General features: G+C 40.8%; 86 protein-coding genes, 1 rRNA gene and 3 pseudogenes (1 of these 90 cut by a window edge). 52 read left to right on the top strand and 38 right to left on the bottom strand.

Annotation, left to right across the window (positions count from 1 at the left end):
* Window positions 1-107 (top strand): 5S ribosomal RNA (rrf, locus tag E0H80_RS02955); the annotation flags it as partial.
* Window positions 108-604: 497 nt separating this feature from the next.
* Here rrf and E0H80_RS02950 read toward each other — a convergent pair.
* The 5 genes from E0H80_RS02950 to rplM all read right to left on the bottom strand — a co-directional run bounded on the left by E0H80_RS02950 (window position 605) and on the right by rplM (window position 3,544).
* Window positions 605-1,264 carry a hypothetical protein gene (locus E0H80_RS02950; RefSeq protein WP_131362956.1) on the bottom strand — a complete coding sequence of 220 codons (660 nt, stop codon included), beginning with the start codon at window positions 1,262-1,264 and terminating at the stop codon, window positions 605-607.
* Window positions 1,265-1,283: 19 nt separating this feature from the next.
* Complete coding sequence (locus E0H80_RS02945; protein WP_067864904.1) at window positions 1,284-1,721, bottom strand: ClpXP protease specificity-enhancing factor; 438 nt, start codon at window positions 1,719-1,721, stop codon at window positions 1,284-1,286.
* Between the two features lie 11 nt (window positions 1,722-1,732).
* Entirely contained in the window at window positions 1,733-2,386 is a 654-nt protein-coding gene (locus E0H80_RS02940) for a glutathione S-transferase N-terminal domain-containing protein (protein WP_131362954.1), read from the bottom strand.
* 330 nt (window positions 2,387-2,716) lie between these two features.
* Window positions 2,717-3,103: a 30S ribosomal protein S9 gene (rpsI, locus tag E0H80_RS02935; RefSeq protein ID WP_067864908.1), complete on the bottom strand. Its 387-nt coding sequence runs from the start codon at window positions 3,101-3,103 to the stop codon at window positions 2,717-2,719.
* Window positions 3,104-3,115: 12 nt separating this feature from the next.
* Window positions 3,116-3,544: a 50S ribosomal protein L13 gene (rplM, locus tag E0H80_RS02930; RefSeq protein WP_067864911.1), complete on the bottom strand. Its 429-nt coding sequence runs from the start codon at window positions 3,542-3,544 to the stop codon at window positions 3,116-3,118.
* Window positions 3,545-3,869: 325 nt separating this feature from the next.
* Here rplM and pdxA point away from each other — a divergent pair, with 325 nt between their 5' ends.
* The 3 genes from pdxA to E0H80_RS02915 are packed head-to-tail and all read left to right on the top strand — an operon-like array spanning window position 3,870 to window position 6,533.
* A complete protein-coding gene (gene pdxA / locus E0H80_RS02925) occupies window positions 3,870-4,838 on the top strand; it encodes a 4-hydroxythreonine-4-phosphate dehydrogenase PdxA (protein WP_131362952.1) in 969 nt (322 codons plus the stop codon).
* 33 nt (window positions 4,839-4,871) lie between these two features.
* A complete protein-coding gene (gene rsmA, locus E0H80_RS02920; RefSeq protein ID WP_067864915.1) occupies window positions 4,872-5,684 on the top strand; it encodes a 16S rRNA (adenine(1518)-N(6)/adenine(1519)-N(6))-dimethyltransferase RsmA in 813 nt (270 codons plus the stop codon).
* A 15-nt stretch (window positions 5,685-5,699) separates the two neighbouring features.
* Window positions 5,700-6,533 (top strand): symmetrical bis(5'-nucleosyl)-tetraphosphatase, encoded by an 834-nt coding sequence (locus E0H80_RS02915; RefSeq protein ID WP_228259945.1) that lies wholly within the window; start codon window positions 5,700-5,702, stop codon window positions 6,531-6,533.
* A gap of 71 nt (window positions 6,534-6,604) precedes the next feature.
* On the opposite strand, the gene E0H80_RS02910 is transcribed toward E0H80_RS02915, so the two are convergent.
* The 8 genes from E0H80_RS02910 to hflX form a co-directional block, all read right to left on the bottom strand.
* Window positions 6,605-7,054, bottom strand: coding sequence for a DUF2147 domain-containing protein (locus tag E0H80_RS02910; protein WP_131362948.1), 450 nt, complete (start codon window positions 7,052-7,054; stop codon window positions 6,605-6,607).
* Window positions 7,055-7,215: 161 nt separating this feature from the next.
* Entirely contained in the window at window positions 7,216-7,668 is a 453-nt protein-coding gene (locus E0H80_RS02905; protein WP_131362946.1) for a DUF2147 domain-containing protein, read from the bottom strand.
* A 162-nt stretch (window positions 7,669-7,830) separates the two neighbouring features.
* Window positions 7,831-8,280, bottom strand: a complete 450-nt coding sequence (locus E0H80_RS02900) for a DUF2147 domain-containing protein (RefSeq protein WP_131362944.1) — start codon at window positions 8,278-8,280, stop codon at window positions 7,831-7,833.
* 147 nt (window positions 8,281-8,427) lie between these two features.
* Window positions 8,428-8,874, bottom strand: coding sequence for a DUF2147 domain-containing protein (locus E0H80_RS02895; protein ID WP_067864929.1), 447 nt, complete (start codon window positions 8,872-8,874; stop codon window positions 8,428-8,430).
* 160 nt (window positions 8,875-9,034) lie between these two features.
* Entirely contained in the window at window positions 9,035-9,481 is a 447-nt protein-coding gene (locus tag E0H80_RS02890) for a DUF2147 domain-containing protein (RefSeq protein WP_131362942.1), read from the bottom strand.
* 85 nt (window positions 9,482-9,566) lie between these two features.
* Entirely contained in the window at window positions 9,567-10,241 is a 675-nt protein-coding gene (locus tag E0H80_RS02885; protein WP_131362940.1) for an LrgB family protein, read from the bottom strand.
* A 10-nt stretch (window positions 10,242-10,251) separates the two neighbouring features.
* Window positions 10,252-10,623 (bottom strand): hypothetical protein, encoded by a 372-nt coding sequence (locus tag E0H80_RS02880; protein ID WP_131362938.1) that lies wholly within the window; start codon window positions 10,621-10,623, stop codon window positions 10,252-10,254.
* 43 nt (window positions 10,624-10,666) lie between these two features.
* Complete coding sequence (hflX, locus tag E0H80_RS02875; protein WP_067864948.1) at window positions 10,667-11,998, bottom strand: ribosome rescue GTPase HflX; 1,332 nt, start codon at window positions 11,996-11,998, stop codon at window positions 10,667-10,669.
* A 384-nt stretch (window positions 11,999-12,382) separates the two neighbouring features.
* On the opposite strand from hflX, the gene E0H80_RS02870 reads away from it, so the two are divergent.
* Window positions 12,383-13,192: a lysophospholipid acyltransferase family protein gene (locus E0H80_RS02870; protein ID WP_131362936.1), complete on the top strand. Its 810-nt coding sequence runs from the start codon at window positions 12,383-12,385 to the stop codon at window positions 13,190-13,192.
* Window positions 13,193-13,229: 37 nt separating this feature from the next.
* On the opposite strand, the gene E0H80_RS02865 is transcribed toward E0H80_RS02870, so the two are convergent.
* Window positions 13,230-14,864 carry a phospholipase D family protein gene (locus E0H80_RS02865; RefSeq protein WP_131362934.1) on the bottom strand — a complete coding sequence of 545 codons (1,635 nt, stop codon included), beginning with the start codon at window positions 14,862-14,864 and terminating at the stop codon, window positions 13,230-13,232.
* Between the two features lie 111 nt (window positions 14,865-14,975).
* Between E0H80_RS02865 and E0H80_RS02860 the strand changes: the two genes are divergently transcribed.
* Entirely contained in the window at window positions 14,976-15,986 is a 1,011-nt protein-coding gene (locus E0H80_RS02860; protein ID WP_131362932.1) for a metallophosphoesterase, read from the top strand.
* An 85-nt stretch (window positions 15,987-16,071) separates the two neighbouring features.
* Window positions 16,072-16,416, top strand: a complete 345-nt coding sequence (locus tag E0H80_RS02855; protein ID WP_131362931.1) for a hypothetical protein — start codon at window positions 16,072-16,074, stop codon at window positions 16,414-16,416.
* A gap of 56 nt (window positions 16,417-16,472) precedes the next feature.
* On the opposite strand, the gene E0H80_RS02850 is transcribed toward E0H80_RS02855, so the two are convergent.
* Entirely contained in the window at window positions 16,473-17,789 is a 1,317-nt protein-coding gene (locus E0H80_RS02850; protein WP_067864958.1) for an MFS transporter, read from the bottom strand.
* Between the two features lie 145 nt (window positions 17,790-17,934).
* The gene (trhA, locus tag E0H80_RS02845; RefSeq protein WP_131362929.1) at window positions 17,935-18,576 is read right to left on the bottom strand and encodes a PAQR family membrane homeostasis protein TrhA; all 642 of its coding nucleotides are present in this window, start codon (window positions 18,574-18,576) and stop codon (window positions 17,935-17,937) included.
* 102 nt (window positions 18,577-18,678) lie between these two features.
* On the opposite strand from trhA, the gene E0H80_RS02840 reads away from it, so the two are divergent.
* The gene (locus E0H80_RS02840) at window positions 18,679-19,905 is read left to right on the top strand and encodes a class I SAM-dependent methyltransferase (RefSeq protein WP_131362927.1); all 1,227 of its coding nucleotides are present in this window, start codon (window positions 18,679-18,681) and stop codon (window positions 19,903-19,905) included.
* Between the two features lie 67 nt (window positions 19,906-19,972).
* The gene (locus E0H80_RS02835; protein WP_131362925.1) at window positions 19,973-20,404 is read left to right on the top strand and encodes a GNAT family N-acetyltransferase; all 432 of its coding nucleotides are present in this window, start codon (window positions 19,973-19,975) and stop codon (window positions 20,402-20,404) included.
* 75 nt (window positions 20,405-20,479) lie between these two features.
* Here the strand turns inward: E0H80_RS02835 and E0H80_RS02830 are convergent, their stop codons facing one another.
* The 4 genes from E0H80_RS02830 to E0H80_RS02815 all read right to left on the bottom strand — a co-directional run bounded on the left by E0H80_RS02830 (window position 20,480) and on the right by E0H80_RS02815 (window position 25,619).
* Window positions 20,480-20,803: a hypothetical protein gene (locus E0H80_RS02830; RefSeq protein WP_131362922.1), complete on the bottom strand. Its 324-nt coding sequence runs from the start codon at window positions 20,801-20,803 to the stop codon at window positions 20,480-20,482.
* A 288-nt stretch (window positions 20,804-21,091) separates the two neighbouring features.
* Entirely contained in the window at window positions 21,092-23,227 is a 2,136-nt protein-coding gene (locus tag E0H80_RS02825) for a 3-hydroxyacyl-CoA dehydrogenase NAD-binding domain-containing protein (protein WP_131362920.1), read from the bottom strand.
* A gap of 11 nt (window positions 23,228-23,238) precedes the next feature.
* Complete coding sequence (locus E0H80_RS02820; RefSeq protein ID WP_131362918.1) at window positions 23,239-24,444, bottom strand: acetyl-CoA C-acetyltransferase; 1,206 nt, start codon at window positions 24,442-24,444, stop codon at window positions 23,239-23,241.
* Window positions 24,445-24,608: 164 nt separating this feature from the next.
* Window positions 24,609-25,619 (bottom strand): AraC family transcriptional regulator, encoded by a 1,011-nt coding sequence (locus E0H80_RS02815; RefSeq protein ID WP_131363009.1) that lies wholly within the window; start codon window positions 25,617-25,619, stop codon window positions 24,609-24,611.
* A 243-nt stretch (window positions 25,620-25,862) separates the two neighbouring features.
* Here E0H80_RS02815 and E0H80_RS02810 point away from each other — a divergent pair, with 243 nt between their 5' ends.
* From E0H80_RS02810 to E0H80_RS02800, 3 genes are all read left to right on the top strand, one after another.
* Window positions 25,863-26,981 (top strand): CaiB/BaiF CoA transferase family protein, encoded by a 1,119-nt coding sequence (locus E0H80_RS02810; protein WP_131363011.1) that lies wholly within the window; start codon window positions 25,863-25,865, stop codon window positions 26,979-26,981.
* Between the two features lie 361 nt (window positions 26,982-27,342).
* The gene (locus E0H80_RS02805; protein ID WP_131362916.1) at window positions 27,343-28,986 is read left to right on the top strand and encodes a nitrite/sulfite reductase; all 1,644 of its coding nucleotides are present in this window, start codon (window positions 27,343-27,345) and stop codon (window positions 28,984-28,986) included.
* Entirely contained in the window at window positions 28,979-29,464 is a 486-nt protein-coding gene (locus E0H80_RS02800; RefSeq protein ID WP_131362914.1) for a DUF934 domain-containing protein, read from the top strand. Before E0H80_RS02805 ends, E0H80_RS02800 begins: the two co-directional genes overlap by 8 nt.
* 82 nt (window positions 29,465-29,546) lie before the next feature.
* Here E0H80_RS02800 and E0H80_RS02795 read toward each other — a convergent pair whose 3' ends face one another.
* The 3 genes from E0H80_RS02795 to E0H80_RS02785 all read right to left on the bottom strand — a co-directional run bounded on the left by E0H80_RS02795 (window position 29,547) and on the right by E0H80_RS02785 (window position 32,037).
* Complete coding sequence (locus E0H80_RS02795) at window positions 29,547-29,996, bottom strand: VOC family protein (protein ID WP_131362912.1); 450 nt, start codon at window positions 29,994-29,996, stop codon at window positions 29,547-29,549.
* Between the two features lie 228 nt (window positions 29,997-30,224).
* The gene (locus E0H80_RS02790; RefSeq protein WP_131362910.1) at window positions 30,225-31,400 is read right to left on the bottom strand and encodes a thiolase family protein; all 1,176 of its coding nucleotides are present in this window, start codon (window positions 31,398-31,400) and stop codon (window positions 30,225-30,227) included.
* Window positions 31,401-31,515: 115 nt separating this feature from the next.
* Complete coding sequence (locus E0H80_RS02785) at window positions 31,516-32,037, bottom strand: GspH/FimT family pseudopilin (RefSeq protein ID WP_131362908.1); 522 nt, start codon at window positions 32,035-32,037, stop codon at window positions 31,516-31,518.
* A gap of 370 nt (window positions 32,038-32,407) precedes the next feature.
* Here E0H80_RS02785 and omp38 point away from each other — a divergent pair, with 370 nt between their 5' ends.
* Both omp38 and E0H80_RS02775 read left to right on the top strand, forming a co-directional pair.
* A complete protein-coding gene (gene omp38, locus E0H80_RS02780; RefSeq protein WP_131362906.1) occupies window positions 32,408-33,448 on the top strand; it encodes an outer membrane protein Omp38 in 1,041 nt (346 codons plus the stop codon).
* A gap of 141 nt (window positions 33,449-33,589) precedes the next feature.
* A complete protein-coding gene (locus tag E0H80_RS02775; RefSeq protein WP_131362904.1) occupies window positions 33,590-34,426 on the top strand; it encodes an alpha/beta fold hydrolase in 837 nt (278 codons plus the stop codon).
* Window positions 34,427-34,472: 46 nt separating this feature from the next.
* Here E0H80_RS02775 and E0H80_RS02770 read toward each other — a convergent pair whose 3' ends face one another.
* From E0H80_RS02770 to E0H80_RS02760, 3 genes are all read right to left on the bottom strand, one after another.
* Entirely contained in the window at window positions 34,473-35,939 is a 1,467-nt protein-coding gene (locus E0H80_RS02770) for an amino acid permease (protein ID WP_131362902.1), read from the bottom strand.
* Complete coding sequence (locus E0H80_RS02765) at window positions 35,939-36,973, bottom strand: class I SAM-dependent methyltransferase (RefSeq protein ID WP_131362900.1); 1,035 nt, start codon at window positions 36,971-36,973, stop codon at window positions 35,939-35,941. Before E0H80_RS02765 ends, E0H80_RS02770 begins: the two co-directional genes overlap by 1 nt.
* Before the next feature lie 65 nt (window positions 36,974-37,038).
* Window positions 37,039-38,409, bottom strand: coding sequence for a uracil-xanthine permease family protein (locus E0H80_RS02760; RefSeq protein ID WP_131362898.1), 1,371 nt, complete (start codon window positions 38,407-38,409; stop codon window positions 37,039-37,041).
* A 173-nt stretch (window positions 38,410-38,582) separates the two neighbouring features.
* On the opposite strand from E0H80_RS02760, the gene typA reads away from it, so the two are divergent.
* The 3 genes from typA to E0H80_RS02745 all read left to right on the top strand — a co-directional run bounded on the left by typA (window position 38,583) and on the right by E0H80_RS02745 (window position 41,474).
* The gene (gene typA, locus E0H80_RS02755; RefSeq protein ID WP_131362896.1) at window positions 38,583-40,418 is read left to right on the top strand and encodes a translational GTPase TypA; all 1,836 of its coding nucleotides are present in this window, start codon (window positions 38,583-38,585) and stop codon (window positions 40,416-40,418) included.
* A 226-nt stretch (window positions 40,419-40,644) separates the two neighbouring features.
* Window positions 40,645-41,082: a large conductance mechanosensitive channel protein MscL gene (gene mscL / locus E0H80_RS02750; RefSeq protein ID WP_131362894.1), complete on the top strand. Its 438-nt coding sequence runs from the start codon at window positions 40,645-40,647 to the stop codon at window positions 41,080-41,082.
* Window positions 41,083-41,213: 131 nt separating this feature from the next.
* A complete protein-coding gene (locus E0H80_RS02745) occupies window positions 41,214-41,474 on the top strand; it encodes a hypothetical protein (RefSeq protein ID WP_131362892.1) in 261 nt (86 codons plus the stop codon).
* Between the two features lie 159 nt (window positions 41,475-41,633).
* Here E0H80_RS02745 and E0H80_RS02740 read toward each other — a convergent pair whose 3' ends face one another.
* Window positions 41,634-41,915 (bottom strand): peptidylprolyl isomerase, encoded by a 282-nt coding sequence (locus E0H80_RS02740; protein WP_131362890.1) that lies wholly within the window; start codon window positions 41,913-41,915, stop codon window positions 41,634-41,636.
* The gene (mutM, locus tag E0H80_RS02735; RefSeq protein WP_131362887.1) at window positions 41,912-42,766 is read right to left on the bottom strand and encodes a bifunctional DNA-formamidopyrimidine glycosylase/DNA-(apurinic or apyrimidinic site) lyase; all 855 of its coding nucleotides are present in this window, start codon (window positions 42,764-42,766) and stop codon (window positions 41,912-41,914) included. Before mutM ends, E0H80_RS02740 begins: the two co-directional genes overlap by 4 nt.
* A gap of 392 nt (window positions 42,767-43,158) precedes the next feature.
* Between mutM and E0H80_RS16965 the strand changes: the two genes are divergently transcribed.
* The 5 genes and pseudogenes from E0H80_RS16965 (at window position 43,159) to E0H80_RS02715 (ending at window position 47,799) form a co-directional block, all read left to right on the top strand.
* On the top strand, window positions 43,159-43,293 hold the full coding sequence (locus E0H80_RS16965) for a hypothetical protein (protein WP_265937216.1): 135 nt from the start codon (window positions 43,159-43,161) through the stop codon (window positions 43,291-43,293).
* Window positions 43,286-43,528, top strand: a pseudogene (locus E0H80_RS02730) (carbohydrate porin); the annotation flags it as partial. The gene E0H80_RS16965 and the pseudogene E0H80_RS02730, both read left to right, overlap by 8 nt.
* A 20-nt stretch (window positions 43,529-43,548) precedes the next feature.
* On the top strand, window positions 43,549-45,684 hold the full coding sequence (locus E0H80_RS02725; protein ID WP_131362883.1) for a TonB-dependent receptor: 2,136 nt from the start codon (window positions 43,549-43,551) through the stop codon (window positions 45,682-45,684).
* Between the two features lie 11 nt (window positions 45,685-45,695).
* Window positions 45,696-46,817 carry an NADH:flavin oxidoreductase/NADH oxidase gene (locus tag E0H80_RS02720; protein ID WP_131362880.1) on the top strand — a complete coding sequence of 374 codons (1,122 nt, stop codon included), beginning with the start codon at window positions 45,696-45,698 and terminating at the stop codon, window positions 46,815-46,817.
* Window positions 46,818-46,875: 58 nt separating this feature from the next.
* On the top strand, window positions 46,876-47,799 hold the full coding sequence (locus E0H80_RS02715) for an AEC family transporter (RefSeq protein ID WP_131362878.1): 924 nt from the start codon (window positions 46,876-46,878) through the stop codon (window positions 47,797-47,799).
* Window positions 47,800-47,853: 54 nt separating this feature from the next.
* Here the strand turns inward: E0H80_RS02715 and E0H80_RS02710 are convergent, their stop codons facing one another.
* On the bottom strand, window positions 47,854-48,660 hold the full coding sequence (locus E0H80_RS02710) for a tetratricopeptide repeat protein (RefSeq protein ID WP_131362875.1): 807 nt from the start codon (window positions 48,658-48,660) through the stop codon (window positions 47,854-47,856).
* 350 nt (window positions 48,661-49,010) lie between these two features.
* Between E0H80_RS02710 and E0H80_RS02705 the strand changes: the two genes are divergently transcribed.
* Window positions 49,011-49,262 (top strand): hypothetical protein, encoded by a 252-nt coding sequence (locus tag E0H80_RS02705; RefSeq protein ID WP_131362873.1) that lies wholly within the window; start codon window positions 49,011-49,013, stop codon window positions 49,260-49,262.
* Between the two features lie 57 nt (window positions 49,263-49,319).
* Here the strand turns inward: E0H80_RS02705 and E0H80_RS02700 are convergent, their stop codons facing one another.
* Window positions 49,320-50,042, bottom strand: a complete 723-nt coding sequence (locus E0H80_RS02700; RefSeq protein ID WP_131362871.1) for a YgfZ/GcvT domain-containing protein — start codon at window positions 50,040-50,042, stop codon at window positions 49,320-49,322.
* Between the two features lie 258 nt (window positions 50,043-50,300).
* Here E0H80_RS02700 and acnD point away from each other — a divergent pair, with 258 nt between their 5' ends.
* The 14 genes and pseudogenes from acnD (at window position 50,301) to E0H80_RS02630 (ending at window position 63,466) form a co-directional block, all read left to right on the top strand.
* Window positions 50,301-52,907: a Fe/S-dependent 2-methylisocitrate dehydratase AcnD gene (gene acnD, locus E0H80_RS02695; protein ID WP_131362869.1), complete on the top strand. Its 2,607-nt coding sequence runs from the start codon at window positions 50,301-50,303 to the stop codon at window positions 52,905-52,907.
* A gap of 80 nt (window positions 52,908-52,987) precedes the next feature.
* Window positions 52,988-54,739, top strand: a complete 1,752-nt coding sequence (locus E0H80_RS02690) for an ATP-dependent nuclease (protein WP_131362867.1) — start codon at window positions 52,988-52,990, stop codon at window positions 54,737-54,739.
* 134 nt (window positions 54,740-54,873) lie between these two features.
* Entirely contained in the window at window positions 54,874-55,017 is a 144-nt protein-coding gene (locus tag E0H80_RS02685; RefSeq protein WP_081408354.1) for a zinc ribbon-containing protein, read from the top strand.
* Between the two features lie 166 nt (window positions 55,018-55,183).
* On the top strand, window positions 55,184-55,405 hold the full coding sequence (locus E0H80_RS02680) for a hypothetical protein (RefSeq protein WP_131362865.1): 222 nt from the start codon (window positions 55,184-55,186) through the stop codon (window positions 55,403-55,405).
* Between the two features lie 125 nt (window positions 55,406-55,530).
* On the top strand, window positions 55,531-55,797 hold the full coding sequence (locus tag E0H80_RS02675) for a hypothetical protein (RefSeq protein WP_131362863.1): 267 nt from the start codon (window positions 55,531-55,533) through the stop codon (window positions 55,795-55,797).
* 637 nt (window positions 55,798-56,434) lie between these two features.
* The gene (locus E0H80_RS02670) at window positions 56,435-56,683 is read left to right on the top strand and encodes a DUF6868 family protein (protein ID WP_131362861.1); all 249 of its coding nucleotides are present in this window, start codon (window positions 56,435-56,437) and stop codon (window positions 56,681-56,683) included.
* A gap of 145 nt (window positions 56,684-56,828) precedes the next feature.
* Window positions 56,829-57,542 carry an SIMPL domain-containing protein gene (locus E0H80_RS02665; RefSeq protein WP_131362859.1) on the top strand — a complete coding sequence of 238 codons (714 nt, stop codon included), beginning with the start codon at window positions 56,829-56,831 and terminating at the stop codon, window positions 57,540-57,542.
* Between the two features lie 227 nt (window positions 57,543-57,769).
* On the top strand, window positions 57,770-58,150 hold the full coding sequence (locus E0H80_RS02660; RefSeq protein WP_067865064.1) for a ribonuclease E inhibitor RraB: 381 nt from the start codon (window positions 57,770-57,772) through the stop codon (window positions 58,148-58,150).
* A gap of 250 nt (window positions 58,151-58,400) precedes the next feature.
* Window positions 58,401-60,833, top strand: a complete 2,433-nt coding sequence (locus E0H80_RS02655; protein ID WP_416224567.1) for an AI-2E family transporter — start codon at window positions 58,401-58,403, stop codon at window positions 60,831-60,833.
* A 205-nt stretch (window positions 60,834-61,038) separates the two neighbouring features.
* A complete protein-coding gene (locus E0H80_RS02650; RefSeq protein WP_131362857.1) occupies window positions 61,039-61,485 on the top strand; it encodes an SRPBCC family protein in 447 nt (148 codons plus the stop codon).
* Window positions 61,486-61,553: 68 nt separating this feature from the next.
* A pseudogene (locus E0H80_RS02645) lies at window positions 61,554-61,845 on the top strand (DUF488 domain-containing protein).
* Window positions 61,846-61,939: 94 nt separating this feature from the next.
* Entirely contained in the window at window positions 61,940-62,281 is a 342-nt protein-coding gene (locus E0H80_RS02640) for a zinc ribbon domain-containing protein YjdM (RefSeq protein WP_131362855.1), read from the top strand.
* Between the two features lie 261 nt (window positions 62,282-62,542).
* Entirely contained in the window at window positions 62,543-62,902 is a 360-nt protein-coding gene (locus tag E0H80_RS02635; protein ID WP_131362852.1) for a 5-carboxymethyl-2-hydroxymuconate Delta-isomerase, read from the top strand.
* A gap of 227 nt (window positions 62,903-63,129) precedes the next feature.
* Window positions 63,130-63,466: pseudogene (locus tag E0H80_RS02630) on the top strand (YegP family protein).
* 154 nt (window positions 63,467-63,620) lie between these two features.
* Here the strand turns inward: E0H80_RS02630 and E0H80_RS02625 are convergent.
* Window positions 63,621-64,388: a hydroxymethylpyrimidine/phosphomethylpyrimidine kinase gene (locus E0H80_RS02625; protein WP_131362850.1), complete on the bottom strand. Its 768-nt coding sequence runs from the start codon at window positions 64,386-64,388 to the stop codon at window positions 63,621-63,623.
* A gap of 101 nt (window positions 64,389-64,489) precedes the next feature.
* Between E0H80_RS02625 and E0H80_RS02620 the strand changes: the two genes are divergently transcribed.
* A complete protein-coding gene (locus E0H80_RS02620) occupies window positions 64,490-65,137 on the top strand; it encodes an HAD-IA family hydrolase (protein ID WP_131362847.1) in 648 nt (215 codons plus the stop codon).
* A gap of 98 nt (window positions 65,138-65,235) precedes the next feature.
* On the opposite strand, the gene E0H80_RS02615 is transcribed toward E0H80_RS02620, so the two are convergent.
* A complete protein-coding gene (locus tag E0H80_RS02615; protein WP_131362845.1) occupies window positions 65,236-65,700 on the bottom strand; it encodes an Lrp/AsnC ligand binding domain-containing protein in 465 nt (154 codons plus the stop codon).
* 139 nt (window positions 65,701-65,839) lie between these two features.
* Here E0H80_RS02615 and E0H80_RS02610 point away from each other — a divergent pair, with 139 nt between their 5' ends.
* From E0H80_RS02610 to cfa, 5 genes are all read left to right on the top strand, one after another.
* The gene (locus tag E0H80_RS02610) at window positions 65,840-67,099 is read left to right on the top strand and encodes a D-amino acid dehydrogenase (protein WP_067865092.1); all 1,260 of its coding nucleotides are present in this window, start codon (window positions 65,840-65,842) and stop codon (window positions 67,097-67,099) included.
* A 31-nt stretch (window positions 67,100-67,130) separates the two neighbouring features.
* Window positions 67,131-68,234 (top strand): alanine racemase, encoded by a 1,104-nt coding sequence (gene alr, locus E0H80_RS02605; RefSeq protein WP_131362843.1) that lies wholly within the window; start codon window positions 67,131-67,133, stop codon window positions 68,232-68,234.
* 52 nt (window positions 68,235-68,286) lie between these two features.
* On the top strand, window positions 68,287-68,646 hold the full coding sequence (locus E0H80_RS02600) for a RidA family protein (RefSeq protein ID WP_131362841.1): 360 nt from the start codon (window positions 68,287-68,289) through the stop codon (window positions 68,644-68,646).
* Window positions 68,647-68,810: 164 nt separating this feature from the next.
* On the top strand, window positions 68,811-70,244 hold the full coding sequence (locus E0H80_RS02595; RefSeq protein WP_131362839.1) for an amino acid permease: 1,434 nt from the start codon (window positions 68,811-68,813) through the stop codon (window positions 70,242-70,244).
* Window positions 70,245-70,704: 460 nt separating this feature from the next.
* Complete coding sequence (cfa, locus tag E0H80_RS02590) at window positions 70,705-71,844, top strand: cyclopropane fatty acyl phospholipid synthase (protein ID WP_131362837.1); 1,140 nt, start codon at window positions 70,705-70,707, stop codon at window positions 71,842-71,844.
* Window positions 71,845-72,246: 402 nt separating this feature from the next.
* Here the strand turns inward: cfa and hemJ are convergent, their stop codons facing one another.
* Together hemJ and E0H80_RS02580 are read right to left on the bottom strand one after the other, a co-directional pair.
* Complete coding sequence (hemJ, locus tag E0H80_RS02585) at window positions 72,247-72,699, bottom strand: protoporphyrinogen oxidase HemJ (protein WP_131362835.1); 453 nt, start codon at window positions 72,697-72,699, stop codon at window positions 72,247-72,249.
* A gap of 70 nt (window positions 72,700-72,769) precedes the next feature.
* Window positions 72,770-73,999, bottom strand: coding sequence for a beta-ketoacyl-ACP synthase II (locus tag E0H80_RS02580; RefSeq protein ID WP_131362832.1), 1,230 nt, complete (start codon window positions 73,997-73,999; stop codon window positions 72,770-72,772).
* 279 nt (window positions 74,000-74,278) lie between these two features.
* On the opposite strand from E0H80_RS02580, the gene E0H80_RS02575 reads away from it, so the two are divergent.
* From E0H80_RS02575 to rimI, 7 genes are all read left to right on the top strand, one after another.
* On the top strand, window positions 74,279-75,772 hold the full coding sequence (locus tag E0H80_RS02575) for an EcsC family protein (protein ID WP_131362830.1): 1,494 nt from the start codon (window positions 74,279-74,281) through the stop codon (window positions 75,770-75,772).
* Between the two features lie 168 nt (window positions 75,773-75,940).
* Window positions 75,941-76,315, top strand: a complete 375-nt coding sequence (gene rpsL / locus E0H80_RS02570; RefSeq protein WP_002050319.1) for a 30S ribosomal protein S12 — start codon at window positions 75,941-75,943, stop codon at window positions 76,313-76,315.
* A gap of 177 nt (window positions 76,316-76,492) precedes the next feature.
* Complete coding sequence (rpsG, locus tag E0H80_RS02565; RefSeq protein ID WP_004648014.1) at window positions 76,493-76,963, top strand: 30S ribosomal protein S7; 471 nt, start codon at window positions 76,493-76,495, stop codon at window positions 76,961-76,963.
* A gap of 126 nt (window positions 76,964-77,089) precedes the next feature.
* Complete coding sequence (gene fusA / locus E0H80_RS02560) at window positions 77,090-79,228, top strand: elongation factor G (RefSeq protein ID WP_131362828.1); 2,139 nt, start codon at window positions 77,090-77,092, stop codon at window positions 79,226-79,228.
* Window positions 79,229-79,321: 93 nt separating this feature from the next.
* A complete protein-coding gene (gene tuf, locus E0H80_RS02555; RefSeq protein ID WP_131362826.1) occupies window positions 79,322-80,512 on the top strand; it encodes an elongation factor Tu in 1,191 nt (396 codons plus the stop codon).
* 308 nt (window positions 80,513-80,820) lie between these two features.
* On the top strand, window positions 80,821-81,702 hold the full coding sequence (locus tag E0H80_RS02550) for a metal-dependent hydrolase (RefSeq protein WP_131362824.1): 882 nt from the start codon (window positions 80,821-80,823) through the stop codon (window positions 81,700-81,702).
* Between the two features lie 102 nt (window positions 81,703-81,804).
* On the top strand, window positions 81,805-82,263 hold the full coding sequence (gene rimI / locus E0H80_RS02545) for a ribosomal protein S18-alanine N-acetyltransferase (protein WP_131362822.1): 459 nt from the start codon (window positions 81,805-81,807) through the stop codon (window positions 82,261-82,263).
* A 13-nt stretch (window positions 82,264-82,276) separates the two neighbouring features.
* Here rimI and E0H80_RS02540 read toward each other — a convergent pair whose 3' ends face one another.
* The 3 genes from E0H80_RS02540 to trxB form a co-directional block, all read right to left on the bottom strand.
* A complete protein-coding gene (locus tag E0H80_RS02540) occupies window positions 82,277-83,092 on the bottom strand; it encodes an arginyltransferase (protein WP_131362819.1) in 816 nt (271 codons plus the stop codon).
* 21 nt (window positions 83,093-83,113) lie between these two features.
* Window positions 83,114-83,845 (bottom strand): leucyl/phenylalanyl-tRNA--protein transferase, encoded by a 732-nt coding sequence (gene aat, locus E0H80_RS02535; protein WP_131362817.1) that lies wholly within the window; start codon window positions 83,843-83,845, stop codon window positions 83,114-83,116.
* Between the two features lie 103 nt (window positions 83,846-83,948).
* Window positions 83,949-84,905: a thioredoxin-disulfide reductase gene (trxB, locus tag E0H80_RS02530; protein ID WP_067862917.1), complete on the bottom strand. Its 957-nt coding sequence runs from the start codon at window positions 84,903-84,905 to the stop codon at window positions 83,949-83,951.
* A 286-nt stretch (window positions 84,906-85,191) separates the two neighbouring features.
* Here trxB and E0H80_RS02525 point away from each other — a divergent pair, with 286 nt between their 5' ends.
* Together E0H80_RS02525 and E0H80_RS02520 are read left to right on the top strand one after the other, a co-directional pair.
* Entirely contained in the window at window positions 85,192-88,245 is a 3,054-nt protein-coding gene (locus E0H80_RS02525; protein ID WP_131362815.1) for a DNA translocase FtsK, read from the top strand.
* A 150-nt stretch (window positions 88,246-88,395) separates the two neighbouring features.
* A complete protein-coding gene (locus tag E0H80_RS02520; RefSeq protein WP_131362812.1) occupies window positions 88,396-89,298 on the top strand; it encodes an AEC family transporter in 903 nt (300 codons plus the stop codon).
* Window positions 89,299-89,387: 89 nt separating this feature from the next.
* Here the strand turns inward: E0H80_RS02520 and E0H80_RS02515 are convergent, their stop codons facing one another.
* Window positions 89,388-89,570: the 3' portion of a PA4642 family protein gene (locus E0H80_RS02515; protein ID WP_131362810.1), read on the bottom strand. It continues 105 nt past the right edge of the window; 183 of the gene's 288 nt are visible here — the last part of the coding sequence; the start codon falls outside the window, past its right edge — the gene reads right to left on this strand; the stop codon is at window positions 89,388-89,390.

Genomic DNA, 89,570 nt, shown 5'->3' with positions numbered 1-89,570 from the left:
CAATAGCAAGAGTGAACCACCTGATCCCTTCCCGAACTCAGAAGTGAAACCTCTTTGCGCTGATGGTAGTGTGGGGTTACCCATGTGAGAGTAAGTCATCGCCAGCTCATTATTCCTGAAAACCCCCTTAATCTTAAGATTGAGGGGGTTTTTTTAGGTCGCCATTTTTATATGCTAAAAAAATCCCTGCAGAGAGAGCCTTTGATTGGATAAAGTGTTTTAACAAAATGAGAGTCGACTTAATGGGTATTCAAGCTTGAACTCAAAATGAATATCTATGTCTAGAACTTGTTTTATTAAATTAAGAATAAGATAAATGGATGAATAGCTTAAAATTTCTCTTACCTTGTTAAAAGTCATTTTCCTGGTAAATAGAATAGATAGCTTCTAATTCACGTAGAACTGACTTAATCAATATCTTAAATAGATAGACGACGGAATCTTCATGAATGAAAGAAGTCCATGGTAGGTTGGCTATATTGAGAAAATATATTAAGCATTATTTATTTTTAGCTACGCTATTTATAAGTCTAAACTATTGACCTATTTCCAAATAAAAATCGCCATTTAGGCGACTTCTATTTTTACTAAACTTTTAAATATTTCAGTTAAACATTTGAGTTGCAGCAGAATATAAAATCCAAAGAATGATGATGGCAACTACAGGTTCGAAAAGTTTTGCCCATGTTGGCACTACAGTGCTTACTGCCGCAGCGGCTCTGTGCTGATCTTCATTAATGTCAGTTTGCTGACTTACCATTTGATTAAACTCCTTCATCGTTGAATCTAATGATATCTCTTCTTGCACAATAGGTTTAGAGCCTTTTAACTCTAACAGGTCGTTTGTTGACCAAACCCAATCAGGCGCTTGACCTGCAAGATGTTCAATTTGTCCTAAGAGTAATTCATGTAATCCTCGGACTTCGAGATTACCAATGTCATTGAGTTGCTTGAGCTCTGCCAGTTGTAAGCGCAATATCTCTGTGACTGCTGGCTCTAATTCACTTTTAGCTAATGTAGACTGATTTTTTGGAGAAGTGGTCAGGTGGCGTGCAACCTCTTGTATAAAGAGCTCATCGGGTGAGGAAATTTCTTGATAAACTTTTTTGTCATTAGAGCGCCAAAGTGTAATCAACTTACCCAACACAAGCGCATTTATTTCTAACAAATGCTCTTTTTTATCTTCTCTAGAGTATTGACCGAGAAGCTGAGGCTTTTGAGTGTTAATCTGCTCAGCAAAATATTGTACTAAATCAAAAGCCATCAATTTACTCCATATTGTTTTAGTCTAATAACCGTAAACTCGGTTTTTTCTTAGTCTTGGGTTGTTCAGTTTCTTCTGAAAGTGTTGTTGATTTTAAAGTATCTTCAGGGATTTGGGTATCTTCATATTCACTTGGATCAAAGAATAGACCTTGACCATTTTCACGTGCATAAATACCCATCACAGCATTTAAAGGTACGTATATATCACGAGATACGCCGCCAAAACGAGCGGAGAAAGTAATGCTAGCATCGCTTATATTTAATTTATGAACTGCATGAGGGGCGATATTTAAAACAATTTGCCCGTCTTGAATAAATTGTTCTGGAACCATGGTATTCGGTTGTGTGGCATCAACAAGCAAATGTGGGGTAAGGTTGTTGTCACAAATCCATTCATAAATTGCACGAGCGAGATAAGGACGGGTGGGAGTGAGGTTTAATTCCTGATCAGACATTGAAATATACTCTATTGATTCACTAAAATTTCACGATATTTATTTTTTTCCTGCATGGTCATAGACTTGATAAAAGCAGGACGGGAAAATATCCGTTGGCAATATAAAAAAATGGGGCGGCAATGTTGTTTAGGGAGTTCAATCCCCATTGAATGTAACCGTAAAAAAATTGGCGCTAACATGCAATCTAAAATTGTAAAATTTTCTGACATAAAATAGGGAAAATGCTGAAATAATGGCGTTAGAGAGATGAGTATCTCACGCAATTGTTTTTGCGCTTTTGCTTTATCTTTTGCATTTAAGCTATCTGGGTGACGCAGCATGACATCTGCAAGCTTTAACCAATCTTGTTCAAATCGCCAAATATATTGACGCTGTTCAGCACGCGGCATAGGTGCATCGGCATATAATTTATTTTGACGATAGCGATCATCTATATATTCGGAAATAATACTGGTATTGAACAGTTTAAGTTCATTTTCAACCAGCATCGGAACTTTGTTGTATGGATTTAAGCTAGCGAGATCTTCATCGTCTTCATCTACAATAATCAGATGATATTTAATTTGCTTCTCGGCAAGGACATAACGAATCCAGTGTGAGCGAAAGTCATCTGCATGGCTATAGAGTGTAATTCCTTGAACAGGTGCGGTTTCGACGGACATAATCCCAAACAAAGCAAAAATGAATAGAATAGGATACTAAAATTCAACCTAAAAAGCACGAAGCATAAAAGACGAATCAACTATTGGACAGGTAGATTATAAGAAAAAATGACTGGAGTAAGAGAATATGATAATTAAACTGGGTTTGATGATGCTTTTTATTATAATTGGTGTTGCTAACTACTATCTGAGTAAATCATTTTGGTGTCATGAAGGAGTCTGGGGTAAAGATGTGCATATGCAGTAGAACAACAAAGGCCTCACCTAAATTTTTAGGACATAAAAAAGCCTTGGATAAACCAAGGCTTTTTGTCCGATTCGGTAAACGAATTAACGTTTAGAGAACTGAGGACGTTTACGAGCTTTACGTAAACCAAGTTTCTTACGTTCAACTTCACGAGCATCACGAGTAACGAAACCAGCTTGACGAAGAGCAGGTTTTAAAGTTTCGTCAGAAGCGATCAATGCACGAGTAATACCGTGACGGATAGCGCCTGCTTGACCACCAATACCACCACCAGCAACAGTGATGTAAAGGTCATATTTTTCAGTAACTTCTAAAAGCTCAAGCGGTTGACGAACAACCATACGAGCAGTTTCACGACCGAAATATTGTTCGATAGAACGGTTGTTAATTACGAGTTTGCCTGTACCAGCTGACAAGAAAACACGTGCAGTTGCGGTCTTACGGCGACCTGTACCATAATTAGTAGCCATGTGCTGTATCCCTTAGATGTCCAAAACTTGTGGCTGTTGAGCTGTATGTGGATGCTCAGTACCAGCGTACACTTTCATTTTTTTGATCATTGCATAACCAAGAGGACCTTTTGGTAACATACCTTTAACAGCTTTTTCTAAAACTGCTTCAGGTTTGTGAGCGATTAACTTCTCGAAGTTAGTCTCACGGATACCACCAGGGAAACCAGTATGGCGATAGTATTTCTTATCCTGAGCTTTTTTACCAGTCACAGTAATTTCTTCAGCATTGATTACAACGATATAATCGCCAGTGTCAACGTGAGGAGTATAAGAAGTTTTATGCTTACCGCGTAAACGACGAGCGATTTCAGTCGCAAGGCGACCTAAAGTTTTGCCAGAAGCATCAACAACATACCAGTCATGTTGAACTTCAGCTGGCTTAGCGCTGAGAGTTTTCATTAAACCACTACCTATTATAGTTGGTTTGGACTATGGAATCTGTCCAAACAAAAGGAGACGCGATTCTAAACGAATACGTGAAGAATCACAAATGAAAATGTAGAATTTCAAGGGCTATATTTTATAGGTAAAACCTGTAATGTGCAAAGAATAATCACAACTATTTTTCATATTATCAATAGAACGGATAGAACTTGATATTACTCCATCCATGATTAGGAGCTGATCCCTATTTTCTCTTGAAAAATAGCTGTTAGGGAAAAACTTGTTTATCTAACCTGTATATAATAATGATATTCGAGCGCAGCTTAGACGAGACAAAAATATGCTTCCCTTATATGTCACCAGTGGTGAACCTGCAGGTATTGGTCCAGACATCTGTTTAAGTTTGGCGATGCGTATTGATGAACGTCCGATTGTGGTTTTGGCTGATCTTAATTTATTGAAAAAACGCGCTGAAATTCTAAAGCAAACCATTGAACTGATTGAGTATCAAGGACAATCAGAATCCTCAGCACAAGGTCAGTTATATGTGGAGCATATTCCACTCAATACTGAGGTGGTCTTGGGTGAGTTGAATGCTGAAAATTCTGCTTATGTATTAGAACAACTCCGTCGTTCCGCTGATTATGCGATGTCAGGTAAAAGTGTGGGGGTGGCAACAGCTCCCGTACAAAAATCAGTGATCAACGATGCCGGTATTCATTTTAGTGGTCACACCGAGTATTACCAGGAGTTTGCAGGTGTTGAACGTGTCGTAATGATGCTCGCAACCAAGACCTTACGTGTAGCCCTCGCAACCACGCATCTGGCTTTACGTGATGTTGCAGATGCCATTACGACGCAGCGTTTGCATCAAGTCCTTGATATATTAATTCATGACTTAAAAACCAAGTTTAAGATTGAGCATCCGCATATTCTGGTCTGTGGCTTAAATCCGCATGCAGGTGAAGGGGGTTATTTGGGGATGGAAGAAATCGAAGTGATTAATCCGGTGCTTGAAAGCTATCGGGCGCAAGGCATTAATATGAGTTTGAGTCTTCCTGCTGATACCTTATTCACTCCTGAAAATTTAAAAGATGCAGATGCTGTTTTGGCGATGTATCACGATCAGGGTTTACCTGTGTTAAAATCACAGGGCTTTGGTGAAGCCATCAATATTACTTTGGGCTTACCTTTTATTCGAACTTCTGTCGATCATGGCACAGCACTCTCCCTTGCGGGTACCGGACTTGCGAAAAGTTCAAGCCTGCACGTTGCTGTCGATTTAGCCCTCGATTTGGCGCGCCACTGATTATTGTTCATTACTCACGTTGGAAATGTTTTTATGTATCAAATTAATGCCTTAAACCCAAAACAAGAAGGGCATCAGGCTCGAAAACGATTTGGTCAAAACTTTTTACATGACCAGCGTGTCATTGCCAAAATTGTACGTTCAGTCAATCCGCGTCCAGGGCAAAATATTCTAGAAATTGGGCCGGGTTTAGCCGCGTTGACCTCACCATTAATTGGCGAGTGTGATGCTTTAACCGTGCTTGAGCTGGATCGTGACTTGGCTGCAGGCCTACCGGGTCGTGTGCCATATCCTGAACGTTTAACCATTATCGAAGCCGATGCATTGAGATATGATTATTCTCAATTATTCCAAGAAGATCGCCCTTTACGTGTCGTTGGCAACTTGCCTTATAATATTTCGACACCGCTTTTGTTTCATCTCTTGGAATTTGGTGACAAAGTGCAAGATATGCACTTCATGTTGCAAAAAGAAGTGGTAGATCGCATTACCGCTTCGCCAAATACCAAAGAATATGGTCGTTTGTCGGTGATGATTCAGTATTACTGTAAACCGACATTTTTATTTGAAGTGCCGCCAGGATCTTTTAATCCGCCACCCAAAGTGACCTCTGCGGTATTCCGTTTAGAGCCATACGCAGTAAAACCGATTATTGCCAAAAATGAAAAAGCTTTGGCCCGTCTGGTTTCACATGTGTTTACTCAGCGTCGTAAAACACTGCGTAACAGCTTGAAGGGTATGTTGGTGGAAGATGCCTTCGAGAAAACCGGTATTGACCCGATGGCACGTCCAGAGACCTTATCTATGGCACAATTTGTTGCTTTGTCAGATCAAATGGTGGCTTAAGTGGCACGCTCCGATATTCGATACAACTATGTCATTGGTGATGTTCAAGGCTGTTTTGAAGCCTTAAAAGCCTTGCTAAAAGAAATCAAGTTTGATCCGGATCAAGATTTTATCTGGTTTGCGGGTGATTTGGTTGCACGTGGTGAAAATTCGCTTGGTGCATTGCGGTTTGTTAAAAAACTTGTTGATGGCGGAGTCGCCGCAACAGTTTTGGGTAATCATGACCTGACCCTTTTAGCCTGCGCGCGTGGTTTAAAAGAGTTGAAAGACAAAGACAATACCCGTGATGTAATTGATGCGATTGATAGTGATGACCTGATTGACTGGTTGCGTAAACAACCCTTGTGTCTTTTCCCGAATCATCACACCATTTTGACTCATGCGGGTATTCCATGCATTTGGTCAGCAGAACAGACTTCTGCTTTGGCAAAAGAAGTAGAAGCGATCATCAGTCATGAAGACTTTGCTGTGCTCGATGCTTTCTTGAAGGATATGTACGGTACCAAACCTGAGCTCTGGTCGGATGATCTAGAAGGTCATGCGCGTATACGTTGTATTACCAACTATTTAACCCGTATGCGTTTAACCGATAGCCAAGGCCGCTTAGAGTTTAGCTTTAAAGATTCGCTCGATGAGCCAATGCCTCAAGGTTTTAGACCATGGTTTGAATTTGAATCGGAAGCTGCAAAAACACATCAATTGATCTTTGGACACTGGGCTGCATTACAGGGTAAAAGTATTAATCCACAGATTCAGAATGTCGATGGCGGCTGTGTTTGGGGTAATCAGTTGCTTGCCTATCGCCTGGAAGATAAAGAAATATTTAAAGTTAATAATCCAGTGATGTAATGTTTGGATAATTTACAAAATAAAAAGCCACATGATGTGGCTTTTTTTATGGGTATTTATTGGGTTGTAATTTACTCAAGTCTGATCCAGGTTTGACTACGTCCCAAAGTTGAAATACCCATATAGGCTCTTAAAGTCAGACGCTTACCTGTAGCATTCATTTTAATTTTGGCATCATAGACTTTGCCTGCTAAAGGATCAATCACCCGACCTTTTTCATAACTGTTGGTTCCCGCAACATGTTTTAAGCCTTTAATGATTTCCATACCTAAAATTGGCTGGTTGGTATAGGGGGAAGGGCAGTTATTACATGTTTCACGGGGAGTATAACCCGGACGAGGTGTCACTTTGACAATCTTAGCGGTAAAGCTGTTGTTGGCTTCTTGATGGATTTTGATGATTGCTTTGGCTGCACCTGTTTTATCATCAATCTGCTGCCAAGTTCCAGAAATGTCTTCAGCAAAAACATTGCCACTAAAAAGCACACTCGCCAAAGTGGCAAGCAATATATTCTTTTGCATATAAATCCTTTACATAATTCATTATTTTTTATTGAGTAGGTATATTAGAAGGATTATGTGATTAGTCAATATTCTGGAGAGTGTGCAAAAAATGAGATCATTTGATTGACTAATATAAAAAAGCCACTTTAGTGTGGCTTTTTATTGAGTTTACATTCTGATTATTCTACCCGAAGCCATGTTTGGCTACGTCCTAGTGCCGAGATACCGACATAACCGCGTAAGGTCAAGCGTTTGCCATTGCTACTTATCTTGACTTTAGCGTCGTAAATTTTTCCTGCAAGCGGATCAATCACGCGACCTTTTTCATAATTGTTGGTCCCTTCAACATGTTTTAAGCCGGTGAGGACATCCATGCCTAAAATTGCTTTGTTGGTATAAGGTGCCGGACAGTTGTTGCATAACTTTTGAGGTGTATAACCTGGACGAGGCGTGACTTTAATAATTTTACCTGCATAAGTATTATTGGCTTCTTGACGAATTTCGATTAGCGCTTTAGGTGAACCGGTTTTATCATCAATTTGTTGCCAAGTCCCCGACAGGTCTTGTGCCCATATATTTCCACTGAAAAATAACCCAACCAAAGTAGTAGCAAGCATAATATTCTTTTTCATATCAATTCCTTCGATTGTGGACAATAATTTTTTTTATCTATAAGAACATAATATGAGCGTTTAATTATTAGTCAATATGTGGGTTTATAAAAAATCAAAATAATGTGAAGTATTTAAAGAATTATAAATAAAAAAGCCACATAGTGCGGCTTTTTTTCAGGATTAATCACTTTTAATCCAGGTTTGAGTTCGACCTAAGGCAGAAATCCCCACATAACCGCGTAATATAAAACGTTTACCGTTGGCGGAAACTCGTCCTTTCAAGCCATATATTTTTCCAGTTAAAGGATCCAGTACCCGACCGTTGGCATAATTATTTCCTTCGATATGTTGTAAACCTTTAAACACTTCTAATCCCAATATGGGTTGATCTGTGTAGGGCGGCGGACAACGGTAACAGGTTTCTCTAGCTTTATAACCCGGGCGTGGGGTTACTTTAATAATTTTACCAGTATAAGATTCATTATTTTGTTTCTCAATCTGAATCAGTGCTTTAGGTGAACCTGTTTTATCATCAATTTGTATCCATGTACCGGCTATCTCCTGAGCAAAAATTGAAAAACTGCTGAGTAGTACGACAAAAAATGAAGTCGCGATTGCTATTTTTTTCATAAAATTTCCTTATTTATATAAGTTCACTGTCCTGCTGACTTAGTTTAAGGTAAGGCTGTGATACGAAATTAAGCAATCTTTTAAATGAAAATTAAGCTGTTATTCGTACCACACTAACCCTCTATGCTGAATGGTAATGAGCATAATTTAATCTTGCTTAATCCAGGTTTGGCTACGACCCAGTGCAGAAACACCGACATAACCACGTAGCGTAAGACGTTTACCATTGGCACTCAATTTTGCTTTCCCGCTGTAAATTTTACCCGTGAGAGGATCAAGAACTTTGGCATTTACAAAGTGGTAATCATCCGCAGCTTTCAATCCGGTTAAAATATCTAAGCCTAAAATGGGTTTATTGGTATAAGGCGCAGGACAATTTATACAGGTTTCCTTGGGGGTATAGCCTGGGCGCGGGGTTACTTTGATGATTTTTGCGGTATAAGTACCATTATTTTCTTGGCGCATTTCCAAAATTGCTTTTGATGAGCCTGTTTTATCGTCAATGGTCTTCCATGTTCCGGTAATATCTTCTGCCAATACATTCCCACTAAAAGCTAGACTAGCAAAAGCAATACATAATAGATTTTTCTTCATATCCATCCCCATGAGTAAGGAAAATATTTTTCTTATCAGTTTAAAGATATAATCATTGTTTAAAGATCAGTCAACCTATTGCTTCATAAAAACTGAAAATAATGTGAATTATTTAGATAGTATTAAAGAAAAAGCCACATAGTGTGACTTTTTGTCATATTTAGTCATTTTTAATCCAGGTCTGGCTGCGACCTAAAGCTGAAACTCCGACATAACCACGAAGGGTTAAACGCTTACCATTTGGACTTAATTTTGCTTTCATACTGTAAATATTGCCGCTGAGTGGATCAATAATCTTGCCGTCAGTAAAGTTGGATCCTGCAGCCGGTTTTAAACCTTTTAAAACATCCATCCCTAGAATAGGCTTATTGGTATAAGGCGCAGGACAATTCACACAGGTTTCTTTGGCTGTGTAACCCGGGCGAGGAGTGATTTTTACAATTTTTGCGGTATAGGTCCCGTTATTTTCTTGGCGAATTTCAAGAATCGCTTTTGAAGAACCGGTTTTATCATCAATATTTTTCCAGATTCCCGAAATGTCTTCCGCAAAAACAGCACTACTGCTGGTCGATAGAAGTAGGGCTGCTAAAAGTCTAAAATTTTTCATCCAATAACCGTTCAATAAATTTAGGAATAATTTTAATCATAAGGTCAAATTTTGACTATATAAATGTGTATTAGTGAAGTATCAGTCACATTTTCTGCAAATAGAGTATAAAAGTTGGCAACCAGATGGCGGTGAAGACAGCATTCACAGCCATACCAAATGCCGCATAACGGCCTGCCACACTGCCTCGTTGCCATGCCTGTGCAGTTCCGATGGCATGTGCTGCCAAGCCTAATGCCAGACCAGAGGCTCTTTCATCATTCATATGACGCAAGATAAATGGAGAAAAAGCAGCGCCAATCACACCGGATAAAATGACAATTAAAATAACCAAGCTGAGGGGTGCATGTAATAGTGTGGCGATATTAATGGCAATTGGTGTGGTTACTGCCCGAGTTGCAAAGGCCATAATGCTTGAGTCAGACATATGCAATAAATAGGCAAGTCCCATAGGTAAAGCCACAGCACTAATACTGGCAAAAATCAAAATACCGACAATCGCTTTGAGAGGTAAGTCGTCATAACGCATGGCGGCAAGCGGAATGGCCAAGGCAACCGTGACATAGCCGAGTAAATGATTAAACAGCGGATTGACCCGAGTCATATAAGATTCGTAAGGAATCCCAAACACAAATAACAATCCAATAATGAAAAACATGCCGATGACAATGACTGGAACTTGAGGAAGCCTTTTGTTTAAAGGTTTGGCTATAACATAGGCGAACAGGGTCAAGATAAAACCGTAGAGTACTGCTAACATCATATTTCCCCTATAACCAGCGTTTGGCCATTTTTGCGTAGACCCATAATGGAATCAGGGTACTGATACACATCACCACAAGAAAAACAGGAATTTCCTTTCCCATGTGTACCAACATAATCAGCGAGCCTGCACTAATCGGCAAAAAAGCAAAGGCACTTTCCTTCATGATTTTATTGTTGGTATCGACTAAACGCGCAGGTAATTTGTGGACATTTCTCCAGATAAGCAGAGTCAGCAACAAGCCAATCAAGCCGACCAAATTACCCAGTTCAGGATGATTAAATTGCGTCATTAACCATACTGCTCCCTCACGAAAGCAGATGATTAAAGCCAGTGTACTGATCCATGCTGGCCAGTCGATGGTTTTTATCCCGTGCATTTTTACCAAACTTTAAAATTATACTTATCACGTTTTAACCGATTTATCTTTTGATTTCAAATTCCTCAAGTGGTTTTTTAAATTGCGTGGCTTTTTTCCCCAGAATTTCATCAATTGGTAAATGTGCCTGTTTAATCAGTTGCTCCAGCTTTTGTGGGGCAATAATGACGTGTAAATGCAGATTGCCATTTTCATCATGATTTTCAGTTTGAATGACATTTAGCGCATACAGTTGAGTACGCAATTTTCCATATTCGGGTTTTAACACCAGCTCGAAACTTTGCAACTGTCCCATCAAGCATTCTTGAACTGCTTGGCGTAACAGGTCTAAACCTTTGTTGGCATGCGCAGATACATAGACACGATCGGGCAAATGCGGTTTGGCATACACAATTTTAGCATCTTCACCGCTGATATCGATTTTGTTATAGACGCGGAGTACCGGGACATCGACCCCAATTTCTTTTAAAACAGACTCGACGGCTTCAATTTGTTCCAGCATATCTGGACTGCTGGAATCGATGACATGCAGCAGCAAGGTAGCCTCAGCCGTTTCCTCAAGCGTGGCTTTAAAGGATTCTACCAAGGCATGGGCGAGGTTACGGACAAAACCTACGGTATCCGCCAGAACCAGAGCACCAATCCCATCCCAATTTAAACGGCGTAAAGTCGGATCAAGTGTGGCAAACAGCTGGTCGGCGGCATACACGTCAGAGCGCGCCAATAGGTTAAATAATGTCGATTTACCTGCATTGGTATACCCGACCAGAGATACTGTTGGAATAGCGGCTTTCTGGCGTGCAGAACGACCTTGCATACGGGTTTGACGAACCTTTTCCAGTTTGTCTTTTAATTGTCCAATACGTAAACGCAGTAAACGGCGATCTGTTTCCAGTTGTGTTTCACCAGGTCCACGTAAACCAATACCGCCTTTTTGACTGTCTAAACTGATGCCACTGCCGACCAGACGTGAAGACAAATAATCCAATTGTGCCAATTCAACTTGAAGTTTACCTTCATGGGTGCGGGCACGTTGGGCAAAAATGTCGAGAATGAGCCGCGTACGATCAATCACGCGGCATTGAATGACTCTTTCTAAATTGCGTTCTTGGGAAGGGGTCAGGCTATGATCAAAAATGACCAAATCTATTTCTAATTCTTTAGCTCGCTCCGCGATTTCTTCTGCTTTCCCCGAGCCAATAAACAGTTTTGGGTCGGGCTTGATACGTTGAGCGGTAATATGTTCTACAATTTCAGCACCCGCTGACTGGGCCAATAAGCGAAATTCTTCTGCATCAAGGTCATCTAAAAGTTGTACAGAGACACTTACTAATAGGGCGCGTTCGCCACCTTGATGTCGCTCAATATATTCCACTAAATACTATCTCAACTACGTTAAAACTTCATTTTAGTAGAAAATAAGCACGGATAGTGAAAAATAGATCAGACTGGTTAAAGTAAGGTAACAAAACATTCAGTAAATAAAAATATCCTGGCTAAATGTAAAAGTCATTTTTGTTAAACTGATTTTAAGATATTGATAAATTTTATAATTTTAATGGATGGTCAGGTTGTTAAAGCAGACGGATTTATTCGTATAATTTGTGTATTAGATCAAAGTGCCGTGTTTTTGGATTTTCATCATTCCATTAAAAAGGCAGGATTGGGTTTTTATGATCAATGCAAGATCAAAATGAACAGTATAGAATGGCTGAAAATAAATGATTAACCGCTGTGTCTGGTAATTAGTGATCAATCTATGACTCAATCCTCTGTAACTGAAACTTCATCGTTAAATAGTATGTCTAAATTTTTCTTATATAGTAAAAAGTTATTGGCGGTTGTCGCTGCGATTGCACAAGGGTTTTATCTGGTTTTTCGTCACCGTTTATATAAAGATCCGAATAATCCGTGTAATACGCGTTATGTACAGCATTTTTGCCGTCAATTATGCAAGGTTTTTAACCTTGAGATTCAGGTGCATGGAATCATTCCACGTGAGCCGGCGCTCTGGGTGAGTAATCACATTTCTTGGTTAGATGTGGCCGTTTTGGGATCTGGGGCTCGAGTTTTCTTTCTGGCAAAAGCTGAAATTGAACAATGGCCGTTACTCGGCAAACTGGCAAAGGGCGGTGGGACACTGTTTATTAAACGTGGTTCCGGCGATTCGGTTAAAATTAAACAGCAAATTACCGATTTTTTAAAACAGGATATTCCAGTATTATTTTTTCCTGAAGCGACCACTTCAGATGGCTCAAGAATAAAAAAAATCTATGGACGTATTTTAGGTGCAGCTATTGAAGCCAAGCGTCCTGTACAAATATGTTTGATTTGTTATGTAAATCAACATGGACAACTGGATCTGGTGGCGCCGTTTGTTAATGATATTAGCTTTGCCGATCATGTCAAAAACGTCTTGGAAATGCCTAAAGTGAAAGCACATTTAATCGCCTTGCCGGCAATATCTACTGAAGGGCATACGGTGGAAACATTGACTCAAGAAGTTCAAAGCAAAATGACTGAAGGGCTAGCACAATTGCAGCAAAAAGTGCTTAAAACTGCAGCTTGAACGGGCAAATAAAATGAATGCCAGACAAAGTAAAGGCTTACATAAAGCCTTCGAGTGGCAACCATGAAATTACTTTAACTCCTGCCTTTTGCCACCATTTCATTTTCGGTTCTTTGGGATAGGTTTTGATGCTGCCATCATAGCTTTTAATTTTCCAGTTGATTTTATTATTGGCATCTAAAACCAGTTTGTAGGCATATTTAGATAAATTTTCATCCATGGTTTGATGTACGGATTTGGCTAAACTAGGACTATCCAGTAATACCCCAATTTCCGTATTTAAATAGGCAGAACGTGGATCAAAATTGAATGAACCAATAAAAACCTGTTTTTGATCAATCGCCATCAGTTTTGCATGCAGGCTGGAACGGCTTAAACCTTTTAAGCTGACTTTGGCTTTTTTAGCAAGTTCATTGGTATTGGCATTCAAGTTTTTAGTTTCAGGGGCAGATAGAAACTCATATAACTCGACATCATCCTTTAATAAATTTTTTCGATACTTTCCATAAAAAGCATGCACTAAAAACACATCATTGGCTTTAAAAGAGTTGGTGAGTACCCGGACATGGATATTATTTTGAGCCAGTTCGCTCAGCATTTTTTCGCCTTTTTTTTCAGGAACGAAATAAGCTGAAATAATATCGACGCTTTGTTCTGGTTTGGCTAAACGATTCAGCAGCTGAAAATTCAGGTGTTGCTCTTTTTTCGCTTTAGCCCTGATTTTACTGGGTGAATCATTCACGATTTCGGCTTTGACCCAGTCAAACTGGATACTGCTATTGAGCCATTTTTCAAAGGCGTGCGATCGGTTGGCTAAATCTAGATAGTTTTGAACGTTAACGGTTTGTGAATGCTGCTCGAGTTGCTGTTTTAGACTTTCAAAACGCAAGGAGTGGTGTCGAGGATTGACAATTTGTTTGACTGGAAATGCATAATCATCATTCCAGTAGTCATCAAAAGAATGAACGATTTCATCGGACGCAGAGCCGACCAGCATCACATCGACATCAGAAAATTGATAATTGTCGCTGACGTTATAATATTGATTACTCATGTTGCGACCGCCAATTAAAGCGATCTGGTTGTCTGCAATGAAGCTTTTGTTATGCATACGGCGGTTAATACGTTTTAAATCCAGCACCATGTCCATGGCACGGTAATGTCTAAAACGGTAAGGATTATACAGTCTGACTTCAATATTTTTATGCTGATCGAGTGCCAGATATATGCCTTCCATCTTTTTGGCATTGTTGTCATCCATTAACAAACGGACTTTTACTCCACGATCTGCTGCTTTAATGATGGAATGCAGTGCAAGCGAGCCAATTTTATCGTTGTCCCAGATATAGTATTGTAAGTCTAGAGTTTTTTCTGCTTTATCAATAAGATGTATGCGTGCTGCTATAGCTTCCAGGGGATCATATAAAACATGATAACCGGTAAGATCAGGGTTCTGTTCTCTTAAGGGCAAAATGATTTGAGCTAGTGAGGTTTGTTTGGTTTCGGTATCAAATGCATATTCAATCGGTTGCGGCGTTTGTTTAGGCAGCGTGCTACATGCGGGAATCCCTACAATCAGGCTACAACTTAGTAATACTGCAGTTTTAGTAGGGGTAGAGCTACGCAATTTATAAGTATCTGATTGAGTTTTAGGAGAGCAAGATCGCGCCATGAGTTATAAACAATACCAAAATTTGGTTTGAGTATAATGGTCAGCTGTGAAAAGATAAATATCAGAATAGATGAATGATGTCATATCTTCGTTATCGTTAGAGAAATCATTATGTGGGATACAGACTCGGTCGTTTTTTATTTTTATATCAGTTTTTTAGTGCTTGGAATTTGGGGGATGGCACAAGCGTGGCGGAGTCAAACGCGTACGGAAACCATTCATCCGTTTAAAGCTTTTGTGCATTTACTGGCATTTTATCTATCTTATTTACTCCTTCCTTTGTTTTTCTTTAGCATCTATGCCGGTTGGAGTGGCTATTACTCCATTCATGAAGCTGTTTTTATCTTCCTGCTGAGTAGCGTGCTCATTTATGCACGTTTTATTGAACCGCAGCATGTGATGGTGAAAACCCTGCAATATCAGTTGAATCCGGATCAGAACATGCAGCGTCCGGTCAAACTGGCCTTGATTGCCGATTTACATATTGGCCTGTTTTCAGGGCATGAACGGCAACTGAAAATTATTGTCGATAAAATTAATCAGCAGAATCCTGATTTAGTGGTAGTGGCCGGGGACTGGACCTATGAACCAGAAAACAAACTTGCCGATGAACTGGCGATTTTAAAACAGATCAAGGCCCCAGTTTATTCAGTCAATGGCAATCATGACGAACAATATCCAGGCCCCCCGATTCAGCAATTATTAAGACATGCTTTAAAGATCAATGATGTGATTGATATTGAAGGACAGATGGTGGAATTTGATGAATTTCGCTTGTTGGGAGTCGGTGATTTATGGGCGGGCAAAACCGATATGCGTTTTATGCCTGATTTACCTCAAGATAAACCTTGGGTGATTTTGTCGCATAATCCTGACACAGTGGATATGGTGCCACAATTGCCGACACGTCCTTTAATGTTGTCTGGTCATACGCATGGTGGTCAAGTTGAGCTGCCTTGGTTAACCAATTACATCATGAAAAAAGTGTCTATACTGGGACATAAGAAAGGTTTATATCAGCATGAATATGCCGATGTATTTGTTACGGTTGGAACAGGAATGGTGGGCGTGCCATTTCGTTTTCGGGTGCCACCGACCATTGATATCATTGAGCTGGTTTGAAATTAAAGACCGATTGCCGGAACAATTATTGACATTGCGTAAAACAAGATTGATTTATAACAATAGAACAAAACAGGAGAAGAGTATGTCTTTGTCAGAAGAGGTCGGTCAGTTTTTTGCTTTAACAGAGGCTCAATCGGCACAACTTGAAGCAGGTTTGCTTGCTTTAGAACAGGCTTTTCAGCAAGCCGAAAGCGATGTGGTCAATACACCCGCATTTGCTAGCCGGTTTTATCAAAAGTTTCAGCAGCTGATGACGGCATTTGATATTGATGAGAATCATGTGGAAGCTTTTCTGGATCATTTATATGGAACGGAAAGATATCGTCAACTGGTGAGTTACATTGTTCCGAGTTATTACATAGCGGGTGGTGATCGAAAGGTGTTTGAAGAGCTTTATCAGGAAATGTTAAGTGATGAACAGATCTGAAAAAACAGCATAAAAAACCAGCATCATAACGCTGGTTTTTTTATTTTTCGATGAAATTAAACTTGGTTGTTTACATCATCATTTTTGGTTTCACGCATTGCCAAGAAAGCAAGTAGTGAAAGGATGGATGCAGCCGTCAAGTAATAACCTACCGCTTGTAAACCATAAGTGGTTGCAAGTTTAGTGGCAATAAGGGGTGCAAAAGATGCCCCAAAAATACCTGCAAGGTTAAAGGTTAATGCAGAACCGGTGTAACGGACTGAAGTCGGGAAGAGTTCAGAAAGTACAGTACCAATGGGACCATAGGTTAAGCCCATGATCGCTAAACCAGTACATAAGAACAAGAACACGACAATGGTGCTGCCAGACTCAAGCATGCTTGCGAACACTAAACCGAATAACGCTGAAGCGATACATACGCCAATTGAAGTTGCCTTACGACCAAATTTCTCGGCAAAAACTGCAGAAAGTGGAATGAATGCAGCAAAACACAGGGTAGCAACCAATTGCAATTGCAGGAATTCAGCGCGGCTATAACCGAGCTTGGTTGTGCCCCAGTTTAAGGCAAATACTGTGGTCAAGTAGAACACCACGAAAGTACAGATAGCAGCAATGGTACCCAGAATCAGCATGCGCCAGTGTTTGGTCATGACTTCTTTAAATGGAATATTTACTTCTTTTTGCTTGTCCAGTACTTTTTGGAATGCAGGCGTTTCGTGAAGTTTTAAACGAATCCAGAGACCCACAATGACCAGTGCAGAACTTGCAAGAAATGGAATACGCCAGCCCCATTGCATAAAGTCTGCTTCAGACATAAATGCGCCCAGGGTCAAGAATGAACCTGTAGCCAAGATAAAGCCGATTGGTGCGCCCAGTTGCGGGAACATGCCATACCAGGCACGTTTGCCTTCAGGGGCGTTTTCAGTGGCAAGCAGAACCGCACCACTCCATTCGCCACCAAGACCCAGCCCTTGTCCTAAACGGCAAAGCGCGAGCAGTAATGGGGCAACAATACCAATCTGTGCATAGGTTGGAAGTAAACCGATACATACAGTTGAAACCCCCATGGTGAGTAAGGCAGCAACCAGCGTGGCTTTTCGACCAATACGGTCACCCAAATGTCCAAACAAAGCAGCACCAATTGGACGGGCAATAAAGGCAATAGCAAAGGTTGCTAAAGACTGAATGGTTGCAGTCGTTGGATCTGTACTTGCAGGGAAGAACAAATGAGGAAAAATAAGCACTGCAGCGGTGGCGTAAATATAAAAATCGAAGAACTCGATTGTTGTACCTACAAGACTCGCAGTGAGTACGCGGAATTTTGAATTTGTAGCTACTTCTTCCGAAGCAGGAATAGAATTTGATGACGCCATGAGAAACCTTACACTTACTAAAAATAAAAAAGATTAGTTTTAAAAGCGTAATCTTTTTAAAAAAGGCGTAATTTCTTAAAAAAATACGAAATACCGACTCATGTCTACGGATTTAGGGTTACTAAAAAATGTAGAGATAAAGGGTTTATATCACGTAAAGACAGATCGCTAAGAAGTGTGATCCAGCACCAATCAATACAAAAACATGCCAGATAGCATGCGTATATCTTACCTTTTTTAGGGCATAAAACAATGCACCAATGGTATAGGCCAGTCCACCGATCACCAGATAGGTTAATGCTTGATCGCTTAAAAAGCGTCGCATATCATCCATGACCAGCAATGCAAGCCATCCCATAGCCAGATAGGCAATGAGTGAAATTTTCTGGAAACGATGAATGAAAACTAACTTGAATAGGGTGCCAATGCCAGCAATCACCCAAAGTGCGATTAACAGGTATTGCGCTTTTGCCGTTGGAAGGGCGATAGACAAGAACGGAGTATAGGTTCCAGCAATCAAATAATAAATTGCGGTGTGATCCAGTTTTTTATACCAGCCGCGACGCTGTGGCGATTCGGCATAGTGATATAAGCTTGAAGCGGCAAAGAGTAAAATCAGGCTCAATGCATAGACACATAGGCCAATAAATTGTCCTAAAGGCAAATAACTGCCTTTAACCAGCATGAAAATACTGGCAATAACTGCCAAAAGTGCGCCAATTGCATGACTAATCGCATTTATTTTTTCTTCATGTGGATCGTAAGCCTGCAAGGTAGATGTACTCATTGCTTATTTTCTTTAATTAAAAATACACTTGTATAGTAATGAAGTTTTACCTTTAAAGTAAGAAGTTTTACACTGAGCACTCAATTTACTCGAGTTATGTATATGTCTCAATTGGCTTCTCCTTCTATTCAGGAACAACAATTCTTAGATGCTTTTCAGCAAGCCATTGAAACACAAAGTTTTGATCGAATGATTCTTAGCCAGTATAAAGGTGAACTTGAAAATCTGGAGAAAATGACCTTGCGAGTCATTTCACTGCAAGGACAGCTGGTTTTAAGTTGTTTGTATCGTTATAAGACTCAGGATGTCACCAAAAACTACCCTTTAGCGGAAGCCAAACCACTTGTTCAAGATTTATTGGCCCAATGTAAACAAGCCAACCTGTTTAGCACTGAAGAAGAGCTGCAACTCAAAAAGAATAAGAAAAAGGCCATGCTAACCATCAGTAAAAATAAATCTGTAGCACAGACTCAAAACTTAGAAACTCAGCAGGGACATGACCGGATTAAACATCGTTACGTCGATCAAGACAGTTATTTTTTACAGCCTTTGGGCATTACTGACGCCAAAGCACAAATTATTCCCAGCATGGCGCGTAAATGGAAACAGATTAATAAATTTGTAGAAATCTTCTCGGGTGCTTTAGAGCAAATTCCACAACAAGAGCATGCTTTGCGTGTGGTCGATTTTGGTTCGGGTAAAGGTTATCTGACTTTTGCCTTATACGATTATCTGGAAAAGCAGGGGCAAACCCCATTTGTTACCGGTGTTGAGCTGAATGACAAAATGGTGGAGTTCTGTCAGCAGGTTGCCGAAAAGTCTCAATTTAGCCAACTGGATTTTTTCCAGGGGGATGTACGAACCTATCAACCTGAACACCTGGATGTGATGATCGCTTTGCATGCCTGTGATGTGGCGACCGACTTTGCCATTCACAGCGGTATTCGCTTAAACGCACAGATGATTATGTGCGCGCCGTGTTGTCACAAGGAATTGCGTCCACAGCTGAAAAGCCCGGAAGTGCTAAAGCCGATGTTGCAATTTGGCATTCATTTAGGTCAACAGGCAGAAATGCTGACCGATACCATTCGTGCTTTATTGCTTAAAGCCTATGGCTATGAAACCAAAGTGTTTGAATTTGTGGCTTTGGAACATACCAGTAAAAACAAGATGATCTTGGCGACCAAACGTAAAGATTATCAAAAGCCGGATCAGGCAGTATTGGAGCAGATTCACGCCTTAAAAGAGATGTATGGCATTCAAAAGCATTCGCTTGAATTATTGCTCAACAACCAGTGGGATCAGCAGGATATTGGCTGCAAGTGTTAATTTAAAACCAGTTTAAAATGAATCAAGCAGTCGCAATGCTGCTTTTATTTTAGGAAGATGATTGTTGATGAGTCAATTTACCCTACGTACAGGCAGTTGGGATGAGCTGCAAAATGATGCAAAACTGATTCGTGAGCAGGTGTTTATTCAGGAACAGCAGATAGCTGCAGAAGATGAATGGGATGCTGAGGATGCAGTGTCGCTACACTTTGTGATTTACGATCAAGATCAGCCGATTGCCACAGCGCGGTTATTACAAAATAACAGCGTCGGGCGTGTGGCGGTGCTGAAATCGCATCGCGGTGTAGGCATTGGGAAACTGCTGATGCAACAGATTATTCAGCAAGCCCAACAGGAACAGCGCGAATTTTTAAAGTTGTCTTCTCAAGTACATGCCATGCAGTTTTATGCCGCTTTGGATTTTAAAGTTGAAGGGGAGCAATATCTGGATTGCGGTATTCCGCATATCAATATGCGATTGCTATTCAATTGCGCTTAGATATTTAAAATTTCAGTGTTGAAAATAAAAAAAGCCACTAAAAAGTGGCTTTTTTTATTTTCAGAAATCTTGGCATCAATGACCATGCTCATGTTCAACTGATTTTTCCGCTTCTGTCATTGCAGCATGTTCTTCTGCCGACATTTGAGGATCTTGAGCAGTCACTGTTGCAGCAGCTTCTTTCTGATTTTTAGCTTCAGCCAAAGCTTCTTCAGACATTGCTGGTGCATTTTTAAATGCATGCTGCTGGGTATTCTTTTGCTGTTGGCTCGGCATGTAATCTGGCTCGTTGCTTACGGCAAGATAGAAAAACCCCATGAAAAAAGCACCTAAAATACAAGCAATAATCAGCGCTTTCCAGCCCCAAGGGGATTTTTCGGGAGAAGAATTGTCAGTCATGAATAAATACCAAAATGGATAAAAATAAATCAGAATCTATGTAACTTTATAACACAGAATAGAAGAAAATCCGACCCATAACTGACTCAACCATTCATTTAAATAAGCGAGTGAAATGAATTCAAGGAGCTGGTTTCTGTTTAAGTGAAGTCAAAGTTATATCGCTATAAATATTCAGGCTTAAAAGATAGGGAGGTGGTTTAAATGAGCAAAAAAACATTTCAATGTCTTAACGCCCTTATCTTCAATCTAAAGAAAGGGCGTTAATGCTTTATGACTTAAGGGGTTTTATGAAATTTTCTCGCCAGTGTGCACTTTATCTTTCAGCAATTGCGGTGCTTTAAAACGCTCACCATATTTAGCTTCAAGCGTGTTGGCGCGGATGAAGGCTTTTTCCAGACCATACTGGTTCAGATACTGTATGGCTCCACCGGTCCATGGGGCAAAGCCAATCCCGAAAATGGAACCGACATTGGCATCGACAACCGACTCCAACACACCTTCTTCATAGCAGCGCAAAGTGTCCAGCGCTTGAACAAACAGGAACCGATCAATCATTTCCTGTTCGGATATCTCCACATCTTTTTTCCAGTGGCTTAAACCTTCCCATAAGTATTTTTTGCCGCCTTCAGGATATTCATAGAAACCCGCACCCGCAGCTTTACCTTTACGGTTAAATTGATGAATCATGCTTTTAATCACCTCATCGGCAGCTGAACGTGGCAGATCTTTGCCTTCTGCGTATAAGGCTTTGCGCGTCTCTGCAGCCACGTGTTCAGACAAGGTTAAAGAGACTTCATCCTGAATCGCAAGTGGCCCAACAGGCATGCCGGCTTTAAGTGCAGCCATTTCAATCTTGGCAGGATGAACTCCTTCCGCAAGCAGTCGTAAACCCTCTTGCACAAACGTACCAAACACACGACTGGTGAAAAAACCACGACTGTCATTCACCACAATTGGGGTTTTACCCATTTGCTGCACGAAATCAAAAGCCTTGGCTAAGGTTTCATCTGAGGTATTTTTTCCTTTGATAATTTCCACCAGTTGCATTTTATCGACCGGGCTAAAGAAATGCAGACCAATGAAATGGCTATCGTCTTTAGAAGCTTGAGCAAGTTCGGTAATGGGCAGGGTAGAGGTATTGGATGCCATCACCCCACCGTCGATCAAATAGCGTTCTGCTTCTTGAGTGACTTTGGCTTTCAGTTGCGGATTTTCAAACACTGCTTCAATGATCAGGTCACAACCTTGCAAGTCTTCTGCTGAAGCGGTTGCTGTAATTAAACTTAAAACTTGATCACGTTTTTCAGCCGTTAAACGACCTTGAGAAACTTTTTTATCCAGTAGCTTTTGACTGTAGACTTTGCCTTTTTCAGCCGCCTCTAATGACACATCTTTTAGAACGACTTGTATGCCTTTCGATGCAGTCGCATACGTAATCCCTGCACCCATCATCCCTGCACCTAAAATACCGACTTTGCTGGCTTTCCATTTGGCAATCTCTTTAGGCCGGCTTGCACCTGACTTAATCGCATTCAGACCATGCCAGAAGGTGCCAATCATGTTTTTAGAAATTTGACCGGTCGCCAGATAAGTAAAGTAGCGCGATTCGATGGTCAGTGCGGTATCTATATCTACCTGCGCACCTTCCACGGCTGCTGCCATAATGGCTTCAGGAGCGGGATAGCAACCTTTGGTCTTGTCACGCAGCATGGCAGGTGCAATTGCAAGCATTTGAGCAACAGCAGGGGTTTTGGGGTCGCCACCTGGAATTTTGTAGCCTTTCACATCAAACGGTTGTTGTGAGATTGGATTGGCTTTGACCCAGGCAAGCGCCTGGTCTAAAAGTTGTTGTTCAGTTTCCACAATAGCGTGAATTAAACCTAAAGCCTTGGCTTTATCGACAGAAAACTGTTTGCCTTCCATCAACAGTGGAAAGGCATTTTGCAAACCGAGCAGGCGCACCATACGCACAATTCCGCCACCGCCGGGAAGCAAACCTAAAGTCACTTCTGGTAAGCCAAATTTAGCTTTCGGGTCATTCAGTGCAATACGGTGGTGACAGCACAAAGCCAGTTCCCAGCCGCCGCCCAGCGCCGTACCATTGAGGGCCGCAACCACCGGAACACCACGTGTTTCGATATAACGCAGTTTGGCTTTCATCTCTTCAATCATGTTGAAAAATGCTGTGGCATGCTCCGGCTCTGCCTCAATGAGTTCATCCAAGTCCCCCCCAGCAAAAAAGGTTTTTTTCGCTGAACGGAAAATAATCCCGGAAATTTCTGCGTCTGCTTGCAGTTTTAAAACAATATCTTCCAGCGCCACACGGAAATCCGCATTCATGGTGTTGGCAGACTGATTTGGAGAATCTAAAGTTAAAATGACGATGTTGTCTGCATTTTTTTCATATTGAATTGCGCTCATTGTTATTCTCCTTATACCAATTCAATAATGGTTGCGATGCCCATACCGCCACCGACACATAAAGTGGCCAAACCGCGTTTTTTACCTTGACGTTCCAGTTCATCCAGCAGCGTACCCAAAATCATTGCTCCGGTTGCACCGAGTGGATGACCCATGGCAATTGCCCCGCCGTTAACGTTGACTTTAGCCGGATCTACTTTAAGTTCAGTAATAAAGCGCATCACCACCGCTGCAAAGGCTTCATTGACTTCAAACAGGTCAATGTCATCTATTGTTAAGCCTGCTTTTTCCAATGCCTTACGTGCTGCAGGGGCAGGACCGGTTAGCATGATGGTTGGATCAGACCCGACCAGTGCAGTAGCCAAAACTTTGGCACGCGGTTTTAACCCTTGTTCTTTCACCGCTTTTTCTGAAGCAATTAAAACAAGCGCTGCACCATCGACAATGCCAGATGAATTTCCTGCATGGTGTACATGATTGATCTGTCCGACTTCCGGATATTTTTGCAGGGCGATCGCATCGAAGCCCATTTGTCCCATCATGGCAAAACTTGGATTGAGTTTGGTCAAACTTTCTGCAGTCGTGGTCGGTTTAATAAATTCATCTTGGGCTAAAATGGTTACCCCAGCTTTGTCTTTAACCGGCACAATCGATTGATTAAAATAGCCGGCGGCTTGAGCAGCGGTAGCCTTGCGTTGTGATTCAGCTGCGAATGTGTCGACATCTAAACGAGTATAACCGTCAATGGTAGCAATCAGGTCAGCGCCAATGCCTTGCGGAACAAAGTCGCAGCCCATATTGGTTTCAGGATCGAGTGCCCAAGGGCCACCATCTGAACCCATCGGTACACGTGACATCGACTCCATACCACCCGCCACGACAATATCCTCCCAACCGGAACGGACTTTCATGGCTGCCATATTTACCGCTTCTAGTCCTGATGCACAGAAACGGTTGATTTGGACACCTGCGACATCATTGTCCCAACCTGCAGCAATAGCAGCGGTCTTGGCAATGTCAGCGCCTTGGTCACCAATTGGGGTGACGCAGCCCAGCACAATGTCATCCACTTTAGAGGTATCGAGCTGGTGACGGTCTTTCAGTTCATTGAGTAAGGTGGTGAGTAATGTGATCGGTTTCACCTGATACAGCGAACCGTCTTTTTTTCCTTTTCCGCGTGGTGTGCGAATGGCATCAATGATGTAGGCCTCGCTCATAGCTATTCCTTTGTTATGACTTTTAAATTGTTATACTTTTTGAGTTTAATGATTAATTTTTGAAGTGCAATGACGAGAACGGATCAGATCAAATGAGTTTTTTTGCCAATAAAAAAAGCCCAGACATCGAGTCTGGGCGGAGAAACTGCTATGCAGTTAAATGATTAATGATAGCCGTGTAATTGGCGATACAGTCCTGGGGTGACTCCGGTCCATTTCTTGAATGCACGGTGGAAAGTGCTGGTTTCACTGAAACCGACTTGTTGTGCTACATCTTCCAAGGTTAGGCCCGGGTTGAGTAAAAGGTGAATGGCCGCATCACGGCGTAATGCATCTTTAACTCCTTGATAGCTTTTGCCTTCAGCAGCCAAGCGACGACGTAAAGTCTGTGGAGACAAGTACAACATAGATGCCACATCATTCAAGGTTGGCATTTCTTCACCAATCTGGCTCTTGAGGACTTCACGAATACGCGAAGTTAAAGAGTTGGTGTTCTTGAATTTGACCAGCAATTGAGCCGGTGCAGCTTTTAAGAATTCTTCCAGATTTTCTTCAGTTTGACGAAGCGGTAAATCCAGATAATCTGCTGCAAACGTAATTTCGGTGCGTGGAGCATCAAACTGCATCACCGGTGCAAAAAACAATGCATCATATTCATCGGCCTGAGTAGGGCGTGGATAGCCAAAATGCACGCGTTCCAATGGAATACGGCGTTCAATTAACCAGGATGCCAGACCATGCCAAATCATCAGCATACTTTCAGTAATGAAATGGTCGGGATCCATGCTGTGGGGAACATGAGGGACTAGACGTGCTTCGTGTTTATCACGTTCTATAGTCACTGACCATTCATCACCAAACAGTTTATAGAATTGTGCAGAAAGATCTAAAGCGTCTCCTAGCGTTTTCGCGTGAATAATCAACTGACACATAATGGCAAAAGTTCCCAAGCGACGTGGCTGTAAGTCAAAACCCATATGTTCGTCTTGAGTTACCATCCACAACATTTTAATAAATCGGGTGTATTGCTCAGGAGAAATACGTGCTTTAGGTTGACGTAATAAGTCGGGTTCAATGCCTACATGTGACAATAAAGTTTCGACGTCCATACCTAGACGTTTTACGCCTGTTAAAGCCGCATTCACGAAGTGGATACTAATCGTATCGCGACTTATATTGAAGTCTTCAGTTTCTTTATCTTTTATATTCACTGGTAGTTGACCTAATTTTATATTCACTTGTGGTTGACCTAAATGACACTAAAAAATGTTGGGGTGGCAATTTACAATATATATTTTACCTTATCTACATATTAAATTGCCGAAATAATCAAGGTAAATGGCTGAACATGACATTGTTTTGTTGCATTTATATTTCTAATATGGGGAAAAAATCAACATAAAATGAGTAAAAAGAACATGGAAGCTGCTTTAAAAGGACTAAAAGTTCTCGATTTTTCTACGCTTTTGCCGGGACCATTCGCTACCTTATATTTAGCTGACATGGGTGCAGAAGTCATCCATGTGGAATCGCCGACACGTCCGGATTTAATCCGTTTGTTGCCACCTTATGCCAATGGACAAGCGACTGCACATAGTTATTTGAATCGAAATAAACAATCTATAGCGCTGGACTTGAAAGATCCTGAAAATATTGCTTCCATTAAACAGAAAATTTCTGAATTTGACATTGTGGTTGAACAGTTTAGACCTGGAGTCATGCAACGGCTGGGCTTGGATTACCAAAGTCTTGCCAAGATTAATCCGCGACTGATTTATTGTTCCATTACCGGTTATGGGCAAACCGGACTCTATAAAGATAAAGCCGGTCATGACATCAATTATCTCGCCCTTTCCGGAATTGCAGGACATAGCGGTCGACAAGACAGTGGCCCACCGCCCATGGGTATTCAAATTGCAGATGTTGCAGGAGGCTCTTTACACGCAGTGATTGGAATTCTGTCTGCGGTAATTGAACGGCAACGTAGCGGACAGGGTCAATATATTGATATTTCCATGACCGATTGTGTGGTGGCCTTAAATAATATGGCAGCGTCAGCATCCCTTGCCGGAAAAACTAGCCAATATGCTGAACAAGGGCATTTAAATGGTGGAACTTTTTATGATTATTATCAGACCCAAGATGGCCGTTACTTGTCTGTGGGGAGTTTAGAACCGCAATTTATGTCCGGCTTGGCCAGCATTTTAGAACTTCCAATCCTTCTAGAAAAAGGTGCTTCTTTTGATGAGTCAGATCGACAAATGGTTAAGCAAGCCATTCAAGACAAAATAAAATCTAAAGCTTTTGTTGAGTGGCAGGAAATTTTTGCAGCGCAAGACGTTTGTGTTGAACCTGTAATGCATTTGCATGAGGCGCTTGATTCGGAGCTTGCCAAGCAACGACAATGGACAGTCGAGATCCCTTTGGATACAAACTCAGAACAGACTGAGCAGCAGTTAAGTTGTCCCATCAAGTTTTCCCGATCAGAAAATGTCTATAACTTCGCTGGACAGCGGCTCGGGGAGGGAAAATGGTAATTACTTTACCTGATCAAAAGAAATAAGCTTTAAAAAATAAAAAAGCCTGATTCTTCAGGCTTTTTTATTGGATTAATTTAATCATTTTTAAAAAAAACTAAATTTCTCATATAAAAAATAGGAGTATTTACAGGGGAAGTTTGCAAATTTATTTTTCTATATGAGAAATAGTGATAAACAAGTGAAAACAACATCAAATTCGATTAAAAGTAACAGGATTCGGCTGTAAGTGGCTATATCAGTGAAATCGAGACATGCTTATCAATAAAACCGCTATTAAATATGTAAAAAACGCATTTTGTTGATAGGTTAAATCTCGTTATGCTGTCAACCGTTATAATGAACCTACTAGCTGTACGCCATGTATTTATATACTGATTTCGATCAGAAACTGATCAATGAACGTGTTGCACAGTTCCGTGACCAAACGGAACGTTATTTAGCGGGTAAATTGACGGAAGATGAATACCGTCCGCTACGTCTCCAAAATGGTTTATACGTGCAGCGTTATGCGCCAATGTTACGTATTGCTGTGCCTTATGGTCTGATGAATTCGAACCAGCTCCGTAAAATTGCGGATTTGGCTAAAGACTATGACCGTGGTTATGCACATGTATCAACACGTCAAAACATTCAGTTTAACTGGCCTGCACTAGAAAATGTCCCTGATATGTTGGCAGAACTGGCAACAGTTCAAATGCACGCCATTCAAACATCGGGTAACTGTATTCGTAATACCACAACTGACCAGTATGCAGGGGTGGTTGCCGGTGAAATTGCTGATCCGCGTCCAACCTGTGAATTGATTCGTCAATGGTCAACCTTCCACCCGGAATTTGCTTTCTTGCCGCGTAAATTTAAAATTGCGGTGTCTGCGCTGGCTGAAACAGACCGTGCAGCGGTTTCATTCCATGATATCGGTGTGTATATCGTGAAAAATGAAGCAGGCGAGATCGGCTATAAAATTAAAGTCGGTGGCGGTCTAGGTCGTACCCCGGTCATTGGTAGCTTTATTCGTGACTTCTTGCCGCGTGAAGATTTAATTGCTTATCTTGAAGCAGTCCTTCGCGTATACAACTTGCACGGTCGCCGTGACAATAAATATAAAGCACGTATTAAAATTTTAGTAAAAGCGTTAACGCCTGCTGTATTTGCTGAAAAAGTCGAAGCCGAATTTGCCCATACTATTCAGACTTTGAAAATTCAGCCTGAAATCCTGAAAAAGCTGGATGAAGAATTCACTCCATTTGATTATCAAGCTTATGCAGATGAAGATTTCACTGAACAGTTTGCTGCGCATCCAAAATTCAAACAATGGTTCAACATCAATACCAATCCACATAAAGTGAAAGGCTATCGTATTGTAACGATTTCACTGAAACGTGCCGGTATTGCACCGGGTGATATGAGCGTTGAAGAAATGAATTTGATTGCAGATCTTGCAGACAAATATACTTTCGGTGAACTTCGTACCACACATGAACAAAATATTTCATTGGTTGATGTACCGCAAAAAGATTTGTTTGAATTGTGGCAAATCCTTGAACAAAACAATTTGGCACGTGCGCATATTGGTTTTATTACCGATATTATCTGCTGCCCGGGCGGTGATTTCTGTTCATTGGCAAATGCGAAATCGATTCCGATTTCTGAAGCGATCTCTCGCCGTTTCGATGACTTGGATACCGTATATAACCTCGGTCACCTTGACTTGAATATTTCCGGTTGTATGAATGCCTGTGGTCATCACCATGTCGGTAATATCGGTATTTTAGGTGTTGATAAAAAAGGCGCTGAATTCTACCAAATTACTTTAGGTGGCAATGCCGATCATGATGCTTCAATTGGTGACATCTTAGGACCGTCATTTGCAGCGGATCGTGTACCGGATGTAGTAGAAGAAATCTTGAATACTTATCTCGATTTGCGTGCTGATGGTGAAGAGTTTATCGACACTTACCGTCGTGTTGGCATTCAACCCTTTAAGGAGCGTGCATATGCTTAATACTGCGCTACAAGTGCTCTCTAAAGATGGCACGATTGCAGACAACACTTATCAATTGATGGGTGAAGATGGGATTTTGCCGCAAGGTGATGTGGTTCTGACGGTAGAGCAGCTTGATCAATTGGCAAATGTACAAGGTAAAAAAGCTTTGTATATTACGGTTGATGCTTCTCCTGAAGTCAATGAATTCCCGCTTGACCAGTTAGATGCAATCTTTATCGAGTTTGCAGGCTTTAATGATGGCCGTGGCTATTCATTTGCAGCATTGTTGCGCCGTCAAGGTTATCAAGGTGAACTTCGCGCGACTGGCGATATCTTTAAAGATGTGCTGAACTATTTAAAACGTTCAGGCTTCGATACTTTCGTGGTTAAAGAAGGTAAGGATATTTTGGAAGCTGCTGAGGGCTTAAATGATTTTAAAAATCCATACCAAGCATCGACTGCAGTTGCACAAGCACGTTATCAAACAGGTGCTTAATCTGAATTAAGTTGCTGTAAAAATTAAAAAAAGCCGGCGTAATTCCGGCTTTTTTATGCGTAGTATTTAGAGCAATTTGATATCACATGGCTTCGAGTTGACAGTTAATCATCCATTTAATTCCAAACTGATCAGTGAAAGCACCGTACAGTGCACCCCAAAAAGTCTGGTCCAAGGGCATTTCAACGTGTCCATTAACAGATAAAGCCTCAAACAAGCGTTGCGCTTCAGCTTGTTCACCGGCATTCAGATTAATCGAAATATAGTGATTATTACCTTTGGTAAAAACGGTGTTGTTTTGCGCACAGAATTGATCATTGGTATCGGATGCCATCAGTTCTGTAAACGCATTGATGGGTAGTGAAACATGCAAAATAAGATTTTTATCTGCTTCAGAGAGCGTAACACCTTCTTCAGCAGGTAGCTCACCATAACGGGTAAGATTGGAAAATTCGCCACCAAAAACTGATTTATAAAAGTTAAAGGCAGCTTCAGTTTCACCTTGAAAATTGAGGTAATGATTGAGTTGCATGGAAAAGCCTGTTTGTTGTTTTATTCAGATTTAATTTAGCAGGCTTAAGTTTAAATTTTGATAATAAAAATATGAAAAAGTGTAAGTATAAAAAATCTCTCCAAGTGGAGAGATTTTTTATACTTTCTCCCTATGGGAGAGAGTTAGAGAGAAGGGATGCAAAGGTCTCTAATAAATCTTTTCTTATTTAGTACTACTCACCTTTAACAAAGCGAGACTTCAAAGTAATTACAGTAGTTCAATTGCCACGGCAGTCGCTTCACCGCCACCGATACACAGTGCCGCAATACCGCGTTTGCCACCTGTACGTTTCAGCGCATGAATCAAAGTCAGGATAATACGTGAACCGGTTGAACCGACTGGATGACCAAGAGCACAAGCACCACCATTAATATTAACTTTAGCGGGATCAAGCTTGAAATCATCTATAGGACACATGGTCACCATGGCAAATGCTTCATTGATTTCCCAAAGGTCAACTTTTTGCGCATCCCAACCAGTTTTTTTGAGAACTTTTTCAATCGCCCCAACCGGTGCAATAGTAAATTCAGAAGGGTGCTGTGAATTCGATGCATAAGCGACAATTTTCGCCAAAGGTTTTAAGTCTTTCTTTGTAGCATTTTCAGCAGAAGTTAAAACCAGTGCCGAAGCACCATCGGAAATTGAGCTAGCATTGGCGGCCGTAATTGTGCCGTCTTTAGCGAAGGCAGGGCGGAGTGTTGGGATTTTTGCAATGTTGGCATTAAATGGTTGTTCATCTTTATCTACAACCACCTCACCTTTACGTGTTGAAATGGTCACAGGAACAATTTCATCAGCGAAGTAGCCTTCATTCACTGCAGTTTGAGCACGTTCCAGTGAGCGAATTGCAAAGTTATCCATTTGCTCGCGCGTATAACCCCGGCTATTTGCCATATCTTGGGCAAATGAACCCATCAGGCGACCTGTTTCAGCATCTTCCAGACCATCAAGGAACATGTGATCTTTTACATCACCATGCCCCATACGGTAACCTGCACGTGCTTTGGTCAATACATAAGGTGCATTGCTCATTGATTCCATTCCGCCAGCCACCACAATTTCAGCAGAACCTGCTTTGATCATATCGGCAGCCTGCATCACCGCTTTCATACCTGAACCACAAAGTTTATTGATGGTGACTGCACCCGTTGAATCAGGCAGACCGGCTTGACGCATTGCTTGACGCGCAGGGCCTTGCTTTAAACCGGCAGGGAGTACACATCCCATAATGACTTCTTCGACATCTGTTGGTTGTAATCCTGCACGCGCAATTGCTTCTTTGATTGAAGCTGCACCAAGCTCAGGTGCGGTTACATCCGCTAAGCTACCCTGAAAACCGCCCATAGCTGTACGTGCGCCATTTACAATTACGATGTCTGTCATTTTTTTTCTCTCCGAGATTTGCTTTTTAGGGGATTGTTTTACAAACATAAGCAGTATATGGAAAAATGAACAGGAATAAAGTCTGTTTGTTCTACACCTTTAGACTGATAAGTTTTTAGCAAGTAAGGGGATTCTCAATACGTGTATGTCCCATCCTACTCAATAAAATTTTATAGTGGGTTTGTTGATAATTAGAACAATAATAAAAACTGCCATTTGATCCATTGGGAAGCCCATTTTCAGCTTGAAAAGTGACACTTGGCGTCCTTAACGTACCTCTCCAATCTAAATTTCCATATTTCAGCTCAGCTGATTCTATAGAGATAATCTTTTCATCCGCATCAACTTGTCTATTTTTATTGCTGTCTAAAAAAACAATGAAACCTGAATTCCAATGACTTGCTTGGCAACTCACTTTATTTTGGCTAGGACAGAGCACGACATTGGTATGATGTATGGCAGCATGAGATTTTGCTAATTGAATACTTGAAATTAATTTGTTGCTAATGTTTTTGATTTCTTGTCTTGCCATGATGTCGTGAAAATAAGGCAAAGCGATGGAAACAATCATCGCTACGATAGCGAGCGTGATAATAAGCTCAATGAGGGTAAAACCATTTTTTTGTTTGGAAATCATTAAATTAACCTTGTAATGTCTTTTTTTAGTTATTTGTATTATTAATATTTTGTTTTTTAATGGTTTTTTAAAGCTAATATTTATTACTCAACTTTTAAGAAAGCTGTTAAAATAATTTAGCAAGTGACAATAAGCTATTCATAAGAATAAATTGAGTAAAAAATTACCGAATTACAACGGAAATTGTAAGTAATTTTGTCAATAATTTACTTGATTAAAATTATCAAGCACTTGGAAAAAAAATAAAGTGTTTGTATGATTCAAAGTGAATGGCTTAAAAATAAAACTGGGGTATTGGAAAGCCTATCTCAGGTAGCCCAAATTTAGGCTTGAGCTTGAACAACAATTGTTATCTCTGGAGGATAATTCCATGAAAATGAGTCGTATTGCATTAGCAATGCTCGTTGCTGCACCTTTGGCTGCAGCTAACGCTGGCGTAACTATTACACCATTAATGCTTGGTTACACATTCCAAGACACTCAACACAACAATAATGGTAGTGATGGCGAATTAACTAATGGTCCTGAGTTACAGGACGATTTATTCGTTGGCGCTGCACTAGGTGTTGAATTAACTCCTTGGTTGGGTTTTGAAGCTGAATATAACCAAGTTAAAGGTGATGTAGAAGGCCTTGGTGTACCTGCAGGTTCAGAGTACAAACAAACTCAAATCAATGGTAACTTCTATGCTACTTCTGATTTGATCACTAAAAACTATGACAGCAAAATCAAACCTTATGTTTTATTAGGTGCTGGTCACTATAAATATGACATCGACGGTTTTGCTGAAGACAAAGAAGGTACTTTGGGTAACGCAGGTCTAGGTGCTTTTTGGCGCTTAAACGATGTTTTATCTCTTCGTACTGAAGCTCGTGGTACTTATAACTTTGACGATAAATTCTGGAACTACACAGCTTTGGCTGGTCTTAACGTAGTTCTTGGCGGTCACTTGAAACCAGCTGCTGCTGTTGTTGAAGTTATGCCTGTTGAACCTGTAGCTCCAGTTCAACCAGCTCCACAAGAGTTGACCGAAGACCTTAACATGGAACTTCGTGTGTTCTTTGATACGAACAAATCAAACATCAAAGATCAGTACAAACCAGAAATCGCTAAGGTTGCTGAGAAGTTAGTTGAATATCCAAACGCTACTGCTCGCATCGAAGGCCATACAGATAACACTGGTCCACGTGCATTGAACGAACGTTTATCTCTAGCTCGTGCTAACTCTGTTAAATCTTCACTTGTAAATGAATACAATGTAGATCCAGCTCGTTTGTCTACTCAAGGTTTTGCTTGGGATCAACCGATTGCTGACAACAACACTAAAGAAGGCCGTGCTATGAACCGTCGTGTATTCGCGACTATTTCTGGTAGCCGTACAGTTGTTGCAGAACCTACTCAAGCTCAATAATTTATTATTGATCTAATATAAAAAAGCAGCCTTAGGGCTGCTTTTTTATATCTGCAACATATGCATAACTTGTTTAATACATTGTTTTATTTTTATCTTGTTCTAATACATACCCCTATACAATAAAAAGAGGGTATAAAAATGACCCAGATATTAACGACTGAAGATGGCACCTCAATTTATTATAAAGATTGGGGTAGCGGTACTCTGGTTGTCTTTTCACATGGATGGCCTTTATCGAGTGATGCTTTTGAAGATCAAATGTTGTTTTTAGCTGAGCATGGCTATCGAGTCATTGCATTTGATCGGCGTGGACATGGGCGGTCAAGTCAACCTTGGGCTGGGCATACTATTGATCAATATGCAAAAGATTTACATCAACTGATTGAACATTTGAATTTAGATTATTTTGCTTTAGTCGGACATTCTATCGGTGGGGCAGTCGTCACCCGTTATACGGCAAAATATGGACAGCAGAAGGTCACTAAGCTTGCGTTGATTGCTGCTGTGGCTCCATTAATGATTAAGCGTGATGATCATCCTGAAGGTGTTGATCCAGAAGTATTTGATGAAATGCGTGCAAATTTATTGGATAACAGAGCGGATTTTTATCTGGATTTTGCTAAGAAGTTTTATGGTTATGACAAATTACTCAATAAAAAATCTGAAGGTGTAGTGCAAAATTTTTGGCGTATCGCGATGCAGGGTTCAATCAAAGCACATTACGATTGTATAGAGGCTTTTTCGGAAACAGATTTACGTGAAGATTTAAAACAAATTGCTGTGCCGACTTTGGTGCTGTATGGAACGGCAGATGAAATTGTACCTCCAGAAATTTGTAGTCAACAGGCAGTAAAGCTTTTAAAGCAGGGCGTAGAAGAGCAAATTAAAGGAGCATCACATGGTTTGTGTACGACCCATAAGAATGAAGTTAGTTTTGCTTTAAAACAATTTTTGGCAGATAACTCAGTATTATAAAAATAAAAAAACAGCCCGAAGGCTGTTTTTTTATTGAAGTAGAAACTTATTCACGGTCTACGTTTACAGGCTGAACATCCATTTCTTTATATGGAATCAGTTTGGTTTTATATTTCCATTTATAACCAAGCCAGATCACAAGAAATAATGGAATACTGATATAGGTTGAAAGCAAACCTAACCAATCAATTTTTCCACCGGTCAATGCTTCATAGTTCTGACCTAGAATAATGATCGAGCATAGAATAAAGGCAAACCATGGGGCAAAAGGGAAGAACTTGGCTGTATACGCTAAATCTTCAAGTTTATAGCCTTGTGCTAAATAGCCTTTACGGAAACGGTAATGTGAAATGGCAATGCCTAACCAGACAATAAAACCACACATGCCTGACATGTTGAGCAGCCAGTTAAACACTTGTTGTTGGCCAATAAATGTCGTTAAAAAGCAGAGTGCAGCAATTGCAGTGGTGGCATAAAGCGCATTCATTGGTACGCCACGCGGGTCGAGTTTAGCAAACCATTTCGGTGCGCGGCCCTGACGTGCCATATCAAATAGCATACGCGTAGATGAATACATACCTGAATTACCTGCAGACAATATTGCAGTCAGGATCACCGCATTCATTAAACCTGCAGCAAAAGCAAAACCTGCTTTTTCATACAAGAGGGTAAAAGGTGACAGGGTAATGTTGTCGCTTGCCGCGGCTTGTAAAAGACGCTGATCATCGTAGGCAACTAATGTACCTATAATGAAAATACATACCACATAGAATAATAAAATACGCCAGAAAATTTGCTTGATGGCAACAGGAATGGTCTTTTTAGGGTCTTTAGATTCGCCTGCCGCAACACCGACCATCTCTGTTCCCTGAAACGAGAACCCGGCAATCATCGCAACACCAATCATGGCTTGCAAGCCACCAACAAAAGGCGCATCACCTTTGGTCCAGTTGGAGAAGGTCATCATATTTGGTGTCAGCATGATTTTTGCAATCATGGCAATACCAATAATGATAAAGACAATAATCGCAATCACTTTGACGAGAGAGAATAAAAATTCAGTTTCACCAAAGCCTTTAACAGTCAGGGCGTTAATACCAAAAATAATGGCAAGGAAAATGGCACTCCAGTAGAAACCAGGAATGTCTGGAAACCAGAACTTCATAATAAACTGTACTGCAACCAGTTCAAAAGCCACGGTAATGGCCCAGTTGTACCAATAGTTCCAGCCTAAGGCAAACCCAAAGCCACCTTCCACATATTTAGTCCCATAGGTGAAAAATGCACCTGAGGTGGGGTTGTGGGTCGCAAGCTCACCCAGACTGGTCATCAAGAAATAAATCATGATTCCAATCAAACAGTAAGCAAGTAATGCACCACCAGGACCGGCATTGGCAATAGTTGCACCAGAAGCCAGAAATAAACCGGTACCGATAGAACCACCAATGGCGATCATATTAAGATGGCGAGCACCAAGCTTACGCTGTAGGTGAGGTTGTTCTGTTTCGCTCATCATTTTTCCTTAACATTTTTTTGCATTTTGGCGAACAGTACTTTAAAGCCTTGTTGATCTGCTTTAGTCGTACATTGACCAAAATTCTGTTCAATTAATAATGGATAATTCAGAAAGCGGTTTGCCACAATCCATAATTCGCCGCCCGATTTTAAATGACGTCGTGAAGTTTTACATAAACTTTCACTGGCGTTGTAATCGGTTTGGATGCCCTGATGGAAAGGGGGATTGCTGACGATGGCATGCAAGAAGAGAGGAGCCTCCTCAATACCTGTCACTGCGGTAATTTCAAGTTGTTCTGGTGCAAGATCATTTTTTTCAAAGGTCATGCGGGTAGACGCCAATGCAAAAGCATCTACATCCATCGCAAAAATTCGATTTTTAGGATTCAGTTTGGCTAGATAAGCACTGATCACGCCTGCACCACAACCAAAGTCGGCAATTTTACCTGAAGTCACTTTTGATAAAAAAGGCAATAATACGGCTGTGCCGACATCTAGACGATTTTGACTAAACACACCTGGAAGGGCACAAATGGTTAAATCACCGTTAGGTGTCGCGACCGTATATTGCTGCGCCCAATCTGCTAAAGCTTTTGCAGTCACTGTAGTGTCAATGGTGACTTGCCACATCTGGCAATGGCGTGCGCTGTCAAGTTTTAGTGCTTGACCATAAGGTTGTAATTGCTTGGCTGCACGTTCGACACCGGCTTTCTTTTCGCCGACCAGAAAGATAGAAGCGCCCAGACTTAAGCGACTAACTACATTGTGTAGAATATAGTTGAGTAATTCTTTCGACTTGGGCACAAAAATGATTGCTTGGTCAAAATCGCCTTCAGGAAGGTCGACACCAAAATGTACATTGGCTTGTTGTGACTGAAAGTATTGAAATTCATTATAATCCCATGTCCATAAACACGGAGTGATGTCTTTCTCTAAATTGGAAAGTAAATCATCTGTTGGTGCATTAACCAGCAATACACGTCCTGAAAGATATTCATGCTGTCGAATGACAACTTCACTTCTTGGATCCATTTTTTATCTCGCCATTGAAAAACTCTGCCCAGACAATGCTGGGCAGAGTTGATGCTGAAATGAAATTATTTCTTCGACTCAGGAAGAATAATATTTAATAACAATGCTGCAATGCCGCCTGTCGCAACACCAGAACTGAAGATGTTACGGACTAATTCAGGGAGGTGTTCAAGAATTTGTGGCACTTGTGCAACACCTAAACCGAGGGCAAGCGAGATTGCAATAATCAATAACGCACGGCGGTCAAGTTGCACACCTGAAAGGATGTTAATTCCCGAAGCTGCAACAGCACCAAACATCACCATAACAGCGCCACCTAGAACGGCTTGAGGCACAGCTTGGATGACACTGGAAACCGCAGGAAACAAGCCAAGAATCACCAATAATGCAGCAATCCAGAGGCCGACATAACGGCTTGCAACACCAGTCAGTTGAATAACACCATTATTTTGTGCAAATACAGAACTTGGGAAAGTATTGAAAATACCGGCCAAGAAAGAGTTAGCCCCGTTGACCAGTACACCACCTTTAATACGTTCCATCCATTTCGGACCACCTACCGCTTGGTTTGAAATCTTGGAAGTCGCGGTGATATCGCCAATCGCTTCTAGCGACGTCACTAGGTAAATAAATGCCATGGGAATAAACAAGCTCCAAGAGAAACTTAAACCAAAATGCATCGGGGTCGGAATTTGTACAATCGGTGCATCTTTTAAGGCTGAAAAATCAAGATGTCCCATGAAGCCAGCAAGTGCATAACCAATCATTAAAGCTATTAGAATTGCAGAGCTTTTTACCCAGATAATACGGACACGGTTCAAGATAATAATAACCGCCAGTACGGTACATGACATGATCAGGTTGTCGGCATTGGCAAAGGTTTTATCGCCCATGGCTTGATAACCACCCCCCATACTGATTAGACCTTCTTTAATTAAGGTCAAGCCAATCAGCAGGACAACAATCCCGGTCACCAATGGCGTAATCAGTTTTTTTACCCAAGGCAAGATACGTGAAACACCCATTTCAATAAATGAGCCTGCAATCACCACACCAAAAATAGAGGCCATTACCGCTTCAACAGGGGTGCCGGCAGCGACCATGGCTGAACCGATACCGATAATTGGACCAATAAAGTTAAAGCTGGTGCCTTGAACAATCAGCAAGCCTGCACCAAAAGGACCGACTTTTTTACATTGCAGAAAGGTCGCAATCCCCGAGATCACCAATGACATCGAAAGAATCATATTGGTGTCTTCTTTTGAAACACCAAGGGCTAAACAAATCAGCAAGCCGGGCGTGACAATCGGGACAATAATTGCAAGTAAATGTTGCAGTGCAGCTAAAAAAGCGATGAAGGGTTTAGGACGATCGTTCAATCCATAGACCAAATCTAGGCGATCTTGTTGCTCGGGAGAGTTATTTAAATCAGACATGTAAGACAAGTACAGCAGCAATTTGTCGTTATTCTAATCGAGTTACAGGACATTACAAATGAAAAAAAGCCCGATTTGTCAAAAAAACTTGTAACTGTCAATAAACTGTCACTACTAAAAGTTTGTATTTTTCTGTATAATTTGCCCTCAAATTAAATATGCATCGAATTTACATGTCAGATATTAAAACTCTCCGTAACATCGCCATTATTGCGCACGTCGATCATGGTAAAACCACTCTTGTAGACAAACTTTTACAACAATCAGGTGCTCTTGGTGATCGCGCGGGTGAGATCGAGCGTGTCATGGATTCAGGCGCTATTGAAAGCGAACGTGGTATTACCATTCTTGCAAAAAACACTGCAATTAAATGGACTGATGCACGTACGAACACTGAATACCGCATTAACATCGTGGATACCCCGGGACATGCTGACTTCGGTGGTGAAGTTGAACGCGTAATGTCTATGGTTGACTGTGTATTGCTTCTAGTAGACTCACAAGAAGGTCCAATGCCACAAACTCGTTTCGTAACGCAAAAAGCGTTCGCACGTGGTTTGAAGCCAATCGTAATTATCAACAAGGTTGATAAACCAAGCGCGCGTCCAGACTGGGTAATTGACCAAGTGTTTGACTTGTTTGATAATTTGGGTGCTACTGACGAACAGTTAGACTTCCCAATCGTTTATGCTTCAGGCCTTCGTGGTGTTGCTGGTCCTTCTCCAGAAGAACTTGCTGAAGACATGACCCCGTTGTTCCAAACGATCATAGACATCGTTGAACCACCAGCAGTTGACATTGATGGTCCATTCCAAATGCAGATTTCATCTCTAGACTACAACAGTTTCGTAGGTGTAATCGGGATTGGTCGTATTCAACGCGGTTCAGTGAAATTAAACACTCAAGTGACTGTCATTGATAAAGAAGGTAAGACCCGTAACGGCCGTATCTTAAAAATCATGGGTTACCATGGTCTTGAGCGTATTGACATCGATGAAGCAAATGCAGGCGATATCGTTTGTGTAACAGGTGTCGATGCGCTGAATATTTCTGACACGATTTGTGATCCGAAAGCAGTTGAAGCTTTACCACCATTGTCTGTAGATGAACCTACAGTTTCGATGACATTCCAAGTAAACAACTCTCCGTTTGCTGGTCGTGAAGGTAAATTTGTAACTTCACGTAACATTCGTGAACGTCTAGACCGTGAATTGATTCACAACGTAGCACTTCGTGTTGAAGACACTGAAAGTCCAGACCGTTTTAAAGTCTCTGGTCGTGGTGAACTTCACCTTTCTGTATTGATCGAAAACATGCGTCGTGAAGGCTTCGAGATGGGTGTTTCTCGTCCGCAAGTGATCATGAAAGAAGTTGATGGTCAAATGCAAGAACCGTTTGAAAACGTAACTTTTGATGTTGAAGAACAGCATCAAGGTTTCGTTATGGAACAAATGGGCTTCCGTAAGGGCGAAATGACCAATATGGAAGTAGACGGCAAAGGCCGTATGCGTATTGAAGCAACTGTTCCTTCACGTGGCTTGATTGGTTTCCGTTCGGAATACCTAACCATGACTTCTGGTACAGGGATCATGACTTCAAGCTTCTCGCATTATGGCCCTGCTAAACCAGGTACTGTTGCGCAGCGTCAAAATGGTGTGTTGGTTTCTATGGTTCAAGGCGTATGCTTGGGCTATGCATTGTTCACACTGCAAGACCGTGGTCGTCTATTTGCTCGTCCGCAGTTAGAAGTTTATGAAGGTATGATCGTAGGTATTAACTCACGTTCTGACGACATGGCTGTGAACCCGACTAAAGCGAAACAGTTAACTAACGTACGTGCATCTGGTACAGATGAAGCGTTAACATTAGTTCCTGCAATTGAATACACGCTTGAGCAAGCGCTTGAATTCATTCAAGATGATGAATTAGTTGAAGTAACACCTAAATCAATCCGTATCCGTAAACGTTGGTTGACTGAAGGCGAACGTAAACGTAACCGTGGTAAATAAGATTTAAAATAATTTTGCTCACATAGGGCACTGTTATGAAAAAATGCTATCAATTTATTGGTAGCATTTTTTTTATTTATAATTAGTAATTCATTATATTCAACACAAATAATTCCGAGTAAATTAGAGGGAATTATAAGCTGTGATAAATGCACTACAGTGCAATACAGTTCTCAAAATATTTTACTTAATAAAGAATACTATCAAAGATAAGCTGGAGAAAAGCATGAGTATTGTTCAGGAATTCAAAGAATTTGCCCTTAAAGGTAACATGATGGATTTAGCCATTGGTGTCATTATTGGTGGTGCTTTTGGTAAAATTATTGATTCATTGGTTAAAGACATTATTATGCCTTTAATTACAGTTATTACGGGCGGTGGAGTCGATTTCACGCAAAAATTCTTTGTATTAGGAAAGAATCCCGATAATTTACAATCTTTAGATGCCTTAACTAAGGCCGGTGTAAATGTATTGACTTACGGTAACTTTTTAACGGTTTTGATTAACTTCTTAATCTTGGCTTGGGTCGTGTTCTTGTTGGTTAAATTCATGAATCGCTTGCGTAAACAGGAAGGCCCGGTAGAGGAAACACCAACAACTCCAGCCGATATCGAATTACTACGCGAAATTCGGGATGAATTAAAAAAACGTCCACAGCTGTAAGTTTACTCATAGGAAAAACGGTACTTTGAGTGCCGTTTTTTATGGCTTAAAATAAAATATTTATAATTAAATGAGTAGAAGCCTAAGATTTTTATGAGTTAACTTGATGAAAAAAATCATGTATAAAGTTGATGCAACAGCCAAATCAAGCTATTAAATTAATTATCTTTGACTTGGATCGTACTCTATTCGAGGGGGATGAAGCCCAACAACTTGCACGAAATAAACTTAATCAACCAGCACAGCGGCAATATCAAAAAATCTGCAGGCTGGCTTTGGATCATCGGGTTGATGCTTATTATATGAGTCAAGAAAACAAGTCGCAAAGCCAGAAGGTGCCGCATTTTTTAACATTTTTCAGGACTTTGCTATCCACCTACAAGAATGACTGATGGTGGGAGATGATCTCGAGATTGATATTTTGCCTGCTGCCGCATTAGGCTTTAAGACATTTTTGGGTCAGCAAGCAAAATATTATGCAACGTGCGCGCATTAAGAAACATCCACTCATCGAAATGATCTCTTATTTGACGCAGCTCAAAATGGAACATTTAATCCATCCGAAACTTAATTTCGAGTAAATGCCAGCCAAACTGGCTCTTGATTGGGCCATGCAGTTCACGCTCAGGAAGGGTAAACACAGCTTTATCAATCGGGCCGACCAATTGCCCTTTTTTAATCTCGCCAAGTTCCCCGCCTTTTTTACCCGATGGACAAGTGGAATGCTGTTTGGCAAGTTTGGCAAAATCTGCACCGGCTTTAATTTTCTTCTTCAGCTGTTCAGCCTGTTCTTTGTCTTTGACTAAAATATGACGGACGATGGCAGATTTCATGCTCTATTCCCTTTAAATGGAGTCTTGGTCGCTATTTTAACTTTTTTTAAAGGCTGACACTGCGGACAAAATACACTGGCACGTTGTCCAAGCTTTAAATTTTCTAAAGTGGTTTCACAGTTCACGCACATTTCACCAGCACGACCATAGGCCAACAGGGTTTGCTGAAAATAGCCATTTTCGCCCATGGCATTGGTATAGTCGCGTAGGGTAGAGCCGCCCAAATCAATGGCCTGTTTTAAAATTCGTTTAACTTCGATAACCAATTTTTCAATTTGCAGACGGGTTAAGCTTGATGCAGGTTGAGCAGGATGAATGCCCAAGTTGAACAGGCTTTCAGTGGCATAGATATTTCCTACACCGACCACTATATGATTGTCCATAATCGCCACTTTGGCAGCGACATTTTTCTTTTTAAATTTTTCCGCCAAATAATCCGCATTAAAGGCCTCACTTAAAGGTTCAGGGCCTAAAGTATCAATCAGTTTGCTTTGCGAATCGGGGTCTAACCATAAAATACAGCCGAAACGACGCGGATCGTGATAGCGCAGTTCTATACCTTCAAACTGAATAATTAAATGATCATGCTTGCGCAATTCCGTATTGGCATCGCACAGGCGAAAACTGCCCGACATGCCTAAATGCCATAACATACTGTCTTGCTCAAACTGCGCCAAAATATATTTAGAACGTCGGGTCAGCCTAACTAATTTTTGTCCCTGCAGTTTTTGAATATCGTTCGGGATAGGCCAACGTAAACGTGATTCACGGACTTGAATAGAATTCACTTTTTGATCAATTAAAGGCAATAAACTGGTTTTGGTGGTTTCGACTTCTGGTAATTCAGGCATGTTGGATTCTAGTGTGAGTAGATAAAGCTAATATCGGGTTGCAAAGCAATGAATGCAAGTTTTTATTTTGAATTGCTGCCTGTTAGATTTGCGATTTATCTTATAGAGATCTGTCTTTTAAATTGATTAAACATATACCCATTAGCTTAATTTTAAATTCCATTTTTAATATGGATAACTATTTTTTTAATTTTAGTTTTTCCTTAATTTTTTGAAAAATATTAATAAAATTAATTGTTATTAAACGCATTGTTATTTATTTTATGTATAACTTTTTATTTTTTATATGATAAAAAATTGATGAGATTAAGGTTTATAAATTATGTAATTTTCACACAATACATATAATTTATTTGAATTGTAGCCTCTTGAATGTTGCTGTGATGTTCTTTATGAAAAAATTTAGTCTAGCGCTGTTATCCACTTTGATGATGGTTGCCATGACACACACTCAAGCCGCTGAAGCATTTGAGCTAAATAGTCAGTATGTGTTAGGTGACGGTAAAGGTACTGAACTTGCTGCTTAATTCTCAACCCAATGATATTTTAGGTCTGGCAATAAACCGTGTACATATGAATGACCGTATCCCTAATCCTGCCTTTAATGCCAGTGCAGAATATAATGTTGAACTGAACTACAGCGATTATCGAACCCAATGGTTAATGCTTCGTGCGAATATTCAGTATGTTATTAACCCAGGTGCTACAAATAACGTAGACGATGCCTTGGTACTTGGTTTAAGCTCTAAAATAGTATTTTAATATGATATAGAGAGTATCTCATGCAAGGTAAATATCACGTGATGCCCATCAATATGACTTTACTTTGCCTGACGGTATGTATCTGCCAAAACCTCTATGCTGAAACAGATTCCTCAACTGAACCTGTTTTGTTGCCTACCTTAAAAATTGAAGCGACACGTACCGATACTGACTGGTTGCAAACCCCAGCTTCGGTATATCGAATCGACCAAAATAACAATCAAAATAATCTTGGGGTCAATCTCTCTGAAACATTAAAAGGGGTTCCCGGCTTACAACTGAATAACCGTGAAAATTACGCCCAAGATTTACAAATTTCGATGCGTGGTTTTGGTGCGCGCTCAACTTTTGGGGTGCGGGGCATACGTTTATATGTCGATGGTATTCCGGCAACCATGCCTGATGGTCAGGGACAAACCTCGAATATTGATTTAAGCAGCTTGGATCATATTGAAGTTTTGGGTGGACCATTTTCATCGCTTTACGGTAACTCTTCGGGGGGTACAATTTTAACCACCACTAAACAAGGTGAAGGCCGTGATTCTATTGAGTTAGGCTACTCAGGCGGTAGTCATAACAAAGGTCGTGCGGATATTGTCTTGCAAGGGGGGGCAGACAAGACTAATGAACCAAGTTATGTCGTAAGCTCTTCTTATTTTGATACCGATGGTTACCGAGACCACAGTGCTGCCAAAAAAGTATTAAGCAATGCCAAACTGACTTGGGATTTAGACGATGGTTCTAAAGTGAACTGGATTGTCAATCATGTGGACATTAATGCAGATGATCCACAGGGCTTGACCCGAACGCAATGGAAAGAAAATCCGAAACAACAAGTTCCATTCTTAAAACAGTTTGATGTACGTAAAGAAATCAATCAGACCCAGACGGGTTTAACCTGGTCGAAACCGATTAATGATCAGCATGAAATATACGGTATGGCTTATTACGGTCAACGTGAGGTTGTGCAATATCAATCTATCCCAAGTTCAACACAAGTAAACCCACGTCAAGCAGGTGGAGTCATTGATTTTAGCCGTAATTTCTATGGAACTGATTTACGTTGGATAGGTAAAGATCTATTACCGAATACTCGATTTACTGCGGGTTTAGCAGTTGATTTTATGGATGAAGATCGTCAAGGTTATGAAAACTTTGTATTGGTAAATAATCAGCCACAATATGGCATCAAGGGGAATTTACGCCGTGATGAGACTAATACGCTGTGGAATTTAGATCCTTATCTGCAAGCATCATGGAACTTTTTACCTAATTGGACGTTAGATACTGGCTTACGTTATAGCAATGTCCATTACAAATCTAAAGACCATTACATTGTCACAAATAATGGTGATGACAGCGGTAAAAAAGACTATAAAAAGCTGTTACCTTCAGCTGCATTGAGCTGGAACATTACTCCAGAATTTTCGACCTATATCAGTTATGCCAAAGGTTTTGAAACGCCGACTTTTACCGAAATGGCCTATCCAACAGTGGGAACTTCCGGGATTAACTTTGACTTAAACCCTGCGACCAGTGACAACTATGAACTGGGCTTAAAATCTCAAAATCGTTTCGGTAATTTTACTGCTGCTATTTTCCAAAGTGAAACGCACAACGACATTGTTTCAGCTGAATCGAACAATGGACGGAATACTTTCCGCAATGCCGATAAAACGCTAAGACAAGGTGTGGAACTCTCATGGAATAAAAAGTTATGGCGCGATCTGACTGCTCAAGCGAGTTATAGTTTTATCGATGCAACTTTTGATGCCGATATCCCAAATACTGACCCTGCAAAGGTCGTAGCGAAAGGCAATTATATTCCGGGTGTAGCTAAAAATCAGGCTTTTGCAGCTTTGGGCTGGCAGCCTGAAACTGGCTTTAACGCAGGCGTAGACATTCGCTATATTGACAAATTATATGTCGATGACATCAATTCTGATGCTGCACCCAGCTATAGCGTAACCAGTGCAAACGTTGGCTATGTCTGGAAAAATGCAGACTGGAAAGTGCGCACTTTTGCCCGGGTCGATAATTTATTTGATAAAGAGTATGTAGGCTCAGTCATTGTCAATGACGGCAATGGTCGTTTCTTTGAACCTGCCGATGGTGCGAACTGGAGCGCAGGTTTAAGTGTCACTAAAGCATTTTAAGGAGAGAAAGTGTGGCTTTATTATTTGAAACCATTCAGTTTGGAACATTAAAACTCAACAATAAAATCGTGATTGCACCCATGTGTCAGTATTCAGCAACTGAACAAGGGGAAGTAACTTATTGGCACGAACAGCAATGGGCGAACTATGCCTTGTCGGGTGCTGGTTTATGCATTATTGAAGCCACTGCGGTTCAGCCTGAAGGGCGGATCAGTTATGCAGATTTAGGGCTGTGGAATGATTTGCAACGTGCTCAAATGAAAGCGCTTTTGGCTAAAGTAAAATCTTTATCTCCTATGCCTTTTGGTATTCAATTGGCGCATGCAGGCCGTAAAGCCTCTACCGATAAACCCTGGACTGGAAAAGATCAATTCAAACCGGAAGAAGCCCATGGCTGGCAAACTGTTTCTGCCAGTGATTTGCCATTTAACCCCACTGATTACCCACCGCATGCGCTGAGTAAAGATGAAATCCAGAAAGTGATTCAGGACTTTGCTGATGCAGCCGTGCGCGCCGTGGATGCAGGATTTGATCTGATTGAAGTCCATGCCGCACATGGTTATCTGCTGCATCAGTTTATGTCGCCACTGTCTAATACACGTGAAGATGAGTATGGCGGCAGTTTTGAAAACCGTATTCGCTTGACGCTTGAAGTATTGCAGGCGATAAAAAATGCAGTACCTGCAGGTTATCCAGTCGGAGTACGTATTTCAGCGACCGACTGGATCGATGGAAAAGACAGTTGGGATATTGAATCTTCGGTCGGTTTATCCAAAGCTCTAGAGCAGTTGGGTGCAGTTTATATTCACGTATCCAGTGGTGGCTTGCATGCAAAGCAACAGATTCAAATTGGTGCCAATTATCAGGTGCCTTTTGCTGAGGCAATAAAGAAAGTGGTTCATATTCCAGTCATTGCGGTAGGACTGATTACTGAAGCGCAGCAAGCTGAACATATTTTGCAAACAGGACAAGCAGATGCCATTGGTCTTGCACGTGCCATGCTTTATGATCCGCGTTGGCCTTGGCAGGCTGCTGCAACATTGGATGAACAAATTGAAATTTCACCGCAATATTTGCGCTGTCAGCCGCATGGTTTGAAATCACTGTTTAAACCTTTTCAAAACCAAAATTGAACGGTTCAAATGGCAGTGATTGAGCTGAAGTAAGTTGATTTAACAACAAGGAGCAGTTGTGGTTTTAAGTGTAATTTTACCGATTTGCCTGCTGCTTCTGTTGGGATTTATCTGCGTAAAATTTGAATTTATTTTAGCTGAGCATATCAAAGGTTTAAGCCAGTTTGTTTTTAAAATATCCTTGCCGGCATTTTTATTGCAAGCCTTAGCCAGTAAGCGGTTTGATGAAATCTGGCATCCCAGTTATTTCATCGCTTATGGCGGGGGGTCACTGCTTGTTTTTGCCTTTGCATTTTTGTTGTACCGTCAATATTTTCAATGTCGTTTGACCGAATCTGGCGTATTGTCTATGGGCGCATCCATGTCCAATACCGGGTTTATTGGTACAGCCATACTGATGATGTTGATTGGACAGCATGCCGCAATTTATCTTTCCTTGACTCTGATTATTGAAAACCTACTGATTATGACTTTGACCCTGATTATTGCCGAAGCAGGTATTCATCAACATCGGGCGAAATCTCAGTTGCTCAAGCAGACCTTATACAATGTCATTAAAAATCCGGTGATTCTGTCTATCGTGTTTGGCATGTTGTGTGTGATCTTGAAAATCCAACTTCCATCTTCGATTGTTCAGGCTTTAGAGATGTTAGGTAAAACGGCATCTCCGATTGCTTTATTCGTCATTGGAGGAAGTCTGGTTGGAATGAGTTTAAAAGCTGTAGATTTACACAGCATGACTTTGGTGCTAATAAAAATTGTACTGATGCCACTGACTATTTTTGTCTTATTGAGTATTTTGCCCAATGTCAGTCAGGAAATGCTGTATGCCGGCACATTGCTTGCTGCGCTCCCCATGCCGATTGCGTTCGGCATTCTGGGGCAGAACTATGGACTGGGTGATAAAGCACTCAGCGCTTTAATGTTAAGTACAATATTGGGATTTATGCTGCTGAGTGGTCTAATTGCAGTTTGGTGGTAAATGATGACGGCAATAAAAAAGCCCCGAGTTTGGGGCTTTTTTATTGGAGAAAATTTAACTTTTCTTTTCAGTTTTTGCTGGAGTTTTCGCTTGTTCAGCCATCATTTTGTCTACGACAGCTAAAGATTCTTTGGCTTGCGGTATATTTTCTTTTGCCAGGGTAGAGAAAATCTTTTTCGCTTCAGGCAGGTTTTGCGGAACAATGTTGCCATTCGCGAACATATTGCCCACCGCCATCAAGGCTGGAATATAGCCTTTTTGCGCCAACTCTTGAATGCTTTTTAAACCTTGTTTAATGGGTGCTTCATTTTTATTTTTAAAACCCTGACTAATGTCATATAAGGCTTTGGCATGAATCGCTTGATAGTTATCTTTTTTAATTAAAGGATCTAATTTTTGCAAGGCCAGTTTATCTGAAGCCGGTGTGCCTTCAGCAAAAAGTAACACTGCTAAATCGACAGTCGCATCAGCAAACCCTTGGCTCGATGCTTTTTCTAAATACTGTTTGGCTTTTTTGGTGTCTTGTTTAAGACCTAAAGTTCCCCCCATATAATTTTTACCTAATACATAATTGGCAACAGGGTAGCCTTTGTTCGCCGCCTCTTCATACAGCTTGATGGCTTTTTTCTCATCTTTGGCTGTACCTTGACCCGTTTGAGTCAGATAGCCTAAGTTATAAATGGCTTGAGCATTGCCCGTTTTGGCCAACTTATCCAGTTCTTGGTAAGCGTCCTTCATATTATTGGATTTGATTAATGTTTCAATTTTAGCAAATGCAGGATCAACAGAGTTTGTAGCCATCTCTGCCATTGCAAGATGTGAAGACAGGGTGATGATGCTGGCAAGTATAATTTTTTTCATAGTTTAATAACCTTTTTATAAACAATCACATAATTCCATTTATGTGTTTCAGAATGTATGTGGAAGACTCAATACAACATCATAAGTTTAATTATGTGAATGTAAATATATGATTTGTGTACTGCAACAATTTTTTTTTGATATTTGTATAGCACGTGCTTAAGTAAATCATGAGCCGCTTAAACCAGCCTTAAGTGCTTTTCCGTTTTAACATGAATCGATTTGCTAGAGTTGAAGTTTTAGTTGAAGCGAAATTTTATGACATAAAAAGGTTTGGAGGAGGCAACTTCACTTTGCTTTTTTCTCAATGTTTGTTTAAATCGCAGTTGAATAAAATTGTGAGTATATGAATGTTCATCAAAGCGATTAAACGGGCTTATGATCAGATTAATCTGGATGAAACTATTCCAGATGAAGACAAATTTGACGCATTGTTAATGAGATTAGGCAAAAACTTTTTGGTGAGCAAAGAAGACCGGGTTTATATCTTTGAGTATGAGGGAAAGACGGCGCGTATTGATGCAAAACATGCGCGTGCCTACCATTTTAAAGAGTATGTCATTAAAGATATGAACAAACTTTTTCACGATTTTAATTTATGATTTTAAAAAGCCTCCGATTTGGGAGGCTTTTTAAATGGGGGTGTATAAAATTGAATATTATTGTGGACGTGCCACATCGCCTTTTAAAGCCTCTGGTAAATCTAAAACGGTTAAGCCTAGTTCTTCAAGTGCTGCAGGTTTAGCAACCACCAAAGCTTTATAGCCGCCATCAATCGCAATGCTGTTTACCACTTCGACATCATTATTTAACTTTGTTGCCAACGCAGGTGTAGTTCCTGTGCCTTGAACCAGCTGTAACCAGCTTTTCGGCTTGGCTTTAAACCACAGGCGCGCAATAATTTCCTGACCAATATAACAGCCCTTGTCGTAATGCACGCCTTCACGTTGGTGTAAACGTAGCTCTTGCGGTTGGAACTCATGCGCCGTCGCTGCTTCAATCCAAGCTTGACCGGCTTCAATGGCTAGAAGTTGCCACGCTGCAATATCGGTTTCAGCCGCAGAAAAATCGGTAGTATCGCCATTTAGAGTAGGGAACACTGGACCGACTTGTTCCAGTTTCATTTTGGAAAATGCACCAAACTTTTTAATATGCTGGGCAAACTCTTCGGCTTGATCGGCAGTCACAACAATTTCAAAACTTTCCGGATTAATTTTTTTCAGCCATAAACCAAACTGAATACGACCTTTTAAACTACAGATGGCTGTATAGCGAGTTAGGTTTTCTGCTAAGGCTTCGGCATTTAAAGTTACTTGACCTTGAAGAAATTTTTGCGCATCCACACCGTTTAGCGTGTATAAGGAGAAAGCTAGATTGCTCATTTATTGCCCACCAATACTGGATCTAATACTAAAGAATTAGCGGTATTTTCCGCTATTTTGCAAAAAAAAGCACATTTAGGGCAAATATTCTAAATTTTATGCAACTAAATATTTCAAAAGTGTTCATTTTATACTTAAGCTTTTGAAATATATATGATTTGGGAAATGGCTTTTTCACAGCGTACAATGCTAACAAACCCGTGTGACTAGTCAACAACAATTACGCAGTAAAAAAATGATTTAAGAGGCAGGTAAGCTATGAACAACAACTACCGTAAACCACTGCAAGGCACCCAGCTCGAATATTTTGACGTGCGTCAAGCCGTAGAAGATATCCAGCCAGGCGCATATGCCAAACTTCCTTATACCTCTAAAGTACTTGCAGAACAGTTGGTACGCCGTTGTGACCCAGCCATTTTAGAGCAGTCATTAAAAGAACTTATTCAACGCAAACAAGATCACGATTTTCCCTGGTATCCGGCACGTGTAGTCTGTCATGACATCTTGGGTCAGACGGCACTGGTCGACTTGGCAGGCTTACGTGATGCGATTGCCGATCAGGGCGGTGACCCGTCTAAAGTCAATCCGGTGGTGCCGACACAGCTCATCGTTGACCATTCATTGGCCGTGGAGTTCGGCGGTTCCGATCCTGATGCGTTTGATAAAAACCGTGCCATTGAAGACCGCCGTAATGAAGACCGTTTCCACTTTATTGAATGGACCAAAACAGCCTTTGAAAATGTCGATGTGATTCCTGCGGGCAACGGCATCATGCACCAGATTAACTTGGAGAAAATGTCTCCGGTGATTCAAAACCGTGATGGCGTGGCTTATCCAGATACGTGTGTGGGTACAGACTCGCATACGCCACATACCGATTCACTCGGGGTAATCTCGATTGGGGTAGGTGGCTTGGAAGCGGAGAATGTCATGCTCGGCCGTGCATCATGGATGCGTCTGCCAGACATTATTGGTGTCGAGCTTGTGGGACAGCGTCAAGCCGGCATTACTGCAACCGATATCGTATTGGCACTAACTGAATTCTTGCGTAAAGAACGAGTGGTCGGTGCATATCTTGAATTCTTCGGTGAAGGTGCGGACAGCATGTCGGTGGGGGATCGTGCCACAATTTCCAACATGACCCCTGAATATGGCGCAACGGCTGCCATGTTCTACATCGACCAGAACACCATTGATTATCTGACTTTAACCGGTCGTGAAGCCGAGCAAGTGAAACTGGTTGAAACCTATGCCAAAGAAATTGGGCTTTGGTCATCCGAGATGAAACAGGCAGAATATCCGCGTGTACTGCGTTTCGATTTGTCGACTGTAACCCGTAATATTGCGGGGCCATCCAATCCGCATGCACGTGTATCGACAAGTGACTTAAAAGAAAAAGGTATTGCCGGTGTGGTTGAACAGCGTACCGATGGTTTAATGCCGGATGGTGCGGTGATTATCGCAGCCATTACGTCGTGTACCAATACATCAAACCCACGTAATACCGTTGCGGCAGGCTTGCTTGCACGCAAAGCAAACGAGTTGGGTTTAACCCGTAAACCTTGGGTGAAATCATCATTTGCACCGGGTTCTAAAACGGCAGCGCTTTACCTTGAAGAAGCAGGGGTATTGCACGATTTGGAAAAACTTGGTTTTGGTATTGTGGCCTATGCCTGCACCACCTGTAACGGGATGTCTGGCGCACTTGATCCAAAAATTCAGCAAGAAATTATTGACCGTGACCTGTATGCAACTGCGGTGTTATCGGGTAACCGTAACTTTGATGGCCGTATCCATCCTTATGCAAAACAGGCATTTTTGGCATCGCCGCCGCTCGTGGTTGCTTATGCGATTGCCGGGACCATTCGTTTTGACATCGAAAAAGATTCGCTTGGCAACGATAAAGACGGCAATCCAATTTACTTAAAAGACATCTGGCCATCGGATGCTGAAATTGATGCATTGGTACAAAAGTCTGTTAAGCCTGAACAGTTCCGTAAGGTCTACATTCCAATGTTTGATTTGGGCGAGCGAGTAAAATCGGTAAGTCCGCTGTATGACTGGCGTCCGCAAAGTACTTATATTCGCCGTCCACCCTATTGGGAAGGGGCTTTGGCTGCACCGCGTACTTTAAGCAATATGCGTCCGCTGGCAATTTTGGGTGACAACATAACCACCGACCATTTATCTCCATCGAATGCGATTGTGCTGGACAGTGCATCTGGTGAATATTTAGCGAAAATGGGCGTGCCTGAGGAAGACTTTAACTCTTATGCAACGCATCGTGGTGACCACTTGACTGCACAGCGTGCGACGTTGGCAAATCCGAAACTGTTTAATGAAATGGTGGTTCGTTCCGACGGCACGATTAAACAAGGTTCAAAAGCGCGTGTAGAGCCTGAAGGCGAAGTGATGCGTATGTGGGAAGCGATTGAAACCTACATGAACCGTAAACAGCCTTTGATTGTGATTGCAGGAAAGGATTATGGTCAGGGTTCAAGCCGTGACTGGGCTGCCAAAGGTGTACGTCTTGCAGGTGTGGAAGCGATTGTAGCAGAAGGTTTTGAGCGTATTCACCGTACCAATCTGGTCGGCATGGGCGTATTGCCGCTTGAGTTTAAACCGGGTACAGACCGCAAAACATTAAAGCTTGATGGTACTGAGCTGTATAGCGTGATTGGTAACATTGCGCCACGTTCGACTTTAACTTTGGTGATTGAACGAGCGACAGATGATGGTAAGAACCAGATGGTTAAAGTGCCTGTCACTTGCCGTTTAGATACCGAAGAAGAAGTGCATGTGTATGAAGCGGGCGGTGTATTGCAACGCTTTGCACAAGACTTTTTGGAAGGGCAAGTGGCTTAATACTTTAAGCTGAAAGTGATTGATATTGTTGTAAAAAGGCCCTACTGTTAAGTGGGGTTTTTTAATTTTTTGGGTATGAAATGCATAGAATAACGGAAATAAAGATTAAAAATTTTAAATCATGCCAAGAAACATTTTTAAGGCTTGAACCTTTTTCAGCCTTAGTTGGATACAACAACGCAGGTAAGTCTAATATCTTAAAATTTATAGATGCTTTAGTTAGAGGTAAAGCTCAAGAATTAACTAGCTTTTACGATTCTAATCAACCAATTGAGATTGTTGCGTTATTGGAGGGAGTGAATGAACAGACTTTAAGCCATTTATCTTCGGCTCAGCGTGAAAGCCTAACGCCATATTTAGAAGACAGTAAAATAAAAATTAGATTTTTACAAAAAAATCCAGGTACAGGCAGAAATGCAGTTGAAATGGGAGTTCAGCTTCCTAGCCAAAATGATGATATATGGAATAATCCAAATGGTTTGCCTCAAGCAATAACTACATTATTTCCTGAACCAACATTTATTAACTCTATGGAGGATTCTGCAGAAGATGTATCCAAATATAAAGCGGGAAATACAATCGGTAAGCTTATTGTTATTTTACAAAAAGAAATAATAGCTACAAAAGTTGATGAAATTAATGATGCTCTCAAAGTGATTGGTGCAAAATTAAATCATGATGGGAAAGAAAGATTAAAGGATTTTGATAATTCTATAAATAACAAAATTGAGGATTTTTTCCTTGGTCTAAGTCTAAATATTGATATACCAACTCCCGATATCACTGATTTATTTAAACAAGGGAAACTAAAGGTAACGGAAGAAGGAAATCAGAAAAAAACTGATTTCAATGAAATGGGGCATGGGGCTCAAAGAGCAATTCAAATGACTTTAATTAGACATTTAGCGGAAATTACTAAAGATGTATCAAAAGAGGGTAAAACCAATCTTCTTCTTATTGATGAGCCTGAATTATTTTTACATCCTCCAGCCATTGAGTTGCTTAGATCATCTTTAAAAAGTTTATCAAACAAAGGCTATCAAGTAATATTTACTACCCATTCTCCTTTTATGATTGAGCAAGAAGATATTCCTTTTACAAATATTGTTCGTAAAAATTGTAATGGTACTAAGGTTGAACTTAGATTGAATGAAGCTATTGAGAAAGTTTTAAATAATTACGATACGCAGGCACGTTTGTTATTTGAAACTTATAATTTAGGCCAAATTTTATTTTCAGATTGTGTTTTGATTGCCGAAGGTGATACCGAGCGACATGTTCTTCCATCTTTGATTAAAAAGATAACGGGGAAAACTTTAGGCGAATTAAAAGTGGCATTGGTAATTGCTAATGGATCTCAGAATATTTTAGGGATGATGAAAATATTAAAAGAAATGAATATTCCAGTAAAAGCTCTAGCTGATTTAGATTTCGCATTTTCTAATTCGGTACACATATTTAAACTAATTGAAAAAACTGACAAATCAATTGAGCAGTGTTTAGATGTCATTAAAGAAATACAACCTATTTATAATTTTGAATTACAAGGACGATATCCTACAAAAGGTAAAGGTTTTAAAGCAGCTCAAATTTATGAATTGTTGGCGCAGCAGCAAAAAGCAGATGAATCAATTAATACCTTAAGAGAGCATTTTAAAGCTCATTCAATTTGGGTATGGAAATTAGGTGCGATAGAACCTCATCTTTGTTTAGAAGCTAAAGAAACTGGTGAGTGGTATAAATTCAAACAAAATTTAAATGATAAAAAAATTGAAGACGTCATTGCGGATCATTTGCATATACAAGAATTTGCTTTTTGGTGTATTCAATAAATTTTTTGAAATCTATTTAAGATTTATAAACTCTTCGCCCAAACGCCACCATCACCTGTCGAAATGGACAATAGACATTCATCATAAGAGGGATATACTGGTTCTACCATTTCTAAAACCCATGGAGAACAAAAATGGTTACTGCTGGCGAAAAACCCGGAACAGGCTTCTATTTTTGTGTTCAGTGCGGAAAACGCACTTACTTAGAAATTGGTACAGATCGTTTACCCCCGTGTACCAAATGCCTTGGCAATATATTTAACAACAAAATTGCCTAAGCAGCACATATAAAAACAGTTACCCTCTGTTTTGAATAAAAGCCCTATTACACGATAGGGCTTTTTTGTGACTTAAATCTAGCTGTTACACTCCATGTTTGTTTGAAAAATAATCAAATTATCCCCATATAAAAACAAGCAATACATGGTTTTCAGGACTGATTACTTGGAACATTATCTAGATCTCAATCACGACTCTGGTGTTGCCAACTATGAAATTGGCAATGAGTTTATTCGGGTTCAATTCAAGAAAAAATCAAAAATTTATACTTATAGTTATACCAGTGCCGGCTATCAGCATGTCGAGAACATGAAACAACTGGCACAGTATGGCGATGGTTTAAATGCCTATATCAATAAAAATGTTTACCACCTTTATGTAAAATAGCAGAACGAACATTTCATGGCTTAAATATTGCTTGATAAATTATCCCAAGTTGCGAGCATCTATTTAAGGGTGGGGGCTTCTATCAAAGGGCTAGATACATTTAAAAATCAGAAGGAGAAATTAAAATGGAACACGCCAGCGAAATAATGAAAATTGAAAAAACATCGAAATATGTACACTTAATTGCAGGTTGGCCTTTTATTTTGGTGCTATTTGGTGGCTTGATTGGCGGTGGATTGGGCGGACTGGCTTATCTGGTTAACTTGAAAATCTATAATTCAGAGCTCAGCAAAATCAATAAAATACTGGCCAATATCATGTGTGGCATGGTCGCCATCAGTGCATGGTGGTTGATTGCCAGTGCAGTGCAAAACACGTTCTTTAATTCTTAACGATCATTTTTATGCATATGAGAACATTCAGATTTTCATATGCAGCGATTGCTCAACATAAAATAATAAAGCGTATGACGTTGCCAAAGGAAGAATGGATAAATACAAAATAAGAAAGTAAAAATTATCTAAAAAGATCAATAAGTCGCAATAAAAATCGGTAATTAATGCTATTTTGATTAAATATTCCGTAAATATTAATTTTTAAGAAAATAATTTCCAAAAAATATTTAAATTGGCTTTTCTTAGGGAAATAATCCCGAGCCTAACTTGGTAAATTATATCTCAAGGGTGTGACGGGGATCGAAAAGAGTAGATTGCTACCAGTTGCGTATAACGTGAGTGTAGTACTTACCCAAAAGGTCTCGATTCGGCTTAGGACGCTATAGATCACGAGTTTATAGGCATAAGGTTATCGCTTACAAAGCTATAATTGTTGAAGTTAAACATTATGTTTTCCCTAACACCCTCAAAAATTCTCTACCGAATAAAAAACAATAAAAATATAAAAATGCATTAAAAATCATAATGTTAAAATAGATTAAAAGCCATAAAATGTAGATCCACATCATCTACTCGTTTCAGCATATCAAATCTGTTATTTTAGAAATCATAAGCTACCGCGTAGAGAATCAGTATGAATCTCGATTTTTGGTTTCGTTTTTTACTTTCCTCAGTACTGATCAATTACATCATTTTAATGGTCTGGTTTTTGGCCTTTATTTTTGCCCATGACTGGATTAAGCAAGTCCATGGAAAATGGTTCAGTCTGTCAGATGCGACCTTCGATGCAATTCATTATGGGGGAATGGCGGTCTATAAAGTGGGTATTTTAATGTTTAATTTAGTGCCTTTAATGGCTATATATTTTATGGGTAAAAGTTAAAAACTACCCCCACCATTTTAAAAAATTTACCTACAAAGTAAACATGCTATCTCAGAATAATTTAATCAATATTTTCAGGCTGTTGTATTATTCATAAAAACTGAAAAATCTAAATTAGAATAATGTATAAAAGGAGTTTAGTCCGATGAATCAGCTCAAACCCGCCCTTATTTTAGGTGTATTCATTTGCTTGGGAATGATTGTTGCAGGATGGATATTAGGCAGAAGCGCACTAAAAATTAAACAATATGAACGCATTGTTTCGGTCAAAGGCTTGTCTGAACGCGAAGTCAAAGCCGACGTTGCGGTGTGGCCGATTCGCTTTAGCGCTGCCAGCCAAGACCTGACGCAGTTGTATGACACCATGGAAATAAACACCCAGCAAATTCAGGCATTTTTAAAAAGTGAAGGGTTTACTGCTGAGGAAATTACCTCGGCTGCGCCAAGCATAACCGATAAATATGCCCAGCAATATGGTGGCAATGAAAATGTCGCGCTACGCTATACCGCGCATCAAAACATAACCGTCTATACTCACAAAATAGATGCAGTACGTGCTGCACAAAGTCGCTTGGTGGCCTTGGGTAAAAAAGGCATTGCCTTTAGTGGAGATGACTCTGGACAAAAAACCGAATATTTATTTACCAAACTCAATGACATTAAACCGGCCATGATTGAACAGGCCACCGAAAATGCACGCAGTGTGGCAGAAAAATTTGCTGCCGATTCTAAAAGCGGTTTAGGTAAAATTAAATCGGCAAATCAGGGCTTGTTTAGTATAGAAGATCGGGACAGTAATACCCCGTATTTGAAAAAAGTACGTGTGGTTTCCACGGTCGATTATTATCTTTCGGATTAATTTAATAAAGCATGTCAGTCAGATTGTTGAAGATAAGTTGGATACAAATTTCAGCATTGATGCTTTTTGCGTAACAACGATCATCGTGCATTTTGCACTGATGAAACAGAAAATAACATTAACCAATCAGCAAGAGAAAGAATCTTTTGAAGCGCTAAAATGAAACAAACTTGAGCTAATCTGGGTACAATGTTAGAGATTTAAATGATTACGATAAGGAAACGCCCATGACACGCGATTTTGAACAATTCCCAGATGACGAAAACGGTAACGTACTTTGGCAAATGGCTGAAGATGGTGACGATCTGACTGAAGCACATGAAATTGAATTTTCGATTGCTTTTCATACCCAAGAACAAGCCGAAAAATGTGCGCTTTATTTGCTGAAAGAAGAACAAAAAATCAGCCTGTTTGAAGATGAAGAAGCCGATACGCTAGAGTGGATTATCACTATTTATATGTATATGGAACCTGACTATTCAGACATTGTCGATATTGAAGAATGGTTCACTAAAATTGCTGAACAACATGGCGGTGAATACGACGGCTGGGGTTGCATGGCCTATGTCTATGACGACGAAGACCTGGAAGATGAACTGCAAAGCTAATTCAAACCACCGAATAATAGTCCAAGTATAGGGTCTGAATTCAAGTAAAGCTGAAGTCGAACTTCCTCTTGTTGAGTAAAAGACCACGCAACCCTAACGCTGCAAATCGTTAGGGTTTTTTTGTGCCCAAATATTTGGTAAAAATAAAAAATAATGCCCTTGAACTTAAAATGAGGTGAGAGACTCGGATTTTACTTACAGTAACTCTCTAGAATTTCTGTACAAAAAAATCTTAAATACAGAGATAGGGATAAAAAATAATAAGGATATTAACGTGAATAAGGGAAAAACTCTAAATTCAGAATCTCCATTACCCCCAACTAATGATGAAGTACAGACTAGGCAAGTTTTACGTATGATGGCGGGGTTTGTAATTGCCGCCTTGATTATTTTAGCCCTGTATTTTGGAAAAGATATTCTCATTCCTTTGGCGCTGTCGGTGCTCTTGGCATTTTTACTTGAACCTTTAGTGACACGCTTAAAAAAATGGGGCTTGCCGCAATTGCCATCGATTGCACTGGTGGTGCTATTTGCCTTAAGTGTCTTAGGTGGGGCGGCAACTTACTTGGGTTATCAACTGGGGAATTTAAGTCAGGAATTGCCACAATATCAGGACACCATTAAACAAAAACTCGATTCGGTAAAAAGCTTTACTTCTGGACCAAGTGTATGGGACGGTGCCATCAGTACTATCGACACGGTTGAAAGTTCGATACAGCAGGCTGCACCCGATGAGAAAAAAGAGGATGTGCAACAGGTAGAGGTAGTAGGACAGCAACAAGGTAATGCTGAAGCTGCGATGCAGTGGGCATCAAAAATTCTCAGTCCTTTGGCGACTGCAGGTATTGTTTTTCTGTTTGTGGTGCTGATTTTACTCAGTCGCAAAGACTTGCATGATCGGTTGTTGAAATTGCTGGGTGGCAATTTGAATGTCGGTACAGATGCACTGGATGAGGCGGCAGATCGGATTGGAACCTATCTGCGGATGCAGCTGTTGGTAAATGTCACTTATGGTCTTCCCATGGCATTGGGTCTATGGCTGATTGGTGTACCTGCTGCCATTATGTGGGGGATGGTCGCGGTAGTGATGCGTTTTGTTCCTTATGTCGGCCCGATGATTTCAGCCTTATTTCCCATTACCTTGGCATTTGCAGTTGATCCGGGCTGGAATATGGTGCTATGGACCATTGGGCTAATTTTGTTACTTGAGTTGATTAGTAACAATGTGATTGAGCCGTGGTTATATGGAGAAAGTACCGGTCTTTCTACTTTGGCAATCATTATTTCAGCCACATTTTGGACCACCTTATGGGGACCAGCTGGTCTGATTCTTTCGACCCCATTAACAGCGTGTTTATTGGTCTTGTCCAATTATATTCCGGCATTGGGCTTTATTAAAATCCTGATAGGCAGCGAGCCTGTACTGACACCACCGGAACGGTTTTACCAGCGCTTGGTTGCAGACGATGTTGATGATGCGCTTGAAGTTGCCCAAGATTATATTGAACAAAAATTACCGAAAAAGCCCAGTGAGGAAGTCGTCGTTCGTAAGGTCATAAGCTTTTATGATGATGTTGCCATTCCCGCAATTCGTTTGTTTTCACAAGGACATAGTACTGACGCAAGCGCGGAGCATCGTTTAAGAATGCATCAAGGCTTGAAATTGTTTAATCATGATTTTCAACACAAGTATCCGAGTCCAAAGACAAATGATCCCGTACAAGTCATTTGCCTGGGCGCACGCTGGGAAATTGATGTATTGGCATCTTCCATGTTGGCCCATGGTTTAAGTTTAAGAAAAATTGCAGCGCAAAGTCATAATGAAGTACTGATTCAATCAAAAACAGATCTGCTTGAATCCTTACCCGAAAATATTCAGATGATTTGCATTTCTATGTTTCATCATCAGCCTTTGGCGCAAATTCGTTTGTTGAATCATCGCATTCGTAAACGTTTACCGCATGCAAAAATTATTTTTGCCACATGGGGCAATACCAGCGATGAATTGAGGGATGAAATTCAAGAGCGTTTCCAACCGGATGCCGTAGTGTCCACAGTGAATGAATTGATGCTGAGTATTGATGCTCTGATGCTACAACAGGGTGAAAACCCTGCACGTGAATTGCTTGCTGAAAATGAACCAGAACGTTTGGCGGCTTTGCATGAATTACAATTACTTGAACCTGAAACTTTATTAATTTATCAGCAATATATCGAAGAAGCTTGTCAGGCATTTAATGTGACATACGCGCAAATTTCCCTCGTCGATGAAAAATGGGTGAATACTCCAGCCAGTCCACTGGCAGATGAAAATCAAAATCCGATAGAAGCGGGCATTCCTCGGGAAGAATCCATTTGTACCCATCTGGTTCATCAAAATGAAGCCCTGATTATTGAAGATATAGACCGGGATCCGCGTTTTAGCCATAATCCGGAGTTGAATAAAAATAAAATCAAGTTTTATGCAGGTGTACCTTTGCGCAATAAGCAAGGCTTGGTGTTAGGCAGTTTATGTATTTTGGATAAACAGGTTCGGCAGATGAGCGAAGATGATTTGCTTTTATTGAACCAGCTTGCAGACGATTTAATTCAGACTTTAAGTAATGACAAGGCACAAACCCAAAAGTTAGAAGAAATTGCCAAGTTACAACAAGCAGAGCCTATACAGGGTTTATCTAGCTGATGAATGCTATCGCTTGGACTTATACATGATCAAGAAGACTGGGCAGTTAAACCTGTTCATCTGTATTTTTTAAGTATAAAAAGTTGTTGAGTTTCATATGCTTGTTGATGAAAAAAATAATCACACCCATACCAAAGCAATACATAGCCATGAATGGACAGCAGTAGACTAAATATATAAAACAACAAAAAGTGAGAAACAAGAAATGCCCAATACTGTCAAATTTCACCGTGTATTTAACGCGCCTCCAGAACGGGTATTTAACGCTTTTATTGATCCTGAAGCTTTAGTGAAGTGGATGGCACCGCATGGTTTTACTGCCAAAGTCCATCATCTCGAAGCAAAAGTCGGTGGGACGTTTAAAATGTCTTTTCGTAATTTTTCTACCGGTTCAAGCCAGTCTTTTGGGGGAACTTATCATGAGCTGATTCCAAACCAATTATTACGTTATACCGACCAGTTTGATGACCCAAATTTGCCGGGTCAAATTGAAGTTACTATTCAACTCAATCCTGTTTCTGTAGGAACCGAAGTGAATATTACTCAATCGGGTATACCAGATGTGATTCCAGTAGAAGCCTGCTATTTGGGCTGGCAGGAGTCCATGCAACTGCTGAGTTTATTGGTTACTCCTGAAATTCCAGATCAATAGAAATAAATACGATGCAAATTCAAATCAAACATGTCGATGCCTGAGTTTTGACTTGAGATGGACAACGGATTTTACTCAATCGACTTTGGCCCAGAGGCATCAAAAAGCAAGATGCTAAAATTGCTCTACGGTCCAAGGAAATAACACCATCGGCTGAACTGCGAAAATACTACACGTAGGATGCAGAACACTGGCAAGTATTTCAACGAAATTATAATGAAGAATTGCTTAAGCAACCGGAAGTGTTGCAGTAAATTCGAGATATGGCTCCACAGCAACCCGTGACTTTAATTTATTGCTGCAAAAAGTAAACTCTATAATCATGTGATTGTACTTAAACAAGTTTTAGAACAGAGTTAATGTTGATCTTGCCTGCTTTTATCCCATAAAATAAATAGGGTTTTATGCAAGAGATTGACTTCTAAAATGTTATAGTAGAGTTTTTGAGGTTTTTATGTCTTTGCCAAATTGCCCCAAATGTAATTCAGAATATGCCTATGAAGATGGCGATTTGCTGATTTGCCCAGAATGCTCTTATGAGTGGAAAGAGGGTGAAAGCAGCACTGAGCAAACAGCCATTATTAAAGACTCAAATGGTAATGTCCTGGCTGATGGCGATATTGTTACCCTGATTAAAGATTTGAAAATTAAAGGTTCTTCAGCGGTGATTAAAGTGGGAACCAAAGCCAAGAATATTCGTTTATTACCTGATTCAAGCGATGGTCATGATCTTGATTGTAAAGTTGATGGATTTGGTGCGATGAAATTAAAGTCTGAATTTGTGAAAAAAGCTTAACTCACACGAATTAAAAACTCGAAAGCTCTGGCATAAATGCGGGGGCTTTTTTTATGAGGTAGTCATCATACCAGTGCAAATTTAGACTTGGTGCATAGCATCTAAACAGCTTGGTTGCCGCACTGTCTGGCATGACATTTTATCATCTATAAATATTTTATGTCTAAACAGGATCCGGTTGATTAAAGATTGATATATCAGATTTAGGGTTGAACCAGCAGCATGATATAACACTAACAATCAAGTTAAAGGATTTCTGTTATGCCTCATATTCACCTTGAATATTCAGACAATATTCAAAATCTGGAACCAAAACCGATTCTGCTTGCCTTAAATCAGGCCATGGTGGATGGTGCTTATGTAGGTTCAGCAAATGAAGTTAAAAGCCGTGCCATTTGCCAGCACGATTATGTGATTGGTGTGGGAGATGCTTCACAAGCTTATGTGCATGCTAAAGTTTCTTTATTGAGTGGTCGTAGTGTGGAAGTACAACAGGAAATTTCACAATTGTTATTAACCACACTTGAGCAGCACTTACCCAGACAAAGCCAGGTGAGCTTGCAGATTTGTGTGGAAATTCTGGAAATGCCAAAAGCACCTTACACGAAAAAAATTGTGTGAGATTTTGAATGAATATCAAGAGAGTAGATTTCCGTTTATTCTCTTGATGTTTTTATTCTATTGAATACATTTAGACCAAAGTTTTATTGAACATCACTACAGTTATGAAGGGCTATAAAACAACCACATTAAAAAGCTGAAATTATTTATTTTTATAAAACAATAATATGGATTCGTAACTAAAATTAGAATTTTTCTATACATTTAAAAATAATAAAGAGGTTTATATGGCGGGATGGTATGAGATCAGTCAAACAGACGATGGACAATATCGCTTTGTATTAAAAGCTGGAAATGGCGAAGTGATTCTGAGCAGTGAATTATAGAAGGCAAAAGCTTCTGTACAGATTGGTATTGAATCGGTGCAGAAGTAATAGTACAGAGGATGAGCGTTTTGAACGACTGGAAACGAAAAATGGTAAACCTTATTTCAACTTGAAAGCTGTGAATTATCAGATTATTGGTAGAAGCCAATTCTATTCAAGTGAGCAATCACGTGCAAAGGGCATAGAATCATTCAAAAAAAATAGATCAACCACCAAGATTAAAGAACTTATAGCCTAGTGGAATGATATGCATGATAAGGAATGTATTGATACATGCTTTATTTTTGAGTAGCCCCTAAAAATTCAGATTTAAGCGATTAAAATAAATGCAAAAAAAACCTGATCTCCAACCATATAAAGCATTTGATGATCAGGTTGAACAATACGCATTTTTAGAAACGCTTGGGAATTTTCTGACCATTTGGAACCGGAGTTTCGGCTTTTTTAAGCACACCAAACAGCCAGGTTTCAGCATGGTTGACGGCTTGTTTTAAATCATCCCCTTGCGCCAAACGACCGGCAATAAAACTTGCCAATGAGCAACCTGAACCATGATATTCACCTTTAAGGCGCGGACATCTGGTTTCAGAAACCAGTTTGCCATCTATATATAAAGCATTGCGGATATAGTCAGGGGTGTCTTCATGTCCACCTTTAACCAACACCGCTTTGGCACCCATTTCAAAGAGTTTTACCGTGGCCTGATCAATATCTTCAATGCCCGTTAATGCCCGAAGCTCTACCGTATTCGGCGTCAGCACTGTAGCCAGTGGAATCAGTTCGATAAAAGCTTTTACAAGCGTTTCCTGATTGCCCAGTGAACCACCGCTATTGGCAACCAAGACGGGATCAAGAACATAGAGGTATTCAGGATGTCCACGTAAAAATTCAGCCAGTGCTGCAATATTGTCCGTGGTGCCCAACATGCCAGATTTAACGCATTTAATCGGTAAATCGTCCACGACTGCATTGGCCTGCGCTAACAGTAATTCTTTTGAAGTTGCTTCAAAGCCAAACACCTGTTGCGAGTTTTGAATGGTCAGGGCAGTACAGGCAATTGCTGCATGTGATCCACTTTGACCAATCGCTTCAATATCTGCCTGCAAGCCAGCTCCACCCGAGGGATCTAAACCAGAAAAGCAAAGTACAGTAGGGCGCACAATGATGTCCTTCTTCACAAAATTTGCGTTAGTATAGGCAACTTTGAGCCAAGTCTCGATAGTATTTGTGAAGTAAAAATTTAAGAGGAAAGGGTCAGTCTGTGATTAAAAATATTTTGATTGATTTAGATGGCACATTAACCGATCCCAAAGTGGGGATTACCACCAGCGCACGTTATGGCTTAAATAAAGTAGGTCATCCGATTGCAGATGATGTCAATATTGACTGGATTATTGGTCCACCACTTAAAGCTTCCTTGGCAAAAATTTTAAATGTGGCAGCGGATGATGTTTTGGCTGAACAGGCGTTGATGGGTTACCGTGAACGATTTGCTGTCACAGGCTTATATGAAAATCACGTCTTTCCTGAAGTGACTGAAACTTTAAAAACATTGCAGCAACAAGGCTATCGTTTATTTTTAGCCACGGCAAAGCCTGAAATTTATGCCAAACAGATTTTAGAGCATTTTGATTTATTGCAATATTTTATTTATCCCTACGGTAGTGAACTCAACGGTGAGCGTACCAATAAAGCCGAATTAATTGCTTATATTATTAAAAAAGAGCAATTAAAGTCTGAGCAATGTTTAATGGTCGGAGACCGTGAACATGATATTTTGGGGGCACGTCACAATGGAATTGAAACCATTGCGGTGGAATATGGCTATGGTTCAGATGAAGAGTTAACGGCAGCGAATCCTAAAGCAAGAATCGAGAGTTTTGCCGAGTTATTGGATCATTTAAATTAGTCTGGGTGCTAAATTAAAATTAATTTTCAAATACATAAAAAGGATCTAGCGATCCTTTTTTTAATTCTAGAATTTCAAATTGACCACTGGCTTCATAATTAACCAAGATCTAAATAAAAGCTTTCTTTGACTTCTTCCATCACGATATAGCTGTGTGAAGAAGCAGATGAAGGTAATTTCTTTAACAAGTCTCCTAAAAGTCGTCTATAAGCACTCATTTCTTTCAGGCGTGCTTTGACCAGATAATCAAATTCGCCTGAAATGAGATGACATTCTAAAACTTCCGGAATTTCCACCAGGTCACGTGCCACTTGATCAAACACATCTCCCGATTTGGCGGACAGTTTAATTTCTAAAAACACCAGTAAATTTCGATCAACCAGTTGCGGGTTTAAACGTGCGTAATAGCCCATGATAATGCCATCACGTTCCAAACGTTTTACCCGTTCTGAACAGGGCGTGGTGGATAAATTTACCCGAGCCGCCAATTCGCTAATGGCAATCCGTCCGTCTTTTTGCAAGATGGCTAAAATCTGCTGATCGGTACGGTCTAATTTACGCATCAGTTTTTTCCTTTTTTTAGATTTTTTTCACGATAAATCCATCGAATCACCTGGATTATAGCCAACAAAACAGTGAAATAAACTATCAAAGCAAAAATATACTAGGTAAATAAACTAGATGTTGCTCGAGGGATGGAAAATGCACGTAATTGTATTGGGTAGTGGTGTCATTGGCGTTGCAAGTGCGTACTACCTCGCGCAGCAAGGCGCAAGTGTGACTGTATTAGACCGTCAGGCAGGTCCGGCAGAAGAAACCAGTTTCGGTAATGCAGGTCAAGTCTCTCCCGGTTATTCAACCCCATGGGCAGCACCTGGTATTCCTTTTAAAGCGGTGAAATGGATGTTTCAGCATCATGCACCGCTGGCCATCAATATGGATGGCAGCATGTGGCAGTTGCAGTGGATGGCACAAATGCTGAAAAACTGTAATCCGCAAAGTTATGCCATTAACAAGGAACGCATGACCCGCGTGGCCGAATATAGCCGCGACTGCTTAAGAGATTTGCGTAAAGCCACCGGTATTCACTACGAAAACCGTTCTAAAGGCACCTTGCAGGTGTTTCGTAATGAAGCACAGCTTGAAGCCGTACAGCGCGATATTCAAGTCTTGAAAGAATGCGGTGTGGACTATGAATTGCTGCTAAAAGAAGACTTGGCAAAAGTTGAGCCGGCCTTAGCCTTTGCCCAAGACAAACTGGTCGGTGGTTTGCATTTGCCGAATGATGAAACAGGGGATTGCTACCTGTTTACCAATGCCTTAGCTAACCTTGCCAAAGATTTGGGTGTGGATTTTAAATTTAACCAGAACGTTGAAAAACTGGTGCTTGAAGGCGATGAAATCAAAGGCGTGCTGGTCAATGGTCAAGTGCTCACCGCCGATCGTTATGTGCTGGCTTTTGGCAGTTATTCTCGTGATTTCTTAAAACCATTGAACTTAAATTTGCCAGTCTATCCGGTGAAAGGCTATTCACTCACCATTCCAATTGTAGACCCGGCTTTTGCTCCGCAATCTACAGTACTTGATGAAACTTATAAAATTGCGATTACCCGTTTTGACCAACGTATTCGTGTTGGCGGTATGGCGGAACTCAGTGGCTTCAATCATGGCTTGAATGAAAATCGCCGTGCCACTTTGCAAATGGTGACGCAGGATTTATTCCCGGGTGGCGATATGCAACAGGCGACATTCTGGACCGGTTTACGTCCAATGACGCCGGACAGCACGCCAATTATTGGTGCGACCCGTTACAGTAACCTGTTTCTCAATACCGGACATGGCACCTTGGGTTGGACCATGGCCTGTGGCTCAGGCAAATTGATCAGTGATTTGGTGCTTAATCATAAAACCGACATTAATACCGAAGGTTTATCGATTCAGCGTTATCCCAACGCGGCTTAATTTACCCCAAACCCTATTCAAGGATGAATAAATGTCACGTCCCATTCGCGCTGTGATCCATCAGCCGGCATTACGCCATAATCTGGCGGTTGCACGTCAGATGATGCCTGACAGTCAGGTTTTTGCCGTGGTCAAGGCAAATGCTTATGGTCACGGTATTGAACGTGTTTATGATGCTTTTCGACAGGCAGATGGTTTCGCCTTGCTCGATATTGCGGAAGCGAAGCGTATTCGTGCACTCGGTTGGCAGGGTCAAATTTTGCTTCTCGAAGGTCTGTTCGAGGTTCAGGATTTACAGGATTGTGCTGAATTAGATCTCGGTTTTACCGTGCACAGCCAGTATCAAATAGACTGGTTACAGCAGTTTGATGGTTCCGCACAGTTTGATGTGTTTCTGAAAATGAACAGCGGCATGAATCGCTTGGGTTTTAATCCTGAAGCCTATCAGGCGGCATGGCACAGTTTGCAGCAACTTGGGTGTGTGAAATCTGTAACCCATATGACGCATTTTTCCGATGCGGATGGTGAACGCTTGGGTGAGCCTGGCATTGGCTATCAACAACAAGTCTTTGAAGAAACCATCAAAGATTTACCGGGAAAATGCTCGATCAGTAATAGTGCCGCTATTCTGCGTTATCCCCAACAACTTCATTCCGATTATATCCGTAGTGGCATTATGCTCTACGGCAGTTCCCCAGATTATCCAGCGCATAGCATTCAGGACTGGCAGCTGCAACCGACCATGTCGCTTCGAAGCAAGATCATTGCTGTGCAAGAAGTCAAAGCCAGTGAAAGTATTGGTTATGGTTCACATTTTATTGCCTCCGAACCTTTAAAAGTTGGCATTGTTGCCTGTGGCTACGCCGATGGTTATCAGCGCATCTCGAAAACCGGTACGCCGGTACTGGTCAATTCAGTTCGAACCCAAACGCTAGGTCGGGTCAGTATGGATATGCTGGCGGTTGATCTGAGCCATATCCCCGATGCTGATATTGGCAGTGAAGTCGTGCTTTGGGGGACATCATCAACAGGTCAGGTTTTAGCTATTGATGAAGTGGCAGTCAGTTCAGGCACGGTGGGCTACGAGTTGATGTGTGCAGTCACAGCTCGGGTTCAATTTGAAATTGAACATTAGAATTTAAAGTTTATGGATTCAAAATCCAGTTATTCACAATAGGGAAATTAATATGTCACATTCAGATATCCAAAAGATCCACACTACAGAAGTGATGAGCGCAGTGACCATTTTTAATCAAGTGGTGTATTTATCTGGGCAGGTACCGAAAACCACGGCACAAGATATTGAATTGCAAACTCAGGATATTCTTACCACCATCGACAGTTTATTGGCGCAGGCTAACAGTGATAAGTCACGATTATTGTCAGCGCAGATTTATATAAAGAACCTTGAAGATTTTAAAACGGTGAATACGGTTTGGGTTGACTGGCTAAAAGGCTGCGTCGCACCATCACGCGCGACGATTCAGGCGAATCTGGTTAACCCGGATTGGCTGATTGAAATTGCTGTGACCGCAGCGCAAAAGTAATTTTTAGCTTCAACTTTTTAAAGCCATCTCCCGCAACTAGATCAGGAACAGTGTAACTGTCTTGATTAAAGCAGAAATTAATCAAGAGGCAGGATTGAGCGCACAGGAAGCTTTCGCCCAATTCAAAATGCCCGGTTTATACAGTGCTATAAGGATATTGAAATATGACAACGAATCAATTGGATGATTCATCCTCTCCGCATGAGTTACAACGGAAACTCTCCAACCGTCATTTACAGTTGATCGCTATTGGTGGCGCAATTGGTACAGGTTTGTTTATGGGTTCAGGGAAAACCATTTCCTTGGCCGGGCCGTCTATCCTGATCATCTACATGATTATTGGTGCGATGTTTTTTTTCCTGATGCGCGCATTAGGTGAAATTTTGCTTTCCAACCTGCATTACAAATCCTTTATCGATATGGCGCATGATCTGATTGGCCCGGCTGCGGGTTATTATATCGGCTGGTCGTATTGGCTGGGTTGGGTGTTGGTGGGTATTGCGGATTTGGCTGCGATTATCAATTATCTCGGTTTTTGGCTACCGCATGGAGAAGCTTTTACCCCTATGGGGCAGGCCGCCATCAGTGCCGGTTGTGTACTGTTGGTATTAGGCATTAATCTGCTCACCGTGAAACTGTTTGGTGAAATTGAATTCTGGTTCGCGCTGATTAAAATTTTAGCCATTTTAGGCTTGATTGGCATTGGCGGATATATGGTGTTTATGCAGTTCCAGCCACCGCAAGGTGCTGTGGCAAGCTTTAGTCATGTCTGGTCACATGGTGGCATGTTTCCGAAAGGTGCAAGCGGGTTTTTGGCCGGATTCCAAATCGCGCTGTTTGCCTTTGTCGGAGTAGAGCTGATTGGAACCATGGCAGCGGAAACCAAAGACCCAGAGAAAAATCTGCCAAAAGCCATTAACGCAATTCCGACGAGAATTATTCTATTTTATGTTCTGTCCCTCTTTGTAGTGATGTCAGTTACCCCATGGAACCAGATTCCCGCGGATCAGAGTCCATTTGTGACCTTATTCTTGCATGCCGGAATTCCAACCTCTGCCATTATTATGAATCTGGTGGTTTTATCTTCAGTGATGTCCTCCATGAATAGTGGCGTGTTCTCGACCAGCCGGATGCTGTTTGGTTTGGCTAAAGATGGTCAGGCACCGCAAACCTTAAGCCAGTTGTCTAAACGTGCAGTTCCGGCCAAAGGACTTATCTTTTCTTGCTGCTTTATTATGGCGGGCGCGGCATTGCAGTATTTCGTACCCAATACCATTGAAGCGTTTACCTTGGCCAGTTCATTATGCGTCATCCTGTTCATTAGTATCTGGAGCCTGATCATGGTCTGTTACATTCGCTACAGAAAACGTAGTCCTGAATTGCATGCCAAATCAACGTTCAAGATGCCGGGTGGGGTATGGATGTCCTATATCATTCTAGCTTTCATGCTGTTTGCTTTAATTATTTTGAGTTTAGAGGCTGATACTTTAAAAGCCCTGATGATTAGTCCGCTTTGGTTAATAATTCTTGGAGTGACCTATCAACTGCTCTATAAACCACGGATGAAAAAGCGTACTCATCCTTTAAAAATAAAGTAGTCACTGATTCAGACAGTTAAAAAGAGAGTGGTTTGATCCACTCTCTTTTTTATGAGGATCCATTTTAATCATGATTTGAAATTGAGTTAAGCGCGAATCGCGGCTAAGAAATTAACTTGAAAAAGTAGGAAGATCAGAGCCATCCTCGATCAAAATTAAAAAATAGGTAGTGGGTTCAGCGGACGCCGACTCTGTTGATGATAAAAGTCTTTTTAAATTAACTACTTAAAGTGTAAAATTTATCTCTTAACATTAGAAAAACAGTCTAAGAACCAAAATTCTGCAATGATTAGTTTATCTCTTCAGAGCGCAAAGTCCGGATCCTGAAATGGCGGGTGAATTGCTGCTAGAAAACAAGCTGGATCTGATAGTTGGAATTACATTCAGAAAAGATTGAACAAGCTAAAATTAAATAATGAGTTAATAAAATTCAAAAAAATTAGAATAATTAGGAGTAGGTATGAATATCTATGTTGGGCATAAAAACGATGGCTTAAAAAATATCTTGGCAAAATTACTGGATGAAGCGGGCATTCATATTAATGGTAACCAGCCTTATGATATACACATACATAATGATAATTTTTATAACCGTGTCTTACAGCAAGGCTCATTAGGTTTGGGTGAAAGTTATATGGATGGCTGGTGGGATTGCGACAGGTTGGATATTTTATTTTATAAAATTTTACGGGCCAAATTAGATCAAAAATTACCGCACAATTTAAAAGATATTATCAGAATTGCGATTGCTCGCATCAGAAATTTACAGACTCAAAAAAGAGCATGGACGGTGGGTGAAGAACATTACGATCTGGGTAATGATCTTTTTAACCATATGCTGGATCCATCTATGCAATATTCCTGTGCTTACTGGAAAAACACCGACAATCTTTTTCAAGCCCAGCAACAAAAACTCGACTTGATCTGTCGTAAACTTGACTTGAAACCCGGTATGCGATTATTAGATATTGGTTGTGGCTGGGGAGGGCTAGCCGAGTATGCAGCTAAAAATTATCAAGTTTCGGTTACAGGTATTACTATTTCTAAAGAACAACAAAAACTGGCAGTTGAGCGATGTAAAGGACTGGATGTTGAAATTTTGCTCATGGATTACCGCAACTTAAATGATCGCTTCGATCGTATTGCATCAATAGGCATGTTTGAGCATGTGGGATTGAAAAATTACGACACCTATTTTCAAGTGGTACAACGTAATTTAAATGCTGATGGATTGTTTTTATTGCACACCATTGGTTCTAATCTAACAAGGATCAGTACCGATGCTTGGATAAGTAAATATATTTTCCCCAATGGTTATATCCCCTCAATTGAAAAAATTGCTCATTTTAGTAGTGGCAAATTTATTATGGAAGATTGGCATAATTTTGGTAGCGATTATGACTTAACACTTCGGGCTTGGTCTGAAAGATTTATTAAAACGTGGCCAGAAATTGAAGCCAATTATAGTGCGCGCTTTAAGCGCATGTTTAATTATTACTTAAATGCCTGTGCTGGCGCATTTCGTGCAAGGGACTTACAATTATGGCAAATCGTATTCAGCCCAAATGGGATAGAAGGTGAAGTTCGAATTGCACGTTAGAATATGAGATTAACCGTGAATCACGGATTAAAAATTTTCTTTAAAATCATCCAGAAAATTTCTGCCTATCTCACCCAATGCTACTTGGCTATGTTCCTTAAGATCAATTCAGAGCGATTTTCGCACCAAAAATGATTTTGAGGCTTAAGCTAAGAAAAATGCAAAAGCAACAGTTCGGAAGAAGCAAACTGAATTAAAAAATTGAATAGTAATAAAATTATTTATATTAAGCTCTGATAAATTTGTGGACACTATTCTAGTATTACCCAGTTAGAAAAAGTGGGCTTTACCGGATGCTTACATGCATCTTATGGAAACAATCGGCTTAAGCCGGATTCGGGTGAGTGAGTAAAAAAAGATATAAAAAAACCTCCAAGAGGAGGTTTTTTTATATCAACTCGATTAAAACTGCGGTTTGACGACCACTAAAATCACCACCGCAAATAGAATCAGCGTTGGCATTTCATTAAAGTAACGCCAGAATTTATGCGATTTGTAATGCGGATTTTCCAGCAATTTTTTACGGTAATAGCCGCAGAAAAAATGGTAAATCACCAGTAAACCGACCAATCCGACTTTCAGGTAAAACCAGAGTGCTGCATGGTAATGCCGAGTTGCATCACCCCAATCCACTAAAAAGTGCGCTGTGATGAGGGTGGCAAGCATGGCAGGCCACATGATGCCGCGGTACAACTTGCGTTCCATAATCTGGAAGCGCTGATGACTGGTAGCATCCTCACTCATCGCATGATAAACATATAAACGTGGCAGGTAGAACAAAGCTGCAAACCAGCAAACCACAGCAATAATATGTAATGCTTTTACCCACAAGAAAGCATCAGAAGGAGCATCCATCTATTCACCCTTTTAAGGGCAGTGTGGCTGAAGTTGATCATCCGTTGCCGAATGATCAACAATTCTTAGCTTAGCCTTCCCATTTTTTGAAAACAAGACAGGCATTTACACCGCCAAAACCGAAACTGTTACTCATCACAGTATTCAATTTTGCGTCACGTTTTTCAAGCACGATATCAAATGGTTTTGCGCCTTCATCCAGTTCAGTCACGTTAATGTTTGGCGCAATAAAGTCGTTTTGCATCATTAGAACCGAATAAATCGCTTCTTGAACACCGGCAGCGCCCAAGCTGTGACCGGTCATCGACTTGGTTGAGCTCAGTGGAGGAACCTGACCTTCACCAAATGCTTGTTCCATGGCTTTAAGTTCTGTGATGTCACCGGCAGGAGTAGATGTACCATGCGTATTTACGTAGTCGATTTTATCTACACCGTGCTGTTTTGCTTCTTCTAAAGCCATAATCACACAACGCGTTGCACCTTCACCGCTTGGCGCAACCATGTCTGCACCATCGCTGTTTGCAGCATAGCCGACGACTTCAGCAAGAATTTTTGCACCGCGTGCTTGCGCATGTTCAAGTGATTCAAGCACCACAAAACCGCCGCCACCGGCAATCACGAAACCGTCACGGTCAGCAGAATATGGACGAGAGGCTTTTTCTGGCGTGTCATTGTATTTAGAGCATAGTGCGCCCATTGCATCAAACAACAAGCTTTGTGACCAGTGATCTTCTTCACCGCCACCGGCCAGCATTAAATCCTGTTTACCCAATTGAATCAGGTTGTAGGCATAACCAATTGCATCGGCAGACGTTGCACATGCGCTGGTAATGGTATGCGCCACACCTTGTAATTTGAATGCAACACCAACGTTTGCGGTAATGGTATTGGTCATATTGCGAGGAACAAAGAAAGGACCAACTTTACGCGCACCTTTGGTTTGTAATAATTCGTTCATTTCAATAACAGAAGCAGTTGAACCACCACCTGAACCACCGGCAATACCGTAACGTGGGTTATTCGCCAGGTCGTCTGCGCTTAAACCTGCATGTTCTACCGCAGCTAAAGCCGAATTATAGGCATACATCGCACAAACACCCATAAAGCGTTTTAGTTTACGGTCAATATTGTCAAAGTTTTGTTCTGCTGCTGCACTCACGTGGCTTTTAAAATTAAGTTCAGCATAAGTCGGGTTAAAACGTGTTCCAGAAATCCCGTTTTGCAAAGAATTAGTTACTTCTTCTAAAGAATTACCAATACATGAGTTAATGCCCATGCCAGTGATTACAACACGTTTCATCTACAGATCCCTTATGTGGTCGTGGTTTGAATAAATGCAGCTGAATGTATCTTTTGCCTCAAGCAAAACCCAGCGCCTTACTCATGTATTTCAATTACATTCATAATAGCAGAAAGGTTTTTGAATTCTTATGGCAAATATTATGCCTATTGCCCTGTGTATCTATTTGTGAAAATTCTCCGGTTTAATTAACCAAAAGATACAGATTAAAATTGAGATAAACTTAGACTGTACCTAGTATTTATCAATAATTGTAAGAACTGAAAATGAGGATAAAGAATGACTGATATCAATAATAAACATTCGCATGGATTCTTCTCAAATGCCTTTGGAGTGGCTAAAAAGATCAGTGCAGCTGGAATGGGTGTACTGAATCATGCCGCGCCGAACGGTGTAAGCAAGGACATGCAGCCCGTAAAAAATGGCAAGGTAGTGAATGGAGATACTCATCAATTAAGTACTTCTGAAGCCCATAAATATGATAATCCTCAACAAATGCTGCGCGAGTATTTCCCTAATGTGTCAAAACAATTGCTCGGTCGTCAGTATGGCAAGGTGACGCGTGTCGCCAATTTTGTTTCCCCGCAATTGTCAGATAAATTATCGGATTATTTTTTTGAACAGTTAAATCAGTTTACTTCAAATCTCAGTTCCGTCGATGCCGTGCTTGATCAGGCGGGCGCAAAAGATTTACAGGAATTGACCCAGGACGTAGACCGTTCAAAGCGAATCAGCCAGGCCTTGGCAGAACAGAATAAATGGATTGCTTCTATGCAAGGCGCTCTCACCGGGGCGACAGGGGTGGTGGGTTCGGCAATTGATGTGCCGTTGTCTTTAGTCATGTCTTTACGCATGATTTATCAAGTGGGACGTGCCTATGGTTTCGAGCTGAATAAAGAAACAGAACACGATATCGTCCAGTTTGTGTTTAAACAAATTGATTTAGGCCAGATTGCGGAAAAACAGAGTGTATTGATGGCGCTAAAAGCATTATCAAGTATGTTGAAAACACATGATGTTTCTCAATTCCAGCAAATGTTGGGTTCGAGTAACGATGTGGCATCGCTCAAAAAATGGTTAAGTAATGAAAATGGTGAAATGAAGTGGAAGTGGTTGAATCATCTTCCTAAAGTTTCAATCATTAGTAAATTGACACCAGTCGCCGGAGCGGGCATTAGTGCGGCATATAGTTGGAAACTGGTTGAAGACGTCAATCAGAAAGCACAACAAATCTTTTCTCAGGCTCGAAGATATTTGCAACAGCATGAAGGCGTAGAATTATCAGCGATTGCAGCTTATGAAAAATCTGTGACCTTATTAGCTCAAGCAACACCGAAATTATTGGAACATTTGTCTAAAGTTGATGACAAACCAAGTGAAATTAAATTAGATCAGGATATTCAAATTTCTGATAATAAAACCATTTCTAATGTCATCATCAAAAAGAAAGCAGAAGTTTCCAAGAGCGAAGAAAATCAGCAAGCAGAGCAAGATGAACAGGTTGAACAGGGTCTGGAAGCTTTAGCTGAGCAAATGGTTGAACCACATGAACAGGTTGAACCTCAGAAACCTGCTGTTCCTTTAGAAGAGCCAGTATTAGATCCAGCTCAAGAAGACTCTGAGCCAGAATTGGATCCAGCTAAAGAAGACGCTGAGTCAGAACTTGAGGGAAGTGAAAGTGAAGAGAAATCAGAGCAATCTTCGAGCAACGCATCTGAACAACAGGATGAAACCGCTGCAACAAAACGTAAAGTTACAAAAAAGAAATCCTAAAAGCTGGGCTTAAGCCTGTTAAATGCTTTACAACGCCCTAATTATAAGGAAATGGTTGATATTTGATATGGCCTCGAATATTGACCATTTTTCTATCTTCGCTTACAATTGTCTGCCCTCGAAAAGTAGTATTTTTTTGAGGCTTTTTATTAACGGGAGAATTGCCAAATGGCAACAACAAATCAGTTGATCCGTAAGGGTCGTACTACTTTGGTTGAAAAATCAAAAGTTCCTGCGTTGAAGGCTTGTCCACAACGTCGTGGTGTTTGTACACGTGTTTACACTACTACACCTAAAAAACCTAACTCAGCAATGCGTAAAGTTTGCCGTGTTCGCTTAACTTCAGGTTTTGAAGTATCAAGCTACATCGGTGGTGAAGGCCATAACCTACAAGAGCACAGTGTTGTTCTTATCCGTGGTGGTCGTGTTAAAGACTTACCAGGTGTACGTTACCATACCGTTCGTGGTTCTTTAGACTGCGCTGGTGTTAAAGATCGTAACCAGTCTCGTTCTAAATACGGTACTAAACGTCCTAAGAAATAATCTTTTTAGATTAGCTTCTTAAGAACGTAGAACCGCAATCCTTTATCGTCTCGCTTGTCTGATTTCTGCATTTAATTTTGTAAAATTCAAGCGACGTGTAGTAAGGCCAGCGAACAGTACATGACACTTTGTACTCATGCTGGATAAACCTGAAGTGTCATATTTATAGGTGTTAAAATGCCAAGACGTCGCGTAGTTGCTGCCCGTGAAATCCTTCCGGATCCTAAGTTCGGCAGCCAAACAATCGCTAAGTTCATGAACCACGTAATGCAAGATGGTAAAAAATCTATTGCTGAAAGTATCGTTTACGGTGCTTTAGACCGCGTTCAAGAAAAATCTAAAGTAGACCCAGTTGAATTTTTCGAGACTACTCTTGAAAAAGTTCGTCCTATGGTCGAAGTAAAAGCACGCCGTGTTGGTGGTGCTACTTATCAAGTGCCTATGGAAGTACGCCCATCCCGTCGTACTGCCTTAGCTATGCGCTGGTTAGTAGATGCTGCTGCTAAGCGTTCTGAAAAAACTATGGCTTTACGTCTTGCTGGCGAGTTGCTTGATGCAGCTGAAGGTAAAGGTTCAGCGATTAAGAAACGTGAAGATGTGCATCGTATGGCTGAAGCCAACAAAGCCTTCTCTCACTACCGTTTCTAATAGGTTTAAAGACCTTAATCAGGAAGATGATAGGGCGGTTTACTGAACTATCGTCAAACACTTTAAGCTGCTCTTGCAGCTTAAAGTGTCCTGTTTTAAACAACAAATTTAGGAATGCAAGAAATCATGGCTCGTCAAACCCCTATTTCTCGTTACCGTAACATTGGTATTTCAGCACATATTGATGCTGGTAAAACCACGACTACTGAACGTATCTTGTTCTACACAGGTGTATCTCACAAAATCGGTGAAGTACATGATGGTGCAGCAACAATGGACTGGATGGAACAAGAGCAAGAACGTGGTATTACAATCACTTCAGCTGCTACAACTTGTTTCTGGTCTGGTATGGGTAAACAATACCCAGAACACCGTGTAAACGTAATTGACACCCCAGGACACGTTGACTTCACAATTGAAGTTGAGCGTTCTATGCGTGTTCTTGACGGTGCATGTATGGTTTACTGTGCTGTAGGTGGTGTTCAACCTCAGTCAGAAACTGTATGGCGTCAAGCAAATAAATATAAAGTGCCTCGTTTAGCATTCGTGAACAAGATGGACCGTACTGGTGCAAACTTCTTCCGTGTTGTTGAACAAATGAAAACACGTCTTGGTGCACACCCTGTACCAGTTGTAATCCCGGTTGGCGCTGAAGAAAACTTCACTGGCGTTATCGATTTGATCGAAATGAAACAGATCATTTGGGATGAAGCTTCTCAAGGTATGCAGTTCGAATACGGTGAAATCCCGGCTGAACTTCTAGAACTTGCAGAAGAATGGCGCACCAACATGGTTGAAGCTGCGGCTGAAGCTTCTGAAGAATTGATGGACGAATACCTAAACAATGGCGACTTGTCGAAAGAACAAATCGTTGCGGGTATCCGTGCTCAAACTTTGGCTTGTGAAATCCAACCAATGCTTTGTGGTACAGCTTTCAAAAACAAAGGTGTTCAACGTATGTTGGATGCTGTTATTGATTTCTTGCCATCACCGACTGAAGTTAAGCCTATCGAAGGTATTCTTGACGACAAAGCTGAAACTAAAGCGATTCGTGAAGCATCTGACGAAGCTCCGTTCTCTGCGCTTGCATTCAAAATCATGAATGACAAGTTCGTAGGTAACTTAACTTTCGTACGTGTATATTCTGGTGTGCTTAAACAAGGCGACCCAGTATATAACCCAGTTAAAGGCAAACGTGAACGTATTGGCCGTATCGTGCAAATGCACGCAAACGATCGTCAAGACGTTGAAGAAATCCGCGCTGGTGATATCGCTGCATGTGTAGGTCTTAAAGACGTTACCACTGGTGATACTTTATGTGATGAGAAAAACGTCATTACTTTAGAGCGTATGGAATTCCCTGAGCCAGTAATTTCTTTAGCTGTAGAGCCTAAGACAAAAGCTGACCAAGAAAAAATGTCTATCGCCCTTGGTCGTTTGGCTAAAGAAGATCCATCGTTCCGTGTTCGCACAGACGAAGAATCTGGTCAAACGATTATTGCTGGTATGGGTGAGCTTCACCTTGACATTCTTGTTGACCGTATGCGACGTGAATTTAACGTTGAAGCTAACATTGGTAAACCAATGGTTGCTTACCGCGAAACAATCAAAAAGACTGTTGAGCAAGAAGGCAAGTTCGTACGTCAAACAGGTGGTAAAGGTAAATTCGGTCACGTATATGTTCGTTTAGAACCTATGAATGTCGAAGAAGCTGGTAAAGAATACGTATTCGCTGAAGAAGTTGTCGGCGGTACTGTACCTAAAGAATTCTTTGGTGCAGTGGATAAAGGTATTCAAGAACGCATGAAAAATGGTGTATTGGCTGGTTACCCTGTTGTGGGTATCAAAGCGACATTATTTGACGGTTCTTACCATGATGTCGATTCTGACGAATTATCGTTCAAAATGGCGGGTTCTTATGCCTTCCGTGATGGTTTCATGAAAGCGGATCCAATCCTTCTTGAACCGATCATGAAAGTTGAAGTAGAAACTCCAGAAGACTACATGGGCGATATCATGGGTGACTTAAACCGTCGTCGCGGTATGGTTCAAGGTATGGAAGATTTACCTGGTGGTACTAAAGCAATTAAAGCTGAAGTTCCATTGGCTGAGATGTTTGGTTACGCAACTTCTATGCGTTCTATGTCTCAAGGTCGTGCGACTTATTCTATGGAATTTGCTAAATATGCTGAAACTCCACGTAACGTGGCTGAAGGCATCATTACTAAGTTCCAATCTGGCGGTAAAAAAGGTGACGACGAGTAATCTTTCGATTACTATAAGCCCAAACTAATTCATAGTTAAAAACCAAGTGCTCATGCAGTAACCCTGCATGAGTAGTTATAAAAGGAAGCTCTCATGGCTAAGGCTAAGTTTGAACGTAATAAGCCACACGTAAACGTGGGTACAATTGGTCACGTCGACCATGGTAAAACAACTTTAACTGCTGCAATTGCAACGATCTGTGCAAAAACTTACGGCGGTGAAGCTAAAGATTACGCAGCAATTGACTCTGCACCAGAAGAAAAAGCACGTGGTATTACCATTAATACTTCACACGTAGAATACGATTCTGCAATTCGTCACTACGCGCACGTAGACTGTCCAGGTCACGCCGATTATGTTAAAAACATGATCACTGGTGCTGCTCAAATGGACGGCGCGATTCTTGTATGTGCTGCGACTGATGGTCCTATGCCACAGACTCGTGAACACATCCTGCTTTCTCGTCAGGTAGGTGTACCTTACATTCTTGTATTCCTTAACAAGTGTGACCTTGTTGATGATGAAGAATTGCTTGAATTGGTAGAAATGGAAGTTCGTGAACTTCTTTCTACTTATGACTTCCCAGGTGATGATACTCCAATCATCCGTGGTTCAGCGCTTCAAGCATTGAATGGTAATGAAGGTCCGTATGGCGAATCTGCTGTAATCGAATTGGTTGCTGCGCTTGATTCTTACATTCCTGAACCAGAACGCGCAATTGACAAAGCATTCTTGATGCCAATCGAAGACGTATTCTCTATTTCAGGTCGTGGTACTGTAGTAACAGGCCGTGTTGAATCGGGTATCGTTAAAGTTGGCGAATCAGTTGAAATCGTTGGTATTAAAGATACAGTTGTAACGACTGTAACTGGCGTGGAAATGTTCCGTAAATTGCTTGACGAAGGTCGTGCTGGCGAGAACTGTGGTGTTCTTCTACGTGGTACTAAACGTGAAGACGTGCAACGTGGTCAAGTACTTGCTAAACCAGGTACAATCAAACCGCATACTAAATTCGACGCAGAAGTATACGTACTTTCTAAAGAAGAGGGTGGTCGTCATACTCCATTCCTTAACGGTTACCGTCCACAATTCTATTTCCGTACGACTGACGTAACTGGCGCAATCCAATTACAAGAAGGCGTGGAAATGGTAATGCCGGGTGACAACGTTGAAATGTCAGTAGAACTCATTCACCCAATCGCAATGGACCCAGGTCTACGTTTTGCGATCCGTGAAGGTGGTCGTACAGTGGGTGCTGGTGTAGTTGCTAAAGTAACTCTATAATCAGTATTGATTGTATAAAAAAGCGCTCCTTTGGGGCGCTTTTTTTATGGGTAATGATTTCTTTGCTTGGGTTTTACATCAAAAAAAATTCACTGATCCTGGTTTTTTTTCTTGCGTCAAAATAAAGCAGTGTTTTATTCCCTTGCGTCAAAATAAAGTAGCACTTTATTTCTCCTCATGTCCTTAACTGATATTTTCCTGACCTTATCTGCACTTATAGCAAATTTTTAAATACGTAATATAGGAATTAAGAAAAACAAACATAAGTGAATTGAGCAATATTATTTTGCTAGATAGGAGTAAGAGTCATGAATGCGAAGGTCAATATTACCAATCGTGCAGGTGCAAGCTTTCCTGTACGTCGAATGAATTTCGATTTTAATAATGTGCCAGAATACTGGATGAATGGCTCGGCAGGTCTTACCCATTTTATGACAGCATTATCTGCCTTGTTCCCAGCCGGTGAAAAATTTTTCATTGATAGTGTTCGAGCTGTTCGCCACCATCCTGCCATTAAAGATAATCAGGAATTACAAAAAGAAATCAGTGCCTTTATTGGTCAAGAAGCCATGCATACTCAAGAGCATGTCGGTTTTAATGCTTCAGCACAAAAGTATGGGCATGATATTGCTGCTTTAGAATCTAAAACAGATAGCGTGATTCAAACTTTCCGCACAATATTCGTAAAAATGGCAAAACCTGTAGGTATTACGCAGGAGATGATTGATTTAACTGCCACTACAGCACTGGAACATTTCACCGCCACAATTGCATCTGAACTGCTGCGTAATCCGCATATTCAAGATCTGATGACGGATAAAACCATGGCGACTATGTGGGCATGGCATGCAATTGAAGAAAACGAACATAAAGCGGTAGCCTATGATGTTTTTGAGGGCGTATTTGGCCGAGGTCTTAAAGCCTATATATTACGGACCAGCTCTTTAAGCTTAGCAATGGTCATTCTTTTTATCACTCAATCCTATTTTCTTGCACGCTTATTAAAAGAAGATAATCAGTTAAATCTGAACTCATTAAAAGAAATTTATGCTTATGCCTATAAGCCATCCCAAGGCATTATTGCTGGCATGGGTAAAGAAATGCTGGCTTATTTTAAACCAGGTTTTCATCCGAATGATTTAGATACTGTCAGTTTGCTGGAGACTTGGAAAGCTAAATTAGGTTTTTAAGCGGGATTAACTCTTTGGGCAATAAAAATTGCCCTTTTTTCTCGATTTTTTAGGCAAAGTTTCTATAATGCGAAGCTTCTGTTATTTAAAAGATGAACGAAGATGATTCGTTTAATGCAAAAAGCGGATGTAACTCGCATCACGCAAATTGAGCAATTAGTACAAAGCCATCCGTGGACCGCAAAACAGTTTGAAGAATCTATTGATTCTTATCTCAGTACCGTGATTGAGCAGCAGGGACAGGTGGTTGGTTTTTGTATCTTGCAACCCGTGTTAGATGAAGCCAATCTTTTACTGATGGCCATTCATCCGAGTCAGCAGGGTAAGGGATTAGGTTATCAATTGCTTGAAGCTTCAATTGCCCAATTGAAAAATAATCCGCTGCAAATTTTTTTAGAAGTGCGAGAAAGTAATCAAACAGCAGTTGCACTGTATGAAAAAGCCGGTTTTCATCAGATTGATTTACGTAGAAATTATTATCCCAATCCTGGTGGCTCACGTGAGCATGCCATTATTATGGTGAAATCATGCAGTGATGATTTTTCACAGCTTTTTAAATAGTTAATAATTAATGTTATTTAATAATTGGGTTATTCCATCCAGAAGGTAAGGTCGTCATGAGTGAGTTTCCCAATTGTTGGATTTCTTCTTGATTGAGCAAGCGATTTAAACGGCGCCATTGCCCGTCAATTAATAGCTCTAAAGGTACATATTGAGATTTGTAATTCATTTTATTGGAATGCGGAACCCAGTAGCCTAAATAAACATAAGGCAAATTTAAAGTTTGGGCGTGTTCAATTTGTTTAAGTACTGCAAATACACCCAATGAACGTCGACTTTCATCCGGATCAAAAAAGGTATAAACCGCAGAAACCCCATCATCTAAAGGATCACAACTTGAAACGCAAATAAGTTTGTCATCTTTCCAGAATTCGAGAAAAAAACTGTCCGTACAGCTATGTACTAAAAACTTTTCGAATTGATCTAAGCTAGGCGGGAACATATCGCCATCGGCATGACGCTCAATGATATAGCGTTCATACAAGGCATAATGAATTTCCGATGCATCAGCAGTACGGCTAATTTTAACGGTCAGGTCTTGATTGCGTTTCCATGCCTTTTTTTGCGTACTGTTCATGTGAAAATCAGCGACAGGGACGCGGCTAGACAAGCATTGACGGCATAAGTGACATTCAGGACGATAAACAAAATCGCCACTGCGACGAAAACCGACACGAGAAAGTTCAGATAGACTGACCACATCAATGCGATGTGCAGGATCTAGAAAGACCATCCGCGCTGATTTATTTTCCAGATAACTACAGCTATGCGGTGGGGTAATATAATACTGTAAATCATTCAATAGGGATTTTGGGTGATATGAATTCATGGCAAGATCCCTCTGTTATTTTCATTCAATTAATCGTGCGTGTTGCGCTATTGTTTTACTTGAAAATACACCCTCCTGATATTTTTTCCAATCTATAGCGGGCTGTTTCACAACATCTTGTAACGAATTAAGATACGCTTGGCGAGAAATTGTACAAGCACCCAGACTCAAAAGGTGATCATTAACCAGTTGACAGTCAACCCAAGGCAGATGATTGTCCTGACCCAGCAGCATTAAGGTATAAAAAGCCATTTTTGAAACATCGGTTTGAGTACTGAACATTGATTCACCAAAACAACCCTGTCCAATGGTCACACCATACAAACCGCCCACCACTTTGCCTTCATCCCATACCTCAATGCTATAGCCATAACCTGCATCAAATAATTGGCAGTACCCGTCAATAATATCCTCAGAAATCCAGGTCTCTTCTGCATAACTACGGGGTAGAGAGCAGCAACGAACCACGTGTTCAAAAGCATGATTAATTGTGATTTTATAATCAAATTTTTTCATGTTACGCACGAGAGATTTACTGGGATGGTAATCTTTGGGACGAATAATGCAGCGCGGTTCAGGGCTCCACCAGCAAATAGGTTCACCCTCACTAAACCATGGAAACAGACCGTGAGTATAAGCTTCAAAAAGTGTAGCAGGGGAGAGGTCGGCACCGATGCAAATGAGTCCCTGATCGTCGGGATCAGCTTCGATAGGATCGGGAAAAATGAATTCTGAGGGTGCTAAGGGGTGCATAGGATTCATCCTGAACGAGAACAGTAACTCGCGATAAGCGTTTATGATTTTTATCATATAAAAAAACCGCCCAGTGAAGGACGGTTTTTTTGTTTAGATAAAATTATTCACCTAAAGCATCGAGATATTTTTCAGCATCAAGTGCAGCCATACAGCCTGAACCTGCAGAAGTAATCGCTTGACGGTAAACGCTATCTGCAATATCACCTGCAGCAAATACACCAGCGACAGAAGCGGCAGTTGCATTGCCTGCAGTGCCACTGTGAACTTGAATATAACCATCACGCAGGTTCAACTGACCTTCAAACATGCCGCTATTTGGCTTATGACCAATGGCAACAAATAAGCCGGTGACTTCTACATCTTGTTTAGAGTCATCTTGAGTCGATTGCAGACGAACTGCAGTTACACCTGACTTGCTGTCACCCAGAACTTCATCGACTTGATGATTCCAGATGATGCTGATTTTGCCTTCTTTCTCTTTCTCGAAAAGATGATCTTGAAGAATTTTTTCGGAACGCAAAGAATCACGGCGGTGAACAAGTGTCACATGGGATGCAATATTTGAAAGATAAAGTGCTTCCTCAACAGCGGTATTACCACCGCCGACCACCATGACTTTCTGGTTTTTGTAGAAGAAACCATCACAGGTTGCACATGCGCTCACGCCTTGACCCATGAATGCAGCTTCAGATTCAAGACCTAGATACTGGGCTGTTGCACCTGTTGCAATAATCAGGGCGTCACAGGTGAACTCTTCCATATCGCCTTTTAAAACGAAGGGACGAACGCTTAAATCAACTTCATTGATATGGTCATAGACAATCTCTGTACCAAAGCGTTCAGCATGGGCTTGCATGCGTTCCATCAGTGCAGGACCTGTTAGACCTTCAGGGTCACCCGGCCAGTTGTCAACTTCAGTTGTCGTGGTCAGTTGACCGCCCAATTGTAAGCCTGCAATCAGCATTGGCTTTAAGTTGGCACGTGCAGCATATACAGCTGCGCTATAACCAGCAGGGCCTGAACCTAGAATAATCAAACGTGAGTGACGAGCGCTCATTCGCGGCATCCTTTTTTTATTTAGAAATTTGTGAAATTATACGTGAAACTTGATAACAGTTGTGTGCGTTCGATGTCGATATTATTGATCATTCAAATCGATTTGAGCTATATACAATAATAATGCAGTACTAGATACTGCATTCAGAGTATAGGCCGTTACAGCCTATACATAATATTGCATCTTTTTCCTTGGAACAGGTGCATAATATCGAGTTGAATTGCGAAACTATTTTGTCTTAGTTTCTTACAAAAACATGAATGAAAAATTGGTTACAGGACAGTATATGACTGCGGTGTCGAGTGCTTATGCACAGCGCTTAATAATGACATTATTTTTAGTCTCTTTTGGGATTTACTTATTCCTTGCAACAGTGACTTATACGCCTTTTGATCCAGGCTGGATGCATATTTCCAGTGATACACAGCAGGTATCGAATGCCAGCGGTGTGGCAGGTGCTTGGATTGCAGATTTACTGTTCGGTTTTTTAGGCTGGGCAAGTTTACTCATTCCAGTCTTTCTATTCGTTGAGGCGATACAGGTCTGGTGGCCGTATAGCTTTTTGAATAAACCTTTTCGCTATTCTGCACAGTTTTTTATTTTACTGGCGACAGCAAGTTTATTGTATTTATATTGGCAAGTGCCTGCCGACACTTTAGATAATTCTTCGGGTGGTATTATTGGTTATGAATTGGGAGAAAGTCTGTCGCAGATTTTAACCATTTATGGCGCAACCGTATTTCTGGTCATATTTTGGGTGGTTTTATTTACCCTGTCATTTGGTGTGAAGTGGAATAAAACCTGGGTCACACTCAAAGCTACACCCGCTTATTTACAAGACTTGTTTTATAGAAATGTTCCCGAAACTGAATCTGCATTTGATCGTACAACGCCTGAAGTTAAAAAGTCAGTTGCGAGTGCCAAGCAAAAAACTGTAGCAGAAAGCGTGACGCCTGCGCCAGAACATCGTGAAGTCCAAGAGACATCATCCGTAGTGCGAGATCAGGCTGCGGAACGCCTGTTCAACGATATGGTGGAAAAAGAACAATATGCGCAACAGCAACTCATTGACGCTGAAGATGAAGCGGAATTCGCACAAGTCTTGGAAAAAGCCCATCGTCTAGAAGAAAATACTCGACGCGTGGTTGCAACGGGTGAAGTTTGGCGTGCTTTAAACTCGGATGAAAATCAACAACATAAACAAGATATTGATGCTTTATTAAAAGCAGCAGAAGAATCTGAACTACATACGCCGCATGAACACTTTAAAGCCTTTGTTGATGAGCAGCCTGCATCAATCGCTACGCCACAGTCTAAACAGAATTTGGACTGGGATGATGATGAAATTTTTGATGAATTACTTGCCGCTGTTCCCCATGGAAAAACAGCGACGGATGTGCATACCCCATTTAATCATGTAGAGAGTGAATCTTTGCTATCCAGTGTTGAAGAAAAGATTGTAATTGCACCTACTCTAGCAGCTTCACCATCGATACATACGAGACCTAAGAATTCGGCTTTAGATGACGAGTTCGATGGACTAGATGATTTGCTGGTAGAAGATTTGTTGATTGATAAGGTTGAACAGACGGCCCCAGTTCGTACTACCAGCAGCTATGCCCAATCATCCGCATTTATCAGCGGTGCAATAAAAACCCAAATTCAGCAACCGATTATTTCAGAAGATGAAAAAGCTTTAATTTCATCAAATAAAGATGTGTTTCGTGAGGTTTGGCAGGAAACGGCAGGTAAACCCGTCGAGGTCGAGGAAGAAGAATTTGACTTCGATGCACCATTAACCGATGCCTCAGGTCGTCCGATGTCGCTTGCGATGCAAGTGGCGGCACGTCGTAAAGATTTGTCCCCATTACCGGGACTGGACTTACTCGATAAAGTCGACCCGAACAAGAAAGTCAATTTTACTGCGGAACAGTTAGCCCGATTATCTGAACTTTTAGAGATTAAACTGCAAGAGTTTAATGTTAAAGCCAAAGTGGTGGAAGCACAGCCGGGACCGGTAGTGACGCGTTTTGAGCTGGATTTGGCACCGGGTGTAAAAGCCTCTAAAGTGACCAATATTTCACGTGACTTGGCGCGTTCAATGTCAATGGCATCGGTGCGTGTGGTCGAAGTGATTCCGGGTAAACCGTATATCGGAATTGAAGTACCGAATAGCACACGTGAAATGGTGCGTCTGATCGAGTTATTAACTATTCCTGCGTTTACCGATCCAAACAGCATTCTTTCGGTGGCGATGGGTAAAGATATTTCGGGTAATCCGGTCATTGCTGACTTGGGTAAAGCGCCGCATATGCTGGTTGCAGGTACAACCGGTTCAGGTAAGTCGGTGGCAGTAAACTCGATGATTTTATCGATGCTATTGAAATATACCCCGGATCAGTTGCGTTTAATTTTGATTGACCCAAAACAGCTGGAGCTTGCCAACTATAACGATATTCCACATTTGCTTACGCCAGTCGTGACTGACATGAAAGATGCCGTCAATGCATTAAACTGGTGTGTCAATGAAATGGAACGTCGCTACAAGCTGATGTCTTATTTAAAAATCCGTAAACTCAGTGACTATAACCGCAAGGTTGAAGAAGCCATCGCCAATGGTGAAGACTTAATTGATCCGACCTGGAAAGCAAGTGACTCAGTTGTAGGAGAGCGTGCACCACGTTTAACGCCATTGCCATCGATTGTGATTGTGGCCGACGAATTTGCCGACATGATTATGCAAGTAGGTAAAAAAGCTGAAGAAATGATTACCCGTTTGGCGCAAAAATCTCGTGCAGCGGGTATTCACTTGTTACTTGCAACGCAGCGTCCATCGGTCGATGTCATCACCGGTTTGATTAAAGCCAATATTCCAACCCGCGTAGCTTTACGGGTAAACAGTAAAATTGACTCACGGACTATTCTGGATGCCAGCGGTGCAGAAGACTTACTCGGTCATGGTGACATGCTGTTCCTTGGACCAGGTAAAATTGAGCCTGAACGTGTTCATGGCGCTTTTATTTCCGATGATGAAGTCAACAATATCTGTGATGCATGGCGTGAACGTGCTGCTCCAAATTATGTCGATGAAATTCTGACGCCTTATGATGAGGAACCAACTTCACGTGGTTTTGAAGATGGTGATGGTGGCTCGGATCGGGATGCCTTATATGACCAGTGTGTGTCCTTTGTGCTGGAAACCCGCAAGGCTTCAACCTCGTCGTTACAGCGTAAGTTTAGCCTCGGTTATAACCGTGCTGCACGTATCATTGATCAGATGGAAGAAAATGGAATTGTCAGTAGCATGGGTGCCAACGGTAAACGTGAGATTTTAGTCTAAATTTTCATATTGAGTTTAAGGCCTGCTTATGCAGGCCTTTTTCTGGACATTTAAAATATCTATTTTTAAAGTTACATGAAGAAGCATCAAGGCGATAAAGATTATTGATCTGATGCAATGGAAATAAAATTTAGGGATGAAAAATAGAGAATGAATATGCTAATGGCTTTGTTTCCATTAATTATTTTAATTGCCATGGGTTATATCTTTAAAAGGGTGCAGTTTTTAACGGATGAATTTTGGCGTGGCGCTGAAAAACTGAATTATTTAATTTTATTTCCGGTATTACTTTTTAATAATCTTGCTTATATAAAACTGGAACTTGCAACCTTTACTCAGGTGCTATTAGCTCTATTTATTGTCATCATTATTAGTAGTTTAACGCTGTGGATAGCGAAAGCGTTATTTCATATCCCGGTCGCGCGTTTTGGTGTGTATGTACAAAGTCACATTCGTTTTAATACCTATATGGGTTTATCCATTATCTCATTGCTGTTCGGTGCTCAGGGCATGCAAATGTTTGCCATGATGATTGCGCTGACCATTCCTTTGGTCAATGTGATATCAGTGCTGGCTTTTTCCCAAGGGCAGGGTTTAAAACCGACACAAATTCTACTTTCTTTGATGAAAAACCCCTTGATTCTGGGCTGTGTGGTTGGAATTATTTTTAATCTGCTGCAACTGTCATTATTTTCTGGTGTGGAACAATTATTTAAGATTTTAGCCAGTATGAGTTTGCCATTGGGATTAATTTCTGTAGGCGCTGCCTTACAGTTTGCAGAATTGAAACATGCTTATTCAAGATTATTGTTAAATACTTTAGGGCGTTTAATACTAATGCCGTGTTTGGCTTATTTGATTTGTTATACATTAAATTTAAATCAGTTTGAAACCACGATATTGGTGGTCTTTTTTGCTTTGCCGACCGCCTCGGCTTCTTATATTTTAACCCGTTATTTTAATGGCGATAGCCAACTTATGGCGGGTGTAATTAGCTTGCAAACACTCTGCTTTGCAGTGACTTTTCCTGTGTTGATGCTATTGCTAACTTAATGCGATTGTCTTGGCTGCCTCATAAAAAAAGCCTGTCAGTATGATTTAAACAGACAGACTTTTTTATTTTTTAGCTATATTTTTATAAATTAGGCAAACTTAGCCAAAACTTCTAAGAAACCTTCGCTTTGACGAGGGTATTCAGCAATTACATCATGAATGCGTTGGCCTTCAGGATTGCTTGCATTGACATCACGACCATCGGCAACGAATTGCGTCAATAAGCGTTCATAGTCATTTGGACGCATATGCTTGAATGCGTGATAAAGCAC

Origin of the sequence: Acinetobacter sp. ANC 4779 (assembly GCF_004331055.1) — a bacterium.
GTDB lineage: Bacteria > Pseudomonadota > Gammaproteobacteria > Pseudomonadales > Moraxellaceae > Acinetobacter.
Note: the sequence above shows the minus strand (reverse complement) of the source record. Positions and strands in the feature narration are given on the sequence as shown.

Excerpts from the sequence above, each read along its gene's own strand:
- E0H80_RS02950 (WP_131362956.1), bottom strand. The coding sequence starts at position 1,264 with ATGGCTTTTGATTTAGTACAATATTTTGCTGAGCAGATTAACACTCAA.
- E0H80_RS02945 (WP_067864904.1), bottom strand. The coding sequence starts at position 1,721 with ATGTCTGATCAGGAATTAAACCTCACTCCCACCCGTCCTTATCTCGCT.
- E0H80_RS02940 (WP_131362954.1), bottom strand. The coding sequence starts at position 2,386 with ATGTCCGTCGAAACCGCACCTGTTCAAGGAATTACACTCTATAGCCAT.
- rpsI (WP_067864908.1), bottom strand. The coding sequence starts at position 3,103 with ATGGCTACTAATTATGGTACAGGTCGCCGTAAGACCGCAACTGCACGT.
- rplM (WP_067864911.1), bottom strand. The coding sequence starts at position 3,544 with ATGAAAACTCTCAGCGCTAAGCCAGCTGAAGTTCAACATGACTGGTAT.
- pdxA (WP_131362952.1), top strand. The coding sequence starts at position 3,870 with ATGCTTCCCTTATATGTCACCAGTGGTGAACCTGCAGGTATTGGTCCA.
- rsmA (WP_067864915.1), top strand. The coding sequence starts at position 4,872 with ATGTATCAAATTAATGCCTTAAACCCAAAACAAGAAGGGCATCAGGCT.
- E0H80_RS02910 (WP_131362948.1), bottom strand. The coding sequence starts at position 7,054 with ATGCAAAAGAATATATTGCTTGCCACTTTGGCGAGTGTGCTTTTTAGT.
- E0H80_RS02905 (WP_131362946.1), bottom strand. The coding sequence starts at position 7,668 with ATGAAAAAGAATATTATGCTTGCTACTACTTTGGTTGGGTTATTTTTC.
- E0H80_RS02900 (WP_131362944.1), bottom strand. The coding sequence starts at position 8,280 with ATGAAAAAAATAGCAATCGCGACTTCATTTTTTGTCGTACTACTCAGC.
- E0H80_RS02895 (WP_067864929.1), bottom strand. The coding sequence starts at position 8,874 with ATGAAGAAAAATCTATTATGTATTGCTTTTGCTAGTCTAGCTTTTAGT.
- E0H80_RS02890 (WP_131362942.1), bottom strand. The coding sequence starts at position 9,481 with ATGAAAAATTTTAGACTTTTAGCAGCCCTACTTCTATCGACCAGCAGT.
- E0H80_RS02885 (WP_131362940.1), bottom strand. The coding sequence starts at position 10,241 with ATGTTAGCAGTACTCTACGGTTTTATCTTGACCCTGTTCGCCTATGTT.
- E0H80_RS02880 (WP_131362938.1), bottom strand. The coding sequence starts at position 10,623 with ATGCACGGGATAAAAACCATCGACTGGCCAGCATGGATCAGTACACTG.
- E0H80_RS02870 (WP_131362936.1), top strand. The coding sequence starts at position 12,383 with ATGACTCAATCCTCTGTAACTGAAACTTCATCGTTAAATAGTATGTCT.
- E0H80_RS02865 (WP_131362934.1), bottom strand. The coding sequence starts at position 14,864 with ATGGCGCGATCTTGCTCTCCTAAAACTCAATCAGATACTTATAAATTG.
- E0H80_RS02860 (WP_131362932.1), top strand. The coding sequence starts at position 14,976 with ATGTGGGATACAGACTCGGTCGTTTTTTATTTTTATATCAGTTTTTTA.
- E0H80_RS02855 (WP_131362931.1), top strand. The coding sequence starts at position 16,072 with ATGTCTTTGTCAGAAGAGGTCGGTCAGTTTTTTGCTTTAACAGAGGCT.
- E0H80_RS02850 (WP_067864958.1), bottom strand. The coding sequence starts at position 17,789 with ATGGCGTCATCAAATTCTATTCCTGCTTCGGAAGAAGTAGCTACAAAT.
- trhA (WP_131362929.1), bottom strand. The coding sequence starts at position 18,576 with ATGAGTACATCTACCTTGCAGGCTTACGATCCACATGAAGAAAAAATA.
- E0H80_RS02840 (WP_131362927.1), top strand. The coding sequence starts at position 18,679 with ATGTCTCAATTGGCTTCTCCTTCTATTCAGGAACAACAATTCTTAGAT.
- E0H80_RS02835 (WP_131362925.1), top strand. The coding sequence starts at position 19,973 with ATGAGTCAATTTACCCTACGTACAGGCAGTTGGGATGAGCTGCAAAAT.
- E0H80_RS02830 (WP_131362922.1), bottom strand. The coding sequence starts at position 20,803 with ATGACTGACAATTCTTCTCCCGAAAAATCCCCTTGGGGCTGGAAAGCG.
- E0H80_RS02825 (WP_131362920.1), bottom strand. The coding sequence starts at position 23,227 with ATGAGCGCAATTCAATATGAAAAAAATGCAGACAACATCGTCATTTTA.
- E0H80_RS02820 (WP_131362918.1), bottom strand. The coding sequence starts at position 24,444 with ATGAGCGAGGCCTACATCATTGATGCCATTCGCACACCACGCGGAAAA.
- E0H80_RS02810 (WP_131363011.1), top strand. The coding sequence starts at position 25,863 with ATGGAAGCTGCTTTAAAAGGACTAAAAGTTCTCGATTTTTCTACGCTT.
- E0H80_RS02805 (WP_131362916.1), top strand. The coding sequence starts at position 27,343 with ATGTATTTATATACTGATTTCGATCAGAAACTGATCAATGAACGTGTT.
- E0H80_RS02800 (WP_131362914.1), top strand. The coding sequence starts at position 28,979 with ATGCTTAATACTGCGCTACAAGTGCTCTCTAAAGATGGCACGATTGCA.
- E0H80_RS02795 (WP_131362912.1), bottom strand. The coding sequence starts at position 29,996 with ATGCAACTCAATCATTACCTCAATTTTCAAGGTGAAACTGAAGCTGCC.
- E0H80_RS02790 (WP_131362910.1), bottom strand. The coding sequence starts at position 31,400 with ATGACAGACATCGTAATTGTAAATGGCGCACGTACAGCTATGGGCGGT.
- E0H80_RS02785 (WP_131362908.1), bottom strand. The coding sequence starts at position 32,037 with ATGATTTCCAAACAAAAAAATGGTTTTACCCTCATTGAGCTTATTATC.
- omp38 (WP_131362906.1), top strand. The coding sequence starts at position 32,408 with ATGAAAATGAGTCGTATTGCATTAGCAATGCTCGTTGCTGCACCTTTG.
- E0H80_RS02775 (WP_131362904.1), top strand. The coding sequence starts at position 33,590 with ATGACCCAGATATTAACGACTGAAGATGGCACCTCAATTTATTATAAA.
- E0H80_RS02770 (WP_131362902.1), bottom strand. The coding sequence starts at position 35,939 with ATGAGCGAAACAGAACAACCTCACCTACAGCGTAAGCTTGGTGCTCGC.
- E0H80_RS02765 (WP_131362900.1), bottom strand. The coding sequence starts at position 36,973 with ATGGATCCAAGAAGTGAAGTTGTCATTCGACAGCATGAATATCTTTCA.
- E0H80_RS02760 (WP_131362898.1), bottom strand. The coding sequence starts at position 38,409 with ATGTCTGATTTAAATAACTCTCCCGAGCAACAAGATCGCCTAGATTTG.
- typA (WP_131362896.1), top strand. The coding sequence starts at position 38,583 with ATGTCAGATATTAAAACTCTCCGTAACATCGCCATTATTGCGCACGTC.
- mscL (WP_131362894.1), top strand. The coding sequence starts at position 40,645 with ATGAGTATTGTTCAGGAATTCAAAGAATTTGCCCTTAAAGGTAACATG.
- E0H80_RS02745 (WP_131362892.1), top strand. The coding sequence starts at position 41,214 with ATGCAACAGCCAAATCAAGCTATTAAATTAATTATCTTTGACTTGGAT.
- E0H80_RS02740 (WP_131362890.1), bottom strand. The coding sequence starts at position 41,915 with ATGAAATCTGCCATCGTCCGTCATATTTTAGTCAAAGACAAAGAACAG.
- mutM (WP_131362887.1), bottom strand. The coding sequence starts at position 42,766 with ATGCCTGAATTACCAGAAGTCGAAACCACCAAAACCAGTTTATTGCCT.
- E0H80_RS16965 (WP_265937216.1), top strand. The coding sequence starts at position 43,159 with ATGAAAAAATTTAGTCTAGCGCTGTTATCCACTTTGATGATGGTTGCC.
- E0H80_RS02725 (WP_131362883.1), top strand. The coding sequence starts at position 43,549 with ATGCAAGGTAAATATCACGTGATGCCCATCAATATGACTTTACTTTGC.
- E0H80_RS02710 (WP_131362875.1), bottom strand. The coding sequence starts at position 48,660 with ATGAAAAAAATTATACTTGCCAGCATCATCACCCTGTCTTCACATCTT.
- E0H80_RS02705 (WP_131362873.1), top strand. The coding sequence starts at position 49,011 with ATGTTCATCAAAGCGATTAAACGGGCTTATGATCAGATTAATCTGGAT.
- E0H80_RS02700 (WP_131362871.1), bottom strand. The coding sequence starts at position 50,042 with ATGAGCAATCTAGCTTTCTCCTTATACACGCTAAACGGTGTGGATGCG.
- acnD (WP_131362869.1), top strand. The coding sequence starts at position 50,301 with ATGAACAACAACTACCGTAAACCACTGCAAGGCACCCAGCTCGAATAT.
- E0H80_RS02690 (WP_131362867.1), top strand. The coding sequence starts at position 52,988 with ATGCATAGAATAACGGAAATAAAGATTAAAAATTTTAAATCATGCCAA.
- E0H80_RS02685 (WP_081408354.1), top strand. The coding sequence starts at position 54,874 with ATGGTTACTGCTGGCGAAAAACCCGGAACAGGCTTCTATTTTTGTGTT.
- E0H80_RS02675 (WP_131362863.1), top strand. The coding sequence starts at position 55,531 with ATGGAACACGCCAGCGAAATAATGAAAATTGAAAAAACATCGAAATAT.
- E0H80_RS02670 (WP_131362861.1), top strand. The coding sequence starts at position 56,435 with ATGAATCTCGATTTTTGGTTTCGTTTTTTACTTTCCTCAGTACTGATC.
- E0H80_RS02665 (WP_131362859.1), top strand. The coding sequence starts at position 56,829 with ATGAATCAGCTCAAACCCGCCCTTATTTTAGGTGTATTCATTTGCTTG.
- E0H80_RS02660 (WP_067865064.1), top strand. The coding sequence starts at position 57,770 with ATGACACGCGATTTTGAACAATTCCCAGATGACGAAAACGGTAACGTA.
- E0H80_RS02650 (WP_131362857.1), top strand. The coding sequence starts at position 61,039 with ATGCCCAATACTGTCAAATTTCACCGTGTATTTAACGCGCCTCCAGAA.
- E0H80_RS02640 (WP_131362855.1), top strand. The coding sequence starts at position 61,940 with ATGTCTTTGCCAAATTGCCCCAAATGTAATTCAGAATATGCCTATGAA.
- E0H80_RS02635 (WP_131362852.1), top strand. The coding sequence starts at position 62,543 with ATGCCTCATATTCACCTTGAATATTCAGACAATATTCAAAATCTGGAA.
- E0H80_RS02615 (WP_131362845.1), bottom strand. The coding sequence starts at position 65,700 with ATGCGTAAATTAGACCGTACCGATCAGCAGATTTTAGCCATCTTGCAA.
- E0H80_RS02610 (WP_067865092.1), top strand. The coding sequence starts at position 65,840 with ATGCACGTAATTGTATTGGGTAGTGGTGTCATTGGCGTTGCAAGTGCG.
- alr (WP_131362843.1), top strand. The coding sequence starts at position 67,131 with ATGTCACGTCCCATTCGCGCTGTGATCCATCAGCCGGCATTACGCCAT.
- E0H80_RS02600 (WP_131362841.1), top strand. The coding sequence starts at position 68,287 with ATGTCACATTCAGATATCCAAAAGATCCACACTACAGAAGTGATGAGC.
- E0H80_RS02595 (WP_131362839.1), top strand. The coding sequence starts at position 68,811 with ATGACAACGAATCAATTGGATGATTCATCCTCTCCGCATGAGTTACAA.
- cfa (WP_131362837.1), top strand. The coding sequence starts at position 70,705 with ATGAATATCTATGTTGGGCATAAAAACGATGGCTTAAAAAATATCTTG.
- hemJ (WP_131362835.1), bottom strand. The coding sequence starts at position 72,699 with ATGGATGCTCCTTCTGATGCTTTCTTGTGGGTAAAAGCATTACATATT.
- E0H80_RS02580 (WP_131362832.1), bottom strand. The coding sequence starts at position 73,999 with ATGAAACGTGTTGTAATCACTGGCATGGGCATTAACTCATGTATTGGT.
- E0H80_RS02575 (WP_131362830.1), top strand. The coding sequence starts at position 74,279 with ATGACTGATATCAATAATAAACATTCGCATGGATTCTTCTCAAATGCC.
- rpsL (WP_002050319.1), top strand. The coding sequence starts at position 75,941 with ATGGCAACAACAAATCAGTTGATCCGTAAGGGTCGTACTACTTTGGTT.
- rpsG (WP_004648014.1), top strand. The coding sequence starts at position 76,493 with ATGCCAAGACGTCGCGTAGTTGCTGCCCGTGAAATCCTTCCGGATCCT.
- fusA (WP_131362828.1), top strand. The coding sequence starts at position 77,090 with ATGGCTCGTCAAACCCCTATTTCTCGTTACCGTAACATTGGTATTTCA.
- tuf (WP_131362826.1), top strand. The coding sequence starts at position 79,322 with ATGGCTAAGGCTAAGTTTGAACGTAATAAGCCACACGTAAACGTGGGT.
- E0H80_RS02550 (WP_131362824.1), top strand. The coding sequence starts at position 80,821 with ATGAATGCGAAGGTCAATATTACCAATCGTGCAGGTGCAAGCTTTCCT.
- rimI (WP_131362822.1), top strand. The coding sequence starts at position 81,805 with ATGATTCGTTTAATGCAAAAAGCGGATGTAACTCGCATCACGCAAATT.
- E0H80_RS02540 (WP_131362819.1), bottom strand. The coding sequence starts at position 83,092 with ATGAATTCATATCACCCAAAATCCCTATTGAATGATTTACAGTATTAT.
- aat (WP_131362817.1), bottom strand. The coding sequence starts at position 83,845 with ATGCACCCCTTAGCACCCTCAGAATTCATTTTTCCCGATCCTATCGAA.
- trxB (WP_067862917.1), bottom strand. The coding sequence starts at position 84,905 with ATGAGCGCTCGTCACTCACGTTTGATTATTCTAGGTTCAGGCCCTGCT.
- E0H80_RS02525 (WP_131362815.1), top strand. The coding sequence starts at position 85,192 with ATGACTGCGGTGTCGAGTGCTTATGCACAGCGCTTAATAATGACATTA.
- E0H80_RS02520 (WP_131362812.1), top strand. The coding sequence starts at position 88,396 with ATGAATATGCTAATGGCTTTGTTTCCATTAATTATTTTAATTGCCATG.